This is a genomic window from Enterovibrio nigricans DSM 22720 (assembly GCF_900167155.1).
Lineage (GTDB): Bacteria > Pseudomonadota > Gammaproteobacteria > Enterobacterales > Vibrionaceae > Enterovibrio > Enterovibrio nigricans.
The window spans coordinates 1-115,343 of the sequence record NZ_FUXU01000008.1; the positions used below are offsets into that span (position 1 = coordinate 1).

97 protein-coding genes and 2 pseudogenes (1 of these 99 running past the window's edge) are annotated in these 115,343 nt (G+C 48.7%); 39 read left to right on the forward strand and 60 right to left on the reverse strand.

The window, feature by feature from the left end; translation table 11 throughout:
• From B5D35_RS04785 to fkpA, 9 genes are all read right to left on the reverse strand, one after another.
• Positions 1-744: elongation factor Tu (locus B5D35_RS04785; protein WP_139367721.1), on the reverse strand; the 744-nt coding region annotated here is incomplete at its 3' end.
• 100 nt (positions 745-844) lie between these two features.
• Positions 845-2,941 carry an elongation factor G gene (gene fusA / locus B5D35_RS04790; RefSeq protein ID WP_078751457.1) on the reverse strand — a complete coding sequence of 699 codons (2,097 nt, stop codon included), beginning with the start codon at positions 2,939-2,941 and terminating at the stop codon, positions 845-847.
• A gap of 72 nt (positions 2,942-3,013) precedes the next feature.
• Positions 3,014-3,484, reverse strand: coding sequence for a 30S ribosomal protein S7 (gene rpsG, locus B5D35_RS04795; protein WP_078751458.1), 471 nt, complete (start codon positions 3,482-3,484; stop codon positions 3,014-3,016).
• A 98-nt stretch (positions 3,485-3,582) separates the two neighbouring features.
• Positions 3,583-3,957, reverse strand: coding sequence for a 30S ribosomal protein S12 (gene rpsL / locus B5D35_RS04800; protein ID WP_002535163.1), 375 nt, complete (start codon positions 3,955-3,957; stop codon positions 3,583-3,585).
• A 181-nt stretch (positions 3,958-4,138) separates the two neighbouring features.
• Complete coding sequence (gene tusB, locus B5D35_RS04805) at positions 4,139-4,429, reverse strand: sulfurtransferase complex subunit TusB (protein WP_078751459.1); 291 nt, start codon at positions 4,427-4,429, stop codon at positions 4,139-4,141.
• 9 nt (positions 4,430-4,438) lie between these two features.
• Entirely contained in the window at positions 4,439-4,795 is a 357-nt protein-coding gene (gene tusC, locus B5D35_RS04810) for a sulfurtransferase complex subunit TusC (protein WP_078751460.1), read from the reverse strand.
• Between the two features lie 7 nt (positions 4,796-4,802).
• Positions 4,803-5,195 (reverse strand): sulfurtransferase complex subunit TusD, encoded by a 393-nt coding sequence (gene tusD, locus B5D35_RS04815; RefSeq protein WP_078751461.1) that lies wholly within the window; start codon positions 5,193-5,195, stop codon positions 4,803-4,805.
• Positions 5,192-5,911 carry a helix-turn-helix transcriptional regulator gene (locus B5D35_RS04820; RefSeq protein WP_078751462.1) on the reverse strand — a complete coding sequence of 240 codons (720 nt, stop codon included), beginning with the start codon at positions 5,909-5,911 and terminating at the stop codon, positions 5,192-5,194. The genes tusD and B5D35_RS04820 overlap by 4 nt, the downstream gene beginning before the upstream one ends.
• 168 nt (positions 5,912-6,079) lie before the next feature.
• Entirely contained in the window at positions 6,080-6,868 is a 789-nt protein-coding gene (fkpA, locus tag B5D35_RS04825) for an FKBP-type peptidyl-prolyl cis-trans isomerase (protein WP_078751463.1), read from the reverse strand.
• A gap of 121 nt (positions 6,869-6,989) precedes the next feature.
• Between fkpA and B5D35_RS04830 the strand changes: the two genes are divergently transcribed.
• Together B5D35_RS04830 and B5D35_RS04835 are read left to right on the forward strand one after the other, a co-directional pair.
• A complete protein-coding gene (locus B5D35_RS04830) occupies positions 6,990-7,967 on the forward strand; it encodes a WD40 repeat domain-containing protein (protein WP_078751546.1) in 978 nt (325 codons plus the stop codon).
• A 13-nt stretch (positions 7,968-7,980) separates the two neighbouring features.
• The gene (locus B5D35_RS04835) at positions 7,981-8,205 is read left to right on the forward strand and encodes a SlyX family protein (RefSeq protein ID WP_078751464.1); all 225 of its coding nucleotides are present in this window, start codon (positions 7,981-7,983) and stop codon (positions 8,203-8,205) included.
• 81 nt (positions 8,206-8,286) lie between these two features.
• Here B5D35_RS04835 and B5D35_RS04840 read toward each other — a convergent pair.
• The 5 genes and pseudogenes from B5D35_RS04840 to kefG form a co-directional block, all read right to left on the reverse strand.
• Positions 8,287-9,251 (reverse strand): annotated as a pseudogene (locus tag B5D35_RS04840) (isoaspartyl peptidase/L-asparaginase family protein).
• A 79-nt stretch (positions 9,252-9,330) separates the two neighbouring features.
• Complete coding sequence (slyD, locus tag B5D35_RS04845; protein WP_078751465.1) at positions 9,331-9,906, reverse strand: peptidylprolyl isomerase; 576 nt, start codon at positions 9,904-9,906, stop codon at positions 9,331-9,333.
• A 109-nt stretch (positions 9,907-10,015) separates the two neighbouring features.
• Entirely contained in the window at positions 10,016-10,225 is a 210-nt protein-coding gene (locus tag B5D35_RS04850; protein ID WP_078751466.1) for a YheV family putative zinc ribbon protein, read from the reverse strand.
• Positions 10,226-10,246: 21 nt separating this feature from the next.
• The gene (kefB, locus tag B5D35_RS04855; RefSeq protein ID WP_078751467.1) at positions 10,247-12,040 is read right to left on the reverse strand and encodes a glutathione-regulated potassium-efflux system protein KefB; all 1,794 of its coding nucleotides are present in this window, start codon (positions 12,038-12,040) and stop codon (positions 10,247-10,249) included.
• Positions 12,040-12,603, reverse strand: a complete 564-nt coding sequence (kefG, locus tag B5D35_RS04860; protein WP_078751468.1) for a glutathione-regulated potassium-efflux system ancillary protein KefG — start codon at positions 12,601-12,603, stop codon at positions 12,040-12,042. Before kefG ends, kefB begins: the two co-directional genes overlap by 1 nt.
• Positions 12,604-12,889: 286 nt before the next feature.
• On the opposite strand from kefG, the gene B5D35_RS04865 reads away from it, so the two are divergent.
• Positions 12,890-14,812 carry an ABC transporter ATP-binding protein gene (locus tag B5D35_RS04865; protein WP_078751469.1) on the forward strand — a complete coding sequence of 641 codons (1,923 nt, stop codon included), beginning with the start codon at positions 12,890-12,892 and terminating at the stop codon, positions 14,810-14,812.
• A complete protein-coding gene (locus B5D35_RS04870; protein ID WP_078751470.1) occupies positions 14,755-15,273 on the forward strand; it encodes a TIGR02444 family protein in 519 nt (172 codons plus the stop codon). Before B5D35_RS04865 ends, B5D35_RS04870 begins: the two co-directional genes overlap by 58 nt.
• Before the next feature lie 6 nt (positions 15,274-15,279).
• Here B5D35_RS04870 and B5D35_RS04875 read toward each other — a convergent pair.
• A pseudogene (locus tag B5D35_RS04875) lies at positions 15,280-15,882 on the reverse strand (LysE family translocator).
• 123 nt (positions 15,883-16,005) lie between these two features.
• Here B5D35_RS04875 and B5D35_RS04880 point away from each other — a divergent pair.
• The 5 genes from B5D35_RS04880 to B5D35_RS04900 all read left to right on the forward strand — a co-directional run bounded on the left by B5D35_RS04880 (position 16,006) and on the right by B5D35_RS04900 (position 20,610).
• Positions 16,006-17,388 (forward strand): aminotransferase-like domain-containing protein, encoded by a 1,383-nt coding sequence (locus tag B5D35_RS04880; RefSeq protein WP_078751471.1) that lies wholly within the window; start codon positions 16,006-16,008, stop codon positions 17,386-17,388.
• An 8-nt stretch (positions 17,389-17,396) separates the two neighbouring features.
• A complete protein-coding gene (locus B5D35_RS04885) occupies positions 17,397-18,368 on the forward strand; it encodes a hydrolase (RefSeq protein ID WP_078751472.1) in 972 nt (323 codons plus the stop codon).
• Positions 18,369-18,395: 27 nt separating this feature from the next.
• On the forward strand, positions 18,396-19,376 hold the full coding sequence (locus tag B5D35_RS04890) for a DUF3187 family protein (RefSeq protein WP_078751473.1): 981 nt from the start codon (positions 18,396-18,398) through the stop codon (positions 19,374-19,376).
• A gap of 8 nt (positions 19,377-19,384) precedes the next feature.
• A complete protein-coding gene (locus B5D35_RS04895; RefSeq protein WP_078751474.1) occupies positions 19,385-19,600 on the forward strand; it encodes a YheU family protein in 216 nt (71 codons plus the stop codon).
• Between the two features lie 140 nt (positions 19,601-19,740).
• A complete protein-coding gene (locus tag B5D35_RS04900) occupies positions 19,741-20,610 on the forward strand; it encodes a phosphoribulokinase (RefSeq protein WP_078751475.1) in 870 nt (289 codons plus the stop codon).
• Positions 20,611-20,754: 144 nt separating this feature from the next.
• On the opposite strand, the gene B5D35_RS04905 is transcribed toward B5D35_RS04900, so the two are convergent.
• A complete protein-coding gene (locus tag B5D35_RS04905; RefSeq protein ID WP_078751476.1) occupies positions 20,755-21,162 on the reverse strand; it encodes an OsmC family protein in 408 nt (135 codons plus the stop codon).
• 236 nt (positions 21,163-21,398) lie between these two features.
• Between B5D35_RS04905 and crp the strand changes: the two genes are divergently transcribed.
• Together crp and B5D35_RS04915 are read left to right on the forward strand one after the other, a co-directional pair.
• Positions 21,399-22,031 carry a cAMP-activated global transcriptional regulator CRP gene (gene crp, locus B5D35_RS04910; RefSeq protein WP_002535199.1) on the forward strand — a complete coding sequence of 211 codons (633 nt, stop codon included), beginning with the start codon at positions 21,399-21,401 and terminating at the stop codon, positions 22,029-22,031.
• 162 nt (positions 22,032-22,193) lie between these two features.
• Positions 22,194-22,385, forward strand: coding sequence for a hypothetical protein (locus tag B5D35_RS04915; RefSeq protein WP_078751477.1), 192 nt, complete (start codon positions 22,194-22,196; stop codon positions 22,383-22,385).
• On the opposite strand, the gene B5D35_RS04920 is transcribed toward B5D35_RS04915, so the two are convergent.
• The 11 genes from B5D35_RS04920 to rpe all read right to left on the reverse strand — a co-directional run bounded on the left by B5D35_RS04920 (position 22,382) and on the right by rpe (position 37,938).
• Positions 22,382-23,182: a DUF1338 domain-containing protein gene (locus B5D35_RS04920; RefSeq protein WP_078751478.1), complete on the reverse strand. Its 801-nt coding sequence runs from the start codon at positions 23,180-23,182 to the stop codon at positions 22,382-22,384. The genes B5D35_RS04915 and B5D35_RS04920 overlap by 4 nt on opposite strands.
• Before the next feature lie 23 nt (positions 23,183-23,205).
• Complete coding sequence (astD, locus tag B5D35_RS04925) at positions 23,206-24,663, reverse strand: succinylglutamate-semialdehyde dehydrogenase (protein ID WP_078751479.1); 1,458 nt, start codon at positions 24,661-24,663, stop codon at positions 23,206-23,208.
• Between the two features lie 11 nt (positions 24,664-24,674).
• The gene (gene astA / locus B5D35_RS04930) at positions 24,675-25,691 is read right to left on the reverse strand and encodes an arginine N-succinyltransferase (RefSeq protein ID WP_078751480.1); all 1,017 of its coding nucleotides are present in this window, start codon (positions 25,689-25,691) and stop codon (positions 24,675-24,677) included.
• Positions 25,692-25,729: 38 nt separating this feature from the next.
• The gene (locus B5D35_RS04935) at positions 25,730-26,944 is read right to left on the reverse strand and encodes an aspartate aminotransferase family protein (RefSeq protein ID WP_078751481.1); all 1,215 of its coding nucleotides are present in this window, start codon (positions 26,942-26,944) and stop codon (positions 25,730-25,732) included.
• A gap of 332 nt (positions 26,945-27,276) precedes the next feature.
• Positions 27,277-27,852, reverse strand: a complete 576-nt coding sequence (locus B5D35_RS04940) for an aminodeoxychorismate synthase component II (RefSeq protein WP_078751482.1) — start codon at positions 27,850-27,852, stop codon at positions 27,277-27,279.
• Between the two features lie 93 nt (positions 27,853-27,945).
• The gene (locus B5D35_RS04945) at positions 27,946-28,914 is read right to left on the reverse strand and encodes a response regulator (RefSeq protein ID WP_078751483.1); all 969 of its coding nucleotides are present in this window, start codon (positions 28,912-28,914) and stop codon (positions 27,946-27,948) included.
• Positions 28,904-32,242 (reverse strand): PAS domain S-box protein, encoded by a 3,339-nt coding sequence (locus B5D35_RS04950; protein WP_078751484.1) that lies wholly within the window; start codon positions 32,240-32,242, stop codon positions 28,904-28,906. Before B5D35_RS04950 ends, B5D35_RS04945 begins: the two co-directional genes overlap by 11 nt.
• A gap of 176 nt (positions 32,243-32,418) precedes the next feature.
• Positions 32,419-35,232, reverse strand: coding sequence for an ExeM/NucH family extracellular endonuclease (locus B5D35_RS04955; RefSeq protein ID WP_078751485.1), 2,814 nt, complete (start codon positions 35,230-35,232; stop codon positions 32,419-32,421).
• 233 nt (positions 35,233-35,465) lie between these two features.
• On the reverse strand, positions 35,466-36,482 hold the full coding sequence (gene trpS / locus B5D35_RS04960; RefSeq protein ID WP_078751486.1) for a tryptophan--tRNA ligase: 1,017 nt from the start codon (positions 36,480-36,482) through the stop codon (positions 35,466-35,468).
• A 79-nt stretch (positions 36,483-36,561) separates the two neighbouring features.
• Positions 36,562-37,260, reverse strand: coding sequence for a phosphoglycolate phosphatase (locus B5D35_RS04965; protein WP_078751487.1), 699 nt, complete (start codon positions 37,258-37,260; stop codon positions 36,562-36,564).
• Between the two features lie 3 nt (positions 37,261-37,263).
• Positions 37,264-37,938 (reverse strand): ribulose-phosphate 3-epimerase, encoded by a 675-nt coding sequence (rpe, locus tag B5D35_RS04970; protein ID WP_078751488.1) that lies wholly within the window; start codon positions 37,936-37,938, stop codon positions 37,264-37,266.
• Positions 37,939-38,120: 182 nt separating this feature from the next.
• Between rpe and B5D35_RS04975 the strand changes: the two genes are divergently transcribed.
• Complete coding sequence (locus B5D35_RS04975; protein ID WP_332870301.1) at positions 38,121-38,333, forward strand: DUF2970 domain-containing protein; 213 nt, start codon at positions 38,121-38,123, stop codon at positions 38,331-38,333.
• A gap of 44 nt (positions 38,334-38,377) precedes the next feature.
• On the opposite strand, the gene B5D35_RS04980 is transcribed toward B5D35_RS04975, so the two are convergent.
• The 9 genes from B5D35_RS04980 to pilM all read right to left on the reverse strand — a co-directional run bounded on the left by B5D35_RS04980 (position 38,378) and on the right by pilM (position 47,148).
• On the reverse strand, positions 38,378-39,211 hold the full coding sequence (locus tag B5D35_RS04980) for a Dam family site-specific DNA-(adenine-N6)-methyltransferase (RefSeq protein ID WP_078751490.1): 834 nt from the start codon (positions 39,209-39,211) through the stop codon (positions 38,378-38,380).
• Positions 39,212-39,314: 103 nt separating this feature from the next.
• Positions 39,315-40,853, reverse strand: a complete 1,539-nt coding sequence (locus B5D35_RS04985) for an AAA family ATPase (RefSeq protein WP_078751491.1) — start codon at positions 40,851-40,853, stop codon at positions 39,315-39,317.
• A gap of 30 nt (positions 40,854-40,883) precedes the next feature.
• Positions 40,884-41,960: a 3-dehydroquinate synthase gene (aroB, locus tag B5D35_RS04990; RefSeq protein WP_078751492.1), complete on the reverse strand. Its 1,077-nt coding sequence runs from the start codon at positions 41,958-41,960 to the stop codon at positions 40,884-40,886.
• 18 nt (positions 41,961-41,978) lie between these two features.
• Positions 41,979-42,497 (reverse strand): shikimate kinase AroK, encoded by a 519-nt coding sequence (gene aroK / locus B5D35_RS04995; protein WP_078751547.1) that lies wholly within the window; start codon positions 42,495-42,497, stop codon positions 41,979-41,981.
• Positions 42,498-42,778: 281 nt separating this feature from the next.
• Positions 42,779-44,518, reverse strand: a complete 1,740-nt coding sequence (locus tag B5D35_RS05000) for a type IV pilus secretin PilQ (protein ID WP_078751493.1) — start codon at positions 44,516-44,518, stop codon at positions 42,779-42,781.
• Between the two features lie 10 nt (positions 44,519-44,528).
• Positions 44,529-45,047 carry a pilus assembly protein PilP gene (locus B5D35_RS05005; RefSeq protein ID WP_078751494.1) on the reverse strand — a complete coding sequence of 173 codons (519 nt, stop codon included), beginning with the start codon at positions 45,045-45,047 and terminating at the stop codon, positions 44,529-44,531.
• The gene (locus tag B5D35_RS05010; protein WP_078751495.1) at positions 45,044-45,637 is read right to left on the reverse strand and encodes a type IV pilus inner membrane component PilO; all 594 of its coding nucleotides are present in this window, start codon (positions 45,635-45,637) and stop codon (positions 45,044-45,046) included. Before B5D35_RS05010 ends, B5D35_RS05005 begins: the two co-directional genes overlap by 4 nt.
• Positions 45,627-46,220, reverse strand: coding sequence for a PilN domain-containing protein (locus tag B5D35_RS05015; RefSeq protein WP_078751496.1), 594 nt, complete (start codon positions 46,218-46,220; stop codon positions 45,627-45,629). The genes B5D35_RS05010 and B5D35_RS05015 overlap by 11 nt, the downstream gene beginning before the upstream one ends.
• Complete coding sequence (gene pilM / locus B5D35_RS05020) at positions 46,210-47,148, reverse strand: type IV pilus biogenesis protein PilM (protein ID WP_078751497.1); 939 nt, start codon at positions 47,146-47,148, stop codon at positions 46,210-46,212. The genes B5D35_RS05015 and pilM overlap by 11 nt, the downstream gene beginning before the upstream one ends.
• 146 nt (positions 47,149-47,294) lie before the next feature.
• Here pilM and B5D35_RS05025 point away from each other — a divergent pair, with 146 nt between their 5' ends.
• On the forward strand, positions 47,295-49,817 hold the full coding sequence (locus B5D35_RS05025; RefSeq protein ID WP_078751498.1) for a penicillin-binding protein 1A: 2,523 nt from the start codon (positions 47,295-47,297) through the stop codon (positions 49,815-49,817).
• Between the two features lie 43 nt (positions 49,818-49,860).
• Here B5D35_RS05025 and oxyR read toward each other — a convergent pair whose 3' ends face one another.
• On the reverse strand, positions 49,861-50,766 hold the full coding sequence (oxyR, locus tag B5D35_RS05030; RefSeq protein ID WP_078751499.1) for a DNA-binding transcriptional regulator OxyR: 906 nt from the start codon (positions 50,764-50,766) through the stop codon (positions 49,861-49,863).
• A gap of 148 nt (positions 50,767-50,914) precedes the next feature.
• Between oxyR and B5D35_RS05035 the strand changes: the two genes are divergently transcribed.
• From B5D35_RS05035 to B5D35_RS05045, 3 genes are all read left to right on the forward strand, one after another.
• Positions 50,915-51,646 (forward strand): glutathione peroxidase, encoded by a 732-nt coding sequence (locus B5D35_RS05035; protein WP_078751500.1) that lies wholly within the window; start codon positions 50,915-50,917, stop codon positions 51,644-51,646.
• Between the two features lie 95 nt (positions 51,647-51,741).
• Complete coding sequence (locus B5D35_RS05040) at positions 51,742-53,193, forward strand: dihydrolipoyl dehydrogenase (protein WP_078751501.1); 1,452 nt, start codon at positions 51,742-51,744, stop codon at positions 53,191-53,193.
• Between the two features lie 118 nt (positions 53,194-53,311).
• A complete protein-coding gene (locus tag B5D35_RS05045) occupies positions 53,312-53,584 on the forward strand; it encodes a DUF3624 domain-containing protein (protein WP_078751502.1) in 273 nt (90 codons plus the stop codon).
• Between the two features lie 31 nt (positions 53,585-53,615).
• Here the strand turns inward: B5D35_RS05045 and argH are convergent, their stop codons facing one another.
• The 4 genes from argH to argC all read right to left on the reverse strand — a co-directional run bounded on the left by argH (position 53,616) and on the right by argC (position 58,604).
• The gene (gene argH, locus B5D35_RS05050; RefSeq protein WP_078751503.1) at positions 53,616-55,493 is read right to left on the reverse strand and encodes an argininosuccinate lyase; all 1,878 of its coding nucleotides are present in this window, start codon (positions 55,491-55,493) and stop codon (positions 53,616-53,618) included.
• 40 nt (positions 55,494-55,533) lie between these two features.
• Complete coding sequence (locus tag B5D35_RS05055) at positions 55,534-56,745, reverse strand: argininosuccinate synthase (RefSeq protein WP_078751504.1); 1,212 nt, start codon at positions 56,743-56,745, stop codon at positions 55,534-55,536.
• A 61-nt stretch (positions 56,746-56,806) separates the two neighbouring features.
• Positions 56,807-57,586 carry an acetylglutamate kinase gene (gene argB / locus B5D35_RS05060; protein ID WP_078751505.1) on the reverse strand — a complete coding sequence of 260 codons (780 nt, stop codon included), beginning with the start codon at positions 57,584-57,586 and terminating at the stop codon, positions 56,807-56,809.
• 10 nt (positions 57,587-57,596) lie between these two features.
• Entirely contained in the window at positions 57,597-58,604 is a 1,008-nt protein-coding gene (gene argC / locus B5D35_RS05065) for an N-acetyl-gamma-glutamyl-phosphate reductase (protein ID WP_078751506.1), read from the reverse strand.
• A gap of 471 nt (positions 58,605-59,075) precedes the next feature.
• Between argC and ppc the strand changes: the two genes are divergently transcribed.
• Both ppc and B5D35_RS05075 read left to right on the forward strand, forming a co-directional pair.
• Positions 59,076-61,706, forward strand: coding sequence for a phosphoenolpyruvate carboxylase (ppc, locus tag B5D35_RS05070; protein ID WP_078751507.1), 2,631 nt, complete (start codon positions 59,076-59,078; stop codon positions 61,704-61,706).
• A 347-nt stretch (positions 61,707-62,053) separates the two neighbouring features.
• A complete protein-coding gene (locus tag B5D35_RS05075) occupies positions 62,054-62,629 on the forward strand; it encodes a PadR family transcriptional regulator (RefSeq protein WP_078751508.1) in 576 nt (191 codons plus the stop codon).
• 48 nt (positions 62,630-62,677) lie between these two features.
• Here the strand turns inward: B5D35_RS05075 and metF are convergent, their stop codons facing one another.
• From metF to B5D35_RS05090, 3 genes are all read right to left on the reverse strand, one after another.
• On the reverse strand, positions 62,678-63,568 hold the full coding sequence (metF, locus tag B5D35_RS05080) for a methylenetetrahydrofolate reductase (RefSeq protein WP_078751509.1): 891 nt from the start codon (positions 63,566-63,568) through the stop codon (positions 62,678-62,680).
• A 201-nt stretch (positions 63,569-63,769) separates the two neighbouring features.
• Entirely contained in the window at positions 63,770-66,214 is a 2,445-nt protein-coding gene (locus tag B5D35_RS05085) for a bifunctional aspartate kinase/homoserine dehydrogenase II (RefSeq protein ID WP_078751510.1), read from the reverse strand.
• Positions 66,211-67,377 (reverse strand): O-succinylhomoserine (thiol)-lyase, encoded by a 1,167-nt coding sequence (locus B5D35_RS05090; protein ID WP_078751511.1) that lies wholly within the window; start codon positions 67,375-67,377, stop codon positions 66,211-66,213. The genes B5D35_RS05085 and B5D35_RS05090 overlap by 4 nt, the downstream gene beginning before the upstream one ends.
• Positions 67,378-67,586: 209 nt before the next feature.
• Here B5D35_RS05090 and metJ point away from each other — a divergent pair, with 209 nt between their 5' ends.
• Positions 67,587-67,904, forward strand: a complete 318-nt coding sequence (gene metJ, locus B5D35_RS05095; protein ID WP_067412787.1) for a met regulon transcriptional regulator MetJ — start codon at positions 67,587-67,589, stop codon at positions 67,902-67,904.
• 69 nt (positions 67,905-67,973) lie between these two features.
• Here the strand turns inward: metJ and B5D35_RS05100 are convergent, their stop codons facing one another.
• Both B5D35_RS05100 and rpmE read right to left on the reverse strand, forming a co-directional pair.
• Positions 67,974-69,224, reverse strand: coding sequence for a malic enzyme-like NAD(P)-binding protein (locus tag B5D35_RS05100; protein ID WP_078751512.1), 1,251 nt, complete (start codon positions 69,222-69,224; stop codon positions 67,974-67,976).
• A 572-nt stretch (positions 69,225-69,796) separates the two neighbouring features.
• Positions 69,797-70,009, reverse strand: coding sequence for a 50S ribosomal protein L31 (gene rpmE, locus B5D35_RS05105; protein WP_078751513.1), 213 nt, complete (start codon positions 70,007-70,009; stop codon positions 69,797-69,799).
• Positions 70,010-70,255: 246 nt separating this feature from the next.
• On the opposite strand from rpmE, the gene priA reads away from it, so the two are divergent.
• From priA to rraA, 7 genes are all read left to right on the forward strand, one after another.
• Complete coding sequence (gene priA / locus B5D35_RS05110) at positions 70,256-72,451, forward strand: primosomal protein N' (protein ID WP_078751514.1); 2,196 nt, start codon at positions 70,256-70,258, stop codon at positions 72,449-72,451.
• A 153-nt stretch (positions 72,452-72,604) separates the two neighbouring features.
• A complete protein-coding gene (gene cytR / locus B5D35_RS05115) occupies positions 72,605-73,636 on the forward strand; it encodes a DNA-binding transcriptional regulator CytR (protein ID WP_280174648.1) in 1,032 nt (343 codons plus the stop codon).
• 138 nt (positions 73,637-73,774) lie between these two features.
• Entirely contained in the window at positions 73,775-74,335 is a 561-nt protein-coding gene (locus B5D35_RS05120; RefSeq protein WP_078751516.1) for an SPOR domain-containing protein, read from the forward strand.
• 153 nt (positions 74,336-74,488) lie between these two features.
• Entirely contained in the window at positions 74,489-75,013 is a 525-nt protein-coding gene (hslV, locus tag B5D35_RS05125) for an ATP-dependent protease subunit HslV (protein WP_078751517.1), read from the forward strand.
• Positions 75,014-75,028: 15 nt separating this feature from the next.
• Complete coding sequence (hslU, locus tag B5D35_RS05130) at positions 75,029-76,363, forward strand: ATP-dependent protease ATPase subunit HslU (protein ID WP_078751518.1); 1,335 nt, start codon at positions 75,029-75,031, stop codon at positions 76,361-76,363.
• 175 nt (positions 76,364-76,538) lie between these two features.
• A complete protein-coding gene (locus B5D35_RS05135; RefSeq protein ID WP_170915124.1) occupies positions 76,539-77,444 on the forward strand; it encodes a 1,4-dihydroxy-2-naphthoate polyprenyltransferase in 906 nt (301 codons plus the stop codon).
• A gap of 163 nt (positions 77,445-77,607) precedes the next feature.
• Complete coding sequence (gene rraA, locus B5D35_RS05140; protein ID WP_078751520.1) at positions 77,608-78,093, forward strand: ribonuclease E activity regulator RraA; 486 nt, start codon at positions 77,608-77,610, stop codon at positions 78,091-78,093.
• 56 nt (positions 78,094-78,149) lie between these two features.
• Here the strand turns inward: rraA and zapB are convergent, their stop codons facing one another.
• Complete coding sequence (gene zapB / locus B5D35_RS05145; RefSeq protein ID WP_078751521.1) at positions 78,150-78,392, reverse strand: cell division protein ZapB; 243 nt, start codon at positions 78,390-78,392, stop codon at positions 78,150-78,152.
• A gap of 612 nt (positions 78,393-79,004) precedes the next feature.
• Between zapB and glpK the strand changes: the two genes are divergently transcribed.
• Positions 79,005-80,510, forward strand: a complete 1,506-nt coding sequence (glpK, locus tag B5D35_RS05150) for a glycerol kinase GlpK (RefSeq protein ID WP_078751522.1) — start codon at positions 79,005-79,007, stop codon at positions 80,508-80,510.
• A gap of 164 nt (positions 80,511-80,674) precedes the next feature.
• Positions 80,675-81,682, forward strand: coding sequence for a class II fructose-bisphosphatase (gene glpX, locus B5D35_RS05155; protein WP_078751523.1), 1,008 nt, complete (start codon positions 80,675-80,677; stop codon positions 81,680-81,682).
• Between the two features lie 45 nt (positions 81,683-81,727).
• Here the strand turns inward: glpX and B5D35_RS05160 are convergent, their stop codons facing one another.
• On the reverse strand, positions 81,728-83,218 hold the full coding sequence (locus tag B5D35_RS05160; protein ID WP_078751548.1) for a DHA2 family efflux MFS transporter permease subunit: 1,491 nt from the start codon (positions 83,216-83,218) through the stop codon (positions 81,728-81,730).
• Positions 83,219-83,264: 46 nt separating this feature from the next.
• Positions 83,265-84,290: an HlyD family secretion protein gene (locus B5D35_RS05165; RefSeq protein WP_078751524.1), complete on the reverse strand. Its 1,026-nt coding sequence runs from the start codon at positions 84,288-84,290 to the stop codon at positions 83,265-83,267.
• A 382-nt stretch (positions 84,291-84,672) separates the two neighbouring features.
• Here B5D35_RS05165 and B5D35_RS05170 point away from each other — a divergent pair, with 382 nt between their 5' ends.
• From B5D35_RS05170 to B5D35_RS05180, 3 genes are all read left to right on the forward strand, one after another.
• Complete coding sequence (locus tag B5D35_RS05170; protein WP_078751525.1) at positions 84,673-85,293, forward strand: helix-turn-helix transcriptional regulator; 621 nt, start codon at positions 84,673-84,675, stop codon at positions 85,291-85,293.
• Between the two features lie 19 nt (positions 85,294-85,312).
• The gene (locus B5D35_RS05175; protein WP_078751526.1) at positions 85,313-86,056 is read left to right on the forward strand and encodes a ferredoxin--NADP reductase; all 744 of its coding nucleotides are present in this window, start codon (positions 85,313-85,315) and stop codon (positions 86,054-86,056) included.
• A 282-nt stretch (positions 86,057-86,338) separates the two neighbouring features.
• A complete protein-coding gene (locus B5D35_RS05180; RefSeq protein ID WP_078751527.1) occupies positions 86,339-86,677 on the forward strand; it encodes a DUF3135 domain-containing protein in 339 nt (112 codons plus the stop codon).
• 37 nt (positions 86,678-86,714) lie between these two features.
• On the opposite strand, the gene B5D35_RS05185 is transcribed toward B5D35_RS05180, so the two are convergent.
• Positions 86,715-87,071 carry a 5-carboxymethyl-2-hydroxymuconate Delta-isomerase gene (locus tag B5D35_RS05185; RefSeq protein WP_078751528.1) on the reverse strand — a complete coding sequence of 119 codons (357 nt, stop codon included), beginning with the start codon at positions 87,069-87,071 and terminating at the stop codon, positions 86,715-86,717.
• Between the two features lie 279 nt (positions 87,072-87,350).
• Here B5D35_RS05185 and tpiA point away from each other — a divergent pair, with 279 nt between their 5' ends.
• Positions 87,351-88,121, forward strand: coding sequence for a triose-phosphate isomerase (gene tpiA, locus B5D35_RS05190; RefSeq protein WP_078751529.1), 771 nt, complete (start codon positions 87,351-87,353; stop codon positions 88,119-88,121).
• Between the two features lie 128 nt (positions 88,122-88,249).
• Entirely contained in the window at positions 88,250-88,714 is a 465-nt protein-coding gene (locus B5D35_RS05195; protein ID WP_078751530.1) for a tRNA (cytidine(34)-2'-O)-methyltransferase, read from the forward strand.
• Between the two features lie 52 nt (positions 88,715-88,766).
• On the opposite strand, the gene B5D35_RS24770 is transcribed toward B5D35_RS05195, so the two are convergent.
• From B5D35_RS24770 to B5D35_RS05210, 4 genes are all read right to left on the reverse strand, one after another.
• Positions 88,767-89,261 carry a methyl-accepting chemotaxis protein gene (locus B5D35_RS24770; RefSeq protein ID WP_244556509.1) on the reverse strand — a complete coding sequence of 165 codons (495 nt, stop codon included), beginning with the start codon at positions 89,259-89,261 and terminating at the stop codon, positions 88,767-88,769.
• Entirely contained in the window at positions 89,249-90,427 is a 1,179-nt protein-coding gene (locus tag B5D35_RS05200; RefSeq protein ID WP_244556510.1) for a Tar ligand binding domain-containing protein, read from the reverse strand. The genes B5D35_RS24770 and B5D35_RS05200 overlap by 13 nt, the downstream gene beginning before the upstream one ends.
• A gap of 147 nt (positions 90,428-90,574) precedes the next feature.
• Positions 90,575-91,957: an envelope stress sensor histidine kinase CpxA gene (cpxA, locus tag B5D35_RS05205; RefSeq protein ID WP_078751531.1), complete on the reverse strand. Its 1,383-nt coding sequence runs from the start codon at positions 91,955-91,957 to the stop codon at positions 90,575-90,577.
• Positions 91,957-92,652, reverse strand: a complete 696-nt coding sequence (locus B5D35_RS05210; protein WP_078751532.1) for a response regulator — start codon at positions 92,650-92,652, stop codon at positions 91,957-91,959. The genes cpxA and B5D35_RS05210 overlap by 1 nt, the downstream gene beginning before the upstream one ends.
• A 181-nt stretch (positions 92,653-92,833) precedes the next feature.
• On the opposite strand from B5D35_RS05210, the gene B5D35_RS05215 reads away from it, so the two are divergent.
• The 3 genes from B5D35_RS05215 (at position 92,834) to pfkA (ending at position 95,567) form a co-directional block, all read left to right on the forward strand.
• Positions 92,834-93,301 (forward strand): Spy/CpxP family protein refolding chaperone, encoded by a 468-nt coding sequence (locus B5D35_RS05215; RefSeq protein WP_078751533.1) that lies wholly within the window; start codon positions 92,834-92,836, stop codon positions 93,299-93,301.
• A gap of 143 nt (positions 93,302-93,444) precedes the next feature.
• A complete protein-coding gene (gene fieF, locus B5D35_RS05220) occupies positions 93,445-94,323 on the forward strand; it encodes a CDF family cation-efflux transporter FieF (RefSeq protein WP_078751534.1) in 879 nt (292 codons plus the stop codon).
• 281 nt (positions 94,324-94,604) lie between these two features.
• Complete coding sequence (gene pfkA / locus B5D35_RS05225; RefSeq protein WP_078751535.1) at positions 94,605-95,567, forward strand: 6-phosphofructokinase; 963 nt, start codon at positions 94,605-94,607, stop codon at positions 95,565-95,567.
• Between the two features lie 79 nt (positions 95,568-95,646).
• Here pfkA and cysE read toward each other — a convergent pair whose 3' ends face one another.
• The 4 genes from cysE to B5D35_RS05245 all read right to left on the reverse strand — a co-directional run bounded on the left by cysE (position 95,647) and on the right by B5D35_RS05245 (position 98,829).
• Positions 95,647-96,492 (reverse strand): serine O-acetyltransferase, encoded by an 846-nt coding sequence (cysE, locus tag B5D35_RS05230; protein WP_078751536.1) that lies wholly within the window; start codon positions 96,490-96,492, stop codon positions 95,647-95,649.
• Between the two features lie 286 nt (positions 96,493-96,778).
• Complete coding sequence (gpsA, locus tag B5D35_RS05235; RefSeq protein WP_078751537.1) at positions 96,779-97,795, reverse strand: NAD(P)H-dependent glycerol-3-phosphate dehydrogenase; 1,017 nt, start codon at positions 97,793-97,795, stop codon at positions 96,779-96,781.
• Between the two features lie 24 nt (positions 97,796-97,819).
• Complete coding sequence (gene secB, locus B5D35_RS05240) at positions 97,820-98,290, reverse strand: protein-export chaperone SecB (RefSeq protein WP_078751538.1); 471 nt, start codon at positions 98,288-98,290, stop codon at positions 97,820-97,822.
• A gap of 98 nt (positions 98,291-98,388) precedes the next feature.
• Entirely contained in the window at positions 98,389-98,829 is a 441-nt protein-coding gene (locus B5D35_RS05245) for a rhodanese-like domain-containing protein (RefSeq protein ID WP_078751539.1), read from the reverse strand.
• A gap of 433 nt (positions 98,830-99,262) precedes the next feature.
• Between B5D35_RS05245 and gpmM the strand changes: the two genes are divergently transcribed.
• The 3 genes from gpmM to B5D35_RS05260 all read left to right on the forward strand — a co-directional run bounded on the left by gpmM (position 99,263) and on the right by B5D35_RS05260 (position 102,899).
• Positions 99,263-100,801, forward strand: a complete 1,539-nt coding sequence (gene gpmM, locus B5D35_RS05250) for a 2,3-bisphosphoglycerate-independent phosphoglycerate mutase (RefSeq protein WP_078751540.1) — start codon at positions 99,263-99,265, stop codon at positions 100,799-100,801.
• 177 nt (positions 100,802-100,978) lie between these two features.
• Positions 100,979-102,142, forward strand: a complete 1,164-nt coding sequence (locus B5D35_RS05255; RefSeq protein WP_078751541.1) for a peptidoglycan DD-metalloendopeptidase family protein — start codon at positions 100,979-100,981, stop codon at positions 102,140-102,142.
• 16 nt (positions 102,143-102,158) lie between these two features.
• On the forward strand, positions 102,159-102,899 hold the full coding sequence (locus tag B5D35_RS05260; protein WP_078751542.1) for a divergent polysaccharide deacetylase family protein: 741 nt from the start codon (positions 102,159-102,161) through the stop codon (positions 102,897-102,899).
• A 192-nt stretch (positions 102,900-103,091) separates the two neighbouring features.
• Here B5D35_RS05260 and B5D35_RS05265 read toward each other — a convergent pair whose 3' ends face one another.
• On the reverse strand, positions 103,092-108,743 hold the full coding sequence (locus B5D35_RS05265; protein WP_078751543.1) for a non-ribosomal peptide synthetase/MFS transporter: 5,652 nt from the start codon (positions 108,741-108,743) through the stop codon (positions 103,092-103,094).
• Positions 108,744-108,745: 2 nt separating this feature from the next.
• Positions 108,746-115,343, reverse strand: partial view of a non-ribosomal peptide synthetase gene (locus tag B5D35_RS05270; protein WP_078751544.1) — the 3' portion only. Its footprint extends 2,414 nt past the window's final position; 6,598 of the gene's 9,012 nt are visible here — the last part of the coding sequence; its start codon lies beyond the right edge, outside the window — the gene reads right to left on this strand; its stop codon occupies positions 108,746-108,748.

Genomic DNA, 115,343 nt, shown 5'->3' on the forward strand with positions numbered 1-115,343 from the left:
GATACCAACGATTGCAACTTCGTCACCTACGCGAACGATACCTTGCTCAACACGACCAGTTACAACTGTACCACGGCCTTGGATTGAGAATACGTCTTCGATTGGCAGGATGAACGGACGGTCGATCGCACGCTCTGGCTCTGGGATGTAAGAATCCAGTGCTTCAGCCAGTTCGATTACTTTCGCTTCCCACTGCTCTTCGCCGTTCAGTGCACCCAGTGCAGAACCTTGAATTACTGGGCAATCATCACCTGGGAAATCGTACTCAGAAAGAAGTTCACGAACTTCCATCTCTACCAGTTCCAGAAGCTCTTCATCATCAACCATGTCACACTTGTTCATGAACACGATGATGTAAGGAATACCAACCTGGCGACCCAGCAGGATGTGCTCACGCGTTTGTGGCATTGGACCATCAGTTGCCGCAACAACCAGGATACCGCCGTCCATTTGCGCAGCACCGGTGATCATGTTTTTAACATAGTCAGCGTGTCCTGGGCAGTCTACGTGCGCGTAGTGGCGTGACGGAGTATCGTACTCTACGTGTGAAGTAGAGATGGTGATACCGCGCTCGCGCTCTTCTGGAGCGTTATCGATAGATGCGAAGTCACGTGCTGAACCGCCGTATACTTTAGACAGTACAGTACAGATAGCAGCAGTCAGAGTGGTTTTACCGTGGTCAACGTGGCCGATAGTACCAACGTTAACGTGCGGTTTCGTACGTTCAAATTTTTCTTTAGACACGATCGTGTTCCTTCCTAGTTATGAGTCACACCTACCGTCGTAAGTGCGATCAGAAGTTTTTATCAATGCTGGCGAACAATGCCAGCATCAAAGCTACTAATCAACAACGCTGTGCGATGATTGAATCAGCAACGTTCTTTGGAACATCAGCATATTCGCTGAATTCCATAGAGTAAGATGCGCGGCCCTGAGTCGCTGAACGCAAGTCAGTTGCGTAACCAAACATCTCAGCCAGCGGTACCTGTGCGCGAATGATTCTCAAACCAGCAGGACCTTCATCCATACCAGAAATCAAACCACGGCGGCGATTCAAGTCACCCACTACATCACCCATCCAATCTTCTGGAGTGGTGATTTCCACTTTCATCATTGGCTCAAGAATAACAGGTTGCGCTTCAAGCGCTCCTTTCTTAAAGGCCATAGATGCAGCGATTTTAAACGCCATTTCGTTGGAGTCAACATCATGATAAGAGCCATCGAATAACGTGGCTTTTACGTCAAGCACTGGGTAACCGGCAAGAACACCGCTACTCATTTGCTCTTCAATGCCCTTAGCTACTGAACTGATGTATTCTTTTGGTACTGAACCACCAACAATTTCATCGACAAAGACAAAGCCTTCGCCAAGTTCAGACGGCTCCAGTTTGATCCAAACATGACCATACTGACCGCGACCACCCGACTGCTTGACGAATTTGCCTTCGACTTCAGACTTACCACGGATGGTTTCACGGTACGCCACCTGAGGCTTACCTACGTTACATTCCACGCTAAACTCACGGCGCATGCGGTCGACAATGATGTCGAGGTGCAATTCGCCCATGCCTGAGATCAGGGTCTGTCCTGATTCAATGTCTGTTTCAACGCGAAACGATGGATCTTCTGCCGCCAGCTTACCTAGCGCGATACCCATTTTTTCTTGATCGGCTTGTGAGCGAGGCTCTACGGCGATCTGAATAACCGGCTCAGGGAATTCCATGCGCTCAAGAATCACTTTAGATTCTAGTGCACAAAGCGTATCGCCCGTCGTCACGTCTTTCAGACCAATTGCCGCAGCAATGTCACCCGCGCGAATTTCTTTAATTTCTTCACGCTTGTTTGAGTGCATTTGAACAATGCGGCCAAAACGCTCACGTTTTTCTTTTACTGAGTTGTAAACAGTGTCGCCAGTGTTAACCACGCCTGAGTAAACACGCAGGAAAGTCAACGTGCCCACGAATGGGTCAGTGGCGATTTTGAATGCTAGTGCTGCAAATGGTTCGTTATCGTCAGCATGACGGTCGATCGCATTGCCTGCTTCATCTTCACCACTGATCGCTTTCACGTCTATTGGCGAAGGAAGGAATTCAACAACTGCATCTAGCACCGCCTGAACACCTTTGTTCTTAAATGCAGAACCACAAGTTGCCAGTACAATTTCGTTGTTTATTGTGCGTTCACGCAAAGCTTGTCTGATTTCGGCTTCTGTCAATTCCCCGTCTTCGAGGTATTTGTCCATCAGCTCTTCATTTGCTTCAGCGGCGGCTTCAACCAAGTTCTGGTGCCACTCTTCTGCTAGCTCTTGCATGTCTGCTGGGATGTCTTCATAGCTGAAAGTCATCCCTTGATCAGCTTCGTTCCAGTTAATCGCCTTCATTTTTATAAGGTCGATAACACCACGAAACTCATCTTCTGAACCAATATTCAGATGAATTGGAACAGGATTAGCACCTAGTCGATCTTTAATCTGATTAACTACGCGCAAAAAATCTGCGCCTGTACGGTCCATTTTATTAACGAAAACCATACGAGGGACTTGATATTTATCGGCTTGACGCCAAACAGTCTCAGACTGAGGTTCAACACCAGATGAGCCACAGAATACAACGACTGCACCATCTAATACACGCAATGAACGCTCAACTTCAATGGTGAAGTCTACGTGTCCAGGGGTATCGATGATATTGATGCGATGCTCAGCAAATTGTGCATCCATACCACGCCAGAAGGTTGTAGTCGCAGCGGAGGTGATAGTAATACCACGCTCTTGCTCCTGCTCCATCCAGTCCATGGTTGCCGCACCATCGTGCACTTCACCAATTTTGTGAGAAAGACCGGTATAAAACAGGATACGCTCTGTTGTTGTAGTTTTACCTGCGTCTACGTGAGCACAAATACCGATGTTGCGGTAGCGCTCAATAGGGGTCTTACGAGCCACAGTAGTATCCTCTTACTAAGGTCAACCTTAGAATGTGGTTTGGGCGCGGCAAATGCCGCGCCTAAAAAGGTATTACCAGCGGTAATGAGCAAACGCTTTGTTAGCGTCAGCCATGCGGTGAACGTCTTCACGTTTCTTAACCGCAGTACCTTTGTTCTCAGATGCATCTAGCATTTCGTTAGCTAGACGTTGAGCCATAGATTTTTCACCACGCTTACGCGCAGCTTCAACCAACCAACGCATAGCAAGTGCGTTACGGCGAACCGGACGAACTTCTACTGGTACTTGGTAAGTTGAACCACCTACACGGCGAGATTTAACCTCTACCGCTGGGCGAACGTTATCAAGAGCTTGTTCAAACAGAGCTAGGTGATCTTTACCAGAACGCTCAGCCATGATGTCCAGTGCACCATAAACGATTTTTTCAGCAGTCGACTTTTTACCGTCAACCATTACGATGTTTACAAATTTTGCCAGCAGCTCTGATCCGAACTTAGGATCCGGCAGGATTTTACGCTGACCAATTACGCGACGACGTGGCATGGAAATTCTCCGTTGTCTTCTTCAGGTTTTATCCAAAACTTTTCAGTTTTTTCAAAATTACAAATTAATTAGTGTTTGGCCTTACTTAACGGATTCCATTAAGACTTAGGACGCTTCACACCGTACTTAGAACGACCTTGTTTACGGTCGTTAACGCCTGCACAGTCAAGCGCACCACGGACGGTGTGGTAACGCACACCTGGAAGGTCTTTTACACGACCGCCGCGGATTAGAACAACGCTGTGCTCTTGAAGGTTGTGACCTTCACCACCGATGTATGAAGTAACTTCAAAACCGTTGGTCAGGCGAACACGACATACTTTACGTAGTGCCGAGTTAGGTTTTTTAGGCGTAGTGGTGTAAACACGAGTACAAACACCACGTTTTTGCGGACACGCTTCCAGCGCAGGCACGTTGCTTTTTGCAACTTGCTTGATGCGTGGTTTGCGTACCAGCTGGTTAATAGTTGCCATTAAATAGCTCCTGATATTACTTACGTATATAAGTGTGAAAAATCTATGCCCCACAGAAGTAGGGACGCGAAATTTTAGATGTCGTCTTTTAGGGTGTCAAGATTTATACAACGATCTTTACCTAGATCACATTATAAACACTGTAATCCTACGTTTTCACGCTAGCTTATTGATACCAAAATCACCATTTCATTTGCGTGACATGTCGTTCCGTAAGCTCTACAAAGTCTTTCATTTCAATTACTTCACAAGGATGTTCGATTTTCTCTAACAATCCCCGTGCAATCACATCATCTTTTAGCACATAAATGCGATGTCCTGATGCAGCCAATTTTTGTTGCCACTCTCCCCCGCTTATCGCTGCCACGACCGCATCTTCAATCAGTAAGATCTCGCAATGACGCTCTGCATAACGCAGACAAAGGCTCAACGATGACGTGGAAAAGGGAGAGGAATTGACGGTATGAAGCATTATGTTCCCTTAAAAATTAAGCACTTTGATGCATTGACCTAGATACACGGTAATGTCTTCTGTCGACACCTTCTTGGCATCAATAATTAGGGGAACATCGCCGAGACCACGCTCAGTCAAGGAATCTTTACAGACGTAGATTTCTTCAACATCGCAAAGCGACAACATTTTAAAGGTTGAAATGTAATCACGGCATAACACCACTCCAGGTGACTGGCCCGCTAACAATTGCAAGACACCATCGCCGACAAAAAACAGCACCAAATCTTCACTGTAGTTTGATGTCGCCAACACCGCATCCAAACCTTCACGCCCACTGGCCGAGCCATGAGGGGCAGAAGAAAAAACAAATCCCAGTTTTTTCATGGTTCACCTAAAACTGAACAACACGGTCAGCGGTAAGAAGAGATTCGGAAAGTGAGCCCAAGCCTGCTTGGGTAAAACCATCGGCCATGTTGTTTGACGCCAACGCATGCTGCTTGGCTTCTTCTTCACTCACTTGACCACGACGAAGTGCTGCCGCTACACAAGTCTCAAGCTCCGCGCCACTTTCTTTGGCTAACGTCTGCCAGGCGGACACCAAATCGAACTCATCATTGGCAGGTACTGTCAGTGATGAGGCATTTGACACGCCATCTTGATAGAAAAACACACGCGTTAACGTGTGTCCTTTTTCTATCAGCGCCTTGGCAAACCGATATGCGGTCAATGATGACTGGCGACCATATACAGGGCTGTTCACCACCAACACATAACTCAGGCTCATTTTTCGCCATCCTCACCTTTACGCTGGCGGATGTAGAGGTAAACAGTGTGCTTGGAAATGTTGAGGCGATCTGCCACGCGGTTGATGGCATCTTTGATGTCGAAGATACCTTTATCGAACAGCTCCATCACGATTTGACGATTTTTGGTGTTATTCGATACCGACTTATCGGCATTAATTTCTTCGATAGTGCGCTCAACAGTTTGGTCCACAAGCTCATCGACATCACTTGCGAAATTAACAGAAGACGCCGCTTGGCGTGCTTCATCCGTTGGCATAAAGGCCTGTAGTACCTGAGAAAATGGCGCATCAAGATTGATATTGATACATAGCAGGCCAACGATACGTGTATCGCTATTGCGAATTGCCACCGTGATCGACTTCATCAAGGTGTTGCCTTTTGCTCGTGTAAAATATGCACGAGAGAAGTTACGCTCAGACCCTTCAATGTCTCTTAGCATGCGCAATGCCAGATCAGTGATGGGGGAACCTACTTGGCGTCCGGTGTTTTCTCCGTTGGCAATTTTAATCGCCGAACGATTCAGATCTTCCAAAGAGTGCAAGACAATTTCACAGTGCTGGCCAATCAGCGCTGCCAAACCATCTACTACCGCCTCATAGGATTTAAGGATTATGCGGTCTTGTTCAGTGAACGGATTATTCTCGATTAAGTCATCAATGATCACATCCGCACCAAAGCTGTCTGTCGATACCACAGGCTTACTCTTCCTTTACATGGCTTTTTATCTTCAGCAGACGATAAACGAATGCTGCAAATTTTAAAATCTGGCGATAAGTTTAACAGAGTTGGTTCAAGAAAACGCAAAAACCCCGACCAAGGTCGGGGCTTTTTATTCATCAGACTTATCTATGAAAACGTCAGATCAACCGTTGTTCGCATCCGCTTTCGCTGGTTTACCTTTGATTTCAAGCAACTCAACATCAAACACTAACGTCGAATTTGCAGGGATCGCAGGTGTGTCTTGAGAACCGTACGCGAGCTCTGGTGGAATGACAAATTTGAACTTAGAGCCCACTGGCATCAGCTGAACACCTTCCGTCCAACCAGGGATTACGCGGTTCAGAGGGAACGTTGCTGGCTGGTTGCGATCATAAGAACTGTCGAACTGCGTTCCATCTGTTAGGGTGCCTTTGTAATGTACAACCACGGTATCTTCTGCCGATGGTTTTGCACCGTCACCCATTTTCTCTACTTGATACATCAAGCCAGAATCAGTGGTTTTCACACCTTCAGTTTTTGCAAACTGTGTGCGGAAATCTTCACCTGTTTTTACAGCCGCTGCCGCTTTTTCTTGTGCTTGGGCTTGCGCCATTCCTGCCACACGTTGATCCAGAGCTTGCAGGGCAACTTGCGCTTCTTCATCCGTCATTTTGGATTTGTCTGCAAACGCATCTTGTACGCCTTGAAGCACGAGATCAGCATCCAGCGCAAGACCGATTTGCTCTTGCTGTTCAAGGTTCGCTTTCAGGTATTGTGCCAGCGATGCACCGATCGCATACGCAGCTTTATCGTCTTCAGATGCAAAAGTCACCGTCTGCTCAACGGCTACAGGAGCTTCAACTTTTACGGTTTCTTCTTTCGCTTCTTCCTGACAACCCACAGCCAATGCAACTGTCGCTGCCAGCAGTGACACTTTAAAAACAGATTTCATTCGTTACTCCGTTGGTATAAAACCACATTTCTCTAATTCGCTTACGCGATAACGATGCGAAAGCCCGAAACGATCAATATACTCGACGTTATAGGGGCCCAAGATAAGGAACTCAAGCATGATGCGACAATTCGTCAGCACAATTTGCTTAATTCTGACACTGTTAGCACTTTCTGGATGCTTTCACTCGACGCACGAGGCACAACGTTGGACGTTAGAGCCGACTGGTGTCACCAGTTTTAGTCTGAGCCGAGATGGCCGTTTTGCCCTGATGTCGTCTACAGCACAAGGTATCGTGCTCTGGGACCTTATGCAAAACAAACAGTTGGCAGATTTTGGTTATCAGGACCCAGATAAGAATACTGTGATCGCCAGTCAGATTTCTGACAATAACCGTTACGCCATTTCAGCTACTTCGCAAAATTTTGCAGTCTGGGATCTCGCTTGGGGACAGGCAGAGGGTCTCTGGTCTATCTCCGATGGCATCATCCGAGACGTGGATATCAGCAACAATGGTCAAAAAGTGTTGCTCGCATTATCAAACGGTAAAGCACTCTTTGTGGACTTAGGCACGGGTAGACGACTAGAGTTCCTTGCCCATCGAGAAAAAGTGAATAGCGTGTCTTTATCACCCAATGGCAAGTATGCGATGTCAGGGGGGAACGACCACAATGCCTTTTTATGGAGCACAGAAACCGGCCAGGTTATCAATGAGTTTCCTCATGACCACCGTATCACGCGTGTAGAACTACACCGCTCTGGAAAATTTGCTTTTTCTGCTGACGGTGACGACTCGGCCATCATTTGGGATTTGTCTACGGGAGAGTCAAAAAGTGAATTACAAATGTTCCATCGCCATTCTAATTTTTCCACTGCACGCTTTTCTGACGACGGTTCAACGCTTGTGACAGGCACTCCGGGGCGACGGGTAGAATTTTGGGATACGACGACGGGAGACAACATTGGACGATGGCTTGCCGAGGAACAACAAAATACCCGACCACCAAGTGCAGTAGTGTATGATGTCGCCATTGATCCGACTGGACGAGTTATTTCCGGCACTTCTGCTGGTATCGCTCAGGCGTGGATAGCAGAGTAATTGAGAAAACATCATGACCGAGACAGAACTGCGTCTGCAGAAACAAATTGACGATCTGGAGATCAAACAAGCTTTTCAGGAACACACGATTGAAGAGCTGAACGATGCGATCACCCAACAGCAGAAAACCATCGATAGAATGACCACGCAGATTTCCTTTCTGGTCAGCAAAATGAAGGCGATGGAGCCCGCTAACATTGCTAGCATGAACGAAGAAACACCGCCTCCGCACTACTGATAGCGTGAGTGCTCGTTCCTGCACGTTCATTGCGAACAAAAAAAGGTCAGCTAAGTGCTGACCTTTTCGTTTTTATACACATTATTCGCCAATCGGTGTTAATGGTTCATCGGCGAATATAGCCACCAAAGCATTTCCATTTTCATCAACGGTTGCGCGGTACATGCCCGCACAGTTCAGAGCAAAGTTCACTATGCCTTTCGCATCGATTGCAACCACGCCGCCCTGTCCACCCAACCCCTGAAAATCCCCGTGCATCACGTCATCACAAGCTTGTCGAAGAGGCGCATTTGCATAGCGCATTCGCGCAGCAATATCACCAGCCACTGTGCAACGCATCAGTATTTCGCCCATGCCCGTTGCGGAAACAGCCACATTTCCATTTCTGGCGTAGGTACCACCCCCAATGATGGGCGTATCGCCAATCCGTCCCCAGCGTTTATTCGTCATGCCACCCGTACTGGTTGCCGCCGCGAGATTACCGTGACTGTCGAGCGCAACCGCCCCCACTGTGCCGAATTTTTTGTCATCCGGATAACGCGCTTCAGAAAGCGCGACAGCACCCGTTTTTTTCATTGTCTGAAGTTCGTTATAGCGACGGTCGGTAAAAAATAGTCTTGCTCGATATACTCATACCCACATTCTTTAAACGCAAAATGCTCTGCCCCCTCTCCCGCCAGCATGGCATGTGGGCTTTTTTGCATCACATCTTTTGCCAGTTGAATGGGATTTTTTATGTGACCAATCAGGGTAACTGAGCCCACATCGAGTGATTGACCATCCATGACACTGGCATCCATCTCGACGGTTTCGTTGTAGGTCAGAACGGAACCCTTGCCAGCATTAAACAGTTCACTGTCTTCCATTACCACCACTGCTGCCACTGTTGCATCAACAGCCGAACCACCGTTCGCGAGTACAGTGTGCCCAGCAAGCACTGACTGAGCGAGCACTTGTCGGTAAGCGATTTCAAGTTCTGTGGTCATCCGTTCGCGCTCTATGGTGCCAGCACCGCCGTGGATTGCGATAGAGAAGGGAGAATGCATGAAAAATCCTTATAAAAAACGCTGCCCGATTTCTCGAACAGCGCTTTCAACAATCAGAGTATTACAACTCTAATAGCGATTAGTGTGAACCACAACCGCCGCCACCGCAGCACTCGTGATCATCACCTTTATCTTCACCACCACAACAACCACCTTCGTGGTCATGATCGTGGCCGCCACAGCAACCACCAGCTTGGTGGATATGGCCGTGCTCGATTTCTTCTTCCGTTGCTGCACGAAGTTCTACAACTTCTACGTTGAACGTCAGTGTTTGGCCAGCCAGCATGTGGTTACCATCAACAACAACTTCGTCGCCATCAACTTCAGTTACTTCTACTGGGATTGGACCTTGGTCAGTGTCAGCGAGGAAGCGCATGCCAACCATGATCTCGTCAACGCCTTGGAATACGTCAGCAGGTACACGCTGAACCATTTCATCCATGTAATCACCGTACGCGTCTTCCGGCGCAACAGTCACTTCAAACGCGTCGCCAGCCTCACGGCCTTCCAATGCATTTTCCAGACCTACGATCAGGTTGTTATGACCTTGCAGGTATTGCAAAGGCATCTCTTTGGTTGATTCATCAACCACAATGCCATCTTCGTTTTTCACTTGGTAAGCAATGCTTACTACCACGTCTTTAGTGATTTTCATCTTTACTCCGGAAGCGGTTATTTAAGTCTCGGTGTCGCCGAAATGTGTTCGCATTATCGTCACCGGCTTATTCGGCGCCGATAATACCGAAAACTTGCGCCTGCGACTATCACTGCGGTTTAAATATCCCGATCACTTGTGCGTCTTGCTGAGAGGATTCCGACGTAGAGGTATCTGCAGCAACAGGAGAGCGGCGATCGGTATGACCACAGCTAACACACTCCACCACTTCCACATGATGCTCCTGCCACCAACGTAACGTATCTGTCGAATGACAGGCTGGACAGGTTGCACCTGCGATAAATCGTTTTTTACTCATGACGTTCCCTGTACTGCATTATTATCTGTTCCAACTCTGGTGCCGCTCGCTGTCCCCCTTCATTTCAAGGTCGAACAACTCTTCTAACTCCAGCCGAGCTTCTTTTGTTCTTGAAGCCGCCAATACATCTTCACTGTGATGTGGCTGTAACTCATGCAAGCGCATTTCATCTAATTTACGGAAAAAAGCTTCAGCGCGCTTGGCTTTGTAGGGATGCATGCCTAATGCGATCAATGCCTGCTTACCTAAGTCCAACGCGCTGAGAAAGGTTTCTCTCGAAAACCCCTGAACGTTATGACCAAGCAACTCATTCGCTTCAACTCTGCTGCGCGCCCTCGCCAAAATCTTGAGATTTGGGAAGTGATGCTGACAAAGTGCCACAATGTCCATCACTTCTTCAGGGGAGTCTGCACATACCACAATGGCTTCGGCTGTGGCTGCACCAGCGGCTCTCAACAATTCCAATTGCGTGGCATCACCATAATAAACCTTGTACCCAAACTTTCTAAGAAATGCGATTTGAGATGGGTCGCGTTCAAGAATGGTGACTTTGATTTTATTAGCAAATAACAAACGGCCAACGACCTGTCCAAATCGACCAAAACCGGTGATGATCACCCGTCCGCCATCATCTTCAAATTGTTCGTTTTGCGGCTCTTTCACATCAGCATTGATAGTACGGGCGAACCAGCGAGACTGTAACATGAGCAGGATTGGCGTCGTCATCATCGACAGACTAACAACCACCAGCAAAAACGCATTGAGTTGAGGTTCAAGTAACCCCTCACCCCTTGCTGCAGTAAACAGCACAAACGCGAACTCCCCCCCTTGGCTTAGCAATATTGCCACTTGGCTTCGCGAGCGTTCGCCACCGCCAAACACGCGGACTAGGCCATAGATAATGGCAGCCTTCACCCCGATTAAGGCTGCTACCGCAGAAATAATTTCTAATGGGTGTTCCACCAACAAGCCAAGATCAACCGCCATGCCCACGGCAATAAAGAACAATCCCAACAACAGGCCTTTAAATGGTTCAATTGCGATTTCCAACTCATGACGAAACTCACTTTCCGCCAACAGAACACCCGCAAGGAACGTACCTAACGCCATTGAAAGTCCAAGCGCCTGCATACCCAGCGCAATACCAATGACTAACAGCAGTGCTGCCACTGTGAACATTTCCTTGACGCGGCTAAGGACTATCCACCGAAGTAACGGGCGCAACAGATAATGCCCCCCGACAAGCAAGACAACGATTGCCCCCAGCATGATGCCGGCATCAGTCCAGCTACCGCCAGCACCTCCGGCCAACGCGGGTAAAATGGCTAGCATTGGGATCACTGCAATATCTTGAAACAGCAACACCGCAAACGCAGATTGCCCCGCCTCGCTTCGCATCATCCGCTGCTCCTCGATGATACGCATGGCAATCGCTGTGGACGACAGTGCCAGCCCCATACCAACCACAATGGCATCTACGCGTCCGACGTCAAACACCGACATGGCAACTGCAATGACGACCCCACTGATCAACACCTGGCTTCCGCCTAACCCCAAGATGGGCTTTCGCATCTGAATAAGTTTTTTGGGGTTCAACTCTAGGCCAATCAAAAACAGCAAAAGTACCACGCCCAATTCGGCGAAATGCAAAATAGCCTCAACGTCACTGATAAGGCCCAAACCCCAAGGACCAATGACAACCCCTGCTATGAGATACCCCAGTACAGAGCCTATTCCTAACCGCTGTGCCAGAGGAACAGCAACAACCGCAGCGGCAAGAAAAATCAGGGCATCCAACAGGTAGTTATGTTCCATTACACTACCTCCGGAACAGGGTTACAGAGCCAATCTGAATACAATTCGGCATGCGCATTTCTGTCCTCATTAGTCACTCGGCGGGCCCAGTGGAGGATTAACGGTTCAACCCAACGCATCTGGCAAAGCAGTGCTGTCAGTTCAAACGGTTGAAGTAACTCCTCCATGCTGTATTTGTTGTAGCCCGTTTGACTAAATGCCTCAGCGGCACCGCCTGTGGTAATCACAAAACGGCAGGTTTTTCCGGCTAACGCATTGCCACCACCATGCGCAAAGCCTTTGCCTAGCACCACATCAATCCATTCTTTCAGCAAAGAGGGACACGAATACATTTGAAGAGGGTGTTGAAAGACGATGACATCATGCTCTAGCAACAGTTCGCGCTCATAATGCACATCTATAATGAAGTCTGGGTAGGCGGCATACAAATCATGCACAGTGACGTGCTGCAATTGTTGCGCGGCGTTAATCATGGACTTATTGGCCACTGATTCATGCGGATCAGGATGCGCAAACAAAACCAATACTTTTGATCGAAAAAGCGACGTTTTCGTGTTTTCCATTTCGCAGCAAATTCCTTTATTACTGAGAGAGGTCTCGCTCACGTTTGAAACCCGATAACACAGTATTTTTTATAGCCTTTTTATCATGACACAAAACAGCCTGTTTTGAGGGGTTAGGTGTCACTTTTCCACCATACGGTAAACAGGTGTAGATTTCACGGCCTGTGCATCTTCAACTTTAAGAACACGTCAACAATCATCACACGCCTTATGTAAACCGCTCGCCTGTGGTATAAATGCGCCTGAATTTTCTACACCTTTGCACGCGGCAAGGCCGCCAGTAGTCATGATTACAATTTCTGATATTCAGCTTCTTCGCGGCGGCAAACCGCTTCTAGACCAAGCATCCGCAACCATACACCCGGGCGATAAAGTTGGCCTGGTCGGGAAAAATGGCTGTGGTAAGTCCACCCTTTTTGCCCTTTTAAAAGACGAATTGTCACTGGATGCAGGTAACTACAACGTCCCTGGCGGCTGGCAATTAGCATGGGTTGCTCAGGAAACTCCAGCTCTTGAGCGTGCTGCCATCGAGTATGTGATTGATGGTGACCGCGAATACCGTGAACTGGAAACGGCACTGCGCGCTGCTGAAGCTGCAGATGATGGTCACCAAGTTGCGCTGCTGCACGACAAAATCGATGCGGTTGGCGGATACAGTATACGCGCACGCGCCGCTGAGCTGTTGGACGGTCTGGGCTTCAGCCAAGAACAAATGAACTGGAACCTCACCCAATTCTCCGGTGGTTGGCGTATGCGTCTTAACCTTGCACAAGCTCTGCTTTGCCGTTCAGACTTATTGCTGCTCGATGAACCAACCAACCACTTAGATTTGGATGCAGTGATGTGGCTGGAGAAATGGCTGCAAAACTACCGTGGCACCATGGTGTTGATTTCTCACGATCGCGATTTCTTAGATCCTGTGGTTAACCGCATCATTCACATCGAAAACCAGTTGCTGAATGAATACACGGGAAACTACTCTGGCTTTGAGACCATGCGTGCAGAAAAACTGGTTTTGCAACAAGCTCAGTTTCAGAAGCAGCAAAAGCAAATGTCGCACATACAGTCGTACATCGACCGTTTCCGTTACAAAGCCAGTAAGGCTCGTCAAGCGCAGAGCCGTATCAAAGCACTGGAGAAAATGGAAAAGGTTCTGCCTGCACAGTTCGATAACCCATTTAGCTTCGAGTTCCGCGAACCCGCCGCGCTGCCAAACCCTATCCTGATGATGGAAAACGTTGCTGCGGGTTATGGTGACAACCTTATTCTAGAGAAGATCCACCTGAACCTTGTACCAGGCAGTCGTATCGGTCTTTTGGGTCGCAACGGCGCAGGTAAATCTACGCTCATCAAATTACTCTCTGGCAGCCTTTCAGCTCAAGCTGGCGAACTTCGCTACTCGCAAGGCGTGAAAATTGGCTACTTCGCTCAGCACCAATTAGAAACGCTGCGCACTGATGAGACCGCACTCCAGCACCTGATGCGTCTGGCACCAGAGGCCACAGAGCAACAGCTTCGCGATTACCTAGGCAGCTTTGGTTTCCACGGTGAAAAAGCCCTCGATGTGATTGCACCTTTCTCTGGTGGCGAAAAAGCCCGCTTGGTACTGGCGCTGATCGTGTGGCAAAAACCAAACCTTTTACTGCTCGATGAACCAACGAACCACTTGGATCTCGACATGCGCTCAGCCCTGACGATGGCTCTGCAATCGTTTGAAGGTGCCATGGTAATTGTCAGTCACGACCGCTTCTTACTCCGTGCGACCACCGATGATCTTTACCTCGTTCATGATCGCAAAGTGGCTCAGTTCAATGGTGACCTGCATGATTACCATCAATGGCTGACCGAACAGCAACGATCTGAACGTCGACAAGAACAAGCGGAAAGCGCAAAACCTGCTGGTGCAAACACACAAGCTGCACGTAAAGAGCAAAAGCGTTTGGACGCAGAGTTTCGTCGCCAAACGGCACCTATCAGGAAGAAAATTGACAGTTTGGACACAAAGTTAGAGAAATTTTCTGCCACAATTGCCGACGTAGAATCAGCGTTGGCGGAACCTTCTATTTATGAAGCGTCAAATAAAGACAAGCTGACAGAATTGCTTCGTCGACAGGCCGAAGCGAAATCATCGCTCGAAGAGGTCGAATTGGAATGGATGGATCTGCAGGAACAACTGGAAGTCATGGAAGCCGAGTTCCAAAGCCGATAAAAAACAATGCCACAGCCGATGGGTTGTGGCAGTTCTGCCTGCACCACTATGGTCAGCAGGAAGTGAAACATGCCTGCCTAAAACTTCAAGACCAGTTCAAAGGGAACGTCAATCTCGCATTACTGCTCGCATGGATTGAAGATGCGGGCTACACCGTTTCTACGCCATCCCAGTCAGCACTTCGTAAAGCCATGGTGCAATCTGAAACCTTGTTGAGCCGTTACCGACTTATGCGCCGAGAGCTCAAGCCACAGCTCTCTCGTGGTGCGTATCAAAAAATGCTCAATTACGAACTGACGCTGGAAAAGTTCCAGCAGCAAGAGCTGCTCACTTGTTTGAATCAACTTGAGTGGGAAGAACACGGCCCATCCGCACTAGAGAGTTATTGCGCACACCTTGATAGCGGAGCTCGATACCTATATCCGTCGCTGATGAAAGGGTTGAACCGCTTGCACCCGTAACAGCATTTAAAACCAAATGAAAACCAAACATCCGGCCGTCAATACGCCCATTGTTCGGTTAAATACAAGCCAGCTTTTTTCCGTCGAGATCACTTTACCTACCCAAACACCAAACGCAGCCCACAGTGACGTGAGCGGCAGGCCCACCGCCATAAAAGTGAGAACAATCACGGCAGCCGACCACCAATAATCACCACCGCTGAGCGTAAATGTACCAACCGCACTCACTGCCATCGCCCACGCTTTTGGGTTCACGAATTGAAACAACGCTCCTTCAACAAACGTCATGGGCCTTCTTTTGGTGCTGTCTGATGTTGATGGCGCCCCCGAGCCCGCAATACGTCACGCCAGATATAACAGATAGGCACTAGCGATATATTTGAGTCCTTCCTGAACCCATGGGTACATTTTAAATACTGCCCCCAACCCCGCCGCAACTAACGCAATCAGTAAGGCAACCCCCACCGATATCCCTAACAGATGCGGAATAGTACGTTTGTAGCCAAAATTAGCCCCTGACGCTGTCAGCATCATGTTGTTTGGCCCAGGCGTGCCCGTCATCGTCGCCGCGAATATCGCCAATGCTGCGATAAAAGATATTTCCATCATCTTCTGTCTCCCTGCTCACATTGTATCGATACAATTATGAGTAATTGTTGATTAATTCGCCCGTGGCGGTTAAAAATTACGCTAACAGGGATCGTTTATCGGATCAAAAGGTTTATTGTCACCATGACAATCATCAATATCACGCTGGATAAATCAGGGGCACCCATGTATCGGCAAATTGCAGATGCAATCGGGGTAAAAGTGAACAGTAAAGAGCTGGCACCGGGAGAGAAGCTGCCTACCCATCGCGCCTTGGCCGATGCGCTATCAGTGACGGTCGGCACCATTACCCGCGCTTACGCTGAAGCTGAGCGAAGAGGCATTGTCGAAGCCAAGGTCGGGGCCGGAACCTACATAAGTCAAACAGACAAGCCGTTGTGGACGTTTTCAGCACCAGAGCGCCCAGGGATCACAAGCTTTGGCTACAATGTTCCGCCAACTCTCAACCGTGCCGATGTCTTCTCTGATGCACTCCAACAACTGGCATCCCACCCCAACGAATTGAACAGCCTAATGCTCTATCAGCCACCGTCTGGCATAGTCCGTCACCGCGAAATCCTGTCGCAGTGGCTCGCACAACATGGGGTGACCACTTCTCCCTCACAGTTGTTGTTCTGCTCTGGCGCACAAAATGCCATGCAGCTTTGCTTGCTTACGCTTTGTCGTGCGGGCGACACTATCCTTGCAGACAAATTTACCTATCCCGGCTTGATGAGCCTTGCTAAACAGCTTCAATTAACCATTAAACCTGTTGAGATGGATGACGAAGGCATGTTGCCAGACGCATTACGCGCTGCTTGCCAGCAATATCAGCCACGTCTGGTGTACCTCACGCCGACACTGCAAAATCCCACCACGGCGACCATGAGTGAAGCGAGGCGCATAGAGGTCATCGAGATCTGTCGCGAACAGCAGTTGGTTATCCTTGAAGATGACATCAATGGGCTTCTACCGACAGAGCGTCCAGAGCCGATGATAAACCTCGCACCCGACTTAGTGATTTATATCGGTGGTCTCGCAAAGACATTGGCTCCGGGATTGAGATTGGGTTTTTTACATCTGCCTGAGCGGTACTACCCGCACTTTGTTAATGCACTGCAAAACCACAGCTGGATGATTAGCCCCCTTTTAACGGCGATGGCTGCCATCCTTTTGGAAAATGGTGCCGCAAACCAAATGCTGGATACCATTCGGACAGAAATGGAAAAACGGTGGCAATGCGTTGCGCATCACCTGCGTGATAGCGATCTTCGCTATCAACCGAACGGGTTTCACGGCTGGTTAAAGCTGCCCGATGATTGGGCGTTGAGTGACTTTCTTGCCGCCTGTAAAGAAAATGGCCTAGAGGTAAAATCCGCCGAACTTTTCATCCCGCCAGGCTATGGCGCACCGCCTTATATTCGTATTGCAGTAAGCGCACCTCCAACGAGAGACATTTTGGAGCAAGGCTGTAAAAAACTGGCGCAGTTACTGGCCAATCCCCCAATCAGCGAGTTTGCATTATGAGCCATACAATGACATCGACATTTACACCGTTAAGAGGGGCGACCAATCCCCATGTTCAAACCTTACTCCCGCGTTTTTTGCGCCGAACCCCCTTGTTTGAGCCCGTGTGGCAACGCCTAAATACACCCGATGGTGACTTTCTGGATATTGGCTGGACGGAGCCACCCGAGCAGGCAAAAGGCAAACCAGTCGCCGTACTTTTTCACGGTCTGGCTGGGTGTTTTTACAGCCCTTATGCCAACGGCCTTTTAAATGCATTTCGCGAGCAGGGCTGGCTCGGTGTCATCATGCACTTTCGCGGATGCAGCGGCTCACTCAACCGATTACCCAGAAGCTATCATTCCGGAGAAACAAGTGATGCACGTTTTTTCCTCAGCTACCTCAGTGAGCAGTTTCCCGACGTACCCCGTGTGGCCACAGGCGTCTCACTCGGCGGAAATATGTTGGTCCGCTACCTGGCCGAGTTCAATCACGATCCGCTTATCAAGGCGGGATGCGTTATCAGCCCTCCGCTGAATCTTGCAGCCTGTTCAAGTCGAATCAATCAAGGCTTTTCCAAGGTCTACCAAGCATACCTGCTTCGTTCCATGAACCGCTCTCTCACAAACAAGCTCGCTCGTCACCCCGAAATAGGACACTGGAAAAGCAATGACAAGATCAGTATTTCGACCCTCCTCCAGTTTGACCAAACCGTCACCGCCCCACTTCACGGTTTTCTCAATGCTGAGGATTATTACAAACAATGCAGTGGTTTAGGTGTATTGCGTGACGTTGCGACTCCTCTAAAAGTGGTCCATGCTAAAGATGATCCTTTTATGACTGAAGCGGTGATCCCAACCGAGCTACTACCCGAAAATATTCACTATCACCTCACCGAATACGGCGGTCATGTAGGATTCATTTCCGGCACTTTGACAAAACCTGAATTCTGGTTGGAACAGGAAGTTCCCCGATGGTTAGCCCTGCATATGGATAACTGACACGACGCAGGGCGAGAGAGGTGAAACATGGCATTATCTCGCACTGCCTTAATATGTCTGCTTACACTGCTTGGTTTTTCCTACCCAATCAACGCTGATACCGTGCGCTTCGGGCCTTTGATTGCGCAAAGTCAGGCCCCCCTTCAGGTCACAGGCCTCGCCCCCATGATGCATGACCCCATGTCGCTTTTTGTCAACGACACCGAAGTTTTTGCGTCGCTTACCATCGCAAGCGTCTGGGCGAACACACCGCACTATTTGTTTGATTATTACCATAACCAAATCATGGCGGGCTTTATGCACGCTCCGTCAGAAACCACTAAAATTGGCGTTTGGTATCAATACCGCTACGCAGCAAATAATCGACTTGATGGCTTAACGGAAAAGTTTCACCACATTTTTGGTATTGATCAGAACGGGCGTACAGACGTCGATGAAGATAGGTTCTATATTCATATTCCTCATGATATGGCTGAGCCCATTGAGGGGTTTACCGGAGACCCTTTGCTCAGTGCTATCAGTCTCTACGGAGAAAAAACGCTCTATCATGACGCGCATCATGCGGTCAGTGTCGGTGCTACCTTATTTTTTAATCGTGTCAGCCATGGTGTGTTCAGCAACACCACCTTTGAGCAAGCTCTGCAAGCCAATTACGGCTACCAAAGGGATAAGCACAAATTGACGGCTTCACTGGGGCTCACACATCGACCGGATAAACCGCAACACTTTGTTGATGTAAAACCTTGGGGGGTTAATGCGGGCATCAGTTATCAATATTCGCTGTTTACACACCATGAACTCATTGCTGAATACCTCATCTCACAGGGAAAAGGAGAGGGTGTAAACCTGGGAGAGTTGACATCCCTCGTGCATGAATTTGCCTTAGGCTATCGCTACCTTTTTAACGACAGTGCGATAGAATTGATGGCCCTGGAGAACATGTTCAATCACGATAACAGTACTGATATCGTGTTTTCGGCCACGTTCCGACACCGCTTAACGTTGTAGGTAGCGAGATGATTATCCCTTGGCAGGAAATTCCTGAAGAAAACCTGAGAAGCTTGGTCGAACACTTTGTATTGCGTGAAGGTACCGATTACGGTGAACAGGAAATCAGTTTCGACGAGAAAGTTGATCAAGTCCTAGCGCTGATTAAAAACAGAGAAGCGGTCGTTGTTTACTCAGAATTACACGAAACCGTCGATATCAAACTGACACGCTCACTTGCATAAAAATGATACCCAAACAACATGAAGTTGCCGATGATCTCTGATATTCAGGATCTTCACACCGTTTGGGTATCCCCTCAACTTGACCAATCTCTGACTCCCTGTTAATTCTTTGTCATTAGTTTTTTTTGACAGGGTTTGTCATGTCTGCAAAACATCCGATCATTGCAGTCACCGGTTCGTCCGGCGCAGGAACAACAACAACGTCCGATGCATTTCGAAAAATTTTCAACATGATGAACATCAGTGCAGCGTGGGTCGAAGGGGATAGCTTCCATCGATTTACCCGCCCGGAGATGGATGTCGAAATTCGAAAAGCCAAAGACCAAGGACGCCATATCAGTTATTTTGGCCCGACGGCCAACGACTTTCCTCGGTTAGAGTCTTTCTTTAATGAATACGGCAAGCAGGGCACCGGACAATTTCGCCGCTACCTTCATACCTTTGATGAGGCCGTGCCTTACAACCAAATGCCGGGCACCTTCACTGCATGGCAAGACTTACCGAATAACTCGGATTTATTGTTTTACGAAGGGTTGCATGGCGGTATGGTTGATGGCGATACCAACGTAGCGCAACACGTCGACCTTTTGATTGGCATGGTGCCCATCGTTAACTTGGAATGGATTCAGAAATTTGTTCGTGACACCCGAGACCGAGGGCATTCTCGTGAAGCGGTCATGGACTCTATTGTTCGCTCGATGGATGACTATCTGAATTACATCACGCCACAATTCAGTCGTACCCATATTAACTTCCAACGTGTGCCGACTGTTGATACATCTAACCCACTCAATGCAAAAGCTATCCCAAGTCTTGATGAAAGCTTCGTCGTGATCCGTTTTCGCGGTATCAAAAACGTCGATTTTCCATATCTGCTAAACATGATCCAAGGGGCATTTATGTCCCGTCACAACACGTTGGTGGTGCCAGGCGGTAAAATGAGCTTCGCGATGGAATTGATTATTCGTCCATTAATTCAGCAACTGATTGAAACCGGAAAAATCAGCTAATGCCTTAGCTGGCACCTTTTCGCACGAGATGGCGTTGCAGGTCGTCGTCGACATCGATGCCATAAAACCTAGACAGAAACAAAGAAGGAGGGGTGTCCCCTCCTTCTTTACTTACTGAACGAATTTTTTACTGATCGATTGCCATCAGTCTACCTGTTGAATTTCGTACGAGTGTGTCATTTCCACGCCCGCCCCAAGCATCAAACAGACAGAGCAGTATTTTTCCAAACTGTCTTTCACCGCCGCCGCTACAATCGACTCATCCACATTGTCACCTTTCACGACAAAATGGATATTAATGCGTGTAAACAAGCGTGGCGCTTGCTCACGTCTTTCTGCAGACAGTTGTGCCTCACAACCCACCACTTTTTGATTGGCATCTTCGAGTGCCGCCACAACATCCACAGAGCTGCATCCACCCGCCCCCATCAAAACCATTTCCATTGGACTTGGTGCATGCTCTCCACCGTTGCCATCCATCACGATGTTATGGCCAGTATTTGACAGCCCCAGAAACGTCTTATTTCCGCACCACTTGACGCTAGCTTGCATTGCTTTCCTCCACTTACTTTCAGGGTCGTGATCTTGTCCACGTTTTTAGCCTTTAATAGAGGACGAAGTCCATATCAAAATCAAGAAATCGTGCGTGAAAAAGGATAAACTCAATGACTCAAATTGAGAGCTTGTAGCCTGACTGCTGAAACTTTATGCTATCCAACGGACAGGTGCCGCAGGACGATGGGCTAAGGAATACTCATCAGGCAACAAATGCAGAGGAAATGAGATATATGGTTCCAGGAAAACCTCAGACAGACCCAACACTAGAGTGGTTCCTTTCACACTGCCACATTCATAAGTATCCGTCGAAAAGTACGCTGATCCATGCTGGTGAAAAAGCAGAGACCTTGTACTACATCGTCAAGGGTTCAGTGGCGGTATTGATCAAGGATGAAGAAGGCAAAGAGATGATCCTTTCTTACCTCAACCAGGGCGACTTCATTGGCGAACTGGGCCTATTTGAGGAAGATCAGGAGCGTACCGCATGGGTTCGCGCGAAATCTCCATGTGAAGTGGCTGAAATCTCATTCAAGAAATTCCGCCAACTCATCCAAGTAAACCCTGATATTCTAATGCGTCTTTCTTCTCAGATGGCTCGCCGTCTGCAAGTAACCAGCCAAAAAGTTGGTGACTTGGCGTTCTTAGACGTAACAGGTCGTATCGCGCAAACACTACTTAATTTAGCAAAACAACCGGATGCGATGACTCACCCAGACGGTATGCAAATTAAGATCACTCGTCAGGAAATCGGTCAAATTGTTGGCTGTTCTCGTGAAACCGTAGGCCGCATCTTGAAGATGCTGGAAGAGCAGAACCTGATTTCTGCGCACGGTAAAACCATCGTGGTATACGGTACTCGTTAATACCTTCGATGTGACAATTGGAAAAGCCACCGTTTCAACGGTGGCTTTTTTGTTATTGCGTGATCATTATCTCGCCGAAATTTCTGCCGAATTCAAAATTCGGTGCTACCTTTCAAAACAACGCATGTATGAGTTTACGTGCATATAGAAAGGTGACGTCATATGGATATGGAACACGGCATGTTTTCAACACCCGCCGTACAATCAACCCCTTCAACTTGGTCACGCACCAGTGTTGAACTCGCGGGGTTTAATGGCCCCTCCCTCTATCATTTACAGAAACTCCTTGGGGAAGAAAAACGTAAACCCGATGCGGAAGAGTGGCCATCAAGCCTGATCAATGAGCACAGTTAACTGACTTTATCTGTGCTTTCAAAAATTTTGTCCGCCGAGGCCTCAACAAACCCTTGATACAGGCTACCATCCGGTAACGAATAACGTTTTGCAAATTCATAGAATCCACCAGGAATGGTCATTTCACCGTCGCTAAACATCACTGGTACCTTGTCCGCCATCGTTGACGATTGCTCCAACATGACCTCAGGACTGCCTTTCACCTCGCCGCCAGATTCATTGATCGCAAATCCCGCTTGTCGCAAAATTCCGTTTACCTCTGACACCTCAGAAACGGTGCTCAACTGGTTAACACTCACTGTGAAATGGTTTGCACCAAAACCATGAGCCGCTAACCACCCCGCATATTCACTTTCCTCTGCCAAGACACGATACAATTCAGCATCAAGTTCCCATGGTCGTCCGCCATATAGAAACTCAGATCCTTGCATCCAAGCGTCATCCACCTGATCAACCAGTTTTCGAACTGCCATTTGCAAAGCCGTTGAACACTGCCCTACCATCAATTCGCTAATGAAAACTTTAGGCGCTTTAGGATCAGGGTGTTCATAGTGATGTGCATTGAGATTTTTCGCTTCGAAGTGATACTGCCCTTTCGGCTCGTAACCGATGGCTATAAACGGGGCTGCCAGTCTGTCTAAGCCAATTTTAGGCAATGCAAACGTGCGCAGCGCAATGTGATCATTTTGCAGCGGAGAGCCTTCTTCCAGTAGCGCGTGCACTTTCGCCGCTGACGGACAAAGGCGTGCAGTGTAGTCTTGCCATAACGCATCAAACAGCGCGTGAACTCGTTCCATTACATTCTCCAATCTCGTTATGCTTACAAGGATAGACCCGGACTAAGCTGAGCTGGCAAGGAGACATCTTCCCCTTCCATCGATGCCATAGGATAGGCGCAGTAATCTGCAGCGTAGTATGCGCTGGGGCGTAAGTTACCCGAGGCACCAGGCCCACCAAAGGGCGCATCACCGCTTGCGCCTGTAAGCTGTCTGTTTCGATTCACAATGCCAGCACGGATATGATCGAGAAAATATGCCCACTCATTGTCGTCCGTTGACACTAAACCCGCGGAAAGCCCATAACGCGTGTCGTTGGCAAGTTCAACGGCTTGCTGAAGCGAGGCATAACGACACACTTGAAGCAACGGCCCAAAGTATTCTTCATCAGGAAGCGTCGTAATGGATGTAACCTCAATGATGCCCGGAGACACAACGGCATCATGTAACAGTTCGGCTTTTACCAGTGTCTTACCACCTAGTGATTCTAGGTTAGCTTGTGCTGCAATAATGCCTTCTGCGGCGCGTACAGAGATTTGTGCGCCCATAAACGGAGCAGGATCATCAAATGCCCCACCGACATGAATGTTCTTTGTCATTTCGACCAAACGCGTCAACAGCGCATCTCCACGTTCGCCTATCGGGATATACAATCGCCGCGCACAAGTACAACGTTGACCAGCACTGATAAACGCAGACTGAATAATGGTGTACACAGTGGCATCTAACTCTCCATATTGCTCAGAGATAACCATTGGGTTATTGCCACCCATCTCCAATGCCAGCATCTTTCCTGGCTGCCCGGCAAATTGACGATGCAGGATATGCCCAGTATTGGCACTGCCCGTAAAGAGTAGCCCGTCGATGCCTTTTGATTGTGCCAATGCCTCGCCCGTTTCTCTTCCGCCTTGAACCAGGTTAATCACACCCGCCGGCAAACCAGCATCAATCCAAAGCTTGAACGTCTCTTCCGCGGTTTTCGGTGTGAGATCTGAGGGCTTAAACACTACAGTATTGCCTGCAAGCAAGGCAGGGACAATGTGACCATTAGGCAGGTGCCCTGGAAAATTGTAAGGCCCAAAGATGGCCATGACACCTAAAGGACGATGACGAAGTACAGCCTGTGTACCGGCAATGTCCTTACTTCTTTCGCCAGTGCGATCTTCATACGCACGCAACGAAATGTCGATTTTGCCTACCATGGCAGCCGCTTCAGTCCGAGTCTCCCAAAGGGGCTTCCCGGTCTCTTCGGCGATGACTTTAGCGATGTGCTCGCTGTTTTCTTTTACACTTGCAGCAAAGCGCTCCACCAAGGCTTTCCGCTCTGCAAACGAGGTATGTTTCCACGCAAGAAATGTTTCTCGCGCGGCAGAAACGGCCTGCTCAACTTGATCGACCGTCGCGGCTTTTCCTTGCCAAATCACCTCACTGTTAAACGGGTTGAGTGATTCAAATGCGCTACCTTTGCCTCCCAAAGGAAGGTTATTAATCCATTGCGTCATCTTCCAACCTCTTAAAGGGAAACCAAACGAACGGTGTCACCGCTCATCACATGAAGGGCATCCGCGACTTCTTGACTGATCAAGGCTTTGTTTCGCTCTTCATCTACGCCAATTTTTGCGGCAGTCGCGCGGAAGTTCTTAAAGTCGCTATTGCTGATCAGGTAATCCTGTGCGCTGGTATGCTCCACAATTTTGACCCTTGCAGTAAACGAACGACGAATCGAATCAATGTTCTGTCGCAGGCATTCCACCGTTGGACCAGCATCAAAGATGTCTACATAGCCACGACAGGCAAAACCTTCTTTTTCGAGCATGCGCAACGCGGGACGTGTTTTCTCATGAACCTGCCCTATCACCGCTTTGGCTTCTTCACTGAGTAGGCTGACGTAAATAGGCAGCTTAGGCATCAAGTCGGCGATAAAGCCTTTTTGCCCTGTGCCCGTCAGGTAATCTGCAAGCGTAAATTCGATAGAAAAGAAATGCTCTTTCAGCCATGCCCAGAATGGAGAGTTCCCAGCATCGTCTGATACGCCACGCATTTCAGCAAAAATCACGTCGGAGAATTTTTCCGGGAACTGGGCCAGCATCAGGAAGCGGCATTTTGACAACAGCTTTCCATTCAGGCCGCCGCGAAACTCCGGACGGAGAAACAAGGTGCAGATTTCAGTCGCCCCCGTGTAATTATTCCCAAACGTCAGCACTTCAACCACGTTGTGCACATTGAGACGGCGAGAGTGATGCACCACTTTGCTGATATGGTAGCTGTAGAATGGATTATCGAGCCCAATGGCAGCTTCAATGCCAGTTGTCCCCGCTATCTCTCCAGTCTCCGTATCTTCGGCCACCATTAAGTAACCTTCGGTTCCCGGTGATTGCGCATCACGGTCAAAGCTCACCAATGAATGGTCAATGCGGCCACGAATTAAGGTTTCGTCGACCGGTAGCGATGTGAAACCATGCCCAGACTCTTTAGCGCATAGCATCAATGCATCGAAATCAGTTTCCTTGATTGGGCGAATTACCAACATCTCACTCCCTCCTGATGCGTTATTTCACTGGTGGCGAGTTAAGCCACCAGTTTGGACAGTGCACGATCCAGACGCGCTAGCCCCTCTTGAACTTCTTCTTTGGTGATCACCAAAGAAGGGGTCATTCTGACGACATTGGCACCTGCCACCAGCACTAACAAACCTTCTTCACCGGCAGCAACCAATACATCACGTGCACGGCCTTTCCACTCATCGTTAAGTGCCGCCCCTACCAATAAACCCTTGCCGCGAATGTCACTGAACATATTGTATTTGGCATTCAGTGCCTCTAAACCTTGACGGAACCAGCCTTCACGCTCTTTCACACCCGCCAGTACTTCAGGTTTAGAAATCTCTTCCACCACAGCCTCCGCCACAGCACAAGCCAGGGGGTTTCCGCCGTAGGTAGAGCCGTGCGTGCCCACTTTCATATGTGCTGCCAGTTTCTCTGTAGTAAGCATGGCACCAATAGGGAAACCGCCGCCGAGTGATTTTGCCGTGCTGAGAATGTCCGGTGTGACACTGGTTTGCTGGTACGCGTAGAACGTGCCCGTTCTGCCATTACCCGTTTGCACTTCATCAAAGATCAATAATGCGTTGTGCTTGTCACACAACTCTCTGACGCCCTCAAGGAAAGTGTCATCCGCCGAAACGATACCGCCTTCACCCTGTAGTGGTTCCATCATGATGGCGCAGGTTTTATCCGATATAGCGGCAGCCAGTACATCTAAATCATTGTATGGCAGGTGGGTTACATCGCCCGGTTTTGGCCCAAAGCCATCGGAATACGCAGCCTGACCACCAACCGTCACGGTAAAGAAGGTTCTGCCATGAAAACCTTGCGTAAAGGCAATGATTTCGCTTTTCTCTGGGCCGAACTCATCTGCGGCCCAACGGCGCGCGAGTTTTAAAGCAGCTTCATTGGCTTCGGCCCCGGAGTTAGCAAAGAATACGCGCTCTGCAAAGCTCACTTCGGTGAGTTTCTTGGCCAAACGCAAAGCTGGCGCATTCGTCATCACATTGCTGAGATGCCATAGTTTCTCAGCTTGCGCTTTGAGTGCATCAACCATTACAGGGTGGCAGTGCCCAAGACAGCTCACTGCAATACCACCAGCAAAATCAATGTACTCATTGCCATCCAAGTCCCAAATACGCGCCCCTTTTCCCTTGTCGGGAATCATTTCCATAGGCGCGTAACAAGGCACCATCACATCATCGAACAGCTTACGTTCTACTTTAAAATCAGCCGTCATCGCTCATATCCTTCTGTCGATTCTGCTATAAGCATAGTATTTACAATTTTTTAACCACATCAATAGCAGATAATTTTATAACCCTAAACTGTAAACTTGGGGGAAATTCATCCTAATGCCATATTTATGCGCAATTTCGCTCAAGTTATTAATACAACAAGAGGTAATAGTGTCTTTCCTATTAGGAAACAAAGGAAGGGAGGTGATTCAGAAGTGAATAAGGTTTCACTGTTCACCCGCAGAAAAAGGTGAAACTAAAATGTAAAATTAGTGATACAGATCGACTCCCCTGCTAATAAAAATAGGGGATGCAGGGTAGAAAGGTCGGCGGATTACTGTGAAAGGAAGTTAGTAAGTAACTGATGGCCTTGCTCGGTCAGAATACTTTCCGGATGAAATTGCACCCCTTCAAGCGGCAATGTACGGTGTCGAATACCCATAATTTCATCAAATCCACCGTCTTTCTCTGTCCATGCAGTGACATCAAAACACGAGGGTAACGAAGAAGCTTCCACCACTAAGGAGTGGTATCGCGTCACCGTCAGCGGGTTGTTCAACCCTGTAAATACACCTTGGTCTTTATGCAGGACTGGGCTGGTCTTTCCGTGCATGACTTGTTTGGCGCGTACGACGTTGGCACCAAAAACCTGTGCCATGGCTTGGTGCCCCAGGCAAACACCTAAAATGGGCAACTTACCCGCAAAATGCTGAATGGCATCGAGAGAAATACCAGCATCGTCCGGTGTACACGGGCCAGGTGAAATAACCAGATGACTCAGGGCCATCGCTTCAATGTCCGCCAACGAAATCGCATCATTACGGTGAACGTCTACCGTCACGCCTAACTGGCAGAAATACTGATACAAGTTGTAGGTAAAAGAGTCGTAATTATCAATAATTAACAGCACAAATGGATCCCATCACGTCCTGCTCGCATTACTTCAGCGAGGCTGGGCGCAAATGCTATCACAGCCCTTAACTTGCTGCACGGCTCCAGATGGTCAGAATGCGTTGATCGGTAAAATCGGGGTCGGCCATGGTTCTAAAAACCACTGTGAATACAAGGCACTGAGCTCCTCACTATTTTCATCCAGCAAGTGAATCAATCTTGGGTCTATGAGTGTCCCCGCCTCCACTGAGATATTCTGAATGGCCTTGTGTACGCGCGAGTCGCTACCTCCCGCTAAACTTTCAACTTCTGCATCCAGCCTTTCACACACGGTGACAACACGGCACTCTTCTGGAATTTTGTCGCCTTCAACTTCTGGAAAGCCCGATCCATCCCAGCGGGTGTTTTTGTAAGTCAACAGAGTCGCAGTCACGCAGGCAAACCCTTTGGTTGCTTCAGACAGCAGCAGCAGACTACGACTTTCTGCCGTTGTGTTATTGCCTTCGTCGTTCCAAAGTTCACCGAGGGAGCAGAGCGGATAAGCGAGACTGATGTCTACAGATTTGGCTTTGGTTAAACCATATTTTAATGACAACCACTCGCACAACTTGGCAATTCTTGGTGCAGAAATTTCCACTTCATTCTTGTGCAGTGCCGCCACGGCAGCAACTTGATTCATGACAAGCTGATAATTTTCTCGCATTGTTGTCGCACGCGCTTCCCCCAATAAATTGGCGACACGACTTTTGACCAATTCAGGTGATACAGGCTTAATAAGGAAATCGGCAGCACCCGCTTTTAACCCTTCGACTTCGCTTTGGTATTCATCAAGGGCAGACACGATAACGATAGGTATATGACAGAGTGTTCGGTCTTGTTTAAGTTGACGACACACCTCGTACCCATTCATACCCGGCATCATAATATCGAGAAGGATAAGATCTGGTCGCTGCTGAATGGTCAGCTCTATCGCGCGTTCACCATTTTTCGCAAACACTAAGGTGTATTGGTCTTGCAAGATAGTTCGCATTACGTGCAGATTGCTGGGCTCATCATCCACCACCAATACTTTATACGCCATAGCCCGTCACTCCTGTGTTTTCGGATGATGGAAATTGCTCAACAACAGACAAAAAGAGTTGGTAAGCATCGTCTAACTCAAAGTTCTCAATTGATGCCACGAACTCGGCTAATATTGCGGGTGAAACCATGCCTGTCATTGAAGGGATCAGGGTTTTGTAGAGAGTTTCATCGAGTTGCCCTTCTGACAGTTTCAAAGCAAATGCCTCGGCGGATCGCGCAAACTGTTCATCACTCATTTTCTGCGTCGTCGATTCATTTTCAAGATCATCAATACGCACTCCCAAATACGCTAACGCGTGGTCAAAGGCTGTCGTCAGACTCTCTCTTAATTCAGTCAAACGACTCTCAGCCGTGAGCCGATCACCATTTTTTAAACTCTGTTTAATTCTGAGTATGTCGCTTTCGAGCTTGGAAAATCCAAGGTAATGCGCCGCTTCAGCCGCTTTACTTAAATGGTCAACCGCTGAGTCTGGCGATTCAGATAGCATCTTAACGATATGTGCGGGTAGCTGGTTATAGCTGACAAAAAAATCACGGACGACACTTAATAAGATCTCTGACGATGGCCAACGCTTGCTCACTGCGTTTTCGTCAAAATACGCCAGTTCATTTTCCCCTTTCACGCTGTTCAGCGGCATGATGTTGCTGGTTTCTTCGTGCACGCCCAAGCAATGCTTGAGAACTTCAAATATCTGATCATTGATAAATGGTTTAGTAACAACACCGTCAAAACCTCTCTCAAGCCACTGAGCGGTGGGTGTCGGATCGACCGCCAATGTCAACGCAATGACTTTAGGAGGAGCCTTTGCCCACTGCATAGCCCACGTTTTTAATGTTTTAGGGTTAGGAAACTCGTCACTGAGATAGGCATCTAACATGACGATATCGACAGGCTGTGTTTTGATAACATCTTCAGCAGAAACAAGGTCAGTAAACGTCAATACTTTTACCCCTTGTCGTAGGGAGATGTCTCGAAGCTCTTGTTGGTTACGCTGTACATCGTCAATCACCAACACCTCGATAGGCGGAAGGGCGTAATGCTGGATAGACTCGCGAGAAAAAGGGGCGACGCCTTGAGAGGGAATTAATGGCAAATCTGCGTAAACAAGGGAATTATTTGCCGTTTCGCCATCAAACCACAAATTACCACGCATCAATTCAACCAACTGGGTGATCAAGGTCGCAGACAGTGTTTGTCCGGTGTTTTCCGTTTCGTTTTGCGCACGCTTTACTGAGCACGAAGGGTACGTCGCTACCACAAAGCGAACCGTGTCGTTCACGGGCAAGACATGCAATGCAACATGCCCTTTTTCAGTTTTGGTCAGTGCGCTTCGCATCATATTTTGAAGCAGTTGTTTCACACGCCTTGCGTCGCCGACATAATGTTCCCCCAGCCGTTCGTTGTAATGCAAGGTAACGTGTAGTTCTCTCGCTCTTACCGTCTCACGGGCAATAAATTCGATTTGTCGGCACAATTGAGCCAAAGAAAACTCAGCCATATCCAGTGGCAGCGACTGACTCTCAAGCTTCGAGGTGTCGAGAATGTCGTTAATCAACTTCATCAGGCTTTCGCCAGATTCTTTTATCACTTCAAGATGATGACGATGCGTGGGATTTTTTTCTTCATCAATTAAAACATGCGTTAAACCGAGAATTGAATTCATTGGCGTTCGAAATTCGTAGCTCATGTTGGCCAAAAACGAAGACTTTGATTGTGTGGCTTTCTCAGCCAATCGCATCTTTTCCTCAAACTCCTCTTCGGCCTCGCGCTTTTCGGTAATGTCGAGAATGACGCCATCTATCCAGGTACTGCCATCTTCAGCCCGATAACTATGTCCGATCTCCCAAAAACACTTCTCCTGCTCATCACGCGTGGTGAACCAGTATTCACAGTCATATTTCCCATTCCGATGCGATGCTAGTTCTCTCGCCCTGCGATAATTTGCTGTATCACTGGGTCGAATACGGTCGATAAAATGGGAGACGCCATTTTCCCCCGTTAACACTGACGTGCTGTAGCCTGTCATGGACTTCGCCGCGTCGCTGATGTACACAATATGTCGCGCAGCCCCCGTCATCTCCCGAAATGCCATACAAGGTAAATTAGCCACCAAAGAACGATATTGTTTAGCGTTTTCTCGTAAGGCCCATGCAAGATGACGTTGTTCTGAAATATCTGAAATTACAGCTACAAACTCATGTTTCCCTCGAAGTGCTTGATGACCAATCGCGAGTCTCACGGGCAATGTTGAGCCGTCTTTTCGCTTCGCTGTCACTTCTCGCACAGATCCCACCACCGCGGAATTTCGGTTTTCGAGGTAATTATGGATATACGAGTCGTGCCTATGCTGGTGGGCGTCAGTCACTAAGATACGGACGTTACGGCCCGTGACCTCTGACGCATACCAGCCAAAAATACGTTCTGCTGAGTGATTGAAAAACGTAATCGTTCCATGTTGGTCAATCGCAATAATCGCATCGGTTATGGTCTGCATCACCCCCTCAAGTTCTTTTCTTTTGGTAAGCAAATACCGCTCTCGAATTCTGATGCGATAAAAAGCAGTGACAAGGGGGCACAGCGTGGCAATAAACACAAAGACGAACGCCAGCATCATTAACATGTCACGCCCTAAAAATGGGAAATCATCGTTCCGGTTCGGCTGAACGGAAAGGATCAATGAGCCGCGAGATAGCAATGACGTCAACATCACTGCAAGGGTAAGCAATGCCCCCGCCGTCAAAGAGCGCGACACATTGATATCCCATTTTTCGTGGACGCTGGGCGAGTATCGCACCCACAAACTCAACATCACAAGGAGGCCAGTGCTCACCGTCATCAACAAGGCATTGGAAAAGTCGAATCGGGACACAGCTACGCCATTGACACAGGCGTAGGTCAACCATGTTTGTACCGAAAGCGTGAGCGTCATGATGCAAGCAGATGAAACAATCTTCAGTGGCGAATTTGTAGGAAAGGCAATCATCTTCAACGTGAAGTAAACCGCAATAAAACTCAGACTCGTCAGTATGAACAAAATGACCGGAGAAAAACCGACGTCTCGAAATGCGGAATTAGCCAAGACGTTAGCGACAGGAAGAAGAACGAACCCACAAGTCAGTGCAAGGGCGTTCACAGGCAAAGGAGTGAATTGCAAAATGGTCGTCTTCCCTTCTTCCAAAGGGCGATGCACGAAAGAGAGAGACACCAGAATGAATGTCGCGATCACAGCCATTAATAAAAACCAAGGCTCATAGACCCCGGCAAGTACAGGTTGATCGTTTGATGGCGGCGCTATAAATAGCGACAGAGATTCGATAACCGACATGTATCATTCCAATTAAGAGACGCCAGAAACATTAGCGAACAATCCATTCCAAAAAATAGAAGTCATGTTCAGGTAATGAGACACTCTTAAAGCGTAGTAAATAATCTCTAGGCAACCCATTAAAACCGCACAAAAAAACAGGCTCCCGAGAGAGCCTGTTTCGTTTTAAAACGTCTTTATTTTATCTTACAGCGGAAGCCTTTAAAGACCGCGACTATCTTATCATCAATCTCAACGGTTCCGCATGGAATATCAAAGATACCCCACAAGCGTGCACTCAAGCTGACTGAATCACCGTATTCCACACCCAAGTCTTGCATAAATTCGCTGCTTTCAGTGTACTTACGCTTACTCTTCCAACGAAGCCAAGGCCTGTTGGTATCAATCTCCCCATTCACCGCTGGCTGAACCCAGAAAAAGCTTTTGTTGTTGAAGCGCAGTTTAAAGCGCTGGATGGGTTCTTCATACTTGAGGCTGACAATCACTGGATCGTGATCAGATGACGAGTAAGGGTTGGTCGATTTAACCAGATCGCCTGTAAAGCGCCCTGAATACTGGAACAACGTGCTTTCAACTGCGTTGATGTGCCAGTCTTCAACACCAACCACTTTCTCTACCACACTGTCGTTACCCACTGCATGGTCAAGGCTGCCAAGTTCACCGTCGAACGTATAGGAAAACGCCTCTTCGCCAAGCGCATAAGTAGCTAGGTTTACATAGGCAAAGCCATCGTCTACCTCACGCGCCATCTCATCGAGTGTGACACCTGCAATCGAGGTACCTGCTGCCGAGACGATTTTACGCACCGCCGTATCGGTGTCGTAATTGGTCATGACACGCATAGGATCCTCTTGTCCATACGCATTGAAATCACCAAGCGCGATGATATCTCCATCGATGTTTTCCAGCGCCTTACCCAAGGTTTCTGCGGCGGACACACGAAATGCATTGCATCGCCCTTGAAGATCGGCAGGGTCGTCATCAAACTCGCCAGCAATCCAGTCTTCGTAACAACCGGAGCCTTTCGATTTGAAATGACTGACAGCTACCGAGAGCTTTTGGTCACCCATAACCCAAAAGCTCTGAAGCAGGCTATCGCGCTGGAATTTATCCAACTGACGCGTCTCACCATCAGGGCTTTCGCCAGAGATGTGTTGTTCTGGCATACGCACGACAACTGCATCACTATCAAGCTCGACAACGGCTGGACGATAAAGCAGAGCCACTTGAATTGCATCACTGCCCAAATAAGCCCCTTCGGTCAAATCGCCGGCAGCAGGCACTACATAGGCATAGTTGTCCGCGTCATCAGCAAACTGGGTATTGAGCTCTGTCACCAGGTTGGCCAGCGCACCGTTTTCGCCAAAGCCGTTATTCTCAATTTCCATTAAGCCAACAATATCAGCGTCCATGGCGGTCAGAGCATTGACGATTTTTGCTTGTTGCAATGCAAACTCTGCAGCGTCTTTGGTGCCTCGGTTACAACCACGTGACGCATCGGCATCCGCCTGATCATCACAGGTAATATTCAAGTCGCCACCAATCGCGCTAGCGCTGGTGAAATAATTTAAGACGTTGAAACTCGCGACTGTAAGATTAGCGTCAGCGAACACCTCGGGAGCAGCCGTGCGATCGCTACTACGGACAAAGTCACTTGCGATTAGCTCATTGCTGACCACCAGTCGATAGTCACTGAAGCTATAGCCTATCACCCCTTCAAGGTTAGTCACGGTATCGCCAATGCGGATATAACCCTGCTCCGCATCCAGGCCTGGGAAATACGGCACCACACCATCTGGCGCTTTTACGTCAGTTTCAATGAATAGCTGATTACTGTCATTGGCAGCGGCCAGTGCAGCGCTCTCATCTGAACCTGCGATATAAAGCTGAGTCGGTTTGACGTTTGGTGCTTCATGAGACAACACCATGTTGTTGCGGAAGGCATCAAAATCAAAACCGAAGTTTCGGGTGACAACCAACTCACTCTCACGCGTCAAACGCACCTTCATGCCTTCATAGCGTTCAAGCGCATCATCGAGCGTCTCGTTTTCACCAACCTCAATGTCTGTTGCGGGTAGCGTATCAACGGTATCAATCACTTCCCATTTTCTGTCTGACGCATCCAGTTCAGTCAGGTTAAAGAACTCTTTGACTGTACCCGCCACGCACACCTGCATGCCCGGTTCAATGTCTTCAGGCGCACTGCCAGTAAAGATAAACAGGCCGTCTGATGTGGCCTCGTCACCATCACCGGCCGCGTCTTGTAACCAGAAACCTTTGTAGAGGCTGGTTGTTACCGCCGTAACGACACCCTCCACGAAGTAAGTCCCCTCTGCTTCAACGCTGCCATCTGGCACCAAGGGACTTCGGTCGCCGCTTCCCTGAATCGCATAGGTCGGCGTTAAGGTCTCGCCTTCACAGCTGAAGGTGTTACCACCCCCTCCACCCTCACAGGCAGCAATACCACTGCACCCCAATCCATCAAAAGTGTTTGACGCAAAAAATTGCCATTCTTCGGAAGGAGTAAACGGCGAGGAAAGGTCGGTGCGCGCTGCACTACCATCTATTCGGCGAAGGGTGACATTTGCCCCGAAAGAATCACTGTTACCTAGTTGGCCAATCCCATCGAGCACGTTATCACTGGCATCGACCAGAGCCACTACATCGTTACCGTTAAAATTGATAGATCCAGGGGTTTGTTGGGCAACGTCAAGAATGTCACTTACAGCACTTGAATTAGCAACCACATAACTGTCACCTGCTTCCAGTGTCCCTGAGAGGCTCACCGAGCCATTGAACGCGTTGTTGCCATTGGAGGCAATTTTAATAAATAGCCCGTCTAAGGAAGCATCTGCTCCCCCCTTGTTGGTCAGTTCCACCGCTTTATTGTTTGAGGAGCCTTCCACGTACTCCGTGATGAGAATATTTGCACTGACGGGAAACGCCATACTTAGCGCCAGAGCCAGAGGGCTCCATGTTGAAATCTTCATTAGCTGTCCTTGTTTGCGTGTGAAGTCATGAAACACTGCAAATGGTTTATCAGCCACGTGGATTAAATAAGTGATACGGGTCGCAAGTCTTCGTATCAAGACAGTAACTGTCTAAACGAATTGAGGGGTTTTATGCGTTTTCAACAGCAAGAGAGAACATGGATGGGGGATAAAGAGGATATTCAGGCATAAAAAAAGCAGCGAAAAATCGCTGCTTATTCATCAAAACGTGATTATGGACGCGCCACAAAACCCACCGCTTCATACGCTTTTTTCAGCGTTACTGCAGCACGGGCTGATGCTTTTTCTGCGCCAGCTTTCATGACTGAATCCAGATAAGCACGGTCTTCACGGAACTGCTTATAACGGGTTTGTACTGGCTCCAGCATCGCAACCACGGCATCGGCCGTATCCGATTTAAGGTGACCGTACATTTTCCCTTCGTATTCCGCTTCAAGATCAGCAAACGACTTACCCGTCGCCACAGACAGCAAGCCCATCAGGTTAGCAACACCCGGTTTGGTTTCTATATCGAAAGCAACACGTGGTGGCTCTTCTGAGTCAGTGACGGCTCGTTTGATTTTCTTTGCGATTGCTTTTGGATCTTCCAAAAGACCAATCACATTGTTGCGATTGTCATCCGACTTTGACATTTTCTTGATCGGATCTTGCAGGCTCATTACGCGTGCACCCACTTGTGGGATGTACGGTTCTGGTACCGTGAACACGTCGCCATACAGGTTATTGAAGCGGTGCGCGATATCGCGAGCAAGCTCAAGGTGCTGCTTTTGGTCGTTCCCCACTGGTACTTGGTTTGCTTGGTACAACAGGATGTCAGCTGCCATCAGCACTGGGTAGCCAAACAGACCCGCATTGATGTTCTCAGCGTGGCGAGCAGACTTATCTTTGAACTGGGTCATTCGATTCAGTTCACCCATCTGCGCGTAGCAGTTCAGCACCCAACCCAGTTGTGCGTGCTCAGGCACGTGAGACTGGATAAACAGGTTACTTTTTTCAGGCGTTACACCAACTGCCAGACACAGTGCCAGAGAGTCCAGTGTCGCTTGACGCAGCTTTTCTGCGTCTTGGCGCACGGTGATCGCGTGCAAGTCTACGATGCAGTATTGGCAATCGTAATCGTCCTGCATTTGCTCCCACTGACGCAAAGCACCAATGTAGTTGCCGATACTGAGTTCGCCTGATGGCTGAACACCGCTAAGTACAATGGGTTTGGTCGATGGATTACTCATGGTCTTTCTGTTCCTGTCAGTAGAAGCAGCCGATGCGACCACGCATCGGCTGTTATTTTTAGATTGTCTGCGTGTTAATTTACGCTGTTTTGTCGGTGGAGAGAACCGTTAATAATTCATTGAAGTGTGCAGCGACAAACTCTGGTGCGCTATCACTGATCGGCTCTCCGTAGTTGTACCCGTATGTCAGGCCAACGGAGACGAAACCTGCATTTTTTGCGGCAAGGATATCGTTTTTAGAATCACCGACCATCAGCATGTTGTCATCCTTCAAGCCATGCTTGTCACGCAGGCTGAAAAGACCTTCAGGATCTGGCTTGTTGGTTGGCAAGGAGTCACCGCCAATAACGTCGGTAAAGTATTGTGCCAAATCTAGGTCCGCCAAGATCTCCGGCACAAACTGATAGGGTTTGTTGGTCACGATACCCAAGGTGTAACCTGCACTTTTCAGTGCAGACAACGTCTCTTTCACACCCGCATAAACGATGGTTTTTCCGTGACCATTGTTAGCATAGTGGAAATCAAAGCGTTCACGTACTTGGGTGTAAAGTGCTTCATCAATATCCGCACAGATTGTCACGCTTTGGCTCAGTGCACGCTTAAGCATGATTTCTGCGCCGTTACCAATCCAGTTGCGTACATCGTCGTCTGTCACCGTATGCAGATTCAAATCTGCCAGCGCCATACGAATGCCTTCGGCCAGATCTGGCACGCTATCTACCAGCGTACCGTCTAGGTCAAACGCCACATATTTGATTGTGTCGAAATTTACCGTCACCGCTTATTTTCCTACTTTGCTTAATTCTGCACGCATTTCGTCAATCACCGCTTTGTAATCCGGATGACTGAAAATCGCTGAGCCAGCAACGAACATATCCGCGCCCGCTTCTGCAATCTCACGAATATTGTCAACTTTTACGCCGCCATCAATTTCAAGACGAATGTCACGACCGCTCTCGTCAATACGACGACGTACTTCACGCAGTTTGTTCAGCGTTTCAGGAATAAACGACTGGCCACCAAAGCCAGGGTTGACTGACATCAGCAAAATCATATCGACTTTGTCCATGACATGGTCAAGGTGATGGAGTGGCGTTGCAGGGTTGAACACCAAGCCGGCTTGACAACCATTCTCTTTAATCAGTTGCAGCGTACGGTCTACATGCTCACTGGCTTCCACATGGAAGGTGATCATGCTGGCACCCGCTTTCGCGAAGTCAGGGATAATACGGTCTACAGGTTTCACCATCAGGTGAACATCGATCGGCGCGGTGATGCCATAGTCACGAAGTGCTTTACAGATAGGTGCACCAAATGTCAGGTTCGGTACGTAATGGTTATCCATTACATCGAAATGCACCACGTCAGCACCCGCTGCCAGCACTTTTTCGACATCTTCACCTAAACGTGCGAAATCCGCCGACAGAATCGACGGCGCAATGAGAAAATCCTTCATCCTATAGCCTCACTTGCCACTTAAAAAGTCGGCGCAATTCTACCCGATCCCAAACGCGCTGTCCTATCAGATACTTTGATTCATACCATAACCTGGGGGAATTAATGCCGATACCGCGAATTGAAACGTTATGCGCTAAGCTAAGAACAGTCAGGCTGAATGGAGCGGCAGGAGTGAAACGGATCAAAGAACAAAAAGGCAATACGGTTGGTATATTGGAGATTATAAAAAGTGTTTTTGCGGCGATGTTCGGCGTGCAGTCTGACAAAAACCGACAACGCGACTTCCAGCAAGCTAGCATGGTGCCCTACATTGTTGTCGGTGTTGTCTTCGTGGTTCTTTTTGTACTCGGCCTAATTGGCGTGGTGTCATTTGTCACACCTGCACAATCCTAAAGTAACTCTGACCCAAAGTAACTCAGGCCTAAAATAGCTCGGGCCTAAGGTGATTCCGGACTTTCGCAGGAAAACAGTGCCAGTAATTCATCCACTTTATTACGACCACTAGCATTGCGACTGATGGTGCGCTTCACTCTCACAACGTTTAAATGCGCACCATGATAGAGACTACGCGTTAACGGCGTGTCATGGTTTGAAACCAACACGGGCACACTCTTCTCCGTCGCAGCTTTTCGCGCATACTCGCCCAACAGCGCTTGATCATCCAAACTAAATCCCCCACTGGCATACGTGGTGAAATTGGCGGTGGTCGACAAAGGAGCATACGGGGGATCGCAATAAATCACGCTACCACGACGGGCCGCTTTAAAACTCTGCTGGTATCCTTCACACACAAACGTCGCTTTCTTTGATTTCTCAGAAAAGAACTCTAGTTCTGCTTGCGGAAAGTAAGGCTTCTTGTACGAACCAAAAGGCACATTGAAACCGCCTTTTTTATTGTATCGGCACAAGCCATTAAAGCCGTGGCGATTCATGTACAGGAAATAAAGCGAACGTAAGTACGGATCTTTGGTCTTATTGAACTCTTCACGGATCGCAAGATACGCCGATTTTTGGTTGTATTCTTGTGTGAAGAGTTTTCTCACATCATCGATATAACGCGTAGGCTCTTGCTTGAGCAGGTTATACAGATTGATGAGATCAGGATTGATGTCAGCGAGACGGTAATGTTCAAAATCTGTGTTCAGAAACACTGACCCAGCCCCAACAAAAGGCTCGATCAGCTTTTTACCCTCAGGCAAGTGCTTGCGGATGTCTTCAACCAGTGAGTATTTACCCCCGGCCCACTTGAGAAAGGCGCGATGCTTTTTCATTAATGTGTATCCACCACCACTGCTGTACGAAAGGTGGCGGATTGTATCTTATTTTTTGCCATCAATCAGCGTTAATTCGTGCCTTGAGTACCGAAGTACGGGGTTAATTTGCCAACCCAATCTCTTTATGGATTTGCGTGAATGATTTTGCCCATGGCGACAGATTCCGAACATTCTCGGGCAATTGCACTTCCGCCTTTCTCGCTTCCGCAACCGTTGGATAATCACCCACCAAGACCATAAACCAAGGTTCTCCGTTTCGGCGCGTTTCATAAACTAACGCTAAGCTCGCGAGTTCATACTCTTGCATGAACTCGTCAACGGCTCGCTTGGACTGCAAAGCAGCCAATTGCAGGGCATAACGAGAAGCGGGTACTGTCAACAACACATTATTGGCCATCGGCGTATCGGCCAAAGGCGGTTTCGCAACGGTTGCTACGGGTATTGATTCACTTTGCGATGTCGCAACTTGTAGTGGTGCGACTGCCGTTTTTGATAGCGTTGCTTGGTTTGCTGCAACAGTCGGTATCACTGCTTCTACGTGCGCAGCCTCTGGTGAGAGAAGCTCAGAAATCAGTGGTTCTGGGACAACAGCCGTGCCGTCCCCCCCTGTTTCTTGGTCGTCAATGATGGCATCGACGACATTGTCCGGAACCACGATTCGACGGCTCGGATCCCGCCGACCGACAGTCATCCCTTCCACAACTGGGTCTAACGGCAAATCGATAATGTCGTCAGTCACCTTTCCAGATGTAGCCGGATCACCCTCGGCATTGATACCTTCCTCATTGAGTTGTTTTTCTTTCTCATCAAGGATTTCAGTGAGCGACTTCACGCCATCCGTCACAGCTTCTGCGATCTCAGTCGGTGCAGTCTGCATTTGTGGCTTCACTGCCCACCAGACCAGACCACCACCGATAACGAGAAGAAACAGCACGAGCAAAACCAGAGGAATGAGTGAACGGCGTTTCTTCTCTTCCATTGAGGGGATCTCCTGTTGACCTAGTCCTTTTAATGCACCAGGCAATGACGGTAACAATGCGGCTTTCGCTTTCAGGGCTCGGCGCTGCGCGGCATCAAGCTGATGGCTTACCATCATGACTTCAATAAACATTTCACGCTCGTTGTCGGCAAGCGGACTGACTTCAAGCTCTAGCGGCTTCACACCTTGACCATATGACACTTTGTGGAGCCACTTATTCAACTTACCTCTTAAGCTAAACAGCAGCACATTGATTTGCCAATTGTTTCTTTGCTGAGCTTCGGTAACCAACGACCAAAGTTCTGCAATGATATTGGCACTGAGTCGTTGGGCATTGTCGATAACAATCAGCGCGTGGACACTGTTTCCTTCCAACATGTACTCCAAGCTTTGCAGCATGGAGTCGTTTTCGTTGAACACGCCGTCGCGCACAATTTGTCGCAGGATAATGGCGCGGTGCTGCGCATCCTGTTGGCTGTTATTGCAAATAAGGAGAGATTGCGTGGGCTCATTCGCCCAGTTTTCGAGGTAGCGTTCGCTCAGCCACGTTTTCCCAGCACCTGTTTCGCCAGTGACTTGAACCAGGTTAGAGCTAAAACGTGTAAGAAATTGAATTCGCGACAACAATTGAATTTGGCTATCAAAATCCAACGCGATCATGTCATGGGAGCCTGTCATATACAAACCCGCTTAATGTGTCTTAATGACCTCAGCAAGCGTTTCTGGAGATACATTCGAAACCACTTCCGCCGTTCCAATTGAGGTTGGCAAAACAAAACGTAGTTGCCCTGAAAGCACTTTTTTATCGCGTTTCATATGCTTTATAAAAGCATCATAGCCCATAGAGGTAGGTGCTTTCACGGGAAGATTCGCATTTTCGAGCAAGGAAGTGATACGGATAACATCTTCTTTTGGAAGCAATTGCTGAAGATATGCCGTTGTCACGGCCATCACAGTCCCGGCCGCGACAGCTTCGCCGTGTAGCCAATTGCCATACCCCATCTCCGCTTCAATGGCATGTCCGAAGGTGTGACCGAGGTTGAGTAACGCGCGAACACCAGACTCTTTCTCGTCTTCAGCCACTACATCGGCCTTTATCTGGCAACAACGCTTAATCGCATAAACAAGTGCGTCCGCATCCAGATGGTTCAGGGGAACCAGATTGCCTTCTAGCCACTGGAAAAAGGGGTTATCCGCAATGATGCCGTATTTAATGACTTCTGCCATACCTGCAGCAAATTCTCGCTGAGGTAGGGTTTTCAGAACATCGATATCAATCACCACCGCTTTCGGTTGGTAAAACGCGCCAATCATATTTTTCCCTAAAGGGTGATTGACCGCCGTTTTTCCACCGACCGATGAATCGACTTGCGACAGCAATGTGGTTGGAACTTGGATAAAGTCTACGCCACGCTGATAACAAGCAGCCGCAAAACCCACAACATCCCCAATGACACCGCCACCCAATGCAACAATCAGGACGTCGCGGGCATAAGTACCTTCGAGTAAAAAGGTATTGATGGTGTTGAAAGTATCGAGCGTTTTGTGCTGCTCGCCGTCAGGCAAGGACAATAAAGCTGGCTCCCCGCCAGCTTTACGTAAGGTTTCCAATAAAAGATCGGCGTAAAGCGGCGCAATGGTTTCATTGGTCACTACCACCACACGACGGCCTTTAGCGTCAGAGAATAAAGCCGGATCAGCAAGTAATCCTGCGCCTATCGAAATGGGGTAACTTCTGTCGCCAAGGTTTACGTCGATCCTTTCCATGGAATTCCTTTTTATTTCTTAGTGATTTTCCAGCAGTTCGATGATCTGGTTTGCTACCACTTTTGCACTTTGATCGTCAGTGCGAACAACGTAGTCAGCAATCTCTTCGTACAGTGGATTACGCTCGTCAGCTAATGACTCAAGCACTTCACGAGGCTGGTCAGTTTGAAGCAATGGACGCTTCTTATCACGCTGAGTACGCGCCAATTGTTTTTCGATGGTGGTTTCCAAGTAAACCACGATACCGCGAGCAGACAGACGGTTGCGGCTTTCACGGCTCTTGATTGAACCACCACCCGTTGCCAGAACGATACCTTGTTTTTCAGTAAGGTCGTTGATTACGTGCTCTTCACGAGCGCGGAATCCTTCTTCACCCTCAACATCGAACACCCATGCGATATCAGCACCAGTGCGCTCTTCAATCACGGTGTCCGAATCAAAAAATTCCATGTGTAGTTGTTGTGCTAGGTGTCGACCAATTGTGCTTTTGCCAGCCCCCATAGGGCCTACAAGAAAGATATTTCGTTTTTCAGCCATTTTAAGCAGTTTACGCGCGGTTAATGAAAACAACACCGCCCGAGGCTCGCTATTGAAAGCCCGAGGCGCCAAATTCCTCACAGATAATTCGTGATCAGACCAAAAATTATCTCAGGTCAACTAGCCCTTTGGCAACTTAAAATACGTCATTGTTCAGGTTTAAGTCGTTTCTCAGAGATTGCAGGGCAAAGAGAGAGGCTGAAAGCCACATTGCTTGTCGCTTTCAGACCTATTGAAGAATATCGGTTTTTACGCCGCTTAGCACCAAGCTTGCTACAAAATTATTGCACCATGACCCTTGGCGTGACAAATATGAGCAATTCACGCTTGCCCACCGATTCGTAATTTCGGCGAAAAAGGACACCTAAACCCGGAATATCGCCTAACAAGGGGACTTTTTCCTCGATGTTGGCGGTTTCATGCTGGAAAATACCGCCCAACACAATGGTTTCACCGTCATTCACCAGTACTTGCGTGCCAATACGTTGGGTATTGATCGCCATCGCCTCACCATTTCCCGCTTTTACGGTGACAGAAGGTTTGTCTTGTGTGACCACCAAATCTAACACCAACATATTGTCAGGCGTGATTTGGGGAGTCACTGACAGACTCAGCACGGCTTTTTTGAAGGAAACGGCCGTCGCACCGCTGGAGGACGCTTCAAGGTATGGCAGCTCAGTACCTTGCTCAATGTAGGCAGGACGTTTGTTAGTGGTAAGCAAACGTGGGCTTGAAATGATTTCTGCGCGGTTTTCTGATTGCAAAGCAGAAAGCTCCAGATCCAACAGCAGATCACGGCCTAAATTGGCAATTGAGAACGCAATGCTGGTTGCATTTGGACTGACGGCGCCTAAATTGACATTGAGATAGTCATCAATGTTGACCATATCGGGTTGTTCACCATCACCCAGCCAATCAATACGGTCCGTATGTTGCCAATTGCCCTCTATGGAACTGCCCGTCGTAAAGTCACCATTTTGGTTAACAACCCCCCAGCGAACGCCTAACTCATCCAAGGTACCTTCATCAACCGTAACAATACGCGCTTCGATTTCCACCTGATCAACGGGAATATCAAGCGAGGTCAGCAGAGCCTTAACGACTTCGATATTGTCCGCGAGATCAGTGACAATCAGAGAGTTAGTTCTGGGGTCAACGGCCACACTGCCACGTTCGGAGAGCAATGCCACGGTCTCTTCGCCTTCGTCATCCCCTTCGAGCATTTCTTTAAAGGCTTCTGCACTGGCATAACGAATTTGAATCACTTCAGAACGCAGTGATGCCATTTCACGCTCAAACTGAATTTTCTCTAGAGCTAACCGCTCTTGCTCATCAAGTTCTGTTTTCGGTGCGATTAGCAAGATGTCGCCTTTCTGTCGCTTGTCCAACCCTTTCACCGTCAGGATCGTCTCTAGGGCTTTTTGCCACGGTACGTTATCAAGCCTTAAGGTTAAACTGCCTTCAACCGAGTCTGAGATTACAAGATTGAAACCATTGTGGTCGGCGAGAATTTGAAGCACAGAGCGAACCGGAATATCTTGAAAATTGATCGAAATATTTCCGTTGTCGACTGGTTTGGTTGATGTATTGGTATCGGACTTCACCACAGTGAGCGAGGGAAAGACATCGACTGTCAGGACGTTGTCTGCTTGAAAATAGTCATACCCAAAGTGGCTGGTGGCCTGAAGTGTTATCGCTAACCCGTCCTCGTTCGGCGCAAGCGAAATTTTTTGGAGCACACCCTCCGTGACGGTTTGCTGCTCTGCTAAGGTTTCCAGCACACTGGTGTCTTTTAAGACAATGGCCAATTCGCTGTTACTTTTTTCAAAGCTTGCCAATATTTCTGCACTCTCTAGCGTCAGCGCAAGACTGTATACGTTGTTTTCCTTTTCCAATAATTCAATGTTGGTTAGCAGGTTGTCGGCATACGCCATTTGAGCGATAGGCAAACACGTCACCAGCACACTGAGCCAGTAAGTAAATTTTCTTTTGCTCGGGCTTTCGTTCCAAAGTCCTTTCATTCGAGCCTCTTTAATCCTTGTTAACCATCGCCACTTTAATGTTGCGCTTTGTCCAGCAGCCTAACCCATCGGGCAAATGCTCGGTCAGTGACAACGTATGCTGACTAATACTTTTGACCTGGCCACGGTTGCTTCCTAGCATCCGCCCAGGCCCTATTCTGTGAATCGTCGCGTCCGGTGATTCCACCAATGCCCAATAACTGCCTGGCGTACCAATCACACCTTTAAACTGCAAAGATGAAAGTTCGAAGCTTTCTAAGGGGTCTTTTCCTGGCAGATCATGAGGTTGCCAGCAGTCTGTGCGGGAATACTCATCGTCTTCCTGAGCCTGCGGCATGACAAAAGGGTCTGTACTGACCACGGGGGCAAACGCTAAAGGCTCAAACTTAGGCTCTGGTGGAAGTGGGGTTGACGTTACTTCTGCAACGGCATATGTCTTCGTAATAAAGCTTTCTAGGTCTTGATTGTTAGTGCTGTCAGAACATCCTCCAACAAAGACCAGCATCAGGCCTGCTATCCGCTTTTTCATAGCCCCTCCACATTCCGGTCAATGTAGCGATAGGTATGTGCCGCAACAGAAAAATTCAGCACTTCGCGGTGTCCACCCTCTCGTTTCAAGTTGAAGTCTTGCAATGCCACGATGCGTGGCAGTCTTGCCATTGCCTCAGAGAACTGACCAATGCCTTCATAACTTCCGGTAACCACAATTTCTAAGGGGACTTTGTATAGCCATCCGACTTGCTCTCCGTAGCCCCAATCGAGCCGTTCAAACGACAAGCCATACTGTTGCCCGATATCGTTTATGCCAGCAAGCAACTGCGCAAGCTCTTCATCTTGCGGTAATTGTTGGGTCAGTTTGAGATAAAAACGGTTCAGCGCTTCGACCTGCTCATCCACATCAGGAAGCGCAGCGACTCTCTGGGCTTTAAAGCGAAAAGTATTTTTAAGGATGACTTCCTCTTGCTCGGCCATCGTGATCTTGTCGTAACTTGGCAAAACAACAAACATCAAGCCCGCCACCAGTACCAATAGCCCCGCAACCGTTAACACTACTCTGCGAGCGGTTGATGACCATTCGGGGATTTCATCCAGCTCCCAATCTCTCCAATCAGCGTCCATGTTTGCCCTCCTCAGACAATTCAAGAGACACAAAAGCCGCTAGCGAAAAGGTCAAAAGAAAGCTGTTTGCAGCGCCATCGTCTTGTTTCGAGTTCTCATTGTTTATGATCGAGTGGATCTGAACATCCGAAGCACCCGGCTTCGCTTCCAGCAAAGCCAGCAAGGACGCAAGTTGGGCGTTCGAACGGCTTCTCCCTTTTACGCTGACCTTGCCTTGTTTTAACGTGACGCTATCGAGTACCACGCCGTCCGGCGTAACCTCGGGTAACAAATTGAACAGTAACGTGGTGTTGTTACGCTGTATTTGAAGGCTGTTGACCAAGGCCAGACGTTGCTCTAACGCGTCCCTTGCTAACTTCTTTTCTGTAAATTCAGCCAGCTTTTTGTCAAGGATTTGGATTTCGGTCTCTAAGCGCGTGTTTCGCACTTCCTGAGCAGAGAGAAGCCGCTCTCCGTTTAAAAACGCAATGCCTAAGAAGCCAATCACCAGTAGTGTGACGAGGAGAGCTTCAACGTAAAACTGCTTTCGCGTTTCAAGACGCTTGTTCTCTCGCCAAGGGAGAAGGTTGATGCTATTTCTCATCGTCGAGCCCCCTCAATGCTAGTCCAACGGCCGTCGACCAATAGCTTGCTGGCTCGCTCATTTTTTTGAGCACGTCTGTCGGGATCGTCAATGTCTGAACAGGATTGAAGGTTTTAACCTGCCACCCCAGTAAGGTTTCTAACTGTTCCATGTCTATCAAGCGATTGCCCTCACCAGACAACCATAACGTTGTCACTTGATCTTCTGGAAACTGAGTGCGTACAAGCTGACATTGACGTTGGATAGTTTCCGCTATTTGCTCTGTAAAGTGCGCTTTTGTTGTGCGGCCACCGTTCAGGCCCATTGAAATAGGAAGAGGCAAATCACGCATCAGAGGGTCTTTTTCACCCACACCGAAACAAAGTTGGAGTCGTTCGGTATTCACATCAGCCATCAGAGCGCGGTTAGACAGGGATAACACGTCAAGTTGTCGGTCATACAACTGCAGCAAAGCATGTGACTCCAAAGCGATGACTGAGAGTCGAAAGCCTGACGACGCTAATGCATCCAATGTTGAAGCCAACACGGATTTTCGGCAGGCGAACACTTCGATGCCTTCCCCTGAGGGTAAGTTTCGATAGTCATACAACAATTCATCCATAGATAAGCCAAGATTTTCTGAGAGCTGCAATCCGATCTGCATGTATTGCTCTTGTTCAGACACGTTTTGACTTATCGGGAGACGTTTAATGGCAACCGAACTTTGGGCTATCCCCATTACCTGCGACTTTGTCGCGAATCGAAATGCTGCTTTATTGACAGAGAATTGCTTTCTCAAGCTTTTTAAAGCGTCAGTCAACGTCGCATTACCAAGCTCAACCGAAGACAAATCGCGGAGATAAACACCGCTATTCCGGCTTTCCAAGATGGCAGCACGAACTGAATGAATTCCAATATCGAGCCCAATGGCCCATTTGCCTTGAAACATTTACAAGTACTTCCCGCTAAATGTCAGCATTCGGTCACTTTTTTAAAGTTATGGCGGCTGATTCGTTATTTTTTATTCAGTTCTCTTTATACTACGGACATCAGGTCACCCTACAGTGCGACTAAAAACGTTACGGGAAATATCAAGTGAAGTTCATTAAGCGACTGCTTATGCTTGCAATTGTTTGCATATTTATTGGAGTGGGTACAATTTTTGGTTTCTATTTTTACCTGAAGCCAGAATTGCCAGACGTAGCCACACTCAAAGACGTCAAACTGCAAACACCGATGCAGGTTTACAGCGCAGATGGGAAACTCATTTCTCAATTTGGTGAAAAGCGCCGGATCCCAGTCACGTACAATGAAATCCCTCAAGATCTCATTGATGCGTTGATAGCGACAGAAGACAGCCGCTTTTATGAGCATCCGGGCATCGATCCAATTGGTATTACTCGTGCCGCCATCGTCGTAGCCCTATCTGGGTCAGCGAAGCAAGGGGCGAGTACCATCACCCAACAGCTGGCACGGAACTTCTTCCTCTCAAACGAGAAGAAGATCATGCGTAAAATCAAAGAGATTTTCATCGCTATCCACATTGAGCAACTGTTGACCAAACAAGAGATCATGGAGCTCTACGTTAACAAGATCTTCCTTGGCTACCGCTCATACGGTTTTGGTGCAGCAGCGCGTGTGTATTTTGGTAAAGACCTCAAAGACCTAACCTTAAGCGAGCTTGCCACCTTGGCCGGCATGCCTAAAGCGCCTTCAACCATGAACCCAATCTACTCCGTAGAGCGTGCAACTCACCGCCGCAACGTCGTTCTAAAGCGTATGCTGGATGAAGGCTACATCACGCGTTCTGAATTTGAACAAGCAAAAGCTGAGCCCATTGTTTCACGCTACCACGGTGCAGAAATCGAATTAAACGCACCGTACGTTGCTGAACTTGCACGCGCATGGGCGGTTGAGAAATACGGCGAAGGCGTTTATGAGTCAGGGATGAAAATCTACACCACGGTAGATTCTCGCCTGCAAAATGCCGCACAGAAAGCCGCAGTGATTAACCTGCTGGCTTATGATGAACGCCACGGTTATCGCGGTGCCGTTGCGACACTATGGAAAGACGGTACGACCCCTTGGGATGCAGAGAAAATTCAGGCGCATCTTAAAAAGCAACCGACATACGGTGATCTCAACCCTGCAGTGGTCATTAACGTTACCGGTCAAACCGCAGATATTGAGCTACAAGACGGTGCTACTGCGACCATTCCTTGGGATGGCATGAAGTGGGCACGCCGCTACAAAACAGATACGCGCCAAGGCTCAGCACCAAAACAAGCCGCTGATATTCTGGCTGCCGGTGAGCAAGTTTGGGTACGCAATGTGACGGATGTTTGGCACCTAAGCCAAGTGCCGGATGCCAATACCGCCATGGTGGCAATGTCGCCAGAAAACGGGGCGGTGAAAGCACTGGTAGGCGGCTTTAATTTCGTCCACAGCAAGTTCAACCGTGCGACGCAGTCTGTCCGTCAGGTGGGATCGGGGATCAAGCCGTTTATTTACTCCGCAGCACTTGAGCAAGGCATGACATTGGCGACACTCATCAACGATGCGCCAATCAACAAATGGGATTCAAGTCAGGGGACCGCGTGGCGTCCAAAGAACTCTCCACCAACCTATGATGGCCCGACACGTGCTCGCATTGGTCTAGCGCAATCCAAAAACGTCATGGCGGTACGTGTACTTCGCCGTGTGGGTTTGGATGAGACCATTGATTTCCTTACCCGCTTTGGCTTCAAGCACGACGATCTGCCGCGCTCTGAAACGTTAGCCCTCGGCGCAGGCAGCCTGACACCAATGGAAGTGGCCCAAGGCTTCAGCGTGTTTGCTAACGGCGGTTACTACCTTGCGCCTTACTACATCAGCAAAGTGGAAGACCCGTTTGGTAAAGAGGTTTTCGTTGCAAACCCACAAACAATTTGTCGTGAAAATTGCGCAGACACTTCGGACACAGGAAAGCTGGATTCGACCAACATGCAAGAAGAAGTCAGCCTTCTCGATCAGACTGCAGACATGGAGAATGCGCCAGCGAAAAACTTCGCACCGCATGTGATCACAGAGCAGAATGCCTTCCTTGTCAGGGAGATGCTGGAAGCGAATATCTGGGGTGGCGGTGATTGGCGTCAAGGTACAGGCTGGAACGGTACAGGCTGGCGAGCTCAGAAACTGAAACGTCGCGATATCGGCGGTAAAACGGGTACCACAAACGATTCAAAAGATGCGTGGTATACCGGATTTGCACCGGGTCTTGTCGCTACAGTTTGGGTCGGCTTTGATAACCACTCACGTGAACTGGGCAGAACCGCACGTAACGCAAACTTGGATAAAGACCAAATCTCTGGTGCAGAAGCCGGGGCAAAAACGGCGCAACCTGCGTGGATATACTTTATGTCTGATGCCTTGGTTGACGTGCCAGTGCAGAACAAAGTGATCCCATCTGACATTGTGAAAGTACGTATCGACCGAGATACTGGCCTATTGACCCGCAAATCAGACGGCAGCTCGATGTTTGAATTCTTTAAGAAAGGCACCGAACCGACCGACTATGTTTCCTCAGCCGCGGCGAGTGGTGGCAACATTTACGAATCAGAAGGTGAAGAGCTGTTCTAAGCACATTTGCTTAACGAAGAAAGGCACCGAAAGGTGCCTTTCTCTATTCAACAGCGTTACACATCGATTTCATGGCATCAGCAATCACGCTAGCCAGCTTTTCATAACGCGCCCGAAGCGGAGAACCTGGTCGGTAATCCAGGGTGATAAGACGTTGCGGCTCTGGGCCAACCGCCTTCACATACACCACACCATCTCGGTGCATACTTTCCGGTACGGACAGTTTTGGCAGTAAGGTAATACCGGTTTCTGCCGCCACCATATTGCGAAGCGTTTCTAAACTGGTTGCACGAAAACGCGCGTCTTCATTCGCACCCGCAGCGAAACAAAAACCCATCGCTTGATCACGAAGACAATGACCGTCCGCTAACATCAACAATGTTTCACCTTTCAGTGAGTCCATTGACACTTCTTTTTCTTTTGACCAGCGATGGCTCTCTGGTATGGCGAGGATCATTGGCTCGTAGTAAAGCGGCATTTCAATAAAATGCTCCGTCTCTTTAACCGTCGCCAAAATCATACAATCGAGTTTGCCCTCTTCCAGCTGCTGAACCAGTTGGCTCGTCTGCGCTTCATGTAAGAAGAGATCAAGATCTGGAAATGCCTTTTTAATCGCAGGCACAATATGCGGTAAAAGGTAAGGACCTACGGTTGGAATAAACCCCACATGCAGCGGACCAGACATCTCTTCCCCCTGCTGACTGGCCATTTCTTCCAGTACTTTCACTTCCATTAGTATTTTCTGTGCTTGCCTGACAAGCTGCATCCCTGCATCCGTGAATAATACTTTTCGGCTGGTTCGCTCTAGCAACACCACACCCAGTTCGTCTTCCAGTTTACGGATCTGACCACTCAGCGTGGGCTGGCTGACAAAACACGCCTCGGCGGCTTTGCGAAAGTGCTGATGCTCAGAGAGCGCGACCAGATACTCAAGATCACGAATGTTCACACGATACCTCTTCGATAGGTTTTGCTTATCGAAATGATAAACCCAATCAATTAGATCTATCCACCCTAATCGCACTAATATACACACATCAACCGGGAACACCGGATTAAAGAACTGAAAACAAAGAAATCATTTAAGGGGTATTACCATGGAATTTATTAATAAAGAAGGTCAGAAAGTACCAAGCGTTACATTCCCAACTCGTCAGGGAGATGCATGGGTTAACGTGACCACAGATGAGCTATTTGCCGGTAAAACAGTCGTTGTATTCAGCCTGCCAGGTGCATTTACACCAACGTGCTCATCTACACACCTGCCACGTTACAACGAGCTGCATTCTGTATTTAAAGAGCACGGCGTTGACGAAATTCTGTGTGTATCTGTAAACGATACGTTCGTAATGAACGCATGGAAAGCAGACCAAGAAGCAGAAAACATTACCTTTATCCCAGACGGTAACGCAGAGTTCACTCGCGGTATGGGTATGGCGGTAGCAAAAGATGATTTGGGCTTCGGTCAGCGTTCATGGCGCTACAGCATGCTGGTGAAAGACGGCGTGGTAGAAAAAATGTTCATTGAGCCAAACGAGCCAGGTGACCCGTTCAAAGTTTCTGACGCAGATACAATGATGGCTTACGTAGCACCAGAGCACAAACTGCAAGAATCAATTACGGTATTCAGCAAACCAGGTTGTCCATTTTGTGCGAAAGCAAAACAAACGCTGATCGACAACAAGCTACAGTTTGAAGAGATTGTACTTGGCCAAGATGCAACCACAGTTAGCCTTCGCGCAGTAAGCGGTCGTGCGACGGTACCTCAAGTGTTCATCGGCGGTAAGCACATTGGTGGCAGCGACGAGCTTGAAGCTTACTTCGCATAATCACCGATAGGGCAGCGCAAGCTGCCCTAATCATTTAAGCAGCTAAATTGCCTTTTTTCGCGCCTTCTGGAATGAGTGTTATCTGGAGAAGAACAATGAAAACCTTGAACGTTGATGTAGCCGTTATCGGCGGTGGTACCGCAGGTCTAGGTGCCTATCGCGCAGCAAAAGCCCATGCAGACAATGTCGTGATAGTCGAAGGTGGTCCTTACGGCACAACCTGTGCCCGTGTTGGCTGTATGCCATCAAAGCTGTTAATCGCCGCAGCAGAAGCGGTTCATCACATTGAAAAAGCCCCCGGCTTTGGTATTTACCCTCAAGGCGACATCAAGATCAACGGTCAAGAAGTCATGGACCGCGTAAAACGCGAGCGTGACCGTTTCGTTGGCTTCGTTTTGGAAGGCGTAGAAGAAATCCCTGCAGAAGACAAAATCGCGGGATACGCAAAATTCATTGATAACAACACGCTAATGGTCGATGACCACACACGCATTGAAGCCAAACGCATTGTTATCGCAACGGGTTCTCGTCCAGCATGGCCAGCGCCTTGGAATGATTTGGGTGATCGACTGATCATCAATGATGACGTTTTCGAGTGGGACGACCTCCCCGAGTCTGTTGCCGTTTTCGGCCCTGGTGTTATTGGCCTTGAACTCGGCCAGTCTTTGCATCGCCTAGGTGTGAAAGTGAAACTGTTTGGTGTTGGTGGTCAAGTTGGCCCGCTCACCGACCCTACTGTCATGGCCTACGCCGACAAAGCGTTCAATGAAGAGTTCTATCTGGACGCTGACGCGAAAGTAGAAGAGATGGTGCGTGAAGGCGATAAAGTCCATATCCGCTATCTCGATAAGCAAGGTGAAACCCAGCGTATCGCGGTTGATTATGTACTGGCCGCAACCGGCCGTCGTCCAAACGTCGATAAACTGGATATCGAAAACACAGGTATGGAATTGGACGCCCGCGGCGTACCAACGGCTGACCCGTACACAATGCAAACATCCGTCGCGTCAATTTTCATCGCCGGAGATGCAAGCAACCAGCTTCCGTTATTACACGAAGCCGCCGATCAAGGCCGAATTGCGGGTGACAACGCAGGTCGCTTCCCAGATATTCGTGCAGGTCTTCGCCGCAGCAAAATTTCTGCTGTGTTCTCTGATCCACAAATCGCAATGGTGGGCGAAACCTACAAAGAAATCACGGCACGTCTGGGTACCTGCGGTTGTTTTGAAACGGGCGCAGTGTCATTTGAAAACCAAGGTCGCTCACGTGTGATGCTACGTAACAAAGGTGTTCTGCACGTATACGGCGAGCAAGGTACTGGCCGCTTCCTTGGCGCAGAAATGATGGGACCAAACGCAGAGCACTTGGCGCACCTGCTGGCTTGGGCGCACCAAAACCAGATGACGATTTCACAGATGCTGGACATGCCGTTCTACCATCCGGTTATCGAAGAAGGCGTTCGTACTGCGTTACGTGACCTGAATGCAAAACTGCACCTCGGTCCTGAAATGATTAAACACTGTCTGGATTGTGGACCAGGCTGTTGAACCCATAATTAATTTCCACAAAAAGTTAATCCCCTTAACTCTTGCACTTTGCCCTCCTTTACGGAGGGCCTTTTTCTTTGTAGGCTCGCAGAGTCACTCGATAACTGGCTGAGAAACAATGAGCTGCCGTTTTTGCAAAGATGCCTCCCTTTCCCTTCGCGCCAAGCTTGGCCGTTGTAAGCGCTGTATGGTTCAGCTTGCCGTCATGAATGCCATCCTTTGGCCACTTTGGTTTGTCGGATTCAGTGACACGCCTAAGTCTATCGAGTCCATCTCCTTGCTCTTTGCCGCCGGTGCCAGTGCGCTCTTGCTATCTCTCCATCTCGTGCTTATGCCGTTTAAAAAGCCCTTACCTGAGACGAAAAAAAACCGACCAGAGGTCGGTTCTTAGCAATATCGAGAGTCTTTTATGTGGCTTGTCTTTACGCCACGTTTACCTTGGCAATCAACCTGTCCTGATCAAACGTGAACTCCAAGGCCACCTCGTCACATGCGTGGAGGCGCGGACAACGTTCACAATCTTTCATGACCTTTTCAGGCAACAATGACTTCGATGTTGGAATAAAGCCTCGCTGCATAAAAAACTCTGGCACACGGGTCAGCACAAACACTTTCTTAATCGCCATGTTCTGCGCTTTTTTCAGCAAGTGCTCTACGATAGCGCTTCCCTGACCTTGCCCCTGCCAGCCAGCTTCCACACCCAGTGAGCGCACTTCGGCCAAACCGGAGTCATACACGTATAGCGAGGCACAACCTGTGACCTCACCTTGGTGCTCAGCCACCGCAAACGAGCCAATATCACGTACTAGTTCATTGCGCTCACGCGGCAGGTTTTCACCAAGACCTGCCCAGTACACCACCATGCCTTCAATGGCATCGAGATCCGTCAAGCGAGCACCACGCACTTTCACTCTCGGCGAGTAGCGTTTCTCTAAACGCTTCTCCGCCTGACTGATCGCATACTCCACCTGATTCGGTGCCACGCCGCCAAGGGCACAGCGTTTCTCAAGACAAGACTCAATGGTCAGGATTGGATACACGTCTTCATCTATCACGGAAGAGAATTGCTTCATCTCTTCCAAAGACATCTCTTCGAGTGCACAGCCTTTTTCTATCGCGGCAACAACCGCAACACCGACGATATGGTGCGCTTCACGGAACGGAATGCCCTTAGCGACAAGGTAATCAGCAAGTTCGGTGGCATTCGAATAGCCTTGCATCGCCGCTTCCAACGTACGTGCTTTGTTGATTTTGATGCCATCAAAACAAAGTGCGGCCATTTCGATACAGTCAAACCAAGTATCCAGCGCATCAAACAAGCCTTCTTTGTCTTCCTGCATGTCCTTGTTGTATGCAAGCGGAAGCGCTTTAACTGTCATCATCATCGCAGACATGGCACCGTAAACACGGCCTGTTTTTCCACGGATAAGCTCCAGCGCATCTGGATTTTTCTTTTGTGGCATCAACGAAGAACCAGATGTCACCGTATCGGCTAGCTCAACAAAGCCCGACTCGCCTGAGTTGTAGAAAATCAGATCTTCTGCCATCCGAGACAAGTGAAGCATGGACACCGAGGCAACTGACATCAGCTCCATCACATGGTCACGGTCAGACACCGAGTCCAAGCTGTTACGGGTTGCGCGACGGAAGCCCAAGCTATGCGCCAGTGCTTCACGATCTATCGGGTATGCCGTCCCCGCCAAGGCACCCGAACCCAATGGGCAAGTGTCTAGACGGTTCAGTGCATCATTCAAACGTGAGTAATCACGCTCGAACATTTCAACGTAGGCCAGACACCAGTGTGCAAACGTCACGGGCTGGGCGCGTTGCAGGTGGGTGTATCCTGGCAGTACCGTGGTTTGGTTTTCTGCCGCCACCTGAACCATTTGGTTTTGCAGCTTATCGAGAGCAAGGAGAAGTTGTTGGCCTTGCTGACGACACCATAGTTTGAGGTCAGTCGCGACCTGATCGTTACGCGAACGGCCCGTGTGCAGCTTTTTACCTAAATCGCCCACTTTGGCGATCAGTTGCTGCTCCACCCAGCTATGAATATCTTCAGCATCGGAGCGCAGGATCTGCTCTGGATCTTCCATCACAGCCAGCTTGATTTCATTAAGCGCGAGCTCCAAACGTTGCTGCTCTAGCTCCGTCAGGACACTCACAGAACGCAAGGCTTTTGACCACGCAATCGAGCCCACGATATCCTGCTCTGCGAGGCGATAGTCGAAACGCAGCGAATCATTAAACTGCTTGAAACGTGTATCAGCTGCCTGACTAAACCTTCCGCCCCATAACGCCATATGTACTTCTCCTTAAAACCCTATTGCTTCCAGCTGCTGTCTATTTTTGTTTTTTCTCGTTCAGCGCGCGAATACGGCTCGACAGCGAGTAAAGACGGATGAAGCCACCAGCATGGCTTTGGTCATACACTTCATCTTCACCGAATGTCGCAAACTCTTCCGAGTATAGGCTGTTGAGTGAACGCTTTTGCACTACTGTAGCGTGTCCTTTGTACAGTTTCACTACCACTTCACCCGTTACAGCCTCTGCGATTGTGTCCGCAGCCGCAAGAATCGACTTACACAGTGGTGTAAACCAACGACCGTCGTAAATCAGGTGAGACGCTTTCAAACCCAACTCTTCACGGAATTCAAAGCAATCTTTGTCCAGCACCAGTTGCTCAACACCACGCAACGCTTCCATGATAATCGTGCCCCCTGGCGTTTCATAGCAGCCACGCGACTTCATGCCCACCAGACGGTTTTCGACGATATCAATACGGCCTACACCATGACGTGCACCTTTCTCGTTCAGCGTCGTCAGCACTTGATACGGACTCATAGCCTCGCCATCAACCGCGACCACTTCGCCTTTCTCAACCAGCAAAGAGACGGTTTCTGATTGATCTGGTGCTTGCTCCGGATCAACGGTCCACATCCAACACAGCTCATTGGGTGCATTCCACGTATCTTCCAGCACGCCACCTTCGGTAGAAATGTGCCATGCGTTTGCATCACGGCTATAGATTTTCTCAAGGCTTGCAGTACATGGGATGTTACGTTCTGCCAGGTAGTCCAGCAGGGCTTCTCGTGAACGAAGGTCCCACTCACGCCAAGGTGCAATCACTTTCAGTTGCGGTGCCAGTGCGGCGAAGGCACTTTCAAAACGCACTTGGTCGTTTCCTTTACCCGTACAACCGTGGCACAGTGCATCTGCGCCCACTTCCAGCGCACATTCCACCTGTGCTTTGGCGATAATTGGGCGTGCCATCGAGGTACCGAGAAGGTACTTGCCTTCGTATACAGCGCCAGTTTTCAAGCTTGGGTAGATATAATCCGCCACCAGCTCGTCTTTCAAGTCGGCGATGTAACACGCCGATGCACCCGAAGCGATTGCCTTTTCTTCGATGCCAACAAGTTCTTTTTCGCCTTGGCCCACATCTGCGACGAACGCCACCACTTCACAGTCATAGTTTTCTTTCAACCATGGAATGATCGCCGACGTATCGAGACCGCCAGAATATGCAAGTACTACCTTTTTGATATCGCTCATGTCACTACTCCTTGTTCACCGCTCTGACGGTCAGTACAGGCGGTAACGATTAAAAATTCGGTTATACGGTAAAACGGGTGCCGATGTTGCCGCCATTGAAAAGCTCGGACAGCTTTTCAGGATAACGCCACGTCGCCACTTCAATCGGTCTTCCTAAGGCTTTCGCCGCATCAAACGCCGCATTCACTTTGACAATCATGCCATCGGTGATCACGCCGCTTTCAATCAATTCATTCGCAAGCTTTTCATCCAACGTTGGCATCAACTTACCTTTGCCATTTAAGACGCCACTCACGTCCGACAGTAGAACCAGTTCGGCATCTAATGCTGCTGCTACTGCCACCGCTGCTTGGTCCGCATTTACGTTCATCAGCTCACCGTCTTCGTCGATTCCAATTGAGCTAATGATAGGCACCGCACCTGTCGACAAGATGGCTTGCAACACCGCAGAGCTACCTGGAGACGCTTTACCTACGTTGCCAAGTTCTGGGTCAAATTGCTCAATCTTACACAGACCACCATCAGCAAGGCTCAGACCAACCGCGTTGATGCCACTTTTAATCGCTTCACCTTGCAGCAACTTGTTCGCCGTACCGGCTAATGCACCCGCAACCACATTGATTTGGTCTTTTGGCGTGACACGCAAGCCCTGTTTTTTCTCGACCTTCAAGTTCAACGCTTTCATCAAGTCGTCAACCAGATAACCACCACCATGGACTATCACTAACTCTCGATGCGCGGAGTCTTTATATTCACTCATCGCACTGAATAGCTTTTCTAACGTTTCTGTGCAGGACAGGGCTGCACCACCCAACTTGACGACTAAAGGACGTAAACTCATGAATGCACTCCTACACAATGGCCGTTAAAACAGGAAAACCGAAACGGATGTTCACGCACTGCATGGCTTGGCTAGCAGCGCCTTTAAGCAGGTTATCAATAGCAGAGGTTAAGATGATGTGCTGGCCGCTTACAGACCAGCCAATGTCGCAAAAGCCCGTGTTTTGCACCGATTGCAACTTGGCACTTTGGCCCGCACCCAGTGGACGAACGAAAGGCTTATCCTGGTATGCGCTTGTTAGCGCGTTCGTGATTTGATCTACGCTCACCCCATCCGCCAGTTTGGCCGTGATGGTGGCAAGAATGCCGCGTTTGAAATTGCCAAGGTGCGGAGTGAAAATCACATCGCAGCCTAAATGTGCTGCAATCTCAGGTTGGTGGCGGTGGTTGAAGATACCGTAGGCATGAAGGCTGACCTCACAGAAACTGTTTGTCATTGATGCTTTGCGACCCGCACCAGAAGCGCCACTCACGGCATTAATCACGGGCCATTGATTCACATCCAACAGGCCGCTATCGATCAGAGGTTTAAGTGCCAGTTGTGACGCGGTTGGGTAGCAACCTGGCACAGCCACTAAGTCCGCTGTCGCAATCGCAGCTTCATTCCACTCAGCAAGGCCGTAAACCGCTTTTTCCAGCCAATCGCCATATTGATGTTCAAAACCGTAGTAATCGGTGTAGAAGCTGTCGGACTGAACACGAAAAGCACCAGACAGGTCAAAGACTTTACAGCCTTCAGCTAAAAACGTCGGTGCAATGTCATGGCTTACTTCATGGGCGGTCGCTAGAAAAACCACGTCCGCAGACTTCGCGACAGCAGCAATATCTTTAAGCGGTTGAAGCGGGAGGTCGACCAGCCCTTTCAAGGTGCCATGAAGATCACTGATAGGTGTGTTGGCATCTGTGCTGCTCTCAGACACAAACAAACCGCTCAATACAAGCTCAGGATGGAGGTGGACCATTTTGGTCAGCTCGGCACCGGTATAACCACTGGCACCGACAATCACTGTCTTTAGCATGAAAAATCCGTTTTTTGTTCAATGATGAATGATGATGCATTCAGCTTGCTCAGCTGTGAGAGGGGCACGATATACCCAACGCTAATGATTAACGTCGGCGTCGTCGCTGAAGAAGGGGTGTTGAAAACTTGTCCATCTTGATATCGTACCTGCTCTTTGCTTCCATGAGCTATTTTTAGTTGTTTATTCATATAAAATGAATTTATATGTGTTTTTTAACGTTATAAATGACTAATGTCAATAACAAAGGCAAAATAAACCGACGCAACACGGTACCTTTAAAAAAGGACATAGATAACGCGATACATTGTAATTTTGTTACATCCCGCTCTACACCTGAGCTATCAAGGGATGCGAGCGAAATTACAAAACTATATGTACAAGGATGATTGACCAATGGGGCAGTAATTGGCTAGATTGAGCCGTTAAGATTGCAATTTGGATGTAACAAAGTTACGAAACGGACGCATTATGAATGACAAGTACGACGCTCTGAAGAGTAATGTCAGTATGCTAGGTCACTTACTGGGTAACACAATTAAAGATGCCCATGGTGACGAATTACTAGCGAAAGTGGAAGAGATCCGTAAGCTCTCTAAATCTGCTTCTGCAGGCAATAAAGACGATCATGAGAAACTGATCGATGTTCTGCAAAACCTGCCAAATGACCAGATGTTACCGGTTGCGCGTGCATTCAGTCAGTTTTTGAACCTGACGAATATCGCCGAACAATACCATTCTGTTTCTCGCCACTGCGAAGAGTCTGTGTGTAGCCCTGACTCGATAGACGATTTGTTTATGCGTCTGAAAGGCAACGATGTTTCGCCAACAGACACGGATAAAGCCGTAAACGATCTGAAAATTGAGCTTGTTTTAACCGCGCACCCAACAGAGATAGCGCGTCGTACCACCATTCATAAACTCGTTCAAATCAACAAATGCCTGTCAAAGCTGGAGCTTGGTGATCTGTCTTCAAGCGAACGAAGCAAGGCTGAACTTCGCCTTGAGCAACTTATCGCCCAGGCATGGCATTCAGACGTTATCCGCCAACAACGCCCTAGCCCATTAGATGAAGCCAAATGGGGATATGCGGTTATCGAAAACAGCTTATGGCAAGCCGTTCCCGAATTCCTGCGCCAATTTGATCAAAAGTTGAACCATCATTTAGGTCGAGGCCTGCCGATTGAAGCGGCTCCGATTCAGATTTCAAGCTGGATGGGTGGCGACCGTGACGGTAACCCATTCGTCACGTCTGACGTTACACGCGAAGTGTTATTGCTTTCTCGCTGGAAAGCCGCCGATCTTTACCTTGGCGATCTGCAAGAGCTTATCAGTGAGCTTTCAATGACGCGCTGTAACGACGTTGTACGCGCCATGGCTGGTGATGAACACGAACCTTACCGTGCGATTTTAAAATCACTGCGTAAAACACTGAACAACACGTTGGATTACCTCGATGCAAAAATCAAAGGCCAGCGTGCAGATAACAAAGATATTCTGACCCATGCAGACCAACTCTGGACACCGCTACATGCGTGTTACCAATCTCTGCATGAGTGTGGCATGGGCATCATCGCAGATGGCTTGCTGCTCGATACCCTGCGACGCATTCGCACCTTCGGCGTGAACCTCATTAAACTGGATATCCGTCAGGAGAGCACTCGCCACGCAAATGTACTTTCAGAGGTCACTCGTACTCTGGGCATGGGCGATTACGGTCAGTGGAGTGAGCAGGACAAGCAAGCGTTCCTTATTCGCGAACTGAGTTCAAAGCGTCCGTTGTTGCCACGTGACTGGGAACCCTCTGATGAGGTTCAGGAAGTACTAGAGACTTGCCGCATTGTGGCAGAACAGCCGCGCGAGGCGCTGGGCGCCTATGTCATCTCGATGGCACGCACAGCCTCTGACGTTCTGGCTGTCCACCTGCTTCTTAAAGAAGCGGGCTGCCCGTTCCGCATGGACGTTTGCCCACTGTTCGAAACACTTGATGATTTGAACAACGCAGAAGCCGTGATCCGCCAATTGTTGAACATCGACTGGTACCGTGGCTTCATTCAAAACTTCCAGATGGTCATGATTGGTTACTCTGACTCAGCCAAAGATGCTGGTGTTATGGCAGCAGGCTGGGCACAATATCAAGCAATGGAATCACTGGTTAGCCTATGTGAAGAGCAAGGCGTTGATCTGGTGCTGTTCCATGGCCGTGGTGGTTCAATTGGTCGCGGTGGTGCACCTGCACATGCGGCATTGCTTTCTCAGCCGCCTCGCAGCCTGAAAGGTGGCCTGCGCGTGACAGAGCAAGGTGAGATGATCCGCTTTAAGCTGGGCTTGCCGGATGTTGCTATCAATAGCCTCAACCTTTACGCAAGTGCGATTTTGGAAGCGAACCTGCTACCGCCACCAGAGCCAAAACAAGAATGGCGCGATCTGATGGAAACGCTGAGCGAGGTTTCTTGCGAAGCCTACCGCGACATTGTACGTGGCAACAAAGACTTCGTACCGTACTTCCGTTCAGCCACCCCGGAGTTGGAGTTGGGTAAACTGCCGCTGGGTTCTCGTCCATCGAAGCGAAACCCGAATGGCGGCGTAGAAAGCCTACGCGCTATCCCATGGATTTTCGCCTGGAGCCAAAACCGCTTGCTGTTGCCAGCGTGGCTGGGTGCCGGACAGGCAATCCAATTCTCCATTGATCACGGTCACCTGAAGCAATTGGAAGAGATGTGCCGTGAATGGCCATTCTTCTCTACCCGTCTGGGCATGCTTGAGATGGTTTACATCAAATCCAATGCTTCAATTTCCAAATACTATGACGAACAACTCGTTGCGGAAGAATTGTGGCCGCTGGGTGAACAGCTTCGCACACGTCTGGCACAGGATATCAAAGCGGTACTGATGGTCGAAAACAGCGATCACCTAATGGAGCAAAACCCGTGGGGTGCGGAAGCGATTCGCCTGCGTAATATCTATGTTGAGCCTCTCAACATGCTGCAAGCTGAGCTACTCCACCGTACTCGTGCATCAGCCGAAGAGCACACCCCTCTCGACGACGCGCTGATGGTAACCATCGCGGGTATTGCGGCAGGTATGCGCAACACCGGATAAATGAGAAATCGGTTCAAAAATAAGAAAGGCTGCCATGTTGCAGCCTTTTTTATCTTTATTAATGCTTTTTCGTTTGTCGTTGCATTGATAATGTTATTAATATGTTGTCCTGCGATGAACAAGCTGGCTTCGCCATCTTTCTGAAGCAGAATACATCGAATATAACTAATCGCTTTGTTACTAATAACGATGATCTTTTGCACCATAAGGTTTTCGGTGCACGTTGGCGTGGTTATCGTTAGGAAGAAAAAGCGTGTCGATCGTCCCAGAGCAGTGGAATATAAATACTCGCCATAGAGCGACATCCTCGGGCAACGGATCGCCATTTACGATTTTGGATAGAAGAGATGTCACTACCACATGTTATTCTGACGGTGCTCAGCCACCACGACGCAACGGGTTACGATATAACGAAAGAGTTTTCCAGTGCTATCGGGTACTTTTGGAAAGCCAGTCACCAGCAAGTCTATCGAGAACTGAATAAACTTGCCGATCAAGGTGCGGTCAGTTGTCGTCTTGAACCTCAAGACGGAAAGCCGGATCGCAAAGTCTATTCCATCACTGAAATTGGCAAGCAAAGCCTTTATGAATGGTTTTTACTTCCCGCCAAACATCCCACAGACCGCGACGAAATTTCAGCAAAGCTTCTCACCTGCAGTATTTTCGATGCCGCACCAATGATCGAACATATTCATGCGTTAATGGATGAGGCACGCATACAGCTCAGCCGATATCGCGATCTAGAAAGAAGTCAGTACAGTGAGTCCGCCATTCTTACACGGGAGGGCCGCTTGGAGCGTTTGACGTTGCGTCGCAACATCTTACAAAAAGAAGCATGGCTGACTTGGGCTGAAGAGGTGTTGATGCAACTGAACATCATGGAAAGTACAGAAAGCCATCCTCGCGTTGCCGCTTCCTTGTAACCTAAAAAGCCGTCGCTAAGACGGCTTTTTCTTTTCCCCATCTAAGCGCTACAGTGACGGGCGAATGCCCAGCGTATGACAAAGTGCATACGTCAGTTCGGCGCGGTTTAATGTGTAAAAGTGGAAATCCTTCACCCCTTCACGACTAAGCACGCGTACCATATCAATGGCGTTACTTGCTCCCACCATTTGACGTGTGACGGGATCATCTTCTAAGCCGTCGTATTGCTTGTTCATCCAATGTGGAATACGCACATTGGTCATTTTGGCAAACTTAGACGCTTGCTTGAAGTTCGATACAGGCAAAATACCCGGGATGATTTCCACATCAATGCCTGCCGCCACACAACGGTCGCGAAAACGCAGGTAGCTTTCCACATCAAAGAAAAACTGTGTGATGGCACGGTTTGCGCCTGCATCCACTTTACGCTTGAGGTTGATCAGATCGGCTTGGGCACTTTTCGCTTCTGGGTGTACTTCAGGGTAGGCAGCAACAGAAATATCAAAATCAGCCTCTCCTTTTAAAAGTGCGACCAGATCAGAGGCATACATATCCGGCTTTTTCCCCTGCTCAGGTAAATCTCCACGCAATGCCACGATATGGCGAATCCCACTTTCCCAATAGTCACGGGCAATCGTCTTCAACTCATCGCGCGAGGCGTCAATACAGGTCAAATGCGGCGCAGCTTCAATACCCGTTTCTTGCTTGATGCTTTTGACGATGGAATGAGTACGATCTCGCTCTCCCGAGTTCGCCCCGTAAGTCACTGAAACAAATTTAGGCTGGAGCGTTTTCAGGCGTTGAACCGATGCCCACAGTGTTTGCTCCATCGACTCGGTGCTTGGCGGGAAAAATTCGAACGACACGTTTATGTCACCGTTCAAATCTGAAAGGTTTTGATTGAGTGCGTCCAAATGGCTCGCGTGTGAATAACCCATAATGTCTCCCTACCTCGGCATCCTCGCCGAAAAATCTTTTTTGGTGACGACTCATTTAGCCGTCTATATGTCCAAATAATGAATTGCGAGCAAGTCAAAGTCAACGTGGTTAACTTGAATTTTATTCATGTTCCACATGTAAGTTCTTCACATACAAAAAAGCGGAGCATCATGCTCCGCTTTTTCCTCGCATAAATTCGCCTATTTCAGCAACGACGCAATTCGGTTCAAATCTGACAGCAATGCCCCTGCGGTTACATCACGTCCAGCGCCAGGCCCACGAATTACCAAGGGGTTTTCACGGTACCACTGGCTTTCAATCGCAAAGATATTATCGCAAGGCAGCAGATTCGCTAAGGGGTGTTCTTCTTGCAATACTTCAATACCCACTCGCGCTTTTCCTTCGCGGGTCATGCGGGCAACGTAACGCAATACGCCCTGCTCTTTTCTGGCTTTTTCAAGCCAATCTTCAAGAGTTTCATCCAGTTTGGCACTTTGATCGAGAAAGCTATCCAGTGACAACGATGCTAACGCTTCCGGTACCAATGATTGTACCTGTACCTGCTCCGGCTCTAACGCTAACCCTGACTCGCGGGCCAGTATTACCAGCTTACGCATCACATCTGCCCCACTGAGATCTTCGCGTGGATCCGGCTCAGTCAATCCTTGCTGCCAAGCCTGTTCCAAAAGCTCACTGAATTTCACATCCCCATTAAACTGCTGGAACAACCAAGATAAGGTGCCGGAGAAAATACCCGACAGTGCAATGATTTGATCGCCACTCTCACGCAGGTCGCGCACAGTATGATTGATCGGAAGTCCAGCCCCAACGGTCGCGTTATACAGCCAATAGCGGCCTGTTTTTGAAAACGCATCCTGTACCTGATGATAAAGCGCTGCGCTTGCCGAGCCCGCCACTTTATTGGCTGACACCAAATGGAAACCCAACTCAGCCAGTTCCGTGTATTGTGCGGCCAAGGGGGTGCTTGCAGTGACGTCCAGTACCACAATGTCATCAAACGGGTGGTTTAGGAGATGTCCCATCCACTCCGATTCTTTATACCGCGTCGCTTTCTCTGCAAACTTATCCATCACAGTCGCTGCATCAATGCCGTTAAAATCGACCCACTGATGATCACTATCCTGAACAGAAATCAGCTCGAAATTCATGCCGTGGCGTTTTTCCAACGCCGCTTTTTGCTCGCTGAAAAGTGATAACCAACGGCTACCGATATTGCCTTTCCCAAGCAATACCAAACCAATGCGTCGTTGTGCCTGAAAAAGCTGGCGGTGAATATCCGCGACTAATGAAGAGGTGTTGGCTTTACGAAGCAAGGCGGCAATGCTGAGCCCATTGGATGACTCACAGATAAATTCCATCGGTTGTCCGCGCAGTTGCTGGTAAAAACCGTGGCAATGCACAGGATTGGCGGTGACGCCTGCACCGACCGCTGCGACCATACTGAAACCTTCACGCAGACGAATCTCTGCGGGGATACCCGCGTTCTGCAACTGCTCTAATACGCTGTTAACGACTTCGCCCGTGTAGGCCAGCTGAATACGATGCTGATCCGCGCTGGATGATGCCGCCAGCGGTTGAATTTGTTTTTTACTCAGTAAGCTTTCAACGTCGCGTTGTGCTGATACAAAATCATGTGAACGCGGTACGTCAAGCTGCAGCACACACACATCATTTAACGCCGTTACTATCTTCGCGCCACGGCCAGAAGCTAGTACCCGCTCAATACGCGTTGAGCCGGACTCAGGCTCGTAGCTGCAACGAAGGTTCAAATCAATATTGCTTTGTGCCACAGGTTGGAGTGTGCGGGTATGTAAAACAGGTGCAGCTAAACGTGCCAGCTCTGCGGCTTCATCTAACCGCAACAGCGGCAAAAGACAAGCATCGGTTACTACGCGCGGATCTGCGCTATATACGCCAGCCACATCACTCCAGATGGTCACGCGCGAGGCATCCGCCAAGGCACCAATAATCGTGGCTGAATAGTCCGAACCGTTGCGACCTAACAATACAGTTTCGCCCGCTTTGTTCTGCGCCATAAAACCAGTGATGACGATGCGTCTTTGGGTATGTTGTATAAGCTGTTCTTTTAACAGCGGCCACGAGCTTGCACGATCCACTTCAGGTTGCGCACCACGTTCTGCACGAAGAAATGAGCGTGAGTCCAACTTTACTGCTGGCAGACGAAATTGAGTCAACAGTGATGACAACAGGCGTGCTGACCAGACTTCACCAAAGCCTTGAATCCATGCGCGCTGCGCATCTGAAAGCGGTCCTTCCGCCGCTTTCGCCATTTCACTGAAATCGTTATAGAGCAAGTCCACAAGATCTTGCTTTTGATCACCCTCAATCAGGTTTTCAATAAGATCCTGCTGATATTTACGCAGGCTTTGAAAGCTTTCGTGTGCAAGACGGCCATCCAGACTAAGCTGAGCCAGCCATTCAATCAGTCTATTGGTGGTTTTTCCTGCTGCCGACACCACGATAATGTCGGTCGCACCACTGTATTGCTCTAAGATTTTTTCCACGCGGCGAAAACAATCTGGATCGGCTAAGCTACTGCCGCCGAATTTGTGTAACTGACGGGAATGCAACTGTTGAGGGGATACTGCTTCAACCGCGCTCATTGCTGGCTCTCTCTTACTTTATCAAATGCATATTTTAGGTCTGCGACCAGATCACTATGATCTTCCAAACCAATAGACAAACGCAATAGCGTTGCAGCGATCCCCGCCTCAGCTTGCGCTTCGTCTGACATCGCGCGATGGGTCATCGAGCCCGGGTGGGTAACTAAGCTTTCCACACCGCCCAATGATTCGGCCAAAGAGAATAGCTTAAGTGAGCCGAGGAAAAGTTTCAGCTCTTCTTCGCTGCCTTTAAGCTCAAAGCTCAACATTCCACCGAAACCTGATTGTTGTTTCTTCGCAATCTCATGACCTGGGTGTTCTGGCAGCGACGGATGATAAATAACTTTCACCAACGGCTCATGTTTAAGGAGCTCCAAAATCGCTGCACTGTTTTCTTCATGCTGACGCATTCTTACATTGAGGGTGCGTAATCCACGTAGCGTCATATAACTATCAAACGCATTTCCGGTTGCACCAATACAATTTCCCCACCACTTAAGTTCGTCAGCGAGTTCGGCATCTTTCGCTACCACCACACCACCAACAGTATCGGAATGGCCATTGATAAACTTAGTGGTCGAGTGGACCACAAAATCTGCGCCTAGCGTTAGCGGTTGTTGCAGAGCGGGAGATAAGAAGGTGTTATCAACTGCTACCCATGCACCAACTGCCTGCGCTTTCTTACAAATTTCGGCAATATCTACCACACGAAGCAACGGGTTTGATGGGGTTTCAATCCACACCAACTTAGGGTTGTTCTCTAGAGCTGCGTTCAATGCTGTGCTATTCGTCTGGTCAACAAACGCAACGTTGAATGCCCCTTTCTTCGCACGTGAATCGAACAAACGGTACGTCCCGCCGTAACAATCATGCGGTGCGACGATAAGATCGTCAGGAGAAAGTAATGACAACATAAGGTTGATGGCTGACATGCCGCAGTTCGTCACCACTGCACCCGCACCATGCTCTAGTTCAGATAGCGCTTTTTCCAGCAAGCTACGTGTTGGGTTTCCGCCTCGTGCATAATCGTACGTTGGCACTTCGCCAAATTCAGGGAATTCGTAATTTGTTGATAGATAAATAGGTGGAACCACTGCATGATGTTGAGAGTCGGTAGTGATGCCAGTGCGTACTGCGATGGTTGCTGACTTCTTGTCGTTCATTATGTGCTTCCCTGTCTTTAATGATCGTATTTCGAGCAGATTATACGCAACCTTAACCATTAATTTATGAGACGTCAATCCTTCTGGACGTCTATATGTCTTTACATATAGCGGTCGATATCGCTAGAATTTGATGTTCATCCAATTTGGGCGAGTTGTTTCCCGCCTTGACAACAACTTGTATAGATAAACTGCTAAGAAGGTGACCAATGGCAGACTGGAATGGCGAATATATTAACCCGTACGCTGAGCACGGAAAAAAGAAAGAGCAGGTCAAGAAAATCACCGTTTCTATCCCGCTGAAAGTGCTTAAGATCCTGACCGATGAGCGTACACGCCGTCAGGTAAACAATCTGCGACACGCCACCAACAGTGAACTGTTGTGCGAGGCGTTTTTACACGCATATACCGGTCAGCCATTGCCAACGGATGATGATATTCGCAAGGACAAAGCTGATAGCGTGCCTGTGGAAGCTAAGCGCATTATGAAAGAACTCGGTATCGAGTTTAACGAAGAAGAGTATTAACTTCGTCAGCGCAAAGACAAAAAAACCAGCCGTTTGGCTGGTTTTCTTTTTGTTGCCTGACTGAAAGACTTATTTATCTTCCATGTAGTTTTCAGGCATCTCAATACGCGCAACACCAGATGCAACCGCTGCATCAGCCACCGCTTTCGCAACGCGTGGAAGCAGACGTGGATCCATCGGTTTTGGAATGATGTAATCTTTACCGAACGTCAACGCGTCAACACGCGCAGCCTTTAACACTTCAGCCGGAACCGGCTCTTTCGCAAGAGAACGAATGGCTTCAACCGCCGCTAACTTCATTTCATCGTTGATTCGACTAGCACGTACGTCTAGCGCACCACGGAAGATGAAAGGGAAACACAAAACGTTGTTTACCTGATTAGGGTAATCTGAGCGACCTGTCCCCATGATCAAATCATCACGCACAGCATGCGCCAGTTCAGGCTTGATTTCTGGATCCGGGTTAGAGCATGCAAACACGATTGGGTTGTCTGCCATCAGCTTCAGCGCTTCTGCAGGCAGAAGATCTGGGCCGGATACACCCAAGAAGATATCAGCACCTTCAATCACGTCTTCAAGCGTACGCTTGTCCGTGTTGTTCGCAAACAATTGCTTATACTCGTTGATATCATCACGACGGGTATGGATAACTCCTTTGCGATCCAGCATGTAGATTTTCTCACGCTGTACGCCACATTTGATCAACAGCTCCATACATGCAACCGCTGCGGCACCCGCGCCCAGACACACAATCACCGATTCCTTGATGTCTTTGCCTTGTATCTCCAGTGCATTCAGCATACCTGCAGCCGTCACAATCGCGGTGCCGTGTTGGTCATCGTGGAAGACAGGCACATGACAACGCTCAATCAGTTGCTTTTCAATCTCGAAACAATCAGGGGCTTTAATGTCTTCTAAGTTGATACCACCGAAAGTATCAGAGATGTTCGCCACCGTATCGACGAACTCTTCAATGGTACGGTGTTTCACTTCGATATCGATAGAGTCCAAACCGGCAAAGCGTTTGAACAACAAAGCCTTACCTTCCATAACAGGCTTTGAGGCCAGAGGACCAAGGTTGCCCAAACCCAAAATCGCCGTACCGTTTGAAATAACCGCAACCAAATTGCCTTTCGCAGTGTATTTATAAACGTTATCTGCATCTTGCGCGATTTCGCGCACTGGCTCTGCCACTCCTGGACTGTATGCCAGTGCAAGATCTTCAACAGTATCTGCAGGTTTGGTAAGTTCGATTGAAATTTTACCGGGTACTGGGTAGGCGTGGTAATCCAGAGCCTGTTGGCGCTTGTCTTCAGACATGTCGTTTTCCTGACTGTATTTGTTATTGGCGAAGAAACTTTGCTGCTGGCCTTGCATGCAAGCTAAAAAGGGCAAACAGCCGTTTTGGGAAATGCCAAAGTGCGCATTTCACCACCGCAAAATGCCTGACTGCATCTAAACAATGTGCCGCTAATTCTTTGAGTTTAGCTGACTAATAACACGAAAAGTGTACACACTGACTATGACGCTTAGAGGTCAAGCATAGGCGGCACAAAAAAGGAATGACAAGATGTTAACGCAGTGACGTTCAATGAACCAGCCATTCACTTGGATAAAACCAATCGGAATAAAAAATCGAGTAAATATGACGCAGAGGAATAATACAAAGGAGAGATGACACAAGAATGGCGCGGATTAGGTGTACACATACCCCTTACTTCAAATCGTACAACGCTGTATTAGGCAGCCTCAAACAGCCCGAATATTCATCGTCTTCGTTCAATTGGTATAAGTGTCATAGTCTACCTATACTCAATGATGTAAAAGGTCTTACACGCTGTAACGGCATAAAAAAAGGGTGCTTTCGCACCCCTTTTTTTATTCTAACAAGATTACTTGCTAGCCAGCATGCCGAAACGCTTGTTGAAGCGGTCAACACGGCCACCGGTATCAACAACACGTTGAGTACCAGTGTAGAATGGGTGACACTTGTCACATACGTCCAGGTTGATGTCGCGACCCAGAGTAGAACGGAATTCAAAAGTGTTGCCGCAAGAGCATTTTGCTGATACAGCTTTGTATTCTGGATGGATACCAGCTTTCATAGGGATAACCTCTAATAAAGGCCGTGTCGCTCTCCCGATCTTATCGGGCACCACACGTCGTTAACATACAATTGTAAGGCGCGAAATTCTAATCAAGGTGACCGCGGATCGCAACTTTTTTGTTCAATTCATTTTCATCACCAGCTATCTACACACCACCAAAGAATTTTTCGCTGCATGCTTTTCGCCCTTCGTTGTCATAGGTACACTGTCGCCTATACACCTTAACCAAAATGTACGCATTCAATGACTCCAACCATTGCGCAGGTCGCCCTGCCGGTTCCACTACACAAGACCTTTGATTATCGCATTACCAATGACGTCCCCGTCGTGGGTGGTCGCGTGCGCGTACCGTTTGGTAAGCAATATAAGGTGGGCATTGTTACCGCATTGGTTAACACCTCTGAATTTCCGTTCGAGCAAATAAAGCCCATTAACGCCGTCTTGGACACATCGCCGCTTTGGCGTCCTTCTTTATATAAATTGCTTAACTGGGCGAGCCGTTATTACCAGTATCCATTAGGTGATGCTCTTGCGACCGTCATGCCCGGCCACCTCCGTAAAGGGAAACCCGCGTATCGCGAACGAGAAAAACTGTGGTCGCTCACCGATGCAGGCCGAGAACAACCTATGTCTGCATTAAGCCGCGCACCCAAACAAGTGCGCGTGCTGACATTGTTGCGCTCAGGGGCGATGACCCACAGTGATTTACTGGAACAAGAGGTATCAGCCCCTATACTCAAAACCCTTGAGGAAAAGGGGTGGATTGCCGCGTGTATTGATAATCCTATCGAATCTTGGCAACGACGCTATGCCGTGATCGAAGACAAGCCGACACTCAACCATGAGCAGGCAATGGCCGTGGCTACCATCAATGCCAACCCAGAGTTTGGCTGCTACTTGATTGAAGGCGTCACGGGATCGGGCAAAACTGAGGTGTATCTGAATCTACTTGAACCCGTACTTTCTCGTGGTCAGCAAGCCTTGATTCTTGTACCGGAAATTGGGTTGACGCCACAAACCATCAACCGGTTTAAACAACGTTTTGACGTACCAGTAGAAGTCCTTCACTCCGGTCTCAACGACACAGAACGCCTCAACGCATGGGTCGCAGCCAGAGATAACGAAGCTGCTATTCTCATCGGTACCCGCTCTGCCCTTTTTTCGCCATGCAAATCTCTCGGCATCATTATTGTTGATGAAGAGCACGACGCCTCCTACAAGCAGCAGGACTCATTCCGCTATCACGCGCGCGATCTTGCCGTGATGCGTGGGCATGAAGAAAATATTCCCGTCATTTTAGGGTCTGCCACACCCTCATTAGAAAGCCTGCACAACGCCACAACAGGTAAATACCATCATCTCGCTCTTTCCAAGCGTGCAGGTAATGCCGTGAAAGCCAAACATGGCGTGCTGGATATTCGAGGCCTCTATCTTGAAGCTGGACTGTCGGCCCCTTTGATTGCTGAGATGCGTAAGCACCTCAATGAAGGCAATCAGGTGATGCTATTTTTGAATCGACGCGGCTACGCGCCAGCGTTGATGTGCCATGAATGTGGCTGGCTGGCTGAATGTAAGCGATGTGATGCTTACTACACGCTTCACCAACAAAGTGGCGAACTTCGCTGCCATCATTGTGGCTCTCAACGCCCCATTCCACATCAATGTGGCGGTTGTGGTTCAACACAACTTATCAGTGTCGGTGTCGGCACCGAGCAATTAGAGTCGCATTTAACAACGCTCTTCCCGGAATACAAAACCATTCGAATCGACAGAGACAACACCCGTCGAAAAGGGGCTTTGGAGTCCTACCTCAATGCCATCCACAACAAAGAGTATCAAATCCTCATTGGCACGCAGATGCTGGCAAAAGGCCACCATTTCCCAGATGTCACACTGGTTGCCCTAGTGGATGTGGATAGCGCGCTGTTCAGCAACGACTTTCGTGCGCCTGAAAGGCTGGCGCAGCTCTTTGTTCAAGTCGCAGGCCGAGCTGGTCGCGCCAGCAAACCTGGCTTTGTACTGCTTCAAACTCACCACCCAGAGCATGCACTGTTGCAATCTCTTATGCATAAGGGATATGACAGTTTTGCACGTGCCGCTTTGATGGAACGTAAACAGACACAATTACCCCCGTACAGCTTCTTTGCTCTGATCCGTGCCGAGGGGCACCAGAGTGACATGGTCGAGCAATTTCTTTATCAGGCCAGAACCGTGTTTGAGGCCAGTCCGTTAGACAATGATGAATGTGCGGTAATGGGCCCAGCCCCTGCGCCTTTGCATCGTCGATCTGGACGGTTCCGTTGGCAATTAATTTTTCAAGCACCGAGCCGAAGAGTTTTGCAACAACGCCTGTCAATTGCACTACCTGCGATACGCCAATTACCGCTTTCGAAGAAAGTACGTTGGTCACTCGATATCGAACCCCAAGACATGAGCTGAACAAATTTCATTCAACTAAACCGATCGACATCACGGTATTCTTGAAATAACTGTTAACATGACCATGTTTAATACAGCCCCATATGATTAAGATAGAGGGTGTAGACAATAGTTGTCTCATTGCTGTAGGTCCCTCATGGGAAGCATTTGCCAATAAAAACAAGCAAGAGGAAAACTACTATGGCGACAATGAAGGATGTTGCCCATCTGGCTGGCGTCTCAACGGCGACGGTTTCTCGTGCGCTGATGAACCCGGAGAAGGTGTCGGCGTCTACGCGTAAAAAAGTCGAACAAGCGGTGATGGAAGCGGGCTACAGCCCTAATTCACTCGCTCGCAACCTAAGACGCAATGAGTCAAAAACCATTGTTGCGATTGTTCCTGACATCTGTGATCCCTATTTCACTGAAATCATCCGCGGCATTGAAGAAGCGGCAATGGAGCATGGCTATTTGGTTCTGCTTGGTGATAGTGGTCAGCAGGAAAGTCGCGAAAGTTCTTTCGTCAATCTCGTCTTTACTAAGCAAGCAGATGGCATGCTATTGCTCGGCACCGATCTTCCCTTTGATGTCAGTAAACCAGAACAAAAAAATCTGCCGCCTCTTGTCATGGCTTGCGAATATGCGCCGGAGTTGGAACTACCAACCGTCCATATCGACAACCTGACCGCCGCGTTTGAAGCCGTTAACTATCTGACCCAAGTTGGTCACAAGCAAATTGCTCAAATAACGGGTGCTACAGATGCCGCATTGACTCAGTTCCGAGTGCAGGGCTATCAACAAGCGTTGCGCCGTGGTGGCATCATTATTAACCCTGCTTACACAGTGGCTGGTGACTTTACTTTTTCCGCGGGTGCACGAGCAATGACAACTTTGCTTTCGCTACCGACACCTCCTACCGCCGTGTTCTGCCACTCTGATGTGATGGCAATCGGTGCAATGCAGCAGGCTAAGCGTTTGGGTTTCCGTGTACCTCACGACATTTCCATCGTTGGCTTTGATGACATTCAGTTTGCGGAATATTGTGACCCTGCACTGACGACGGTTTCTCAGCCTCGCTATGACATCGGCCGCCAAGCCATGTTGATGCTGCTGAAAATCCTCAAGGGCAACGATGTTCAGGCAGGCTCTCGCCTGCTCGATGCGCAGTTAGTGATTCGCGAAAGCGTCGCGCCGCCGTCGAGGTAAAGCACACAGGGGCAATTGACCTTCCAGAAATTGCAGCAACACTGCACACTGGAAGATCAATCGCCCTTGAGCACTGGCTTAGTTCCAAGCAAGCCAGTACCATATAGCTAACGACTCGAACAAAAGATACGCAAATCAGTGGCAACCAGAGATTATGTCAAACGCGGAAAATCACCGCGAAAACCAACCCGTACCACGAAGAAGCAACCACCTAAATCAGCATTTCCTCTAAAATGGGCATTGCTCGCTTTTGTTTTGCTTACGGGGTTTGGATATGGCCTGTACTACTTGGCAACCTCTGAGCCACCAGCAAAACCTGCCCCAGAGAAAGTCGCACCCGCCAAATCATCGAAGCCGAAGAAAGAGGATGCGATCCCGCCAAAACCTGTTGAAGAATGGAGCTATATCGAAGAGCTTGAGAACAAACAGGTTGCGGTCGAAGCCAACGAGCAGGAAGTGTCCAGCCGTCCTTACTTGATGCAATGCGGCGCCTACCGCAGCGCCAGCCAAGCGGACGAGCGAAAAGCAATGATTGCCTTTCAGGGACTGGAGAGCCACATCAAAACCAGCCAAGGTGAAAAAGGCATTTGGTACCGCGTGGTGCTGGGACCTTATCCCCTTAAACGTGAAGCGGAAAGGCAGCGCAACATGCTGATGCGTGCGGGTATCGAACCGTGTGCAATCTGGTATTGGAATTAAACTTTCCAAATAATTTCGCCATACCCCGCTTAAAATTAAGGCAAAGTCGTCAAGGCATGCGACTTTGCCCTTGAATTCCCTTTCCGCTACCCCCACCTTTTCCAATAATGATTCATACTGGCAAACGCCAGACCAAAATGAAGAGGTTCTACCGTGACGACTATCGTTTCAGTCCGCCGCAACGGCAAAGTAGTGATCGCCGGTGATGGCCAGGTGTCACTGGGTAATACCGTAATGAAAGGTAACGCACGCAAAGTACGCCGCCTATACAACAATAAAGTATTGGCAGGTTTCGCTGGCGGTACGGCAGATGCCTTCACCCTATTCGAACGTTTCGAGCGTAAGCTTGAAATGCATCAAGGTCATTTGACCAAAGCCGCAGTTGAATTAGCAAAAGATTGGCGTACCGATCGGTCACTGCGTCGCTTGGAAGCCTTGTTGGCGGTTGCCGACGAAACGGCATCTCTCATCATTACAGGTAACGGGGACGTGGTTCAGCCAGAGCATGATCTGATTGCAATTGGCTCCGGCGGTAACTTCGCGCAAGCAGCAGCCACGGCCCTGCTGGAAAATACGGAACTGGACGCACGCACCATTGCAGAGAAATCACTGACAATTGCAGGTGACATTTGCGTGTTCACCAACCAGTACCAAACCATTGAAGAATTAGATTACTAAGGCAGGAATCAGATCATGTCTGAGATGACCCCACGCGAAATTGTTTCCGAACTTGACCAACACATTATTGGCCAACACAACGCGAAGCGTGCAGTTGCCATCGCACTGCGTAACCGCTGGCGCCGAATGCAACTTAATGATGACCTGCGCGCGGAAGTAACGCCAAAGAACATCCTAATGATTGGCCCTACTGGTGTGGGTAAAACAGAAATCGCCCGCCGTCTGGCAAAATTGGCAAACGCGCCTTTCATCAAAGTCGAAGCGACTAAATTCACAGAAGTGGGCTACGTCGGTAAGGAAGTTGAAACCATCATCCGCGATCTGACAGATGTCGCGATCAAGATGACGCATCAGCAAGCCATGGAAAAAGTAAAATTCCGTGCAGAAGAAATGGCTGAAGAACGCATCTTGGACGTTTTGTTACCACCGCCTCGCGATGCATGGGGACAGAACGAAGAATCAAAAACTGATTCTTCAACCCGTCAGAGCTTCCGCAAAAAAATCCGTGAAGGCCAACTGGACGACAAAGACATCGAAATCGATGTTGCTGCGCCACAGATGAGCATGGAAATCATGGCACCTCCTGGTATGGAAGAAATGACCAACCAGTTGCAAAACATGTTCCAAAATCTGGGCGGCAGCGGTGCATCGAAAAAGCGTAAGATGAAGCTGAAAGATGCGCTGAAAGCGGTGACCGAAGAAGAAGCTGCAAAGCTGGTCAATCAGGAGGAGCTGAAAGAACAAGCGATCGCGTCAGTTGAAAACAACGGTATCGTATTCATCGACGAAATCGACAAAATCTGTAAGCGTGGCGAGAGCTCGGGCCCAGATGTGTCTCGTGAAGGTGTTCAGCGTGACCTACTACCATTGGTGGAAGGCAGCACTGTTTCTACCAAGCACGGCATGGTCAAAACTGACCACATTCTGTTTATTGCATCGGGTGCGTTCCAAGTGGCAGCACCGTCAGATCTGATCCCAGAACTGCAAGGTCGATTGCCTATCCGCGTTGAATTGGAAGCTCTGACTGCGTCTGACTTCCAACGCATACTGACAGAACCAAACGCGTCGTTGACCGCGCAATACTCTGCACTGATGGGCACTGAGAATGTGAGCCTGACGTTTACCCAAGACGGTATTGAAGAGATCGCAAACGCAGCATGGCGGGTCAACGAAAGAACTGAGAATATCGGTGCACGTCGTCTTCACACCGTCATGGAGCGCCTGGTTGATGAAATCTCTTACGACGCCAGCGAACGTGGCGGCGAAGCGTTTGAGATCAACTCAGAATATGTTCGCAGTCACCTCGAAGAGCTGGTTGACGACGAAGATCTCAGCCGCTTTATCCTGTAATTAACACGAAAAAACGGGCAACTTAGGGTTGCCCTTTTTTTTATCCCTACACATTTAAGCATGCCGGCACCGACAGCCCAGAATCGTTTGATTTACAGGGGACTCAGTATCAACATTGCTCAATGTGACAAAAACACCAATAATGTCACCTGCTTTATTTTGGTTTGCCAAGGCTATATCTGTGTCCACCTTTAAAATTTGGCTTGAAGCCGCCCGTCCGAAAACGCTGCCACTCGCCATTGCCTGCATATTGTCAGGCAGTGCTGTTGCTGCACAAACCTCGGCCTTCTCTTTATCGATAACGTTGCTCGCCTTGGTAACAGCCTTGCTGCTGCAGATTCTGTCTAACCTCGCTAATGACTATGGTGATGCCGTAAAAGGCACCGACAATGAAGACCGTTTGGGACCCAAGCGCGCGATCCAGCAGGGATTAGTCACGCCTAAATCGATGAAAAACGCCATGGTCTTCAATGTTTTTCTGACCATACTTGCAGGGGGCGCACTTGTTTTTACCGCCTTTGATAAACCGACAGACATCCTTAGTTTTATTGGTCTTGGTGCATTAGCTATCGTTGCCGCGATTTGCTATACCGTTGGAAATAAGCCCTATGGTTACCAAGGTTTGGGTGACTTATCCGTACTGATTTTCTTTGGTTGGTTGGGCGTTGCAGGCACTTTCTACTTGCAAACTGGTGGGCTAGCGACAGCCGTGCTCTTGCCCGCCACAGCCTGCGGCTTGTTAGCAGTGGGTGTCCTGAACATCAATAACCTCCGTGATATAGACAACGATCGTGCCTGTGGAAAACACACTCTGGTTGTCCGTATGGGACCCAAGTGGGGCCGCATTTATCACCAAGCATTGCTCATTGGTTCTTACGCCTGTTTTACCGCGTTTGCGACGATGGAGCAGCTCAGTGCTGTAGGATGGATATTTGTGTTGGCAATACCGCTTGCTATCAAACACGGGCTTGCTGTGTGGCATTCGCGTAATGGCGAAACTCTGCGACCGATGATGGGCGATATGGTGAAAGTCGCTTTGCTGACAAACACCTTGTTTGCGGCTGGCATCCTACTTCAATAAAACGCCCCAAGAACACGGCGAAGAAAGGCAGACGAATTGTGTTTTGAGTCATTGCAAAGCCCTAGCGTGTCGTTATACTTTTTTGCATAGGGTAGCTGCTATCTTTAATGCAGTTACTATCTTGCCTCCCGGCATTTTTTACGTCTCAAGAAGAAGTCTGATTATGGAATACAATACCTCCGAACTGTGCGACATGTACCTGGATCAGGTTGATGTACTAGAACCAATGATGAACTCTTACGGCGGACGAAGCTCGTTTGGCGGAAAGATCACCACGGTGAAATGCTTTGAAGACAACGGTGTGATCCGTCAGGTTGCAGAGCAAAACGGTGAAGGTTGCGTCATGCTCATCGACGGTGGTGGTTCACTGCGCCGCGCTTTGATTGATGCTGAGATTGTTGCCATGGCAACCGAAAATAACTGGGAAGGCATTGTGGTTTACGGCTGCGTACGCGATGTCGATGCATTGGACGAGTTTGATATTGGTGTGCAGGCACTCGCCTCTATTCCGGTCGGTGCAGATAGCAATGGTATTGGTGAAACTGACGTGCCGGTTAACTTTGGCGGCGTGACCTTCATTCCTGAAGACCACCTATATGCAGACACCACGGGCGTTATTCTGTCGCAAGAACCGATTGATATCGAATAGGTCTAGCGAGCAGTGTACGCCCATAAAAAAACAGAGCCATTCGGCTCTGTTTTTTGTTATTCAACTTCTTCGATTTTGCCCAGCAGGCTACGAATACGTTGTTGCCACGCGTCATGATCTGCTTTCAAGCGCGCGTTTTCTTGTTCCAGCGCATCACGATTTTCACGTACCGCGTCAGATTCACGACCTAGTGATTCGTTCGTTTCTTTTAATTCTTCGATTTCCATTTGCAGCAACGAAATCGTGTCTATAGCCATTTGAATTTTGGCTTCAAGCTGCTCTAAAATTTCCAATGACATCAAGGCCACCTATTTATTCCAACGTTGTAAGCGTAATACGCGAACCTTACCAAGGCTTATGCCAACAGGCATGATTCCTCACGCGTCCCGAAGATCCTATTCTAACGGCGCACGGCGACAGTCGCACCTTCCTAATACACTTTTAGATCACAAGCGAACAAAAAAGCACCACCGCTAACACCTTCTTAAATCTCACCTTTTATGGTTCTAAGCAAATTGACGGCGCAAAGTGACTAACAATGCGATTTCATTCAATTTTTATTCACTTTCGCCATGATATTGTAGATAGAATCGTATCTCTCTTGGAGCATTCCAAGATTTGCCATTATTGGCTGGGCTGACAGTTTTCTGTCAGCCTTTTTTATTTTTTGTTATCTCAACACACCTGAATGCGTTAATTGTCATTTTTGGGAAAGACTTTCATGCTCAAACGAGCAAAAAATAGTCACTAAATGCGCGAACGCACATTTCAGTGTTCTACGTTTATATGAAGTTCGTTTCAATGCAAAAGACGTTTTATATTCCGTGCGATAATCACGAAAACGATAGCGCTCCTTACTGCCCGTCTCACTCGGCACTACGCTTTAAGTAACAATATGAAGAGGATACCTTATGAGCACCGAGCAAAAATATGTCGTTGCTTTGGATCAGGGAACCGCCAGCTCTCGGGCGGTGATCCTGGATCATGACGCCAATATCGTCACAACAGCACAACGGGAATTTACACAGATTTATCCAGAGTCAGGTTGGGTAGAACATGATCCGTTGGAAATTTTTGCCACACAAAGTGCGACTTTGGTTAAAGCCCTCGGGAAAGCAGGTATACGCTCCGATCAAGTGGCAGCCATTGGCATTACCAATCAACGGGAAACCACCGTGGTATGGAACCGCCATACTGGTAAACCTATCTACAACGCCATTGTCTGGCAGTGCCGTCGAACCGCCCCCATCTGTGAACAGTTAAAGGAAGACGGTTATGAGGACTATATCCTCAAAAATACCGGTTTAGTGGTAGACCCCTATTTCTCTGGCACAAAAATAAAATGGATCCTCGACCATGTTGAGGGAGCGCAAGCGCTTGCGGAAAAAGGTGACCTACTTTTCGGTACTATCGACACCTGGCTGATCTGGAAAATGACCCAGGGACGTATTCACGTAACGGACTACACCAATGCCAGCCGCACTATGCTGTTTAACATCAACACGCTGGAATGGGACACCACCTTACTCAACGCATTGAACATTCCGGCTATCATGCTACCGGAGGTTAAAGCGTCTTCCACTGTTTACGGTGAAACCAACATTGGCGGTAAAGGCGGGACGCGAATTCCTATCGCGGGTATAGCTGGTGATCAGCAAGCCGCATTGTTCGGTCAGATGTGCGTAGACGCTGGCCAGGCAAAAAACACCTATGGAACGGGCTGCTTTTTGCTGATGAACACGGGCAAAGAAAAAGTCACCTCGCACAATGGCCTGTTAACCACTTTAGCCTGCGGCCCGAAAGGTGAAGTGGCCTATGCGTTAGAAGGGGCGGTTTTTATGGGCGGCGCATCTATCCAATGGCTGCGGGATGAAATGAAACTCATCAAAGATGCTAAAGACTCAGAATACTTCGCCACACAGGTCGAAACCGCTAACGGGGTATATGTGGTGCCCGCATTTACAGGCCTCGGTGCCCCACATTGGGACCCGTATGCACGCGGAACCATTGTAGGTATTACCCGAGGTGTTAACGCCAACCACATTATCCGTGCCACATTAGAAGGCATCGCTTATCAATCCTTAGATGTACTGACCGCGATGGAAGCCGATTCTGGTATCAAACTCGATTTTCTGAAGGTCGACGGTGGTGCAGTCGCCAATAACTTCCTGATGCAGTTCCAGTCAGATGTCCTGAACACGGAAGTACAGCGTCCCAAAGTCACCGAAGTGACCGCGCTGGGTGCTGCGTACCTTGCCGGGCTTGCGGTTGACTTTTGGGGCAGCATTGATGAACTTCGTGGCAAATCTGAAATCGACCGGGTGTTTACACCTTGCGAAGATGATGGCAAACGTGAACGCCGCCATCGTGGCTGGCAACGCGCCGTTGAGTGCTCTAAAGGTTGGGAACAACACTAGGGCTCACCCATGACGACGAGGCGCATCACGTCGTCATGGTTCTCTATCTAAAAACGCAAACGTTTACTTGGTGCTTATGGTAAAATCCGCGCCGAGTTTTTTCGTTGTCGATATTCGGTCTCGGCAACGCCCCACTTTCATGTATTACATTCTCTGGAGTTAGAATGAAACGCGATTTAGCGATGGCTTTTTCACGCGTCACAGAAGGCGCAGCACTGGCGGGTTACAAGTGGCTTGGCCGCGGTGACAAGAACGCAGCGGACGGTGCCGCCGTTGAGGTTATGCGTATTCTGCTTAACAAAACGGAGATTGAAGGTGAGATCGTCATCGGTGAAGGTGAAATCGACGAAGCGCCAATGCTCTACATCGGCGAAAAAGTCGGCATGGGTGGTGACGCGGTAGATATCGCGGTTGATCCCATCGAAGGTACCCGAATGACAGCGATGGGTCAGTCAAACGCTCTGGCTGTATTGGCTGCTGGCGAGAAAGGTTCTTTCCTGAAAGCCCCTGACATGTACATGGAAAAGCTGGTTGTCGGCCCTGAAGCCAAAGGCATGGTCAACATTGAACTACCACTACGCGAAAACCTGATCAACATCGCTAAGGCACTGGGTAAGTCGCTGGATGAACTGGTTGTGACCACACTAGCGAAACCTCGCCACGATGACACTATCCGCGAGATGCAGGAAATGGGTGTGAGAGTGTTTGCGATTCCAGACGGTGACGTCGCGGCCTCTATCCTAACCTGTATGCCTGACAGCGAAGTCGATGTCATGTATGGCATTGGCGGCGCACCTGAGGGCGTTGTTTCTGCTGCCGTTATTCGTGCCTTGGGTGGTGACATGAACGGTCGCCTGCTTCCACGTCACGAAGTAAAAGAAGACAACGAAGACAACCGCCGTATGGGTGAGATTGAAATCGCACGCTGTAAGGAAATGGGTATTGAAACCAATATCCGTTTAAAAATGGAAGACATGGCAAGCAGCGATAACGTTATTTTCGCTGCCACCGGTATTACCAAGGGTGACCTGCTGGAAGGTATCGCACGCAAAGGCAACATCGCGACCACCGAGACCCTGCTGATCCGCGGTAAATGCCGCACAATCCGTCGTATTAAGTCGACCCATTATCTGGATCGTAAAGACGACGCAGTAAAAGAAATCATCCTATAACGGATAACGAATAGAAAAAGCACGCCGAGGCGTGCTTTTTTCGTTTTAGTGTCCGGACAGTTTTGTATCGACGTTCTTTTTCTGCGGCTTTTTAAACAAAGCAAGCAGAGGGATCAACACAAAGTATGACACCATGATAAAGCCGAACGTATAGACAAATGCCAGCAATGTAGACTGTTGATGCAGCATATTGGTCAAGGTTGCAATGAAGCTCGGATCAGTGACGCCTTTACCTTGTGATGCGGCAAACTGCTGTACCAATGGATTATCCGGTGTCAGACTGCCACCTAGCGCATGCCACTCTTTTTGCTGTATCTGACTGAAGTAGGTATTCACAATCGAAATACCGAATGATCCACCTAACGTTCTGCAAAGGTTAAAGACCACTGCACCACCCACGGCCTGATTGGGTGCGAGACTGGCATACGCCAATTGGCTAAGCGGTGCAAACACCAGACCCATACCCGCTCCCTGAATAATGCTCGGCAACAACACCCAATAGACATCAATATCCAGCGAGTACTGCATCATAACAAAGCTGCCTATACCATTAAGTAGCAGCCCAATGACGATCAGTTTCCTTGGATCGAGCCTATCGATAAACCGAGATATTGATAGCAGGACAATCGCAGAAGCCAAGCCCCGAGGCGCCATCACAAAGCCCGTCGTATCTACCGGGTAACCAAGAAGCTGCTCCAGCATCATGGGTTGCAGTTGGGTGATCCCAAACATCCCCATCGAAAAACCCATCATGACGATACAAGACAAGAGTAAGTTCCTGTCTTTGAGCAGCCACATCGGGGCAATGTCACCCTTGGTACGAAAAGAACGTATAAGGAAAAATGCCCATGCAATCACGGCAATAACGAGCGAGAACAAGATGGTGTTCGAGGCAAACCAATTGTCTTGATTCCCCCGCTCTAGCACCATTTGTAGCAAACCAATTCCAATTGCCATGCCGAACACCAACGGCCAGTCAACGGAGTGCTTTCCTCTGCCATCAAGGTGAACAAACACTGCCAATAATGTCAGGCATAAAATGCCAATCGGAACATTTACATAAAAAATCCAGCGCCAGTCCATGTTCTCAGTGATCACTCCACCCACTGTTGGCCCTAAAATTGGGCCAAGCAGCACACCTATGGAGAACAGTGCCATGGCTTTACCACGTTCTTCCGGCGGGTAAATTTGCACCATGATGGACTGAGAAAGTGGAATGACCGATGCGCCAAACGCACCCTGCATGATGCGAAAAACGATCATCTCAGTGAGCGTATCGGCTTGGCCACACAACGCCGATGTAACAATGAAGCCTGTGACAGACACCAAGAGCAGCCGTCTGACCCCAAACTTCAAGCTCAGATAGCTCGCGAGTGGAATACAAATCGCCTCCGCCATCGAGTACGAGGTCAGCACCCAAGTGACTTGCTCTGACGTCACACCCAGAGCCCCCATCATATGCGGCAGGGACACATTGGCGATGGTCATGTCGAGCAGCACCATGATCGCGGACAACATGACCGCGACCGTGATCATCAAACGATTGCCACCCGCAGGTAGCGCGATGGCACCGTTATTATTGCTACTGGCTTCCATCTGCCGTCGCCTTAGTCAGCGTATCAATAGTGACCGTGGCACTTGCACCGACTCTTAGCGGTGGCTCTCCCTTCTCAGAAGAAATGGACAATTTTACGGGGAAGCGCTGTGGCACTTTCACCCAATTTCCCGTCGCATTTTCCGGTGGCAACAAAGAGAACGAAGAGCCACTAGCTGGAGAGATTGCTTCGACAGCACCCTTGAATGCGGTGTTCGGGTACATATCCAACACTACCGTCGCAGTCATGCCTGATTTGATGTAACCGATATCACCTTCTTTGTAATTGGCTTGTACCCAAAATGAATTGTCCTCGACCAGTGGCATCATAGACTGTCCCGGTGCGACGACACTGCCTGGACGCACATTCACGTCACCTAGCATCCCAGAAGAAGGCGCGATAATTTCGGTGTAGGACAGATTCAACGCCGCCTCGGATAATGCGGCAGCCGCTTGCTTGACAACTGGAGCCTCATTACCCGTCGCGCCTTGCTCGCTAATAAGCTGTGACATTCGAGCACGAGCTACATCCAGATTATTCTTGGCAGCAGCAAGTTCGGCTTTCAAATCGTCACCTTGTTGACGTGACAACACGCCACGTTCAACCAATGCCATATTGCGACGGTATTTATCCTGAATATCGAGAAGTTGCGCGGTGGAAGATTTGATTTGTGCGCTCGCACCGACAATAGCATCACTGGTTGCTTTGTTTGCCGATGTTGCATTTTCATAGGTCGCTTTTACTTGTTCATATCGCGCCTGATATGACGCAGGGTTAATGCGAGCTATCACCATGCCTTTATCGACATGCTGAAAGTCCACCACATTCACTTCAATCAGTTGACCGCTCACCTGAGGAGCGAGATAAAGAATGTTTCCGTGAATGTAGGCGTCATCCGTACTGGGATATTGATCTTGATGGCGAACGTAAAAGTAACCCGCAGCAACAAGCACCGCAGCGATCAAAGTAAAGACCAGTAAATTATTAATCGGAAAAGATTTTTTTTCTTCCATGCGACCTCCTGATGGCCGTCAGACGTCTTTAAGCAGCAGCCTAGTGAAGGCTTGAATAGCAACAAGTCTAGTAATCAGAATGTAGTTTGTGCGGTGGCTGCTGATCTCAGGACAATTTTTTTGATGGGTTTTACCATTGTGACATCAGCTCTCTTTTTGCAAACATCTAAAAGTGAAATGTATTTCTCCGTTAATGAAACGCAGCGTGATGAATCGCTAACAATAAGTTAGTAAAGACATTGCTTTATTTAGCTCCCACCCTTCATAATGTTAGAAACCCAAAAGCAATGCTGACCCAAGAATATCTCGCCAGATGAAAGAAAAATCTGAAAGCACAAGGGAAAGCAGGCTGGGAAGAATCAAAAGGAGTGACCTGAGCGCGATGAAAACAGTCGATAAAATCCTGCATAAAATAAAACGCGAGGGCGCGATTAGTGCTCGCGTGTTGGCGGATGAAATGGGAATGACCACCATGGGCATTCGGCAGCATTTGCAGGCTATGGAAGATGATGGACTGGTCGACTTCAGTGATATTCGCGTCAAAGTCGGTCGTCCGACCCGACATTGGACACTGACCGCAGAAGGTCACCGTCGTTTTGCTGATAGCCATGGCGATCTTGCCGTCTCAGTGATTGACTCTGTGGAAAGCCTTTTTGGCGAAAGCGGTTTAGCCAAAGTGATCCAGCAACGCGAAGAGAAGACGTTGCACCAATACCGCGAAGCGCTCAAAGATTGCCACAATTTAAAGGCTAAACTTGAAACCTTGGCGTATCTTAGAGAGAACGAAGGTTATATGGCAGAGCTACAGGAAATCGAGGATGGCTTCCTGTTAATTGAAAACCACTGCCCCATTTGTCAGGCCGCCAAGCGTTGTCCCGCGCTGTGTAAGTCGGAAAAAAATATCTTTAAAACCGTACTTGGCAGTGAATATAACGTAACGAGAGACGAACACATTATCGAAGGGCAGCGCCGCTGCACATACAAAGTACAAGTTCGCAAATAAAAACGTTTAAGGAGGATGTATGGCAACATGGATCAAAGCAGAAATTATCGAAAACAGACGCTGGAATAAAGATCTGTTCAGCCTCATCCTCGACGCAGATACTGCGCCGTTTACCGCAGGTCAATTCACTAAACTGGGTCTGGAGATCGACGGTAAGTTAGTACAACGCGCTTATTCGTATGTGAATGCCTCCTCTAGTAAGTACCTCGAAATCTATGCCACTCGTGTTGCTGATGGCCTGCTATCCCCTCAGCTTCATAGTCTTGAAGCTGGCGATACCGTCATGATCACCAAAGATGCCGCTGGCTTTTTTACTCTTGAAGAGATTCCGCAAGGTGACCACCTCTGGATGCTCTCAACGGGCACGGCGCTTGGTCCTTTTCTCTCTATTTTACAAGAAGACGAGGTATGGCAACGTTTCAGAAAAGTCATTCTTGTTCATGCCGTCCGTTTCTCCGCCGACTTGAGCTATCAGGCAGAAATCAATGCCCTTAAAAAGAAATACAGTGATCAGCTCGTCGTTCAACCTTTTGTCAGCCGTGAACCCAAAGCGGGGGCGCTGTCTGGTCGCATTACACATGCGTTAGAAGATGGCATGTTAGAACGGGTGGTTGGCTTCCCCTTTACTGCAGAGCAAAGTCAGGTCATGTTGTGCGGCAATCCACAAATGGTCAAAGACGTCAAAGCATTACTGTTAGAAAAAGGACTGCAAAAGAACCTTCGCAAAAAGCCAGGTAATATCACCGTCGAACAATACTGGTAGGGTTTTATTACCGGACATAACGAGCCAATGGCTCGTTTTTTTGTGCCGATTTACCGTCAACAACAAAAATCACGAACTTTCCTCTAATTTCTCACAACTGAGACTTTATTTTACCGAATGGTGTGTTTTTGTCAGCGATCAGACAATTATCTGTATCAACCACAAAACACACTTAAACAGTTGACACGCATAGTCTCATTTATGAGTCATAAGTGCGATTGAATGCTCACTTTTTAACCGTATAGTCAAAGGCAAGTCATGCGCAGACAGAGGAGTAATGCCATGAAAACGTTGCCTTCATTTGATGAATTAAAAGCGTTAGCGGAAAAGGACCCACAAGCACTGGACGCACTGCGTATCGAGATGAGTGAAGAGATCATTCAAAGTGCCAGTGAGGAAATGCAGCCAAAATTACGCGCTCAGATGAGCCACATCAATCGTGTCATTGAGACGGGAAAAAACCCAAATCATGTTAACGCACTCTTGATGAAAGAACTGATGCGCCAATTTGACCGCTTCTCTACCGCTGTAAATAATCCATTAGCTTTAACTGAGAAAAGCGCAACCGTCACTACATTGCATCCGAAGCAAGGCAGAGATTCTCTGGCTGCTGAGGGCTAACTCAGTTTTTGTGCGGTGGTTCGCCACCGCCAATTTTTTATTCTTCGCGTTGTTTGACCTTGGCGTACCAACGCCTGTCCATGTCACGCACGTCCACTGACAAGCTAGCGACTTCTGGTGCATGAACCTGCATCACATCCAAAAGCGCATGGCTGAGGTTGTACTTCTGTTTTTCATCTCGCCCAGACAACAACCATAATGTGACATGGATAAAATCCTGCTGATTGTCCGACTCAGCAATCAACCACTCATGTGATGCATAGGCGCGCGATTTGACATCGCTTGAGTCAAACTCCCCACTGCCAATGGCCGCTTTATGCAAATCTTCCAGCAATTGGCCAACATTAACGCGCTCAGAAACAGGGTCACTGTACTCCATGACAATATGAGGCATAACTTGCTCCTTGTTACGATAATGAGCCACTTTACTCTATCCATTCGAGCGAATGTTACTGGTGGGGTGATTATTCCCATCAGATCACATCGTGCTAGCGTTATATTTTTCAAGCGGTTCCGAAAATAAATTACGAAAATTTGTTACTCAAAGGTTCACATTTCGGCGTAAAACGCGTAAAAACGATGGCATTTATGATTTTGAGCAGGAAACGGGAGTAGGTCTGCTGCTATCGTTCCCAGCAATTGATTTTGATAATTGGATTACGGAGAAATTCCTATGCGCCGTCCACTAGTAATGGGTAACTGGAAACTTAACGGTAACAAGACAATGGTAGCTGAGCTTATCAAAGGTCTTGAAGCTGAACTTAATGGTGTAGAAGGTGTTGATGTTGCTATCGCGCCACCTGTTATGTACTTGGATCTGGCAGAGCAACTGCTAGGTAAAGCGGAAAGCAAAATCATTTTGGGTGCACAGAACGTTGACGTTAACCTAAGCGGCGCGTTCACTGGCGACATCTCTCCAGAGATGCTGAAAGACTTCGGTGCAACTCACATCATCATCGGTCACTCAGAGCGCCGTGAATACCACGAAGAGTCTGACGAGTTTGTTACTAAGAAATTTGCATTCCTAAAAGAAAATGGCCTAGTTCCAGTTCTTTGCATTGGCGAATCTGAAGCACAAAACGAAGCGGGCGAAACCGTTGCAGTATGTGCTCGTCAACTCGATGCAGTAATCAATACCCAAGGTGTTGAAGCACTGAACGGCGCAGTAATCGCGTACGAACCAATCTGGGCTATCGGTACCGGTAAAGCAGCAACTGCAGACGACGCACAGCGTATCCACGCAGCGATCCGTGCACACATTGCAGCGAAGAGCGAAGAAGTGGCGAAGAACGTTGTTATTCAATACGGCGGTTCTGTTAAGCCTGAAAACGCTGAAGCTTACTTCGCACAGCCAGACATCGATGGTGCGCTGGTTGGTGGTGCTGCATTGGTTGCAGACAGCTTTGCCGCTATCGCGAAAGCAGCAGCAAAAGCGAAAAACTAAGTTTTTCAGCCCGTCTGAAGAAAAAAAAGGAGAAGCCAAGGCTTCTCCTTTTTGTTTTTTAACGCCTTGATGGCAAATTCGCCTGACGGCTATACTGCGTCTTTGTTCTGACTACGCCACGGTAGACCATGTTTCATATTGCATTACACGAGCCTCAAATTGCGCCAAATACCGGCAATATCATTCGCCTTGCTGCCAATACGGGTTGCAAGCTTCACCTTATAGAACCTTTGGGTTTTGATTTTGAAGAGAAGAAACTTCGCCGCGCAGGGCTGGACTACCACGATCTCGCCAATGTGACGCGCTATCCGAACTATGCCGCGTTTTTAGACGCAATGGGTGATCGCCGCATTTTTGCGTGCACCACGAAGGGAAGTCGCCCGCACTCAGAGGTCAGCTATCAGGAAGGGGATGTGTTTTTGTTTGGCTCAGAAACCTGTGGCCTGCCAGATGACGTTCGTAACGCATTTTCCGCCGAACACCGAATTCGTGTTCCTATGATGCCAAGCAGCCGCAGTTTAAACCTCTCTAACTCCGTCTCCATAATTTGCTATGAGGCATGGCGACAGCTTGGCTTCCAAGGTGGCCTATAAAAAAATAGCGGGCTTATCACCCGCTATTCTCATCACCTTTCACTGGGCTTACTCAACCCACTGATTTCTGCAGATCTCGCGCTATTTGGTTAAGTTGATTGGTGGCGTGAACAAGGCTATCAACCTCATGGGAACTTTTGCTCGCCATCTCACTGATCTTATTAACATTGATGTTAATTTCTTCAACCACACCATTTTGTTGGCCTGCTGCGCTCGCGACTTGAAGGTTCATCTCAGTGACTTGCGTAGTGGCTTGCCCTGCCTGTGACAAGTAATCGCCCGCTTGACGTGCCAATGCAATGGTTTTATCGCCCATTTCGCAGCTTTTCTGCATGGTATCAACGGCGGCTTTCGTCACCGAGCTAAGCTGCGCAATCATTGTCTCTATTTCTGAAGTCGAATCATGGGTACGTTGAGCAAGACTTCTCACCTCATCAGCCACCACCGCAAATCCTCGACCTTGCTCGCCTGCACGCGCGGCTTCAATGGCGGCATTCAGTGCCAGTAGGTTTGTTTGTTCTGCGATGCCTTTGATCACATCCAGCACCGACGTAATATTTCCGCTGTTTTTTCAAGCTCCGTCAATGCTGCGCTACTTTGTGTCAGACTTTCTATCAGTTGCTGGGTCTGATTCATCGCTTCCGTATTAACCCGCATGCTTTCTGATGATTGCGAAGACGCATTTTCCGTCGCACTCTGGGTCAAAGAGGCATTGTTGGCGATTTCCTGCGCCGTGGCTGACATCTCATTCACCGCCGTTGCCACTTGCATGATCTCCCCGCTCTGCGCGTCGCTATTTTGCTTTACGGCTTTAGATGCACAATTCAATGCATTCACCGCATCAGCCACCTCGTGTGCAACTTTGGCTATCATGCCATTGGTGCTTTTACGGGTGCCTTCCATATTTTGCTGCAGTTCACCGATAATACCCGGCTCGTCAACGACACCGACTTGGCTGAAGTCACCCGATGCCTGAACGGCTAACGCGGCAGACACTTTATTCAGCCCGCCATAAATACGATTGAGGATGACTCTTGACATGACAATGGCAACAATCAGCGCAACAACCACCGAAGACAAAACAACCACTTCGAGAATCACCGTTTTTTCTTCAATGTCCACCACCGCCGTTTCTGTGAACTTTCCAACGTCGCTGAGCAGGCTATCAACCATTTTCGTGGTGGTTTCGGCTTCTTCGCCCACCACTTTGTCGAGCACTTCCGCCTCATGGAAGTGTTGACCGTCGAGTTCTTTAAATACGTCTTCGACGTGAATCATCCACTTTTTATGTAACACCTTGATATCGTTCAGAATGATGTTGGCATTATTGAACGCCAACTGCTCCTCAACGGTGCCGTTTGCTATACCATCCGCCAAAAGTCGATCAATGTTTGCGATGTCCTGTTCAACCTTCTCGCCCAATTTATAGAAGTAGGCTTTTTCTTTGTCGTAGTTTGCTGATGCGTCAGGCTCTTGACCGACTTCTAACGCATAACGGAACGCTTTGTTGTAATGGACACGCTGCTCAACCTGATGCTCTGTGGCTTTGCTGATAGATGCGAGAATGGGGATATCACGTTGCGCCACGCCTTGCACATGACTCTCGACATAGGCGAGCTTGTAAAATACAAAGGCACCCACAATAATCTGGATACCACACACCAAAGCAACAAACATTGTAAGTCGCTGTTTGATGGTCATCTGAGAGGACATACGCTAACCACTCCTTAATAAACGCGTTGCTTGCGTTAAAGTAGAGAATGCCGCATCAAAAATGAGATACGGCCATTTCTCTAAGGTTAGCAATAACTTTGGAAAACGAGATATCTATCTGGATTTTTTAAACATCCAGCGTGGAAATTACAACGCCGTATTAATTAACCCAAACACCAAGGTTACGGTGAGGCCTCCGTTGTCATTGATGCAAGCCTCTGCACGACCATTATGCTGGCGCATGGCGCTGTCCGTAATGGCCAATCCAAGACCTGTCCCGCCACTCGCACGATCACGCGCCGTAGACACTCTGTAAAACGGCTTGAAGATATCAGCCAACATCTCACTTGGCACTCCTTCACCGTCATCACTCACATCGACCTTGAGCGAACGTCCTTCCACAGAGAAAGATACCTTCGTGTGTTGATCCGCGTATTTAATGGCATTCCGTACCACGTTTTCGAGTGCGCTGCACAATAGCGGCCCATTGCCATCAATCGTGACATTGGGGATGGCTTGATACGTAAAGGTTTTATTGTGCTGCTCGGCTTCAAATTCCGCATCATCCAGCAAGGGCAACCACAGCTCTTCCAATGTGAACGTTTCCCTCTCAGCATGGCTGTTTAGTTGCATGCGGGACAGTGACAATAAATCCGCAATCATCTGCTCCATGCGCTCAGCTTCGGTGTCGATGCGTGTGAGATTCGCGCTTTCACCTTGTTTGCGAATGGCCAGGGCATTGGCCATACGTAAGCGCGTCAACGGCGAGCGCAATTCATGGGAAATATCTGAAAGTAAACGTTGCTGCCCGCTTATCATCTGATTTAGAGCAGTCACCATTTGGTTAAAGCTCGCCCCCGCTTGGCGAAACTCTCGCGGCCCTTTTTCAAGGGTTGGGTCGATTTCAAGTCTCCCCTCAGCCACACGCTCGGCAGCTGCCTGCAGCCGACGGGCTGGGCGGCTCAAAGCCCACGCTAACCAAAGAAGTAGCGGCGTACTCACGACCATGGTCACCAGTAGCAGTTGAAAAGGTTTGTCCAGAATTTGCGCATAGAAAGGCGGGGCTTCTCGCCACATGCGTCCCACATACATCAAGGCTTCTGACTGACCATCGTCGACTAAAAATGGGCCTGCCAACATCCATCGGCCGTATAAGCGTTGCTGGGGATTGTGCGGATCATCCGCAATAGATGTGAAGTTTTTGAGTGTTCGACTCCCCCCATGATGCTGCCTCTGGTTGTAAACTTCACCGTCAAGATTGGTGAAGTACAACTTCATGCCGCCACGCTCTGAGAGGCTTTTTTGTACCTTTACAAGGTTGTCTTCCAAGCTACCGTGCATGGAAAACAACCGATTAGAGATAGTGTCTGCCATCTTTTGTAACTTGATTTTTGATGACACAGGTAGCTCGTGTTGCTGACGAGGGTCAGCTTGCTGGGCAGCCAAAACCGCGATGAGTACCAGTAGCAGTGTCAGCCAAAAAATCGCAAAAATGCGCCCATAAAGGCTTTTTATTGTTGGTAACCTCATTATGCTTCCACCAACAGATACCCGCGCCCCCTCAGGGTTTTAATTCGCGGTTTACCATCTTCACGATCGGGCAGCTTCTTTCGAATATTAGATATGTGCATGTCGATAGCGCGATCAAACGGTGCTAAGCGTTTTCCTAGCACATTCATACTAATATCCGTTTTCGCCACAATGCTCCCCGGCTGCCTGACAAGGTAGGTCAGTAATGCCGTTTCCGTTCCGGTTAAATCAATCAGCTGAGATTGGCAGTACACTTCCATCTTCCCCGGATAAATAACAACATCTTGGTATTCCAATTTGTCCTGGGTATCTTCCGGGCGTTTTTCTTCGCTGCTTTTTGCCGTGCGGCGCAAAATCGCACGCATACGTGCCAATAACTCGCGATCACTAAAAGGCTTAGGCAGGTAATCGTCAGCGCCCAATTCCAGCCCCATAACACGGTCAATCTCTTCCCCTTTAGCCGTCAACATCAACACAGGAGTTTCCCATTGATCACGTAAACGACGCAGCGTTTCCATGCCGTTTAGCACTGGCATCATCACATCCAAAAGAATTAAATCGACATTTTCGCCAATTTTTTCCAAGCCTTGTTGGCCATTGTTGGCGATGTCCACGTTATAACCTTCCAGCTCTAGTAGGTCTTTTAACAAGCTCGTCAGTTCTGTGTCATCGTCAATAAGAAGAATGTGCGCCATGGGGTGTGCCTTTAATGTCTTGATTGAATCTAGTATCTGCCAATAGCCAGTGCGATTCCACGTGTAAATCGCAGGTTTACCCGCCTTTACATTGCTTTACTTATCCCGCACACCGGTTTACATCCCAATGGGTAAAGTTACTCCCATCAAGCGACACAACAGATGAACCGGAGAACACACCATGAAATTTTCAAAACGTATTGCTGCTACTGTTATTGCTCTTCCACTGATGATGGGTTCTATGTCTGCCATGGCATTTGGCGGCGGTCACCATGAAGGCAAAGGCATGATGGGTGGAAAACATCTACTGCGTGGCGTTGAGCTGACGGATGTACAGAAAGAAGAATTTCGTGCACTTCGCGAACAAAACCGCGATGAAATGCGCACAAGCAAAGACGAATCCCGCACTCATATGATGGCTGAACGTCAACAAATGCAAGATTTAATGCTGGCTGATAATTTCGATGAAGCGGCTGTTCGCACACTGGCTGAGAAAATGTCACAGCAACAAGTAGAACGCCGTATCGAAATGGCGAAAAAACGCCACGAAATGATGAGTATTCTGACACCTGAGCAAAAAGAACAGGTAAAGGAAAATATGGCGAACATGGCAGAGCGTCACCAAAAGCGCATGTCACACCACGGCTAATAGCCATTCTCTGCTGCGAGCGTATCCCTTCATGCCGGTTGTTACCGGCATGATGCTTTCGCCCTTAGTCTCTTTATACTCCTCCCCCTACCATGTTGAAAAAGCGGTATACTCTCTGAACTTATTTTGACCATGCTCTAAATATGAATCAGAAATACGCCCGTTTAGTTCAAATGGCAGCATGGGCTGCCACTATCACCGCCACCGTACTTCTTTTGATGAAAATTTTTACTTGGTGGTACACCGACTCAATCAGCCTACTCGCTTCACTCGTCGACTCTCTGATCGACCTGCTGGCTTCGATTACTAACTTGGTGGTTGTGCGCTATGCCTTGCAGCCCGCCGATGAAGAACATCGATTCGGACACGGGAAGGCAGAATCTCTCGCGGCACTCGCACAGGCTGCATTTATCGTCGGCTCTGCCTTCTTCCTTGTATTGAGTGGTTTCGAACGCCTTTACAATCCGGCGGACTTACATAATCCCGGAGTTGGTGTGGCCGTCAGTGCTATCGCTACTGTCTTTACGGGCTTCCTGGTTCTGTTCCAGAAATGGGTGGTTCGAAAAACGGGTAGCCAAGCGATCTCAGCCGATTCGCTTCACTACCAGACAGATCTTCTCATGAATCTGGCGATCATGGCGGCGTTAGGACTTGCGTGGTACGGCATTAAGATGGCCGATGCCGTCTTTGCTATTGGCATTGGTATCTTCATCCTCTATAGCGCCGTAAGAATGGCGTACGACGCTGTTCAGTCGTTACTAGACAGACAACTTCCGATGGAAGAGCAAGACAAAATCATGCTCTTGTCATCTACCGTCGCAGGCGTCCATGGCGTCCATGATTTGAGAACGCGTCAAGCTGGCCCTACGCGATTTATTCAATTGCATTTGGAACTGGATGATGAGTTAAAGCTTGTTGATGCCCACCTCATTGCCGATGAAGTGGAAGATCGCCTCGAAGTCGCATTCCCCGGTGCTGACATTATCATCCACCAAGATCCCGTTTCGGTCGTGGGCAAGTAGCCGCATATGCACAATTAATCTTTGTTGTGTCGCGAAAATTTGTAACGCTTACTGATTTCTATCAACGAAAATAGTTAGCAAAATTGTAATAGTCTTTCATAAGTAGGAAAGTTACAGTTTTAAAGATGGTGCATGCGAGCTAAACTTGCACGTCACGCATGACTGAGGCAAACCCGCGTTACCCAATAAGACTTTTCTTAGGGAAGCAGGGTGTGAGGCTTGATGTCTGGACATGCGATCAATGGATTTGAAATTTCAATTCCCAAAGTCAGAGGGTAACCATGGTTAGTAAAATTGGTGTTTTGACCAGTGGCGGCGACGCCCCGGGTATGAATGCAGCGATTCGTGGCGTTGTTCGCGCTGCGTTGAGTGAAGGTCTGGAAGTGTATGGTGTTTACGACGGCTATCAGGGTCTTCATCAAAACCGCATTGAGAAGCTGAACCGCACTAGCGTTTCAGACATTATCAACAAAGGCGGTACTTTCTTGGGCTCAGCACGTTTTCCTGAGTTCAAAGACGAGAAAGTACGTGAGCAAGCTATCCAGAACATGAAAATGCACGGCATCGATGCACTGGTTGTTATCGGTGGTGACGGTTCATACATGGGTGCAAAGAAACTGACTGAGATGGGCTTCCCATGTATCGGTCTGCCAGGCACTATCGACAACGATATCCCAGGCACCGACTACACCATCGGTTATCTGACTGCGTTGAACACAGTTGTAGAAGCGATTGACCGTCTGCGTGATACGTCTTCTTCTCACCAGCGTATTTCTATCGTAGAAGTCATGGGTCGCCACTGCGGTGACTTGACTCTAGCAGCGTCTATTGCAGGCGGCTGTGAGTACTTCATTACGCCTGAAATCGGTCTGGACAAAGAGAACCTGATTTCAAAGATCAAAGAAGGTATCTACAAGGGTAAAAAGCACGCGATCATCACTATCACTGAGCTGATGACCGACACCAACGAGTTAGCGAAGTACATTGAATCAGAAACTGGCCGTGAAACCCGCGCAACCATTCTGGGTCATATCCAACGTGGCGGTCAGCCTCGTGCCTTCGACCGTATCTTGGCGTCACGCATGGGTGCATACGCCGTTGATCTGCTGATGCAAGGCGAAGGTGGTCGCTGTGTGGGTATCCAGAATGAACAACTGGTTCACCACGATATCATCGATGCGATCGACAATATGCGTCGTCCTTTCCGCAAAGATCTGTATGACGTGGCAACCAAGCTGTTCTAATGCAGCGTTGTCGCTAAAACAAAACGGAGCCCATTGGCTCCGTTTTTTGTTTCAGAGATTGAAAGCACGTCGAGCGTATTTAGATACCATCTCCTTCACTGAATGTCTGACTGCCAGAAAATTTCTGGTCCATATCCAAAGACGGCTTGTCACTGCTCGGTGCGCCAACAATTTTTGCAGGCACACCGGCTGCGGTCGTATGCGCTGGCACATCAATAAGTACGACGGAACACGCCGCAACTTTCGCACCCTCTCCGACCTCGATATTCCCCAAGATTTTTGCGCCGGCACCAATCATGACACCGGTACGAATTTTAGGGTGGCGATCACCAGACTCTTTCCCTGTACCGCCAAGCGTAACATCTTGAAGGATTGAAACATCATCTTCAATGATCGCTGTTTCACCCACGACAATGCCGGTTGCGTGGTCAAACATGATGCCACAGCCAATACGTGCCGCAGGGTGAACATCCACCTGACACGCAACAGAGATTTGATTTTGTAAATAGACAGCGAGTTCACGACGTCCTTGGTGCCACAACCAGTTAGCGACTCGAAAGCCTTGTAATGCATGAAAACCTTTCAGGTAAAGTAGCGGGGTCGAATAGAGCTCAACCGCCGGGTCGCGCTCAACCGTCGCGCAAATATCACATGCACCCGCATCCACGATACCAATATCACCCGCGTAAGCTTCTTCAACCACTTCACGCACTGCCATCGCCGGCATACTTGGTGTAGCCAGTTTATTGGCAAGAATGTAGCTCAGCGCCCCCGCCAAAGAATCATGCTTAATGATCGTGGCATGAAAGAAACTCGCCAGCATGGGCTCGCGCTCACTCTGCTCTTTCGCTTCACGCTTGATCGCTTTCCACACTTTGTCTTGTTGGCACTTTTTGGCGTTGCCTTCTCCGCACACCCTATACATGTTCGTACCTATTTCATTCCGTTATGACATTGCTTACTTGCCGCACCAGCCACCTCTCAGTCCTTGAGGTTTCTATGTCGTTCTGATGAGCGTTATTTTATACCCAAACGACCTAACGATGTTGGATCCAAGTTGCTTGGGTATAAGTGTGACATAGATAGCGAAACAACCCAATATCCTGCCAGTGTAGCAAGGAGATGTTCGGTCGTTGACTCGTGATGTGTCGCAAAAATAAAAAACGCGGGAGTTACTCCCGCGTTTTTTTAGACCTAATTTCGCACAAAAACTATTCAGAGGTTCGTTGGCGAGCCAACAAATCCTGTGCAGCGAGACGGGCATCTTTACCTTCATAAAGCACTTGGAAAATTTGCTCTACAATGGGCATTTCCACACCGTTGCGTTTCGCCAGCGCACGAACTTCTTTAGTATTGCGATAACCTTCTACCACCTGACCAATTTCGTCCTGCGCTTCGTCAACACCCTTGCCTTGGCCGAGGGCCAAACCAAAACGGCGATTGCGCGATTGGTTATCGGTACAGGTGAGTACCAAGTCGCCGAGTCCTGCCATGCCCATAAAGGTGTCACGTTCAGCACCGAGAGCAACCCCCAGTCGAGTGAGCTCAGCAAGGCCGCGCGTGATAAGTGCCGTTCGCGCATTCGCGCCGAAACCGATGCCATCTGACATGCCAGCACCAATCGCGATTACGTTCTTCACCGCCCCCCCCAATTGAATGCCGATAAAATCACTGTTGCCATAAACACGGAACGTGCGGCTACAATGAATTTTCTCCTGCAAATCAGTCAGGAACTCGGCGTCAGGCGACGCGACAGAAATCGCGGTCGGCATACCCGCCGCTAATTCTTTTGCAAACGTAGGGCCAGAAAGTACCGCCAGCGGTACGTGCTCGCCCAGTTGTTCTTTTGCCACATCTTGAAGCAAACGGCCCGTTTCAGGCTCTAACCCTTTTGTTGCCCAACAAATACGTTGGTCATCACGAAGGTATGGCTTCACCTGTGAAAGCACCAGACCAAATACATGGCTTGGCACCACCACTAAGATGTCACGGCTGACTTGTATTGCCTCTTCAAGATCCGCGCTCAATATCAGTGAGTCTGGAAAAGCGACACCCGGCAGAAACGCTTCATTTGAGCGATCAATTTCTAGCTGCGCCATATGTTCCGGTTCATGCCCCCACAACACCACATTGGCACCATTGCGCGCCAAAGAGATAGCAAGAGATGTGCCGTACGAGCCTGCGCCCAATACGGTCATGGCAACATTGGCCTTAGCGTTATCTGACATTCGTGTCGACCTTATTTGCTGCGATTATGCGTCAGCGTTTTCTTGATTTTCAGTCTGGCTTTGCAGGTAGTTCATGAACAGTGCGTCAAAGTTTACTGGCGCCAGATTCAGTTGAGGGAACGTGCCTTTAACAACCAAGCTTGAAATAGTTTCACGTGCGTATGGGAACAGGATGTTTGGACAGAACGCACCCAGACAATGTGCCAATTGTGGCGCTTCCATACCTGCAATTGCGAAGATACCACCCTGTTGTACTTCACACAGAAATGCATTTTCTTCACTGTTTTTAACTGTCACAGTCAAACGCAGAACAACTTCGTACACGCCTTCACCCAGTTCACGGCTTTGCGTGTCCAGGTCCAGATTTACATCTGGGTTCCACTCTTGTTGGAATACGGTTGGAGAGTTAGGCGCTTCGAAAGATACGTCTTTCAGGAAGATACGTTGGATAGCAAAGTTTTGCTGCGCTTGAGGGTTGGTTGCTGCTTCAGCCATGGTATTAAATCCTTGTTATATAAAACAAATGCGTTCTCGCATTTTGAAATGGGTCAAGCAGCCTGGAGGCTGCCCGTAATTCGCTTATCCGCGTGCAATTACTTTTTCTTTTTGCTGCGGATCAGTGGCAAATTCGCTTCGTTCCACGAAATCAGGCCATCTTTAAGAACGCTTACGTTCTCAAAGCCAGCTTTTGCCAGCGCGTTGGCACTTTCTGCGGCCGTTTGACCTGTTTTGCATACCACAATGATAGGGTCAGACTTATGCTTTTCAAGCTCGCCAACGTTGTCCGCTTTGATGTCTTTTGCCAAAACGTGAAGTGCGCCAGCAATGTGGCCTGCACGGTAGTCATCACGGCTACGGATATCAACAAATACACCGTTTTCACGGTTAGCGAGCACTGTGGCGTCGGTTGGTGTCACGATTTTGTATGCGGCGGTTTTCTGTTTGATGACTGATATGATCAGCGCAACAACCAAACCCACCCAAACCAGTGACAAAATCAAGTTACTTTGAACAAATTCAATTAACTGCTGCATAGTTCACTTCTACAAGTATATCGGCACTAAAAAACGACCCCGAGTATAACCTTCCACGCTATCAAATACAGCATAGCCTGAGATTTACATGTCCTCGCTCACTGTTGGATCTTAAGCAAACCTTGAATTTGATCACATTCACCCCCATTTTTTCGCCATATATGACGATGTTTCCTTTCGCCATCCTTTGGGTTGCTTAACGACATCTCAGAGGCTGTTGACTTACTACAGGTTTTTACAGTGTATCTTCCGGTAAAGTGCGATTCGTAAGGACACACTTAAGTGACAAACGCAGGCTACACAAGCGCTAACCACTTGCCGCTACAAGATTTGTTGAATTTTTAGCGAAAAAGTTTGCCTACTGCTTAACCAACAAAATGTAGTAAAGTTACGCTAATCATTTTTTAAGATATTGACATAAAGAGGACACCGTATGTCTGCTAAGAAGCCTTTGGCACTCGTTATTCTGGACGGATGGGGTTACCGCGAAGACAACAGCGACAACGCAGTTGCTAACGCGAAAACGCCTGTTCTTGACGGCTTGATGGCGGGCACCAGCACCCTGATATCTGCATCAGGCATGGATGTTGGTCTACCTGATGGTCAAATGGGTAACTCAGAAGTCGGCCACACCAACATTGGTGCGGGTCGTATCGTTTATCAAGACCTGACAAAAATCACCAAATCGATTGCGGATGGTGACTTTTTTGACAACGCAGTGCTGACTAACGCAGTGGATAAAGCGGCGAAAGCAGGCAAAGCAGTTCACATTATGGGTCTGATGTCTCCAGGCGGTGTTCACAGCCATGAAGATCATATCGCGGCTGCCGTAGAAATGGCGGTTCAGCGCGGCGCAGAAAACGTGTATCTGCACTGTTTCCTTGACGGTCGAGACACACCACCACGCAGCGCGAAAAACTCTTTGGCACATTTCGACGAATTGTTCGCGAAGCTGGGCAAAGGCCGCACTGCATCAATCATCGGTCGTTACTTCGCAATGGATCGCGATAACAACTGGGAACGTGTAGAGAAAGCCTACGATTTGCTGACTGAAGCAAAAGGTGAATTCACCTATGCTTCTGCGGTTGATGCACTGGAAGCGGCTTACGCACGTGAAGAGAACGATGAGTTCGTTCAAGCGTCTGAAATTCGTGCAGAAGGCCAGCCAGTTGCATCTATCAACGACGGTGACAGCCTGATTTTCATGAACTTCCGTGCTGACCGTGCGCGTCAAATCGCGCGTACTTTCTTGCCTGCGTTTGACGGCTTCGCACGCAAGAAAGTGGCTGAGCTGGCTGACTTCGTCATGCTGACTGAGTACGCAGCAGACATCGATGCATCATGTGCATACCCTTCAGCAAACCTGGTGAATACACTGGGTGAGTGGCTGTCTAAGGAAGGTAAAACACAGCTGCGCATTTCTGAAACCGAGAAATACGCACACGTAACCTTCTTCTTTAACGGCGGTGTTGAAGAGGTGTTTGAAGGTGAAGAGCGCGCACTGGTTGCCTCTCCAAAAGTTGCGACGTACGACTTGCAGCCAGAGATGAGCTCAGAAGAGCTGACTGACAAGCTGGTTGACGCAATCAAGAGCGGTAAATTCGACCAGATTATCTGTAACTACCCGAACTGCGACATGGTTGGCCACACAGGCGTATACGATGCAGCGGTAAAAGCTGTTGAAGCTATCGACCACTGCATTGGCCGTGTTGTTGAAGCTATCAAAGAGGTTGACGGTCAACTGCTGATCACTGCCGACCACGGTAATGCAGAAATGATGGTTGACCCACAAACGGGTGGTATCCACACTGCGCACACCAACCTGCCAGTTCCATTGATCTACGTCGGCAGCAAAGATATCGACCTGATCGATGGTGGTAAACTGTCTGACTTGGCACCAACCATGCTGGCATTGACTGGCGTTGATGCACCAGAAGACATGACAGGTAAGCCTCTGTTCACTGCGAAATAATTTCGCGAACAGATGAAAAAACGCGCTTAAGGGCGCGTTTTTTGTTTCTGCCGTTGAACCATTCGATGGCTTAGTGACCGAATTCCCATCAAATTGGGATCGCACCAGCCACTTTCTGTCAGCTTTGCCGTACATCCACAGGTGCAGCTTATTAACCTCCTTGATATACTGCTAGATATGTGGGAAAAAGTTTTGCGCGTCACGAATCGTTGCCAAGTCAGTGCCTTGTGTGCTGGCTTTTTGTTATGCCTGTCATTTAGTACTCAGGTTACAGCCAGTGACGAACAGCTGTCCGGTATGAAAAGTGAAATATCTCGACAAGAGCAGCAACTCACGTCGCACACTAAAAAGCTCAATACCCTCCAATCTGACCTAAAGACGCAAGAACAATCCATTGCCAAAATTGCCCGGCAGATGCGCAAAACAAAAAGCGACCTACAAGCCACCGAAACGCAGATTTCCGCACTTAACAAAGAAAGCCAACGCCTAGAACAACTCCGGTTTGGCCAAGTCGAGCTGCTCAAAGAGCTGCTAAATAGCCAATATCGTCAGGGACAACATAGCCAACTCAATGCATTGCTGAGCGGAAAAGACACGCAAGAGCTCGACCGCATGACCCTCTACGCGGAAAAACTGTCAAAAGCCCGAACCGATGCCATCAATGAGCTATCGGCAACCGATACCGAATTACAGCTTAAACGCCATGCGCTCAACACGCAGGTGGACAAGCAGCGCACACTGCTGGCCAAAATGAGCAGCGACAAGTCCAAGCTTGAATCTGAACAACGAAGCCAAAAGAAAACTGCCTCCGCGATTCAGCGCCAGATTCGTAGCGACAAAGGCTATTTGACTGAACTTAGAGACAACGAAAAGCGCCTCAAGGTCGAGTTAGATAAAGCGGCAGAGCAAGCGCGTATTGCCGCTGAGCAGGCACGCGTCAAAATGGACGGGCTCGGCAAATACAAAGGTCGCCTGCAGTGGCCAGTGAAAGGCAAAGTACTTCATCGTTTCGGCAGTGCCCAATCCGGCCAACTAAAATGGAACGGTATGGTTATCGCCGCCAAAGAAGGCAACGAGGTTAAAGCGACGCATGACGGAACCGTCGTGCTATCAAACTGGCTGCGTGGGTATGGTCTTATGGTCGTCATCGACCACGGTCAAGGCGACATGAGTTTTTATGGCTATAACCAAGCTTTACTTAAAAATGTAGGTGACACAGTAAAATCCGGAGAGCCGATTGCACTGGCCGGCAACAGTGGCGGCCAATCAGATTCCGCGCTCTACTTTGAGATACGGCGAAAAGGCAATGCGACTAACCCCAGCCCCTGGTTAACGCGGTAGTTGACGTAGGTTTCAGATGCAAAGGATTGTTGCTGTAACCACCCTACTCATTCTGACACTGGCAGAGCCCGTGCTTGCCAACCCTGCGCCTTCCAACACTGACAAGCCAAAACTAGCACTGATTATTGACGATCTCGGCTACGACATGATGCCGAGAGAAATCGCAGCGCTCCCCCCAGAAATCAGTGTGTCAGTCATCCCATTCACGGAGTTCGACACTGCTGTTACCTTGTCTGCGCTGAGTCAGCATCGTGAAGTACTGCTTCACCTCCCGATGCAAAGCCCCGACGGCACACCTCAAGAGCCAAACTCTCTGACATTGTCGATGACTAAATCAGAAATGCAGTTACGCATTCAAGAAGCCCTCTATCGCGTCCCGCAAGTTGTCGCGGTAAACAACCACATGGGCAGTTTGCTCACGCAGCACCAAGAACCGATGCACTGGTTAATGGAGTCATTGGGATCGCACGAGCTTGGCTTTATCGACAGCCGGACGACCCCAAGTACCGTCGCGCAGCGCATAGCAAAGGAGCACGGCCTTGCTAACAACCGTCGCCATGTGTTTCTCGATCATTTCCCTAACGAAGCCTTTATCCTTAATCAACTAGAGCTTGCCATTCAGCAGGCTAAGAAACGTGGTACTGCCGTGGTGATTGCACACCCACTTCCCGTTACGTTGGAAACATTAAAATCCATGCTGCCTAGGCTTCAACAAGAAGTAGAGCTAGTTCCTATCTCGGCAGCGTTACGTCCATAAGAGCTCGTCTATAACGGCTTGTGCGTAGAATAACGCCCATAAAAAACCCGCCGAAGCGGGTTTCTTCTATGCAGATAAAAGTATGGCTTTACCAAACTGACAAAATTTCGGACATGTTCTTTACAACAAACTGAAATCACACTTCAATCAGACAACTACGATTATCTATCGCTATCTTTGAGACCATCTAGATCAACCTAACTCAAGGGTTGTATTGGATACTTCAACACTGCCTTTGGGTTGTTCCGTTGAAGAAAACTCACTATGTCGCGGCAAAGGAACCGCGTCGGGCAAACGCTTCTCCATTAACCTAAGAGGACGATACAGCAAGCTTGCAATACTCCATAAAACAGCAAAAGCCCCTAGCCCCGTAAGCAGTAAACCAACGCCAAGCCCTTCCCTTTCTCCCATGATCGATGAAATCAGTACAGCTATCGCAGAATCACCATAAACGAAAGGCTCCATCACATGCTCTGCTATATAGCTAATACCAAAGTATGCAAGTGGCATCATGGACCAGGACATCATCTGATTTGTCGCTATGACCCGCCCTTGAAGTTCCAACCCCACCTTCACTTGGATTAAGCACTGCCAGTGTGCGTTAACGAGCGCCAGTGACATGCCAATACCAAAAAAGCCTAGCATTAAGAAGAACTGCTGTGCCGTCAAACCCGCGATCATCATCGATATGCCAGTCATAGTGGTAAACCCAATCATTCCATGTGCTCTCAACTTGGTGCCACCCCAGATACCCATTAACAAACCACCGGCTAACTGCCCAATACCATCAAATGCCAGCACTCGCCCGAGCAAATCAGCTTCACCTACCGATAAAATCAATGGTGTTCCCAGCACTGCAATGGCACTGAACGCAAAGTTATAGACAGCAAAGAAGACGACCATGGCAACCATTTCTCTGCGTTGAAGAATGTATTGCCAACCTTCCATTATTTCCTGAACAAGCGGCAGCTCTCTCTTTTTGAACATACAATTAGGAAATCGAATCAATAGCAGCGTAGTGAACGCAACGCTGAACGCGGCTATGTCGAGCATCAATACATTTTTCAACCCAATTTGTAGGAATAGATATCCCCCAGCAAATACTGCAATCACTTGGCTGCTGGATGATGCTAGCTGCGCGAGTCCATTGGCTCGCCCTAGATAACGCTTGGGGACCAATTGAGCAATGGTGGCAATATAAGCGGGTCGCTGAAACGCTTGCCCTATGGAACTGATAGCGACAACGGTGTAAATCTGCCAAATCTGAAGCTCACCAGTGGCCATCATCAGGAAGATGAAGAGGGTGCCGCTGACAGAAATGGTATCACTCAGCATCAGAATGATCCGCCTGTCCCAGCGGTCTACGAGCGCGCCAGCAAGCGGAAGCATCAAAATTCCGGGCAATAATGCAAAAACAGAGATATAAGCAAATTCAGTAACCGATCCAGTTTGCAGGTATACCCAGGTACCCAGTGCAAATGCCGTAACACCCGTGCCTAACATCGACATAAATTGCCCAAACACGATAACGAAAAACAAAGTTAAACTTGGATTGGCTTCTTGCTCGGCTCGCTGACCTCGTAGCCAGCTACTGAAAGAGAAACGCTCGTGATTTTTAGGGCTCGCCGTCTCTGTCAGCCCTCCTTTGGTGGACTCACGCTGATTTGATTGCCACTTAGCGATTTGATTATCCAAGATGCCGCTTAATTCATGTGCTTGATGTTTAATGAAAAAGTGTCCTGCATCTGGCAAAACATCCATGTCTACATCATTAGAAAATGCTTGCCAATCTTGATGTCGTTCTTCAAAAAACTCCGTGCTTTTGTCTTTATCCCCATAGATAGACAGAATCGGTGCCTGAATTTGGTACTGCTCAGGAAATAAGTTTGCTTTGGTATAGAAATCCTCTGCATCACTGACATCCTGACGCATGGCCGTCATCATAAAGTCGAGTTCGTCTTCCGCTATCGATTCAGAAAAACCACCCAAAGACAAAATCGACTCAAATCGAAGACGATTAGAAACTAAGCGATCAAATGGAATCCATTTCCTGAGGGATTCTAAGGCAGCAAAAGGCAGTCTAGGGAACGGAAACGTTGCCCCCAGAAACACTCTGTGGACTTGCCGGCCTTGAAACTCAAGCCTACGAGCAATGTCCAACGTCAGTGCGCCACCCACGCAGTGGCCAAACAGGTATACGTCCCCTTCAATGCCAGCAAGGATTTCCTCCACGCACTTTTCTGCAATCTCAGGCAGAGGCATCAGAGGTTCATCGGATTGTGCGAAGTCATGCCCGGGGAAATTCAGTGCATGCAAGGAAAAGTCATCCGGCAGGCAACTGGCTAACGGTTGGTACGCAATCGGGCTTCCGCCACCATAAGGCACACATATCAGTTGTTTTTCCTTGGATCGCCCGCCTTTTAAACAGTGAAGTAATCCTGAATGCTCCCTTTCACTATCCCCTTCCAGATATATCGCCAGTCCAGCAATATTGGGATACCTGAACAGATCCGTCACTGTTAGTTTTCGAATTTGCTCAAACTCCCCGCGCTCAGAGATCGCGCGGTTCAACATGCTGATCATACGGATGGCAGCAACGGAGTTTCCCCCGATATGGAAGAAGTTATCGTGCGTTCCAACACTTTCCAGGCTCAAAACGTCCTGCCATGTCTCTGCCAATAATTGCTCTAACGGAGAATTTGGCGGAGTAAATGCCTCAATGGACTGCCAAACGGGCTCAGGGAGTGCTTTGCGATCCAACTTACCATTGGCGGTGAGCGGAACATCCTCAATCGGCGTATAGGTGGAAGGCACCATATACTCCGGCAGTTTCTCGGCAGCCACCGCCTTTAGATGTTCAAAGTCATCACTTCCTTTGCACTCTGGTACAACGTAAGCCGCCAATGTTTTCACGCCGTTGCGTTCAACATCAATCACCACCGCCTGTTTGACCGATGACTGTTGGCAAAGCACAGTCTCAATTTCACCCAGCTCGACCCGATACCCCCGCACTTTCACCTGAAAGTCTTTGCGACCTTTGAATTCGATGTAACCGTTTTGATTCCAGCTTCCTAAATCGCCCGTCCGGTAGAGCCGACCTAGCGATGAGTGCTCAAAGAACTGCGCATCACTGCGAACAGGATCATTGTAATACCCTTTGGCAACACCGATGCCGCCAATATGAATCTCTCCTGTCGCTCCGACAGGGCAATGCCCACCAAACTCATTCAATACCCACATGGACTGATTTGGCATCGCTAAGCCATAAGGGATGCTCGTCCAGTCAGGTTTGACGTCTTCAATCGGATACCAGATAGACCAGATACTGCCTTCCGTCGCACCGCCAAGAGAGATAGGAGAAACATCAGGGATGAGAGATTTTAGCTGTTCAGGAAGTTGGAGGGGGATCCAATCACCGCTCATCAGCACCACTCTGAGAGAACGAAGTTTGTTAGGGATGTGCTCTGCTTCTTCCACCAAAAGTTGCGCCAACTGAGGAACCGAGTTCCAAAGCGTCACCTGATGGGCCTCTACAAGCTCTACCCAGCGCCCCGGACTTTGAACGTCAGTCTGTTCAGGAAAGACAATGGCGGCGCCAGCCGCTAAGGTACCAAATAGGTCGTAGACGGACAGGTCAAAACTCAAATCGGACAACGCCAAAACCCGATCGTGCTTCTGAACATCAAAGGCCTGGTTCACCGCTTCAATGGTGTTCATAGCGCCGTCGTGGCTGATCACTACACCTTTTGGCTTTCCGGTACTGCCAGAGGTAAAGATAACGTAAGCCAGTTCAGACGGTTGCACGCTTGGTAGCGAGTGCTGCCAGTTTTCAGGCGTAGGCGCTGATATTTCGTCATCGACGATAATGAGTTGGTAAGCGTTCAACCAATGTTGTTCGCCGTTTTGCTGTGGAGCTTCCGACACTTGCAGATGATGATATTGCGCTTTTGAAATAATCAATCGCGATACACCGCCAGCTTGTAATACGTCATGCAAGCGAGATGCAGGCCAAGCAACATTCAGTGGTAAATACGCCGCACCTACCGCCATAACCCCCAGCGTAGCGACAACCTGCCGCTCAGACTTCTCTGTCAGTAGCCCTATCAGCTCCCCTCGTTGAACACCGTATTGCATCAATGCCTGAGTAAGTGACAATACGTGCTGGTTCACTTCCTGATAGCTGTAATTTCCTTCTGATGAGATAACGGCGATGGCATTTGGCTGTTTTAATACTTGCTCAAAGAAGCCTTCAAACAAATTACGTAGTGGGTAGGCAGCTTGGGTCTGATTCCAGTCGTTCAACAGTAACTGTTTCTCTTTTTCTGAGAGGACATCAATTTGACCCAGTGCTTGGTGGCTATTTTCAACAAAGCCATTAAGCACACGAATAAACACCTCGATGAACCGATGGATGGACGTTTCATCAAACAAACTGGTCGCGAAGTTGATGTTGCCCCAGATTTCTCTCTCGCTGTCATCTAGGTACATGCTCAAATCAAACTTAGCAGGGGTAGCCTTAGATCTAACATCATCAAACTTCGCCTGCTTAAATGGCAGAGGATTCTCTTTCAGCCCTTTATCCCCAAAGCTCTGCACCGCAAACATAACCTGAAAAACAGGATGTCGAGACATATCCCTTTCTACGTTCAACGCTTCAACGATTTGCTCAAAGGGCAGCTCTTGATGCCCCTTAGCATCGAGCACCGTTTGATGCACCTCTGCGATAAAAGCCTTTACACTTTTCGCCAAGGAAACATCCGCTCGCAATGGCAAAGTGTTCACAAAGTAGCCAATTAAATTTGCCACTTGAGGAGATTGACGGTTGTCAGAAGGCGTTCCTACCACCACGTTGTTTTGCCCAGACAACATGGCTAACGTCGCGTAAAAACCACTAAGGAGCACAGTGTACAAGGTGGTGTCACGTTCGCGTGCTAAGGCGCGCAATTGTTGCGATAGTCCCTCATTGAAGGTAAACACGACGTCTAAACCATGATAATCCACGCGAGGAGGTCTAGGTCGATCAGTAGGGAGTGCCAAGTTTTCAACGTCAGCGAGTTGTTTAGTCCAATAGCCTAACTGCTTGTCTAGATTTTTACCTTGAAGATGCTGACGTTGCCACAAAGCGTAGTCACTAAAATCTAACTCAAGCTCTTCAAGATCAGGGCATTGACCGGAGCAATAGGCTTGATATGCCAGCGCTAACTCATTGAGAAATACATCCGTCGACCAACCATCAAACGCGATGTGATGCCAAATCACTAACAAATGTTTTTTTTCTGCGTCGTTATATCGAATCAGCCTCATAGGTGGCTCTGTCGTCAAATCAAACGGTCGGGCAATTTCGAATTCTAATGTCTGCTTTAATGACGAGCCCTCCGGCAGGACCTTCACCACTATGGAAATAGCTTCGTTTAAGTAATGAACATACGGCCGATCTTGCTCATCAGACAAATACACAGAGTTCAGCACTGGGTGACGTGCTGCCATAAACTGGAATGCACGATCTAATGCCGAGAGATCAACATCTTCATCTAACTCAAACACGTAAGGAATATGGTAAGCATCGGTTCCCTGTTCGAACTGCTCAATAAATAGCATTCGTTCCTGAGAGAACGAGAGCACCTTCGGCTTTGACAGCAGCCCAAGAATCTCTCTTTCCCAAAAATCGTATTTAGACGCGACTTTATTCCGCTGAAGTAATTCTAATAAAGCTGGTTTATTGGCTTTGATTTCATCTAGCAACTCAGAACACGGCTTTTCGCCGGAAAACGCCAACTTGAGCACATCAGCTTCTACCCAAATAGACATGTTGCTGGCTTTGATTCGATTGACTAGCTCATACATATCTAAATACTCATTTCGTTATCTTGTTCTTCCAAAAAGTTTTGCTTCTGGTTTTCTTCAATAAACTGTGTCAGTTCACCGATGGTTTTAGCAGTGTATAAATCTACCAACTCAAGGCGAAGGGAATGACCAAGACTGCGATTGATCTGGCTAATGACCTTAATCGCATTGATGGAGTTACCTCCCACTTGGAAGAAACTGTCGTGAATGCCTATTCGATCCGCGCCCAGCACTGTTTGCCAGATACCACACAAGGCAATTTCCAGTTCCGTTTCCGGCGCGGTGTAGTTGTCGCTTGAAGACCATTGCGGCTCAGGTAATGCCCGTCGGTCTAACTTGCCATTCATGGTCAGCGGAATGGCTTCAATCTGTGTGAAGGTCGAGGGCACCATGAAATCAGGAAGGGGGCTCGACAGTGCTTGTCTTAGTTGCTCTACGTCTATTGGGGCGTCGCTGACGACGTATGCTGCCAGGTATTTCTCACCCTCTTTCTCTCGGTCGATGACCACCGCCTGTTGCACTGTTGTCTCTTTGAGCAACACGGCTTCAATTTCACCCAATTCGATACGGTGACCTCGGATCTTCACCTGAAAATCATTACGGCCGATATACTCCAATTGCCCATCATGGCGCCAACGCACTACGTCCCCCGTTTTGTATAAACGTTCATCGTGTCCTTCAATCGGGCTGATGATGAAACGCTCCTGCGTCAGCTCTTCTCTGTTGTGGTAACCACGCGCAAGCCCCACCCCGCCAATGTGCAACTCACCGGGCACACCGATTGGACACAACCTGCCTTGCGTCGAAATGACATAGCAACTTTCGTTACTTAAAGGGCTGCCGATGAGGCTGGCATTACCCGATTTGTATTCCGATTGTGTACTCCAGATGCAGGTTTCTGTCGGGCCGTAAACTTGAACCACCTTTTGGAAACGCGAAGACAAGCTTTGATACAAGGCCTCAGAACCGCTTTCCCCGCCCACAATGACGGTGAGATGGGATAAATCGACAGACGCATTCAAGGCAACTTGCAGTACCGACCACACCGATGGTGTGAGCTGCAATACGTTGGTATTCTCCGCGTGTTTTGACAACGTCTCGGGGGCGTGGTGAATATCCGACAAATACACGGTGCCACCGGAAAGCAATGGCACCCCATATTCCAACCCAAAGATGTCGAACGTGTATTGCGTGAGACTCACCAGCGAAACAGGTTTCGCTCCCAAGGACTGGTGATATTGATGAATAAAGTCTGCATACGCAGCGTGTGGCATCATCACCCCTTTGGGTTTCCCCGTTGTGCCAGAGGTGTAGATGATGTACGCCAAGTCACTGCCCGATAGGGGAACGTCGAGGTTATCCATTGGCTGCTCGACATACGCCGATGGGCTGTCCACGGCAATTAACTCGGGTAAGGCTGGAAGCGCGTTCAACCAATGATCTAATTCGCCTAGTTGGGCTTGCTGAGTCAGTACCAAGGGCGCGCCTGTATCTTCAAAGATAAACTGCGCGCGCTCTTTCGGATATTCAGGCGATATAGGCACATACGCCCCTCCCGCTTTCAGCACGGCGAGCATTGCAATCAGCATTTCACTGCTTCGAGCTAAGAACAATGCAACGGGCGTATCGGCTGTCAGTTCAGATTGGTGACGCTCTCGGTAAGTATCTCGAAGCGTACGCGCTAACTGGTTAGCTTTTTCATTCAATGCTTGGTAGGTCAGCACTTCTTCTTGATAAACCAGCGCGACGGCCTCTGGTGTTTGACGAGCCTGCGTTTCAAACAATTGGTGCCACGTGGGTTCAACGGGTTGCTCAGCGTCGGTTTGGTTCCAGCCTTCGAGCAGGCATTGCTTTTCTTGCTCACTGATAACATCTATCTGCTCATGTAACTGCTGACTATCCAACCCCACTGCGAGCAAGATTGACTCAAGTCGCGCAAGCAATCTGGACGCTAGTTTCTCGTCTAACAAAGCCTTATCAAAGCCAAGTTGGATACTGAGCGCCCCTTCTCTCTCATACGCCATGATTGAGAACGGGTAATCCATCTTATCGCTCCAACTGCGAGGCACAGTGTCAGATGCCAAGCCTGAGGTTGTTTCATCGGCGTAAGACGGGTAGTTTTCAAAAATGAATAGACTGTGGAACAAGCGCTTTCCATCTCTTTGCAGATCTGCCAGCGACATGCTGCTAAAACTGCTCAGCTCGGCAATCCCTCGATGAATATTTCTTAAAACATCTGCGATGGTGGCCGATTCATCCCATTTAACGGCCAGAGGAAGGGTATTGATATATAGCCCTACGCTCGCTTCGATGCCGTCGATAGGAGCATCGCGCCCCGATACCGTTGAACCCACAATGGTTTGCACGTCCTGCGTCGTCATTTGAATGAGCTTATGCCAGGCAAACTGAAGCGCCACATTGGTGGTTACACCTAACGACTGACACGCAGATCTCAGTGCCGTGTAGCGGTCCCCGTCTAAGCGATGCACTATCTCGGCAGGCGCGTTAAGTGATCGGACCTTGTCCACGTTTACCGAATTAGAGAGCAAGACACTTAAGTCATTCGCCGCCTGCAGATTGGGGGCTTTCTCCTTCCAATAGCGCTGAGATTTCGAGTACTGCGCCACTTTATGCGCCTGAACGCGACCATATACCGTATCTTTCTCGGTTTTCGCCTCTAAACCCTGAATCAATGCATCGTAATGCTGGTGCACCGTTTTCAGCAGGATAGGGTTACTCCAACCATCCGTAATACTGTGGTGTGCAGTCTGAATCAATGTGTATTGGGATTCTGACCGCTTAACCAACGACACTCGGAACAACCCAGGTTTCGATAAATCAAACGGTTTGCTGCGAGCCTCTGCTTGCAAGTTATTTATCTGTGAATCGATCTCAGGTTCAGACAACCCCCTGAGATCATGCAGAGTAAAATGCTCACTTACATTCGTTTTATCACTGACCACCTGGACAATCTCGCCATCCCAGTGAAATGCGATACGCAACGCCGGATACTGCTGTGCGGTCAATTCCCAGGCTTGGAGATAGAGTGAGAGATCAATGTGTCGCTCATAATCCACCAGTACCTGAAGACGATACGAATCATCGTCAGGGAGGCTGATGAAATGGTAAACAAACCCTTGTTGCAAACTACTGGCGGGGTATATTGCTTCAATGCGGACAGATTCGCCTGTACTGGATTGAATGGCTTCCAGTTGCTGCTGGCTAAGGTTCTGACACGCGAAGTCACTCGCGGTTTTTACGCCGCCCTCTTTCGTTTTTCTCTCACACAGCACCAATACACGTTGCAGCGCATCCTTAAATGACGCAACAAAATACGCGGTTTGCGCTGCTGATAGTTGGGAAAGCACATCAAATTTCAATGTGCCATTGAAGACACCGCCATTGAAGACACCGCCATTGATGTTTAGCCTTGATGTGTCGCAATTCTGGTGACTTATCACTTCACCTGCGTATTCATCTGTTACCGTCCACAGCGCAGTTTGACCTGTGCTGTCTAGCTGTCCGAGATAGTTGAAGTAAACATCAGGCAGTGAATGAGGTGCCAATATTGGCGCAAAGGCACCGTACCCAATGCCTTTGCTTGGAATGGCTCGTAACATTTCTTTCGTGGCAATGAGCGTGCTTGAGAGATCTGCATGCGCACATAACCTGACAGGATACGCTGTGGTAAACCAACCCACAGTGCGGGAAACATCCAGAGATTCGTCTATCAATTCTCGCCCATGCCCTTCGAGAGTAATGTGATTAACCGATTGTTCAAACGCGGCAGCCATGGCAAGGCTGAGTGCCGTTAACAGCAAGTCGTTAATTTCTGTCTGGTACCCTCGGTTCGCACTGTGCACAAGTTGATACGTCTCTTGCTCTGACAGGCTAACCGTCGTTTTATGCTGAGGTGTTTGGGTATAGTCAACGGATGAGTAATCGGCAACGACACGATCCCAGTACACTCGCTCTGAAGAGTGAGATTCTGGATAGTGAGATACTGCATCTGCCCATTGGCGATAACTGCTGGTTTTCTCACTCAACGCTTTGCCGTTTATCAACGCTTGTAGATCGTCTGCTAAGATTCGCCAGGACACCGCATCGACAATCAGATGGTGGAAAGCGAACCACAATCTAGCCTGACCATCCGGATAACCTTCAATGTACGCCACGCGCCACAGTGGCCCTTGGAACAAATCAAAGTCACTTTGCCATTGCGTCAGTTTCTCCCTTATCGCGTCTTGAGTCATCGACATGACATTTAGCCGACCAAGCGGTTCTAAGGTGACTGTTCTTTGATAAACCTGCTCTGGCTTGTCACCAGAAAGATTAAATCGAGCTCGGAGAATGTCATGTTGCTCTGCCAGCCGACATATCGCGTGTTCGAGGGCTTGGCAGTCGACGTCGCCCGCAACTGTCAGCATAAACGCTTGATTCCAGTGATGTGGATTCGTCATCTTTTTATCAAAGAACCACTGCTGAATGGGCAGTAAATGACACGCGCCCTCCAATTCTCCCTGTTCAGCAACAATTTGGGTGGCGGGAGTCGCTTGTGACAAGCGTTCGCTCAATTGGTAAACGGTCGGGCAATCAAACATGTCTTTGACCTGCACAGAGAACCCAGCCTGGCGAAGTTTAGACACTAGCTGAATAGCAATAATGCTGTCGCCGCCGATACGGAAGAAGTTGTCGTTGACCCCGATACTCTCAATACCTAGCACTTGCTTCCAAATATGGCAAAGATCCATTTCCTGATCGGTTTCAGGTGCCACATAGTTATCTTGATCAATAAACTCAGGCTCGGGGAGTGCATTTCTGTCCAGCTTGCCCGCGCTCGACAGCGGAAAGGCTTTCATTGAAACAAATGCTGCTGGCACCATGTAAGCAGGAAGTCGCTGTGCTAAGTAATCGCTTAGCTCGCCATAGGTCAGCAATTTGGAGGCGATATTAGGCGTATTAGTCAGATTATCTTTTGCAACGTCGGTATCAAAATCCAGATTCGTAATAGCGATTGTCTTACTGCGGGAAAAAAACAGATGCAGTCTGCCCGCTTGATCCGCTTCGTTAGCGAGTAGCACCTTGAATGTGTAACCGTAACGACTCGCTTGTTCATGCAACGCCTCAATAGAGACGATAGGCTCTAAAGACACTGGCCTTACATTCAAGTCAGCCAGCACTGACTGCACGCGCAAGTCTGGGTAACCGTTCACCCATAAATTTTCACCTTCACGGCGCAGCAGCTCATCTAGCTGAAAGTCAGCACTGTAATCCACAGAACAAAATGATTTGAGTGCTGACCTCGAAAATGTTGAGCTCGCCTTATCCACTTTGATAACAACATCAAACCGGAATCGATTCATTTCGTGTTCTGCGTGCCCTCGCTTAGGCAAAATTTCGACCGAATGAACGCAGGAAAACCGACTCGACAACGCCAAAAAGTAACCAGGTGAAACGGCCAATTCGGTTTCCTTTGACGCTAACCATTTGGCTTGATTAACCAGTTGATGCACAGGCTTTTCAGGAGAGCGGTGGGACAATATAGCAAGGTGAAACGCTTCAAGAAGGCGCAAGTCGCGCATATCTCCGAGGAACAATTGTCCTTTATCGCTCATGCCTTCGATGGCTTGCGTCAATACTTTGTCAAGGTACTGCTGACTCGGAAAATACTGAGAAACAGAGTTCATCACAATGGTATCGATGGACTGCCCTTCCAGAGACGAAGAAATCTGATCTGCCGGGCAGCTAACAAATTCGCTGCCCCCATCATAGCCAAGCTCCAACGCGGCGAGGGAAAGCCGTCGAATAGCATTTTCAGAAAAATCGGTCGCAATGTAGTGCTCGCACTGACGATACAACGGGTAGTAGATCAGGCCTGAACCGGAGCCAATTTCCAACACTCGTCGAGGATGTAAAGCTGTAATTCTGGATACGGTCGCATCCACCCACTCCCGCATTTCGTCAGCAGGAATTGGCGCTTGGGTGAACGAGCTTTTCCAGCCTCGAATATCGAATTGATTGATCGCCTGATTGTCTGGTTTGTACTCGGCCTCATAAACACTTTTCCAGATGGCGACGCCATCTTCTTCCACGCTACCGGAAACCAGAGATGCTTTTTCGGTGTAATAACCCACCAGCTTCTTCTCACCCGATTTATCAATGGTGTGAACACATGCATCCTGAATACGAGAGTGAGCTTGCAGCGCAGATTCGATTTCCTCCAGCTCAATACGGTAACCCCGCACCTTCACCTGAAAATCGTTGCGCCCCAAATATTCCAGATCACCATTTTCTCGTCTGCAGACTAAGTCGCCTGTTTTGTAGAGCTTGTTGCGCCCTGTATGAGTATCTTCTTGCGAAGCAAAAGGGTTGTCCACAAAACGTTCTTGCGTCAGTTCTTCCCGATTAAAGTACCCTTTGGTTACCGCGACACCACCGATGTAAAGCTCGCCCGGCAAACCTTCCGGGCACAACTGAAGTTGCTTGCTGTGTGGATCCATTACCCACAACTGAACGTTTTGGATCGCCTGCCCGATAGGTACGGTATCCGTCTCAGTAAGCTGGCAATCGTAATAACTGACCTCAATGGATGCCTCAGTC

Excerpts from the sequence above, each read along its gene's own strand:
- tpiA (WP_078751529.1), top strand. The coding sequence starts at position 87,351 with ATGCGCCGTCCACTAGTAATGGGTAACTGGAAACTTAACGGTAACAAG.
- B5D35_RS04895 (WP_078751474.1), top strand. The coding sequence starts at position 19,385 with ATGATTATCCCTTGGCAGGAAATTCCTGAAGAAAACCTGAGAAGCTTG.
- tusD (WP_078751461.1), bottom strand. The coding sequence starts at position 5,195 with ATGAGCCTGAGTTATGTGTTGGTGGTGAACAGCCCTGTATATGGTCGC.
- metF (WP_078751509.1), bottom strand. The coding sequence starts at position 63,568 with ATGGGTTATTCACACGCGAGCCATTTGGACGCACTCAATCAAAACCTT.
- B5D35_RS05100 (WP_078751512.1), bottom strand. The coding sequence starts at position 69,224 with ATGTCTGAAGACAAGCGCCAACAGGCTCTGGATTACCACGCCTACCCA.
- priA (WP_078751514.1), top strand. The coding sequence starts at position 70,256 with ATGACTCCAACCATTGCGCAGGTCGCCCTGCCGGTTCCACTACACAAG.
- gpsA (WP_078751537.1), bottom strand. The coding sequence starts at position 97,795 with ATGTCAGATAACGCTAAGGCCAATGTTGCCATGACCGTATTGGGCGCA.
- slyD (WP_078751465.1), bottom strand. The coding sequence starts at position 9,906 with ATGAAAATCACTAAAGACGTGGTAGTAAGCATTGCTTACCAAGTGAAA.
- fkpA (WP_078751463.1), bottom strand. The coding sequence starts at position 6,868 with ATGAAATCTGTTTTTAAAGTGTCACTGCTGGCAGCGACAGTTGCATTG.
- zapB (WP_078751521.1), bottom strand. The coding sequence starts at position 78,392 with ATGTCATTGGAAATTTTAGAGCAGCTTGAAGCCAAAATTCAAATGGCT.
- cysE (WP_078751536.1), bottom strand. The coding sequence starts at position 96,492 with ATGTATAGGGTGTGCGGAGAAGGCAACGCCAAAAAGTGCCAACAAGAC.
- argB (WP_078751505.1), bottom strand. The coding sequence starts at position 57,586 with ATGAGTTTACGTCCTTTAGTCGTCAAGTTGGGTGGTGCAGCCCTGTCC.
- aroB (WP_078751492.1), bottom strand. The coding sequence starts at position 41,960 with ATGGAAAGGATCGACGTAAACCTTGGCGACAGAAGTTACCCCATTTCG.
- B5D35_RS05165 (WP_078751524.1), bottom strand. The coding sequence starts at position 84,290 with ATGGAAGAAAAAAAATCTTTTCCGATTAATAATTTACTGGTCTTTACT.
- rraA (WP_078751520.1), top strand. The coding sequence starts at position 77,608 with ATGGAATACAATACCTCCGAACTGTGCGACATGTACCTGGATCAGGTT.
- B5D35_RS05010 (WP_078751495.1), bottom strand. The coding sequence starts at position 45,637 with ATGGACGCTGATTGGAGAGATTGGGAGCTGGATGAAATCCCCGAATGG.
- B5D35_RS04885 (WP_078751472.1), top strand. The coding sequence starts at position 17,397 with ATGACATCGACATTTACACCGTTAAGAGGGGCGACCAATCCCCATGTT.
- B5D35_RS05005 (WP_078751494.1), bottom strand. The coding sequence starts at position 45,047 with ATGAAAAAGCGGATAGCAGGCCTGATGCTGGTCTTTGTTGGAGGATGT.
- B5D35_RS05260 (WP_078751542.1), top strand. The coding sequence starts at position 102,159 with ATGCAAAGGATTGTTGCTGTAACCACCCTACTCATTCTGACACTGGCA.
- ppc (WP_078751507.1), top strand. The coding sequence starts at position 59,076 with ATGAATGACAAGTACGACGCTCTGAAGAGTAATGTCAGTATGCTAGGT.
- glpX (WP_078751523.1), top strand. The coding sequence starts at position 80,675 with ATGAAACGCGATTTAGCGATGGCTTTTTCACGCGTCACAGAAGGCGCA.
- hslU (WP_078751518.1), top strand. The coding sequence starts at position 75,029 with ATGTCTGAGATGACCCCACGCGAAATTGTTTCCGAACTTGACCAACAC.
- B5D35_RS04870 (WP_078751470.1), top strand. The coding sequence starts at position 14,755 with ATGGATGGATCTGCAGGAACAACTGGAAGTCATGGAAGCCGAGTTCCA.
- B5D35_RS04955 (WP_078751485.1), bottom strand. The coding sequence starts at position 35,232 with ATGAAGATTTCAACATGGAGCCCTCTGGCTCTGGCGCTAAGTATGGCG.
- B5D35_RS05265 (WP_078751543.1), bottom strand. The coding sequence starts at position 108,743 with ATGTATGAGCTAGTCAATCGAATCAAAGCCAGCAACATGTCTATTTGG.
- B5D35_RS05035 (WP_078751500.1), top strand. The coding sequence starts at position 50,915 with ATGGAATTTATTAATAAAGAAGGTCAGAAAGTACCAAGCGTTACATTC.
- B5D35_RS04900 (WP_078751475.1), top strand. The coding sequence starts at position 19,741 with ATGTCTGCAAAACATCCGATCATTGCAGTCACCGGTTCGTCCGGCGCA.
- glpK (WP_078751522.1), top strand. The coding sequence starts at position 79,005 with ATGAGCACCGAGCAAAAATATGTCGTTGCTTTGGATCAGGGAACCGCC.
- B5D35_RS05090 (WP_078751511.1), bottom strand. The coding sequence starts at position 67,377 with ATGAACGACAAGAAGTCAGCAACCATCGCAGTACGCACTGGCATCACT.
- pfkA (WP_078751535.1), top strand. The coding sequence starts at position 94,605 with ATGGTTAGTAAAATTGGTGTTTTGACCAGTGGCGGCGACGCCCCGGGT.
- rpsL (WP_002535163.1), bottom strand. The coding sequence starts at position 3,957 with ATGGCAACTATTAACCAGCTGGTACGCAAACCACGCATCAAGCAAGTT.
- B5D35_RS04920 (WP_078751478.1), bottom strand. The coding sequence starts at position 23,182 with ATGGAACGAGTTCACGCGCTGTTTGATGCGTTATGGCAAGACTACACT.
- B5D35_RS04830 (WP_078751546.1), top strand. The coding sequence starts at position 6,990 with ATGCGACAATTCGTCAGCACAATTTGCTTAATTCTGACACTGTTAGCA.
- crp (WP_002535199.1), top strand. The coding sequence starts at position 21,399 with ATGGTTCCAGGAAAACCTCAGACAGACCCAACACTAGAGTGGTTCCTT.
- B5D35_RS04945 (WP_078751483.1), bottom strand. The coding sequence starts at position 28,914 with ATGGCGTATAAAGTATTGGTGGTGGATGATGAGCCCAGCAATCTGCAC.
- B5D35_RS05170 (WP_078751525.1), top strand. The coding sequence starts at position 84,673 with ATGAAAACAGTCGATAAAATCCTGCATAAAATAAAACGCGAGGGCGCG.
- B5D35_RS05200 (WP_244556510.1), bottom strand. The coding sequence starts at position 90,427 with ATGTCCTCTCAGATGACCATCAAACAGCGACTTACAATGTTTGTTGCT.
- B5D35_RS05215 (WP_078751533.1), top strand. The coding sequence starts at position 92,834 with ATGAAATTTTCAAAACGTATTGCTGCTACTGTTATTGCTCTTCCACTG.
- B5D35_RS05180 (WP_078751527.1), top strand. The coding sequence starts at position 86,339 with ATGAAAACGTTGCCTTCATTTGATGAATTAAAAGCGTTAGCGGAAAAG.
- B5D35_RS04950 (WP_078751484.1), bottom strand. The coding sequence starts at position 32,242 with ATGTCGGTTATCGAATCTCTGTCGCTATTTATAGCGCCGCCATCAAAC.
- metJ (WP_067412787.1), top strand. The coding sequence starts at position 67,587 with ATGGCAGACTGGAATGGCGAATATATTAACCCGTACGCTGAGCACGGA.
- B5D35_RS05210 (WP_078751532.1), bottom strand. The coding sequence starts at position 92,652 with ATGGCGCACATTCTTCTTATTGACGATGACACAGAACTGACGAGCTTG.
- secB (WP_078751538.1), bottom strand. The coding sequence starts at position 98,290 with ATGGCTGAAGCAGCAACCAACCCTCAAGCGCAGCAAAACTTTGCTATC.
- B5D35_RS04890 (WP_078751473.1), top strand. The coding sequence starts at position 18,396 with ATGGCATTATCTCGCACTGCCTTAATATGTCTGCTTACACTGCTTGGT.
- B5D35_RS04985 (WP_078751491.1), bottom strand. The coding sequence starts at position 40,853 with ATGATCGCGTTGGATTTTGATAGCCAAATTCAATTGTTGTCGCGAATT.
- tusB (WP_078751459.1), bottom strand. The coding sequence starts at position 4,429 with ATGCTTCATACCGTCAATTCCTCTCCCTTTTCCACGTCATCGTTGAGC.
- B5D35_RS05195 (WP_078751530.1), top strand. The coding sequence starts at position 88,250 with ATGTTTCATATTGCATTACACGAGCCTCAAATTGCGCCAAATACCGGC.
- B5D35_RS04880 (WP_078751471.1), top strand. The coding sequence starts at position 16,006 with ATGACAATCATCAATATCACGCTGGATAAATCAGGGGCACCCATGTAT.
- aroK (WP_078751547.1), bottom strand. The coding sequence starts at position 42,497 with ATGGCTGAAAAACGAAATATCTTTCTTGTAGGCCCTATGGGGGCTGGC.
- B5D35_RS05040 (WP_078751501.1), top strand. The coding sequence starts at position 51,742 with ATGAAAACCTTGAACGTTGATGTAGCCGTTATCGGCGGTGGTACCGCA.
- rpe (WP_078751488.1), bottom strand. The coding sequence starts at position 37,938 with ATGAAGGATTTTCTCATTGCGCCGTCGATTCTGTCGGCGGATTTCGCA.
- B5D35_RS04915 (WP_078751477.1), top strand. The coding sequence starts at position 22,194 with ATGGATATGGAACACGGCATGTTTTCAACACCCGCCGTACAATCAACC.
- B5D35_RS05015 (WP_078751496.1), bottom strand. The coding sequence starts at position 46,220 with ATGAGAAATAGCATCAACCTTCTCCCTTGGCGAGAGAACAAGCGTCTT.
- B5D35_RS05075 (WP_078751508.1), top strand. The coding sequence starts at position 62,054 with ATGTCACTACCACATGTTATTCTGACGGTGCTCAGCCACCACGACGCA.
- cpxA (WP_078751531.1), bottom strand. The coding sequence starts at position 91,957 with ATGAGGTTACCAACAATAAAAAGCCTTTATGGGCGCATTTTTGCGATT.
- argC (WP_078751506.1), bottom strand. The coding sequence starts at position 58,604 with ATGCTAAAGACAGTGATTGTCGGTGCCAGTGGTTATACCGGTGCCGAG.
- B5D35_RS05185 (WP_078751528.1), bottom strand. The coding sequence starts at position 87,071 with ATGCCTCATATTGTCATGGAGTACAGTGACCCTGTTTCTGAGCGCGTT.
- B5D35_RS05175 (WP_078751526.1), top strand. The coding sequence starts at position 85,313 with ATGGCAACATGGATCAAAGCAGAAATTATCGAAAACAGACGCTGGAAT.
- astA (WP_078751480.1), bottom strand. The coding sequence starts at position 25,691 with ATGTTGGTAATTCGCCCAATCAAGGAAACTGATTTCGATGCATTGATG.
- B5D35_RS04905 (WP_078751476.1), bottom strand. The coding sequence starts at position 21,162 with ATGCAAGCTAGCGTCAAGTGGTGCGGAAATAAGACGTTTCTGGGGCTG.
- tusC (WP_078751460.1), bottom strand. The coding sequence starts at position 4,795 with ATGAAAAAACTGGGATTTGTTTTTTCTTCTGCCCCTCATGGCTCGGCC.
- B5D35_RS05055 (WP_078751504.1), bottom strand. The coding sequence starts at position 56,745 with ATGAGCGATATCAAAAAGGTAGTACTTGCATATTCTGGCGGTCTCGAT.
- B5D35_RS04835 (WP_078751464.1), top strand. The coding sequence starts at position 7,981 with ATGACCGAGACAGAACTGCGTCTGCAGAAACAAATTGACGATCTGGAG.
- B5D35_RS05045 (WP_078751502.1), top strand. The coding sequence starts at position 53,312 with ATGAGCTGCCGTTTTTGCAAAGATGCCTCCCTTTCCCTTCGCGCCAAG.
- kefB (WP_078751467.1), bottom strand. The coding sequence starts at position 12,040 with ATGGAACATAACTACCTGTTGGATGCCCTGATTTTTCTTGCCGCTGCG.
- pilM (WP_078751497.1), bottom strand. The coding sequence starts at position 47,148 with ATGTTTCAAGGCAAATGGGCCATTGGGCTCGATATTGGAATTCATTCA.
- B5D35_RS05085 (WP_078751510.1), bottom strand. The coding sequence starts at position 66,214 with ATGAGCGCGGTTGAAGCAGTATCCCCTCAACAGTTGCATTCCCGTCAG.
- B5D35_RS05160 (WP_078751548.1), bottom strand. The coding sequence starts at position 83,218 with ATGATCACGGTCGCGGTCATGTTGTCCGCGATCATGGTGCTGCTCGAC.
- B5D35_RS05255 (WP_078751541.1), top strand. The coding sequence starts at position 100,979 with ATGTGGGAAAAAGTTTTGCGCGTCACGAATCGTTGCCAAGTCAGTGCC.
- astD (WP_078751479.1), bottom strand. The coding sequence starts at position 24,663 with ATGACGCAATGGATTAATAACCTTCCTTTGGGAGGCAAAGGTAGCGCA.
- fieF (WP_078751534.1), top strand. The coding sequence starts at position 93,445 with ATGAATCAGAAATACGCCCGTTTAGTTCAAATGGCAGCATGGGCTGCC.
- B5D35_RS04980 (WP_078751490.1), bottom strand. The coding sequence starts at position 39,211 with ATGAAAAAGCATCGCGCCTTTCTCAAGTGGGCCGGGGGTAAATACTCA.
- B5D35_RS04865 (WP_078751469.1), top strand. The coding sequence starts at position 12,890 with ATGATTACAATTTCTGATATTCAGCTTCTTCGCGGCGGCAAACCGCTT.
- B5D35_RS05000 (WP_078751493.1), bottom strand. The coding sequence starts at position 44,518 with ATGAAAGGACTTTGGAACGAAAGCCCGAGCAAAAGAAAATTTACTTAC.
- gpmM (WP_078751540.1), top strand. The coding sequence starts at position 99,263 with ATGTCTGCTAAGAAGCCTTTGGCACTCGTTATTCTGGACGGATGGGGT.
- B5D35_RS04850 (WP_078751466.1), bottom strand. The coding sequence starts at position 10,225 with ATGAGTAAAAAACGATTTATCGCAGGTGCAACCTGTCCAGCCTGTCAT.
- rpsG (WP_078751458.1), bottom strand. The coding sequence starts at position 3,484 with ATGCCACGTCGTCGCGTAATTGGTCAGCGTAAAATCCTGCCGGATCCT.
- kefG (WP_078751468.1), bottom strand. The coding sequence starts at position 12,603 with ATGGAAAACACGAAAACGTCGCTTTTTCGATCAAAAGTATTGGTTTTG.
- trpS (WP_078751486.1), bottom strand. The coding sequence starts at position 36,482 with ATGAGTAATCCATCGACCAAACCCATTGTACTTAGCGGTGTTCAGCCA.
- argH (WP_078751503.1), bottom strand. The coding sequence starts at position 55,493 with ATGGCGTTATGGGGCGGAAGGTTTAGTCAGGCAGCTGATACACGTTTC.
- rpmE (WP_078751513.1), bottom strand. The coding sequence starts at position 70,009 with ATGAAAGCTGGTATCCATCCAGAATACAAAGCTGTATCAGCAAAATGC.
- B5D35_RS04935 (WP_078751481.1), bottom strand. The coding sequence starts at position 26,944 with ATGACGGCTGATTTTAAAGTAGAACGTAAGCTGTTCGATGATGTGATG.
- B5D35_RS05245 (WP_078751539.1), bottom strand. The coding sequence starts at position 98,829 with ATGCAGCAGTTAATTGAATTTGTTCAAAGTAACTTGATTTTGTCACTG.